This is a genomic window from Enterobacter sp. BNK-13 (assembly GCF_048685015.1).
In the GTDB taxonomy this organism is placed as follows: Bacteria; Pseudomonadota; Gammaproteobacteria; order Enterobacterales; family Enterobacteriaceae; genus Enterobacter; species Enterobacter quasiroggenkampii.
This window is the reverse complement of sequence record NZ_JBLQTP010000001.1, coordinates 4,319,532-4,434,874: the sequence shown is the minus strand read 5'-3', so window position 1 is coordinate 4,434,874 and position 115,343 is coordinate 4,319,532. Positions and strand designations below refer to the sequence as shown.

Below are 115,343 nucleotides of genomic sequence, written 5' to 3'. Positions count from 1 at the left end.
TTTCCAATGTAAAAGTTTGTGGCAACTTGATGGTCGAAAAGAAACCCACACCGGTTTTACTACGTTCAATTACGCAGCCTTCATTAAGTACTTTTTTTAAAAGATCTAACTTATTTCTTAAAGTAAAAGTTAATGCAAAAATTTCTTCTTTGGTTAAATTCATTAGAACGGCCTCATCCTTGCTGTAGATATTCTGAACTCACCATTAATGACAATACCTTTTACAGCTACATCATTACCACCGACCCTAACGGTCACCCAGCAGCTACCAGTCTGATATGAGCCTGGATTCTTCGCCAAAGGCTGTACTGCTTCATGCATTCTTTCCAATGCCGCCTCTGGAGAGCCAAACTCAGAAACTAATTTATCCATTTGATGCTTATCAGCAAAAATGTGAGAAACCTTATTGCTATCATAGCCTAAGCTTTCAACCTGCTTTTTGGCTTCAATTTGTGCCTGCTGAGCTCGCGCTTTTTCTTCATCTTCCGGTCCCCAGCCACCCGGCGTTCCTGAACCAGCACCACCATATTCAGCCTTCTCATCATCCGTCATGTTTCCGGCTACATTGGGTTACAAGCCCTGATCTGAATCATCCGAAGAACATGCACGCCCAAAGCTACACTGAGTGGCTTTATCAACTGCATCAAACAGATCATCCACAGCTAACGTTATTTTGTCATTAGCGTTTTTGGTGACCTGATCTCCCGGGTTTACCGGAACCCCGGGAACAGGCACCGGAACCGGAGGTGCAATACCCAGCGTGTTATTCTCAACAACAACTCGCTCCGACACGGCTATTGAGAACGAACACACTACCGCCCCGGTGAAGATCACCAGGCCCAGTAACAACCCCATCAGCCTTTTGGGCAGACAGCATCATAACCCATGTTTACTTTATGGGTTATGTCGTTTTGAGCTTCTCTTCAGGGATTTAGCGGGATTATACGAGTACAGGTGAGATAAGGCGGGAGAGGCCTCTACGGACATCAACTCTGGCTGTATTGCCCGGCTATCGTGCCTGACTTTTTTCACTGTAACTATTTCCCAGACCATGGCATTACCGTTGCAGTTTGAATGCACTAGTCTTTTGTTGTTAATGTTTTTTATTTAAAGGATTTTTTCGAGTTATTTATATTAATATTATTCGTATTTTTCGCAGAGTCGTCAATAATATTTATGGGATTCGCACCAGATTCACCGGCTAAAAAATGGCGACTCTGACCCCCTTAAAAATCAGAGTACACTCCAGAGTGTACTCTGCCTTAAGCCTTGTCTCACAAGGGGAGAGTCTAGTTAGAGTGTAGAGTCGACTCTGATTAGAGTCTATACAGAGTCGCCAACGACTCTGTATTTTAATTCAGAGTTAAAAACATAACCCTGTATTTTATGCAACCCATTAAAATAAAAAGAAAATCATGCGAGGTGTGTGGGAATTTTAAGACAGGAAGCAGACCATTGTAAAATAATCTACCGGGATGGATTTAATAATTGTCGAATAGTATTGTGGAGCAAAAAAAATCCCGCCACTTATGGCGGAATTTATTGAATTGATAAAATAATAATTACTCTATACGACCTTCTTCCTTTAGAATTTCCAAGAAGCGTTTATAAGCAATTTCATCGCCTTCAAGTAGATCATCAAGCAATTTCTCTTTGATAAGTGCTGAATGGTAAATACCACATCCACTATTAGCAAAATAAGTGAAATCACCTGATAAATCAGATTCAATGATCTCGACATCTTTAGCTTTATATGCCAACAATCCTCTATAGCCTTTGGAGTGACCAAGGAAATAAAGGTTGTCTTTTATCCAATACATCGCAAATACTTCAATCATTGTATCGGAACGTTGTGTTTTTATTTTCACTTTGTGTCTCTTAATGATGGCCCCGGCTGTAAAGGATTAGCCTGTGGTGTTGTTATTTTCATGTCATACGCTTTACCAGTATTCGAGTTGTACTGGTAATGTATTGTGATATTAGAACCATCCGGCAACTCATGAGTAACTTGCATCTTTTGAAAGCCCGCAGAACTTGGGAATCGAGGATCGTTATTCATTCCATCAAGTGGTTGTCCTTTCGCAGGATTGGCCTTAACATCATTCCATAAAATTTTCTCATTCAAATCCCTCGGATAAGGGTTCTGTATTCCTTTAGCTGTTGTGATCGTTTCGGCATTTCTGATCAACTGTTGCTGCTCTTTTGTCAGCGAAGACAAACCAGAACCAGAACTACCGGAAGTTGGTTTCTCGATAGTCAGAGCATAGATAACGCTAGCCAGTATTCCTTTTTTGAGATTGTCTTCATGTAATTGCGTATTGTTAGTTACTGGCTCAAGCTCACTAATAGAGTAAGCAGTCAACTCTTGGCATTTCGCAGTACAGTCGGGCGATGCAGCGAGTGTTTTCAGGTCTGCCAGCACCTCCTTCTGATCTTTTATCGAAATCCCTGTCGATAATGCCTGTTTCTGCTGCTCAACATCGAGTTTTTTCAGCCCGGCGATGAGTGCCTCTTTCTCAGCATCGGTTTTAGCCCTGGCATATTGCTCAGTGAACGTCTTGATATCCTTGCTGCTCAGATAGTTATTCTCAACCGTCGTTTTGCCCGCTTGAGCCGCCGCTACCGCGTTCGCGCTGCTGTCTCCGACAAGCCCACCAGCCAGGCCAGAAGCCAGTGTCGCCAGCGCAGATACAGCCTGTTTTTCTTCCTCGCTCAGTTCGCTGACCTGTTTGCCAAAACCGTCAACCGCAATCTTACCAGCCAGCTCACCCACCGCTGCACCGGCTGCAGCGGACGCCGCATCTCTGCCGGAAGCGGCTGCAAGTGCGGCGTTGACAACCGCATGGGCCAGCACGCGTCCCTTAAGATCCTTCTCCGGGATGGCATTCGCGATGGCATTGGCGATATACGGCGCGGCACCGCCCGCAATCGCAGCTTTAATATCGCCACCTGCCAGCGCCTGAATGGCCGCCGTTGCTGCCGTGATGGCGCGCTGGGTGCTCTGCCCCGTCCCCATGCCAGACTGGTTAAACGCTTCGTTATAGAAGGTCTGGTACATCTGGTCATGAATCGCCTGATCGGTAACCTCTTTACCGTCTTTTTTCAGCTGGCTGATGGCGGCGTTACGCGCATCGCTGCCAGCGGTTTTCATCTTCTCGTTGGCCGCTTCCGTGGCCGCAATCTTGCCGTTGGTGCGCGCAATATCCGCAACCTGATTGCCGATCTCGCCAATCATTTGCGCGGTTTGCAGGCGTTTCTGCTCTTTCTCTTTGTTAAAGATCGGGTCGATACTGCCGTTGGCATGGTCAGTGTCACGGCTGAGCGTGCTGACGTCCTGCTTCTGGTTAGCCTGGTCGCGAACAATGATAGCACCGTCGGCTACCGCTGATTGCGTGGTCCCTTCAGCATGGCCGCTGCCGCCCATTCCTGCCAGCATTGTGCTGGCCATGTTGCTAACCAGATTACCCGCAACCCCGGCGCCGCTGCTGAAGCCGACACCCTGATGTTCAACCTTATACTCCGCCTTATTGTTGATGTCCGTAAAGCCCAGCGTACCGGTCTCAAGGCGGTTTTTGTCTGCATCAGCACGGCTGGCAATCACCGCACCGTCCAGCTGCGTATGGTTGCCAACGTTAATATCAAAGCCGCCTTTGCCAGCGAAGATCCCGGTCTGCTCCTGGACCGAGTCGTAGTTGCTCTTCATCTTATCGCGGCTGATGCTAAAGCTGCCGCTACCGCTGCCCGCTCCCCAGGTGTAGCTTGCACCCGCATTCATACTCTGCTGTTTGCTGTTGTATTTGTCGCTATCCTGCAGGCTGCTGAGGGTCAGGTCGCGCCCGACATCCGCCGTGATCTTATCGCCGTTGACCTGCGCGCCTTTAAGTACCGTATCGCGGCCGCTGTTCAGGCTGACGTTCTGTCCGGCATCCAGCGTCGTTTCGTTCCAGGAGGTTCCATTGCCTTTTTCGCTGCCTCTGGCGGCGTTTACGCTGGCAGAGACGGTGATGCCCGCGCCATTCGGACCGGCGGTAATACCGATCCCGATTGAGCCACCCTTGCTGGAGTTACTGCCCGTCAGTTTATTGGTGTCGGCTGCACTCGTCAGGTTGATATCCTGAGCCGCATTGAGCGTCAGGTCCTTGCCAGCCTTCAGCTGGCTGCCCGCCACGGTAATATCACCGCTGTTGGCAGCGTTGCCCTGACCTGTCGCCGTGATGGCGAGGTTACCCCCGGCATTCAGCGTGCTGCCGGTCGTTTTGTCCTGCTCCGAGTGTGAGGTGGATTTAGAGGACTGTCCGCCAATGGAGGCCATCACGCCGAACGCGCCATTGTTGGTGGGATCGCTGCCGTTAGCCGCTTCAGCGAGACGGTTGGCCTGCACGGCCTGAACACCCGACAGTGCCGCTTTGGTCGCCTGCAGTGCGGCGAGACGGCCATCGCTCTGGTCTTTCACCGCCATTGCCGTGCTGGCCGCAGTGTTCACCGCGTCACCCACTGCGCCGGAGAGGGCAATCGTCAGGCCACTGCTTTTCTGCTTGAAGGTTTGATCGCTGGTGAGCCTGTCGTGGCCCGGCTCGATCGTCACGCTGTCTCCGGTGAGCGCCATATTTTTGCCAGCCACCAGATCCGCGCCGCCGACATGCAGCTGATTACCGGCGGCAATATCAACGCTCCCCCCGTCGAGCCCACCGTACTGAAGCTCTGGCTCTGGGTGGTGCCCTTCTCACGTAGATCCTGGGTACTTTTGCTGCTGCCGATGGTGAAACCAATCCCGCCCGAGCCCATCAGGCCGGATTTTTTCTCTTCCTTAAAGCGCCAGGAGGTGTCGCTGTTCGTGGCCGCCACGATATCGACGTTGTTGCCCGCCTTAAGCTTCACGTCGCCGTCGCCCGCCACGGCGGATCCGTTCACCAGCAGGTTATTGCCCGCAACGACCTGCACGTTATCACCGCTCAGCAATGAGCCAGATTCACGCGTCGCGCTGTTCTCCTCGATAGTGTGGGTGGTTTTCTTGCTCAGGAACCCTTTTTTGGTTTTGGTCTGCTCTTTGTAGTGATAATCGCTTTCGGTTGCGGTATTGAGAGTGACGTCGCGGCCCGCCGCCACGCCGATATCGCCCTTCGCCGTCACCTGCGCGGCTTCGGTGGTGACATCGCGCCCGGCGAGGATTTGGGTATTCGCCCCGCTGGCGATCTCGGTTCCCTGCTGGCGTACCGATTCGTTGATGACGGTTTTCTTGCCTGACTTATAGCTATCGCCCTGCGTGGTCTCTTCCGCCGCCAGATTCACGTCGCGACCCGCCTGCAGCCCGACGCTTTTCTCTGCTGCCAGCGCGGCGGCCTGAGCGTTGATATCCTGCCCGGCCTTCAGCACCAGGTTATCGCCTGCGGAAATCGTGGTGCGGTCGAGCCCGGTGCTGTGGGACTCGCTTTTCCCTTTACGGCTGCTTTCGCTGGTCTGTGCCGCGTTCAGATTGAGATCGTTGCCCGCGCTCAGCCCCGCGCTGCCGCCCGCCTTCAGGTCGCTGGCGGTCACGTCAAGGTTGTGCCCGGCGTTCACCAGCAGGTTGCCGCCCGCGGTGACGTTACTGCCCTGATACGTGACGGACGAACGGCTGGTTTTCGCCCGGCTGGAGCTGAATGCGTCGTTGATCTGATTCGCGTTGACGGCAATATCGCCCCACGCGTTCAGCAGCATATCGCCGCCGGAGGCCAGGTTCGCCCCGGTAACGGTGATGTTTTTCCCCGCCTCAAGCGACAGGCCATCCTGCGCGGTAATAGACGCCGTGTTGCCCAGCAGGGTGTCTTTCAGGCCGATCTTGCCGTACTTCCCTCCGGCGTTGATATCAATCTGCTCAACCTGGGTCAGGTTGTTGATGCTGCCGTCCAGGCTCTCCAGCGCGACCGTTTTGCCGCTGATGGTGGAGCTGATGTTATTGATATCGCCGATGGCACTCAGGTTCAGGTCGCCGCCCGCTTTCATCAGGCCGTTGTTGAGGTTGCTGATGCTGTTCTGGCTGTCGAGCGTCAGGCTGTTTTTCGCCAGCAGCGAACTGCCGCTGTTGGTGATGTCGCCGCCCTTCAGGGTAACGTTGTTACCCGCGATTACGCTGCCGTTATTGACGGTGACGTCCTTCGGTGACAGGTAGAGTTTCGGCACCATCACGGTTTCGCCGTTGACGGTGGCTTTCTCCCACCACAGCAGGCTGTGGTCGAGCGCGGCAATCTGATCGGCGGTCAGCGAGACGCCAAACTGCAGGCCCAGCGACTGCTGCGCCGCCGCCGCGTTATCCATCAGATAGCGCATCTGATCCAGATCGGAACCGATGCCGTTCAGGTAGCGGTTACCGGTCTGGTTGAGCACCACGTTGGAGACATAGCGGGTATCGAACGCCGCATCACCGAGGAAGCGGTAATCGTAATCCGGGTTCAGGTTGAGTCGGCCGAGCATGTAAGACGAGCCGAGGAACTGCTTCTCGTCGGTAAACGCCAGCCGCGTCTCCTGCGGCGCCGTGGACGACGGTTTGACCCCGAGCATCGCGTTCAGATCGGCAAACAGGGCGGGATCAAGCTGTCCGAGACCGTTCAGTTTCGGGTTGATGCTGATCAGGTACGGGCTTTTCGGGTTATCGGAGAAGACGAAATAGCCGTTGTTGCCCGACGGCAGCGGGTAAGCGCTGGTATCGACGCGCTGGCCCTGATAATGCCCGACGGCTCCGCCCTGAGCGGTTCTGAGATCGGCGGTGGTGACCCCGGCGTTCGCCAGTGCGCCCAGTTGTCCGAGGTTCGCGTTGCCTTTCTGCCTGGTGCCAATGTCGCTGAGAGGCGTGCCGGACGCGCCGCCGTTTTCCAGCGCGCCGCCGCCGTTAAGCTGCTGCAGCGCACCCTGGAGCTGATCGTTCCACTGCGGCGAGTTCACCGCCACGGTGCCGGTCGTGTTCAGCCCCTGTTTTTGTACGCCGCTGCCGACGCTCTGGTTGCTGAGGGTGTTCAGCGACGGCGTGGAGATGACGTTGCTGACGCCACCAGCATTGGCGGTGGTATTAGTGTTGCTGATGTTGCTGGTGAAGTTTGCGGTAACGTTGCCGCCCGCCTGGATGACGGAACGATATATTGTTCCTCCGGATCCTTCGTCCCGATCATCACCCTGTGCAACATAGTGAATGGGGGTCTTCTTATAAACATCTGCGTCGACCGACGCGGAGGGATTTGCTTTACGATTATATTGCTCACGGTCGGCAACATATGTCCTGTAACGCGTCACCGTACCATCAGTCCATGACTGATTTTGCAGAGTCGTACCAGAAAGGAACATATCTTTCGCGGCAAGCAGAGTACTGGCATTATTTTCCAGTTGTCCCGCCTGAATGACCATCCCCTGGGCTGAACTAATCCGTCCCGCTCCACCATTTGCGGACACAGTTTGTGTCGTTCGTAAAATCGCAATCTCTTTCGCCGGACTGTTTTTCATCGGCATCGGAGTAGCTATATCCCTGCATGTAGGACCAGCTCCGTGCCCAGGACTGCCACCGCCGCTGCAGGATTCCATGACGATATAGCCATAATCGGTTCCCGCGATCAGCTCAGAAAGAGGGATATCCGCATAGCCGTCCTTCAACCACTTGACCTGCTCCATCAGGTTTTCGGTTTTGCTGTTAAGCACCACCAGACCATCCCTTTGGTTCAGCAAATGCCCCGTCTTGATCGCAATATCCCCATTCTGCGTCTCAATATTGCCCGACGTATTCACCACCTGGCTGTTCGCATTTCCCGCCGCATCTCGCTGCATCCACAGGTTGTTCCCCGCCATGATGTCGCCGCGCTGGTTGGTGATGCTGTCGGCAAACAGCGCCAGATTATTCGCCGCGTACAGCAGCGCGGTGTTGACGATGGCACCCGGCGCGCTCAGGGTCAGCGAGCCGCGCGTGCCGGTGAAGCCGTCCACGGTAATATTGCTCCGGCTGGCCACGGTGATGTCACCTCCGCCCTGCACCGAGCCCGCGGCGTTCAGCGCCACGCTGCTGCCGGAAAGCGTACTCGCGCCGCCGCCAGTGGTGATTTGTCCGTTGTTGCTGAGCTGTCCGCCCGCGTTCAGGTTGACCGCCTGCCCCTGCAGCACGCTGCGGTTATCGATGTCGCCGCCGCTGTTGATGGTGAGGGTTCTGCCTGCCGCCACAGCGGTTCTGCTGGTAAACGCGTTCGTCAGCTGCAGCGTTAAGTCCCCCAGGGACACCAGTTGGCCGGTAAGGTCCAGCCCACGGCTTTGCAGCCACAGGTTGCCGCCGCTCAGCAGCTTGCCGCCCGCGCTCTGGGTTACCTGGTCCGCGCCAATATTCAGCTGCGTGTTGCCGAGCAGCGTGCCGCTGTTGTTCAGCTGGCTGTAGTTAACCGTCAGCTGTCCCGCCTGGGTGGTGCCCTGGCTGGCGAAATTGGTGCCGGTCAGGGTGGCGCGATCGGCCACCCACGTGCCGCCGTTGGTGGCGTTTGCCGCATTCAGGATCAGGTCGGTGGCCTGCAGCCAGCCGGTGCCGGTGAACTGCGGCGTGCCGAGCGTCAGGCGCGCGCCGGAAAGCAGCCTGCCGTCATTACGCGCCTGCGAGGAGGCGGTCACGCGCGTCTCGCCGCCGCCCTGGATCAGGCCGTAGTTAAACAGCGCGGGCGTGGTCAGCGTCAGCGCATCGCGGCTGACGATTTCGCCTCCGCTGTTGTTGGTCAGTGTCCCGCTGAGGGCCAGCGTCGCGCCGTTATCGCCCTGCAGACGTCCGTTGTTGGTGAGCGCCCCGGTGGTAATGCCGAGCGTGCCCCCCTGCATTTTGCCGTCGCTGGTAACGGAGGCCGCCGTGATGTTCAGCGCCCCGCCGGACAGCAGGGTGCCGCCAGACTGCTGGCTGACCGCGCCGGTCTGGCTGAGGGTCACGCCATTCACGCCGCTGATGGCGCCGCTGTTGCTGAGCGTACCGCCTGTCAGCGTCAGGTTTTTCGCCGCCCACTGCCCCTGGTTCGCCAGCGTCGCGGCCTGCAGCGTCGCCGCACCCAGCGCGGTGATCCTGCTGCCTGTGGTTCCGGTGAGCGTATCGGCCAGCGTCATCTGCAGCGCGTCGGCGCTCTGCACCGCGCCGCTGTTATTGAGCGACCGGGCGTTAAGCAGAATATTCTGTGCCTGCCAGCTGCCGGCGTTGGTCACCGCGCCGGACGCAATCGTCAGAGTACCCTGGGTGAGAAGCTTACCGCCTGCGCCGTTGATCAGCTCCTGCTGAGGCGCGGCCATCGCCATGCGCGCCATCAGCCGCTGCTGCCCCTGAACGGTCAGGCTCTGCAGACCGGTTAAGGTGCCCTGGTTGTTAATGCTGTTCTGATGCAGCGCGAGGGTGTTCCCCTGCACGGTGCCGCTGTTTTTAAGCGTGCTGCCGCCGAGCGTCACATCGCCCTCGCTGAGGAGCTGCCCGCGGTTATCCAGCGTCTGTGCGGTGATATCCGCCCGGCCCTGGCTCATCAGCGAGCCGGTTGAGGTCAGTGTGCCGCCGGTCGTGGCCGTCAGCGGTCCCTGGCTGAGCAGAGACCCGCCGTGCGTCCAGTCGCTGGCGCGGATGTCCGCGCCGTTCCCCTGCAGCGTGCCCTGCGTGGTCAACTGGCCTGCATCCAGCGTCAGCATGCCGCCGGAGAGGGTGCGCGAGGCCGCGCCCGTGGTCAGCGTGGTGCCGGTGAGCGCCAGGCCGTTCGTTCCCTGCATCAGCCCGCCGTTGTTCATATCGCGGGCAGTGAGGGACAGCGTACCGCCCGTGATGCGCCCCGGGTTCGCCAGGGTGTCCGCGGTGAAGGCGGTCGTGCCGCCGCTCTGCAGCAGCCCGGTATTCGTTAACGCCCCGCTGAGCGTGCCGCTGAGTCCCGTCTGCCCGTTCACCGTGCCGCTGTTGGTGAGGGTGGTGCCGGTCATGCCCAGTGTGGCGCCCTGCAGCGTACCGGCGTTGGTCAGCTGTCCGCCCGTCAGCGTGAAGCCGCCGCCGGAGAGCCATTTACCGTTCAGCTCGTTGATAAAGCGGTCGGCGGTGGCGTTAACCGCGTTGCTGCCCTGCATCAGGCCGCTGTTGCGCAGCTCAGTACCGCCTGCTGTCAGCGTTTTGCCCGCCACCGTGCCGCTGCTGGTCAGCGTCGTCGCGTTAAGCACGGCATCGTCGGTGGCAACGATGTTCCCCGTGTTGGTCAGGGCATTGCTCAGGCCCAAATCCAGGCTCTGCGCCTGAATATCGCCCCGGTTCGTCAGGTCGCTGCCCCGCAGGGTGAACCCGCCCTTCACCAGCAGCAGGCCGGCGTTATCGAGCGTGTCGAGGGATAAGTTCAGAGGACTGCCGCTCACCAGCTGCCCGGTGGCGCCGTTGCTCAGCGCGCGGGTGGTCAGCGCCAGCGTGTCGTTGCCCTGAAGAATCCCGGTGTTGTTCAGCTGCGCAGCCTTCACCGTGAGGGCTTTCCCGGCCAGCTGGCCGTCGTTGAACAGCTGCGCCGCCGTCAGCGTGAACAGATTCTGGCTGAGCAGGGCACCCGTGTTATCCAGCCTGCCGGTCGCGGAAAGCGTCAGGGCGTCCAGCGTCTGAATGCTGCCCTGGTTATTCAGGCTCCCGGCGTCAAGCGTCGCGCTGCGCCCCTGAAGGCTGCCCGCGTTGCTGAGGGTTTGTCCGCTCAGCGTCAGGGTCTCGCCGCCCGTCACCTGGCCCTGAGGCTGATTCGTAAAGGTGTTCCCGGACCAGGCCAGCGTGCTGCTGCCCTGAAGCAGACCGCTGTTCTGCAGGTCGCCCCGCAGGGTCAGCACTTTCGCCAGCAGCTGGCCACGGTTATCGGTCCTGTCGGCCTGGACGTCCAGCGCCTGCTGGCTGAGCACCTTACCGCTGTTGGTCAGCGTGCCGGTCACCGCCGCCGTCACGCCCGTTTCCCCCAGCGCGTTACCGGTGTTCATCCACTCACCGGTGGCGAGGTTCAGGGTGTTACCCTGCAGCAGCCCGGCGTTGTTCAGGGTGGTGTGGTGCAGGGCGAGCGCGCCGCCGGAGAGCAGCATGCCCGCCTGCTGGTTGCCGAGCTGTGTCCCGGTCGCCGTCAGGGAGTGTGTCCCCTGCAGCGTGCCGCCGTTGGTCACCGACGCGCTGTTAAACTGCGCGTCGGTACCGGCCATCAGTCCGCTGTTCGTCAGGCTGGCGGTGGTCAGCGTCAGGCCGTCCCGGGCAATTACCCGCCCGTCGGCATCGTTGCTGGCCTGTCGGGTCAGGTTCAGCAGCAGCGCGGTGGCGCTGAGCTCGCCGCTATTGGCCAGCGTTTCACCGCCGAGCGTCAGCGTTCCGCTGCTGCGCAGCGCGCCACGGTTAGTGAGGTCTGCCACACCGAGCGTCAGCGCCGAGTCCCCCTCGACGGTGCCCTGGTTTTGCAGGCTGTTCGCCGTGATGTGCAGGTCGCTGGCTGCAATATTGCCCGCGTTCGCAAACGCAGTGCCGTTCAGGGTGAGCCGGTCGTCCGCCAGCAGGCGTCCGGTATCGGTGTTGGTCAGGCTGAGGTAGTCGCTGCTCAGGCTGACGCCGTTGATTTCACCCTGGTTTGTCAGCGTGTCGCCCCGGAGGCGCAGCGTGCCGTCGGTCGTGATAAGCCCGCTGTTAGACAGCACCGGAATGTTCAGCGTTAAATCCTGCGTGCTGTAGACCGATCCGCCCGCGAGGTTTGTGAGTGACCCGGTCTTCAGGCCGAGCAGAGTGGTCCCCTGCAGCAGTCCGCTGTTCTCCACCGAGGCAGCGTCCAGCGCCAGCGTACCGGCAACCAGCGTACCGCTGTTGGTGATGCGATCAGGAGCCGTCAGGGTCATGCGATCCGCTTTTGCGACGCCGGACTGGAGGATGTTCTGTCCGCTGAGCGCGATGGCGCTGGCGGTAAGCTCTCCGCCGCTGGTCAGGTCGCCGGTCGCGTTAAAACTCAGCGCGTTACCGGTGGATTTCCCGGCGTGCGCAATCGTGCCCGCCGTCACCGACAGAGCACCCTTCGCCGCCTGCGTGCCGTTCAGCGCGGCATTCTGCGCCTGCAGAGTGAGCCCCTGCCCGCTCTGCAGATGCGCATCCTGGCCGGTGGTCAGGTCGCCGGTACTGACGGTTAATGCCCCCGCCGCATCCGTCTGTCCGTTCAGGCTGGCGCTGCGGGTCGCGGTAATCTGTACATTGCCCTGACTGGTGGTACGGGACGCCTGACCGCTGGTCAGGGTGCCGGTCTGCGCCGTCAGCGCCGTCGCGCCGGACAGGGTGCCATTCTGTTCAAGCGCGTCTGCCGTCACGCTCATCGCCCCGTCAGCCAGCAGGCTGCCGCTGTTACGCAGAGTCTGCTGCGCTGTGACGTTTGCATTGCCCTTCGCGCTCAGCGTGCCCCGCTGCTCCAGGGTACCGGCGCTTAGCGCCAGGTTGCCGGCGCTCTGCAGGGTACCGCTGTTAGTGACCGTCTGCCCCTTCAGGGTGACGTCGTTACCCTGCACCGTGCCGCCGTTTGTCAGCTCTCCTGCATTCACGTCAAGGTGGCCTTTCGCTGCCAGCTGGCCGCTGTTGGACACCCTGTTGCCGGAGAGGGCAATGTCGCGCCCCGCATTCACCTGCCCCTGATTACTGACGGCGCTGCCCGTCAGGCGGACATCGCCCGTGGCATCGGCCCGGCTCTGGCCGTCCATCACCAGCTGTCCGCCGCTCAGGGCCAGATTATCTCCTGCCGAGACCGCACTGGCCGTGGATGACAGCGTGCCGCCGCTGCTGAGGGTCGCGCGGATATCGCTACCGCTGCGGGTATTCGTCAGCGTGATATCTTTCCCGGCCGCCACGCTGAGCGCGCCTTTGCTGGTGACGCTGCCGCCGCGCTGCGTCAGGCTGCCGTCGGTGGACAGCGTGGTGTCGGCCTGGCCTGTCAGCGTCGCATCCGCAAGCGCTGTGCCCTGTTTGCTCGTGACGGTTAGCGCCCCGCCCTGTGCCGACACGCCGCCGCCGTTTACGGTCAGGGTATCTTTACTGTCCAGCGTCGCCGCGCCGCGGGAGACCAGGGAGGTATTGCTGAGCGTCATCCCCTGCCCGCTGCTCACCGACAGCGCGCCCGCGCTGTTTGTCCCGCCGCCCGTCGTCTGCACTTTCCCCGCAGCGGAAAGGCGCATATCGCCCTGGCTGGCGAGCGTGCTGTTATTGAGTTCCACATCCTGCGAGCTGGTCACATTCAGCGCGCCCCCGGCCTGATGGCTGCCGTTGAGGACCACTCCCGCGCCATTCGCGGTAATCGAGCCGCTGGCCAGGCTGTTCGTGACCGTCAGTTTCCCGCCCGCATCCAGCTGAATATCGCCCTGGCGCGCGGTGAGGTTGCCGAGGTTCACCCCCACGCCCGTCTCGCTGGAGACCAGGCGGATACGGTTGGCATACATCCCGCCGAGCGCGCCGGTATCCACGGCCACCACGGGCGCGGCACCCTCACCGGCAATCGGCTTGACGCTGCCGTCTGCGCCCACGCGGTTCGCCCCTGCCGTTACCGTCAGGTCGTTCGCATGTATCGCGGCGTTCACTTCCGTCGCGCGCGCAATGATCGACAGCGCGTCGCTCTTGCTGGCATCCAGCCCCTGGCCTTCAACCGTGATGGCGCCTTTCGTCACCTCCAGCGCCTGCAGGTTACCGCTGGCGTCGAACTGCGGTTTTCCCGTGGTCAGGGTGACGTTCGGGGTGTTGATAAATCCGCACCCGTTACAGGTAATGCCGTACGGGTTGGCCACCATGACGTTTGCTGCTTTACCGGCGACTTCCGTGTAGCCCTGCAACTGCGAGCGGCTGGCGCCCGTGACTTCGTTGATAATGCCTTTCGCTTCCCGCCCGGCCTGCAGGTTGGGGTTGTTCTGGATAAGCCCGCCCAGTTGGGTCTGGGTTAAACGGTCCGTGCCGTTATTGAGGATAAGCCCCTCTTTGCCGACGTTATACTCACCGAACTGGTTATGCGAGATACCCGCCCCGTTGGGCGTGGCGATGTTGACGACCGGCACCCCGTTCCCCGCCTGATCGACCGTGGTCTGCCCGGTCGGCGTCAGCGCCGCCGCGACGGCAGGTGCCATCGGCTGCCAGACCATTAAGCCGCAGACAATCCAGCTGATCAGACGCTGCGAGAAACGAACGGGTGGGTGACGGGTATCCATAGTCGTAGAGTCTCTTAAAGCATGAAGGCAATGCGCCAGTTAACGCTCACATGATCCGGGCCGAGCCAGTCGGGGTAGTGCAGGGGCGTGCCGACCGAAATCTGGCTGCTGTACCAGCGCCCTGCGCTGCTCAGCCCCACCGAGCCTCCCCATAACGTGCCGGAGGCAAAACGGTCCTGACGGTCTTTTTCCAGCCAGCCGCCGTCAACGGCGACCGTTGCGCTCACTGCGCCAATCACAGGAAGGGTGAAGAGGGAATACCCCAGCTCGTTACGCCAGTAGCCGCCGTTATCCCCGGACAGGTATTGCTCTTTAAAACCGCGCACGGAGCTTTCGCCGCCGAGCGTCAGGCGCTCGGAACCGTATAGCCGATCGGGCGACCACTGGCCGTAGGCGCTGGTCAGCCACCAGGCATTACGGGTAATCGGCCGCTGGAAGCTGGCGTTCAGACTCCATTTGCGGAATTCCGCACGCGGCACATCCCCGGACTTATCTTCGTCGGTTTCGGCATTGAACCACGGCATGCCGTGGCTCCAGGTCGGGTTGAAGGTCGCCACGCCGCCCAGCATTTTTTGCGTGTGCGTAATGCCCAGAATCAGGCTGGAGAGGTTGCGCGTGCTGCTCTGAAGCGGCGCGTCGTTGAGCCAGTTGCGGCTGGATCGCTGAACCACGCCAGCCGCAATGCCGGTTTTCACCTCCCCGTTGCGGAAGACCACCCAGGACGCGTTAACGCGGTGGGTTTTGGTATCGCCCGTGGAGAGCCAGTTGAATCCCTGGTTACTGATGGTGGTCCGGTAGTTACTCCAGGCGTAGCTGTAGTCCAGTAATCCGTAGCCAAACGGCACGCTGACGCCCGCCTGGAAATTCTGCGCATCGTACGCGCTGGCAAAATCGCTGCTGCGCCCGCCGCTGACAAACCATTTATCCGCCAGCCCCAGCATATTATTGGCGGTGAGCACGCCACTCAGCTGATCTTCGCCGGTACTCTTCTGCCCGCTATTATCCAGGCTTACGGATACACTTAAGGGAAATTCCGGTTTTGCCGTGAGATTAACGATGGAATATCCGGCCTGCGTTCCCGGAAGAATTTCAATCTGAACCGGGTCGGTACGCAAACGGTTAATTTGCTCCATGCCCTGTTCAATATCGCGTAAATTAAGGATGCCGCCCACCCGTCCCGGAAACGCCATTTTCAGCATACGCGGCGTTTCGCCTTCCAGACGGATCGCTTCCAGTCTGCCTTCCAGCACAACAATATTCAGCTGACCGCCGGAGAGATCCTGCTCGGTAAGAAAAGCGCGGCTGGTGATATATCCCCGGCTGATATACCAGTCAGAAATATGGGCGAGAAGTTCCCTTATTTTCGCCATATCCAGACAGCGGCCCTGCCACGGCGCGACAAGGGTCTGCCGGTTTTTCGGGGAGATTAAGGTCGCACCGGAAAGGGTAATGGTATGAATGGTGAAACAGGGCCCGGAGCCGGTAACAGGCAGCGGTCTGGCGGGCGCAGGGCGAGGAATACTGCGCTCCAGCTCCTCACGCTGTTGCTGGTTCTGTAATAAAAGCTGCTGCTGTTGCTGTTGAATGGAATCGCGATCGGCCGGCGACAGCGGCGCAGCATTGGCGCGCGCTAAAAAAAAGACGGCCAATAAGATAGCAGCAGCATAATTTACTAATGAAATTATTCTATTTTTTATTTTGGAGCTATTCATCCATGCCACAAAAATGTCCGCAATGATTATTTGCGTAATATAAGAGCATTCTTAAAGCGAGTATATCTAATTTGCGTTAGGGCATCTGAAATAAATTTTTCTTTCAGAAAAATGAGAAGGGTATTAAGAAAAAATACGAACTAATTTAACTAAGCCTTAAATCTTGAGTTAGCCCGAATACACTAGCTGTGAAGACGGAAAGTTTTTCGCCACTCTGCGGGACTCACCCCAAAACGCGCTTTAAACTGCTGTCGCCAGGTGACGGCGGAATTAAATCCCACCAGCTCAGCCACGCGTTCAATCGGCATATTTCCGGCTTCCAGTAAGATCTGGCTGCGCCGCAGGCGTTCGGCGGTCAGCCAGTCGGTAACGCTCATCCCCGTCGCGTTAACAAAATGACGGGTCAGGGTGCGGCGGCTCATCGAGACCACGTCCGCCAGCGAGTCCAGACTATGCGGTTCGGTGATGTGCTGCTGCAGGTAGTCAATCAGACAGTTAATGCGTCCGTCGCGGGTATCTTTGGGTACCGGCTGGGCGATGAACTGCGCCTGTCCGCCCTCGCGGTGGGGCGGAACAATCATCCGACGGGCAATCTGGTTGGCAACCACGCTGCCAAAGCGCTGACGAATGATATACAGGCAGCAGTCCAGCGCGGCGGCAGTCCCGGCAGAGGTAATGATATTGCCGTCATCCACGTAAAGGGCATTAATATCCAGCTGAACGTTCGGGAAGAGCGACTGAAATTGACGTTCGAACTCCCAGTGGGTGGCCGCACGTTTGCCGTCGAGGATCCCCGCCCAGGCCAGCACAAACGACCCCAGACACAGCCCGACGATTTCCGCACCGTGGTCTCTCGCCTGCACCAGGCTGTCGAGCAGCGACTGCGGCGGGCGTTCAAGAACGTGCTGCCAGTAAGGAACGACAACAATATCGGCCTGCCCAATGGCGGTAAAATCCTGCGTGGCGTTGAGAGCAAATCCGTCTTTTGAGGTGAGAAATCCTGGCGTTTCGGCGCAGATCGTCACGTTAAAGCGCTTTTCTCCGGAGACCGAGTCGCCAAACAGAATGCAGGGAACGGAGTAGTGGAACGGGCTGAACCCGTCTACCGCGACAATCGCGACGTTGATTAGCGACATCTGTCTCTCCTTTCCCTTTCAGTCACTCAGAATATAACGGTTTCGCCATCCTGGGGAATGCTCACTGCGTCACTCACCTGGTTGGCTTCAACGTACTCCCGCAGCGCGCTGCGGGTTAACAGACAGTGGTTAATGGCTTCCATATGGATCGCCACAATTTTAGCCTGCGGCAGCAGGAAATGGACGTTGAGCACATCCTCCTGCCCCATAATAATGGGCCCAAAACCAATGACGTGGGCATAGCCAGCGTTCAGCACCACCACGTCCGGCTGGTGCTTTTGCAGATCGGCCGCCACCTCGTCACGCCAGACGGTATCCCCGGCAATATAAAGCGTCTTCTCATCAGGATGACGCAACACCACGCCACAGGCCTCGCCCAGCCGCTCCGCCAGTTCGGGCACGGCGTATGCGCGATCGGTACCGTGCTGGCCGCCGTGGGTCTTCGCAATTCGAATCTCGCCGAAGGTGGTCTCGTCGGTCATGACCGTCAGGTTGCTAAACCCCTGGCTGCGCAGCAGTGCGGCGTCGCGGTCATTTTGTACGTAGATCGGTTTGTCTTTGGCGATCAGTTCCGCCGCGGCGCGATCCCAGTGATCGTCATGGGTATGGGTGACGATCACCGCGTCGGCGTCCAGCAGCGCGTTGACGTCAACGGGGAGTTCGACCGTCGGGTTGCGGCGTTCGGCATGGGCCGTGCCAGGGAAGCCCGGATAAGCGCCCTGTGGGGCCAGCATCGGGTCGACTAAAAGACGTTTTCCGGCATAGGTAATCAGTTGGGTGGCGTTGCGAATGTGGGTGATGTTCATGGGCTATCCTCCGGTTGGTGTGATAAGGAGGATAGCCAGCCGTCGCGCGGCACGCTGTGGGTTAAAGAGCGATTACCGATGAAATCGGGCCAATTTACGTCACCGTGCTTTATGCGGGTGCTTTTACCAGCCCGGCACCGCCCCGCCGTTAAAGATCGTCTCCGCTGCATTCGCTACTTCAGGGGACTGATACGACTGGATAAATTCCTTCACGTTCTGCGCGTCTTTGTTGTCTTCGCGCGTCACCACGATGTTCACGTACGGCGAATTTTTGTCTTCGATAAAGACGCTGTCATGCACTGGCGAAAGCCCGGTTTGCTGAATATAGGTGGTGCTGATGATGGCGACATCCACTTTCGGGTCGTCCAGCACGCGCGGCAGCTGCGCCCCTTCCAGCTCCATGATTTTCAGCTGCTTAGGGTTGGCGGTAATATCCAGCGCCGTCGGCAGCAGCCCGGTATCTGGCTTCAGGGTGATGAGCTTCTCTTTTTGCAGCAGCAACAGCGCGCGGCCAAGGTTGGTCGGGTCGTTTGGAATGGCAATGGTTGCGCCGTCCTTCAGGTCAGACACGGATTTGATTTTGCGGGAATAGCCAGCCATCGGGAAGACAAAGGTGTTCGCCACGGCCACCAGCTTGTAGCCATGCGCCTTGTTATCCTCTGCAAGGAACGGGCGATGCTGGAAGACGTTGGCATCCAGTTCCCCCTGGTTGGTGGCATCGTTAGGCAACAGCGAGCCGCTGAAGCCCACCAGCTCCACGTTCAGGCCATATTTCTCTTTTGCCACCTTTTTGGCGACTTCCGCCACGTCCTGTTCGGCGCCGTTGATGACGCCGACTTTAATGTGTTTGGCATCGCTGCCACTTTGATCGCACCCTGCCAGCAGCAGGCCAGCCAGTACCAGAGCACCCAATCGACGTTTCACAAGACAGTTCCTTTTGCTGAATGTTGTAGTGACTATATCGACAACGAGGCGGGGAAATAAAAACCGAAAAAGAATCAATAAGAAGGATCGGTTATATGCGGGTATGGCCGGGTGACGCTGCTCCACCGGGCATCAGGGATCACAACGTTGTCGTCCAGTCCTCGACGGCAAGCTCCTGCACCATTCTGAATGCACGATCGTTAGTAACAATCGTTGTTCCCCGACTGATAGCATGTGCAGCGATCAGTTGATCGAGATCCCCCATCACTTTCCCTTTCTTTTCCAGGGTTGCACGGAGTTCACCGTACGTTGCTGCGGCGTCGCTGTCCCAGTCGCAAATCGTGATGGTATTGAGAAACTCCCGGATTGTTTCTTTCAATCTACTGCTTTTCTTCTTGTCAGCACCATACAGCAATTCCGCTTCGGTAATGCTTGAGATACAAACGTCACCCGGCGCCAGACATGTCATTCTGCTTACAACCTCCGGGTGTCGTTTAAACAAGTGACTCACAATATTCGTATCCAGCATATGTCTCATGAGCATGCTCCATCCAGAGGGTCTCTTGTCGTAACACTCTGATTGCGTTCCTCCTTGCTCAAAAACGTATCTGGTACGTCCGTTTCTGCCAGCATGCGGAGAAAATTATCCCAGCTCTTTATTCGAACAGGTTTTGCCGCCAAAACGACATTCCCCTCCTCATCCCGTCGGATGTAGACGCTCTCCGCATCAAACGCGAATTCAGCAGGCAGCATAACGGCCTGATTCTGACCCTTTTTGAATAGTTTTGCTGTGCGTTCCATTGCTATCTCCATGGATGACTTAACGAGGCCAAAGCATGCGCCAGGGCCCGAAAAGAAGACAAGCAACACGTTTTAAATTAGGAAAGCGGCTCGCAATAAATAGCAGAATGCATAATGACAGAAACGGGCTTAAAGGGCTTTCGCCAGGTAATGTCGCTGCATGCCCGGGTACGGATAATCCTGCAAAGACATCTGCAGCTGGTACCCCTGCTTTTCATAGAACGGACGCGCCTGGAAGCTGGCGGTATCGACCAGCGCGTGCTTGCAGCCTTTGCGCCTGGCTTCTTCTTCGGCCGTTCTGATGAGCTGACTGCCCACGCCGGTTCCGCGTACGGTATCGCTCACCCAGAGATAATCAATATTCAGCCAGTCGCCTTTGCGCACGCCGATTAACCCGCCTAGCATCACGCCATTTTCGTCACGCACGTAAACGCCAACATCGCCGCTAAAATTTGTCAGATCGAGAAACTTTCCGTTAAAAGCCCTCAGCCCCGTCAGTAACTCCTCTTTCTCCTGCGTCGTAACATTATCAGTAATGCTCAGGTGCATATTTTTTCTCCTTGTTATCTGTGCCGTTTCACTATCTCACACACGCATCGTGGAGAAAATTCATACTTTCGGCTGGCGTCGCTACACTGAATGTAACGATATATTTCATGGGAAGCCTGTGACTTCTAATGGGGGTTGTTGATGAAAGCTGCGCATCTGGTCTGCCTGCTGGTTTGTCTGCTCTTCGCCGCGTTTGTCCATGCTCAGGAAAAGGAGGATCCGGCGAAAGAAGCGCAGATTAAGCAGCAGGTCATGAAAGATATAAAGAAAACCTGTACGCCACAGAAAAAGCAGAGCGATAAGGCCTGGCAGGCGATGATTTTGTCGTCAGAGGCCAATCAGCTGCTGATCAAAAATGCCGTTACCGCCGTGAAGCGCGACAACCTGGACGCCTACTGGGCGGCGATTGGCCAAGTGGATTGTATGGAAGATTATTGAATGCTGCTTGCCGGGTGGCGGCTGCGCCTTACCCGGCCTACACAATATTTTTAACGCTTACGCACGTCTGGAATAATTAAATCCCCGCGCAGCACATACGAGCCGAGCATCTGCGTTTTCTCCGTCAGCCAGCTCACGATACGCGCCGCCATGGCATCCATTGAATATTCAATCGCCGGGATCACCGGAATACCCGGCAGGTGCAGCGATCCCGCCAGGCTAAAGACCATAATGTCGTCTGGAACGGATTTATTAAATGCCTGCAGCTGCGGGATCACCCGCTGGGCTTCCTGCTCGTCCGCCACCAGCAGTGCGTTGAAGTTCAGCGTGCTGGCGTTATTCAGCAGCTCCTGTAGCGCAACGGACGAGGAGGTCGCGTCCATGAACACAAGGTTGCGATTAAAGGGCAGGAAATTTTTCTCCAGCGCGTGCTTGTAGCCGAGCAGAACCTGGTCGGCAAACCCGCTGCCGTGCGGGTGGATCAGGGCAATCTGCCGTCGCCCCTGGCTGGTCAGGTAGTTACAGGCGGTTTCGGCGGCAAAGGCGTGATCGAACTGAATGCTGTTGGAATTATCAGACTCCATGCAGTCGACCAGGATGACGTTGTCCATATCGACGTCCAGCGGGAAACGCGCGCCAATCACCAGGATGTCATCGCAAAGCCCGCGAGAGAGTTCTTCAAGGGCGTGCATCACTTCCGCTTTACTGTGCGCGAAGCGCAGCAGCAGGTGTTTTTGATGCTGGCTGAGCTGTTTTTCCAGCGCGTAGAGATAACCGGTGGTCTGGTTAATATTTTCCTGCGCGCAAATCACCCCGATACAGCCCGTCGACTGGCTCAGCAGCGACTGGGCAATCACGTTAGGCCGGTAGTTCAGCTCATCCACCGCTTTCAGTACGGCCTGACGGCTGGCTTCCTTTACGCCACGCGACCCACTCAACACTCGCGATACCGTGGCTTTAGACACCCCGGCAAGACGTGATACATCATTGATTGTCGACATCTCTTTCCCCTGGCAGGCTTACCTCGCGCCTGCAAATTCCATGACCGCTTCGGCTCACATTATAGCCAGAACGGAGTATATCCGTTTCCGTTTTCCATGGAAACCGATTTTCCGTTTCCACTCAAAATGATGTCAAAACAGCCAAATTATGTGACCTGCATCCGGTTAATTAGCCTCATAAGTATTGGATCTTGATGGTTGTCACAGTTCTGTCTTTTATGAATGGAAACCGGTTTCCGTATCATGTCCAATCATCCTCGCAATAACTTTTTACATTTAGAGGATGGTTGTCGATGTTCAAGATTATGCTGTGCTGCTCTGCCGGGATGTCCACCAGCCTGCTGGTCAGCAAAATGGTCGATGTCGCGAAAGAACGTGGTTTGCCGGTGAAGATTGATGCGTACGGTGTTTCCGAATTTGATACGCAGTTTCCGCAATACCAGGTGGTACTTCTCGGACCGCAAGTGAAATACATGTTACAGACACTCTCAGACAAGGCGGCGACGCATGGCATTCCGGTGCAGCCCATCGACATGATGGACTACGGCATGCAGCGTGGCGATAAAGTACTGGACTTTGCTCTGTCGCTCATCGAAGCGGCACACTAAAAGGTGTTCACATGAGTTCGTTATATCAATCCATGGTCGCGGTGATTGAGCAGTCAATCACCCCGCTGGCCGCGAAGCTCGGTCAGCAAAAGTATGTGATTGCCATCCGCGACGGCTTTACCGCCGCGCTGCCGTTTATGATCATCGGCTCGTTTATGCTGGTGTTCATCTTCCCACCGTTTTCGGCGGATACCACCAACAGCTTCGCCCGCGGCTGGCTGGATTTCTCCCAGACCTACCGCGAACAGCTGATGCTGCCGTTTAACCTCAGCATGGGCGTGATGACCTTCTTCATCTCGGTGGGGATTGGGGCGAGCCTGGGGCGTCAGTTTAACCTCGACCCGGTGATGTCCGGCCTGCTGGCCTTTATGGCCTTCCTGCTGGTCGCCGCACCGTATGCCGACGGCAAAATCTCGACCCAGTATCTCTCCGGTCAGGGCATCTTCACCGCGCTGATCACCGCGATCTACGCCACCCGCGTCTATGCCTGGCTGAAGCAGAACAACGTCACCATCCGCCTGCCGAAGGAAGTGCCCACCGGCGTGGCACGTTCGTTTGAGATCCTGATCCCGGTGATGGTGGTGATCGGCACACTGCATCCTCTGAACCTGTTCATTGAAGCGCAGACCGGGATGATTATCCCGCAGGCAATCATGCACCTGCTGGAGCCGCTGGTGTCCGCGTCTGACTCCCTGCCCGCCATTCTGCTCTCCGTGCTGCTGTGCCAGATCTTCTGGTTTGCCGGTATCCACGGCTCGCTGATTGTCACCGGCATCATGAACCCGTTCTGGATGGCCAACCTCTCGGCAAACCAGGCGGCACTGGCCGCAGGCGCGGCGCTCCCGCACGTTTACCTGCAGGGCTTCTGGGATCACTACCTGCTGATTGGCGGCGTCGGTTCCACCCTGCCGCTGGCGTTCCTGCTGCTACGCAGCCGCGTTACCCACCTGCGCACCATCGGCAAAATGGGCGTGGTGCCGAGCTTCTTTAACATCAACGAACCGATTCTGTTCGGTGCGCCGATCATCATGAACCCGATGCTGTTTATCCCTTTCGTGTGCGTTCCGCTGGTCAACGCCTGCCTGGCGTACGGTGCAACTAAGCTCGGCTGGCTGGCGCAGGTCGTCTCGTTAACCCCGTGGACTACCCCTGCACCGATTGGCGCCTCGTGGGCGGCGAACTGGGCGCTGAGCCCGGTGGTGATGTGCCTGGTCTGCATGGTGATGTCGGCGCTGATGTACCTGCCGTTCCTGCGCGCCTATGAGCGTACGCTGATTAAAAACGAAGAGCAGAAAGCCCAGGCTGCAACCGTGGGTGCCGCTGAAGCCACAAGTAATTAAGTCAAAGAGGAAGGGTCATGAAATACGCATTTCCCGATAACTTCTGGTGGGGCAGCGCAAGCTCCGCTCTCCAGACGGAAGGGGCAAGAGAGGGTGAAACCACGTGGGATTACTGGTTTGCCCGCGAGCCGAACCGTTTTCACAACGGCGTGGGGCCGCAGCAGACCTCCACGTTTTATCAGCACTGGAAAACGGACATTCAGCTGTTGAAACAGCTGAACCACAACAGCTTTCGCACCTCGATTAGCTGGGCGCGCCTGATCCCCGACGGTATCGGTGAAGTGAACCCGGACGCGGTCGATTTTTATCATCAGGTCATTGATGAACTGAATGAACAGGGCATCACGCCGTTCATCACCCTGTTCCATTTCGACATGCCGATGGCGATGCAGGAGATAGGCGGCTGGGAAAACCGTGACGTGGTGGACGCGTACGCCCGCTATGCGCAGATTTGCTTCGAGCTGTTCGGCGACCGCGTGCTGCACTGGTTTACCTTCAACGAGCCGATCGTGCCGGTGGAAGGCGGTTATCTGTACGACTTCCACTATCCGAACGTGGTGGATTTCCGCCGGGCGGCCACCGTGGCGTATCACACGGTGCTGGCGCATGCGAAGGCAGTTCAGGCCTACCGCGCCGGGCATTACGCGGGGGAGATCGGCATTGTGCTGAACCTGACGCCGTCGTATTCGCGCTCGCAAAACCCGGCGGACGTGAAGGCGGCGCACGTTGCGGACCTGATGTTTAACCGCAGCTTCCTCGACCCGGTGCTGCGCGGGGAGTATCCGGCCGACCTGGTGGCGCTGCTGAAATCTTACGACCAGTTGCCCGCCTGCAAGCCGGAAGACGGTTTCCTGATTGCGGAAGGGAAAATCGACCTGCTCGGCATTAACTACTATCAGCCGCGTCGCGTGAAGTGCCGCGACAGCGCGGTGAACCCGCAGGCGCCGTTTATGCCGGAATGGTTCTTTGATAGCTACGAGATGCCGGGCCGCAAGATGAACCCCTACCGCGGCTGGGAAATCTATGCGCCAGGTATCTACGATATTCTGATTAACCTGCGCGACAATTACGGTAACCCCCGCTGCTTTATTTCTGAAAACGGGATGGGCGTCGAAAACGAGCAGCGCTTTATTGAAAATGGCCAGATTAACGATCAATACCGCATTGAGTTTATTTCTGAGCATTTAACCTGGCTGCATAAAGGCATTAGCGAAGGGTGTAATTGCCTTGGCTACCATATGTGGACATTTATCGATAACTGGTCGTGGTGCAATGCCTATAAAAATCGCTACGGATTTATCCAGCTCGATCTGGAGACGCAGCAGCGCACCATTAAGAAAAGCGGAGAGTGGTTTGCCACCACCGCCTTAAATAATAGTTTTGAAAAAGAGTAATGATAATGATCGCATTAGAAGAAGCCGTTATGGAAATTATCGTCAATGCTGGCCAGTCCCGCAGCCTGTGCTTTGAGGCGCTGCACGCGGCGCGCCAGGGCAACATTGACGAAGCCAAAAGCCTGCTGCGCGAAGCCGACGGCTATGCGCGCCAGGCGCACAAGATGCAGACCAAACTGATCGAGCAGGACGCAGGCGAAGCCCGCCAGCCGATGACCTTAATTATGGTGCACGCGCAGGATCATTTAATGAATTCGTTATTAGCGCGTGAATTGTCTGAAGAAATTATTCATTTATATCAGAGATAGTCTATGGCGAAATAAATTAATGCAATACCTCTGCACCTAAAAAATAGAAATCCACTTGTTCTGATGATAGCGACATATTCTGTCAGATCGGAGCGGGATGGTTATTGTCTGAATAAAATTAAACTATATTGAGATAACCATGAATACGATTAAAAAACTTCCATTAACCATGGCGGTTATCGCCGCGCTTTGCCCAATTTCCGTGCTCGCACAAGAATTCACCCAGGAGCAAATCGACGCCATTGTGGCGAAAGCGGTGGATAAAGCCCTGGCCGAGCGCCAGGCCAAAATGGATGCCGCCGTCGCGAAAAAAGCGGACGTGGTGACCGAGCCGCAAAGCGCGGCGCAATCCCCGGACATGGCGATTCCGTTCGGGATTAAATTTACCGGCTACGCCCGCTACGGCGCGCACTTCCAGGCCGCCGATCAGAAATACGTGGCTGTCGATGGCTCCTACAACGGCGCGTCCGCGATTGGTCGTCTGGGTAACGAAGGCAACGGCGGCGAGTTCCAGCTCTCTAAAGCCTTCAAGGGCGAAAACGGCGCCATCTGGGACATCAACGTGATGATCGACCACTGGGGCGACGAAGTTAACCTGAAAAAGGCCTACGCCGGGGTGACCAATATTATGGCCTCCAACCCGAACGCCTACTTCTGGGCCGGTCGTGACTTCCACCAGCGTCCGCAGCAGGGCATCAACGATTACTTCTGGATGAACCACGACGGCCAGGGCGCCGGGGTGAAGAACTTCGACATCGGCGGCGTGCAGTTTGACGTCGCCGCCGTGGCGGCGGTGGAATCCTGTAGCCCGGAAGTGATGGAAGACGAAGCGAACCCGTCGCGTATCACCTGTACCGGCGGTTCCGGTACGGGCGACAAAGGCAACTACGCCGCGACGTCTAAAATCCACGGCATGAAGCTCGGTCCGCTGGATCTGGAGCTGTACGCCAACTACGGCTTTGACTCGAAAGCGGTGGAGAGCGACGAGCGTCTGAACGCCTGGCAGGGCGGCGTGGTGCTGAGCCACACCAACGACAGCGGCGTGAACAAGGTGATCGCCCGCTACTCCGATAACGCGGACAACAGCGTGTTCAACAAAACCGAGGATCTGACCACGGTCTACGCCAGCTTCGAAGGGCTGTATAAATTCACCCAGGCCACGCAGGTGGAGTACATCCTCGCCTTCCACGACTATGACAACAGCCGCGATAAGACCGACAACCGTAAGAACTACAATGCCATCGTGCGCCCGATGCACTGGTGGAACGACGTTCACTCCACCTGGCTGGAAGCAGGCTGGCAGCACGTTGACTATGATAACGGCGGCGACAACAAGGGCTGGAAGCTGACCCTGTCGCAGAACATGTCTATCGCCATGGGGCCAGAGTTCCGTCCGATGCTGCGCTTCTACGTGACCGGCGGCAAAGTGGATAACGCACGCACCGCGCGCGTGAACAACACCAAAGACGAGACGCTCGACGACTTCAACGTCGGCGCAATGTGGGAGGCGTGGTTCTAGTAGAGCGTCGTTTGTTTCGCCCGGCGGCGCTGCGCTTGCACGGGCCTACAAGGTTTTGTAGGCCGGGTAAGCGCAGCGCCACCCGGCAAGATCCCATGTTATGCTAGAAAAAAATCAACATAGCAGGGGAGAAAATGGGTTCCACACGTAAAGGGATGCTGAACGTCCTGATCGCCGCCGTTTTATGGGGCAGTTCCGGCGTTTGCGCGCAGTACATCATGGAGAAAAGCCACATTTCTTCGCCTTACCTGACCATGGTTCGCCTGCTGTTTACCGGCGTGATCCTCCTGACGCTCTCCTTCGTTCACGGCGACAAGATTTTCTCGGTCATCAAGCATCGCAAAGACGCCCTCAGCCTGCTGTTTTTCTCGCTGGTCGGCGCGCTCACCGTGCAGCTCACCTTTCTGCTGACGATTGAAAAATCCAACGCCGCTACCGCCACCGTGCTGCAGTTTCTGTCGCCAACCATTATCGTGGCGTGGTTCGCGCTGGCGCGGAAAACGCGCCCCGGCGTGTTTGTTCTGTCCGCAATTGTGACCTCGCTTGTCGGGACGTTCCTGCTGGTGACCCACGGCGACCCAACCTCGCTCTCCATCTCGCCAGCCGCGCTGTTCTTTGGCATCGCCTCGGCGTTTGCCGCGGCGTTTTACACCACCTATCCGTCAACGCTGATTGCCCGCTACGGCACATTGCCGATTGTCGGCTGGAGTATGTTGATTGCCGGGTTAATGCTGACGCCGTTCTACGCCGGGCGCGGGACGACCTTCGTCATTGACGGCAGCCTGCTGCTGGCGTTTTTCTATCTGGTGGTGATCGGCACCGCGCTGACGTTCAGCCTGTATCTGAAAGGCGCGCAGATGATCGGCGGGCCAAAGGCGAGCATTCTGAGTTGCGCCGAGCCGCTGAGCAGCGCGTTGCTGTCGGTGATGTTGCTGGGCGTGGCGTTTACCCTGCCGGACTGGCTGGGGACGCTGCTAATCGTGTCGTCGGTGGTGCTGATTTCGATGGATTCAAGAAGACGGGTGGGGAAATCGGCGTAGCCTGATGTCCCCTCATCCCGGACTGTACACCCCAAAGGGGCGAGGGGAAAATTGACTACTTGGCTTTAACCTTCCCTGCCACCAGCAGCGCGGTCAACAGCATCAGCGTGCCGGAAATCACCAGCGGTGACGTCAGCCCCAGGTGGTCGAGCGCCACGCCGCCAATCGCCGCGCCGCAGGTGTTTGCCAGCTGGATCACCGCCACCTGAATCGACCCGGCTTTTTCCGCCTGATCGGCGAGCGAGCGGGTGATCCACGTCGACCAGCCCACCGGCACCAGCGCAAAGGCAAAGCCCCAGATAATCGCAATGGCAGACGCGACCCACTTATCGCTGCCCCACAGCACCAGCACCGTGGCGCTCACTGCCAGCACCAGCGGCGCCCCCGCCAGCGCCACCTTCAGGGAGCGCTTCAGGAACTGGGACGACAGAGAGGTGCCGACAAAGCTGGCAATACCGAAGCTCAGGAGCACCAGCGTCAGGCCGTCGACGTCAAAGCCCGCCATGGTCATATACACCGGGCGGATATAGGTAAAGAAGGCAAACTGCCCGGCAAAGGACATAAAGATCGCGGTCATTCCCGCCAGCACGCCGGGGCGCTTCAGCAGGCTGAACATGTTTTGCTTGTGGTGCGCCGCTTCGCCCGGCAGGGACGGCAGCGCCTTCCACACCCAGATAACGCAGAGCAGGCCCATCACCGCCGCCGCGTTGAAGACGTTACGCCAGCCGATAATCCCGCCGAGGAAGCTGCCCAGCGGCGCGGCAATCACCAGCGCGATAGAGACCGCGCCAAAGATGACGGACAGCGCTTTCGGCACGGTGCGCGCAGGCACCAGGCGCATGGTCAGCGAGGCGGACATCGCCCAGAAGCCGCCGAGCCCCAGCCCCAGACAGGCGCGCCCCAGCAGCAGCAGGGTAAAGCTTTCCGCGAAGGAGACCAGCAGGCAGGAGAGCGTCAGCAGTACGCTGAACAGAATGACCACTTTGCGGCGGTCGATGGTGCCAATCACCTGGGTGATAAACAGACTGGCAAACATCGCCACAAAGGCGGTGACGGTAACGGATTGCCCCGCCACGCCTTCGGAAATGCCCAGATCCTGCGCCATCGGCGTCAGCAGGCTCACCGGCAGAAACTCAACGGTAATCAGGCAGGCGACGCAGAATGCCACGGCGAAAACGGCCGACCAGTTGGGGCGTGAAACCTCGCTGGTCTGCGGTCGGGTCGTGGGCTGAATATGTTCTGTCATGGCGTCACCTGAAGATAAAAACGTGCGGAAAAGTCGCGCAGTTTATCATCAAAAGTGTGACGAATTTAACGTTTAGACAACTTTTGTGGTTTTTAGAGGAGATCAGTGCAGGTAAAACACGCCCTCTTCCGGCAGGAAGAGCTGGTTATAGCGCAGCTGGAAGGCGTTCAGCTCCTGCGGATCGGGCTCCATCTCGCGCATAAAGCCGAGCGCCAGACGAATTTGCGCATCGGTGATCGGCGCGGCCAGGCGGGCTTTACGCAGCAGGCGGTGCCACGTGTGCAGGTTCTCTTCACTGCCGTCGACAATGCAGACCTGCCAGATCAGCAGCACCTGTGCGGCGTTTTGCAGATGCGCCTCGTCGGGGCGCTCAAGGTAGCGGATAAACTCATTGCCCGGCGTTTTACCGAACTGATCGATCATCGACTCGACCGGCATCGGGGTGATGCCCAGACGCTCGCTTAAACGTTTGATGGCGCGGCGGGAATCTGAGGTCAGGACGCGAAATCCCACCACAAACACCACTGCAAGCGTTGCCAGCATTATCCAGACCATGCGTTCTCCTTTGACTAGCCGCTCATCATAGCGGGAAACGCACGGCGTCAACAGCGGGCAGAACCAGAATAGTGCACTGAAAAGACGTTGCAGAACGGGGGATAAGGTATTAATGCCGTCGGCGGAAATAAAAAAGCCCGGCATCACACACCGGGCAAAGAAGTTACCTGCACACTCAGGCTGTTTTTAATTTCTGCGCACGATTCTCACGGCGAATTTTACGTTCTTCCAGTACGGCAACCATCGCCATCAGGACGATACAGCCGATCGCAGCTGCATCCAGCGCCGCGAAGGTGCCCGCCCAGCCGGTGAGGCCGAAAATTGGCGTGCCGTCGGCGATCATTCCCAGACCCAGCTTGGCGAAGCTGTCGCCGATCAGGTAGGCGAAGGTGCCCTTGATCCCGTCGGCGGCGCCGATCGCTTTTTTCGGGACGAAGCCCACTGCCGCCACGCCGATCAGCAGCTGCGGACCAAACACCAGGAAGCCGAGCGCAAACAGGGATGCGAGGTAAACGTACTGGTTGCTGGCGTGTTGGTAGACGCCGAGGGTAGCGATAATCAGCGCCAGCGCGATGCAGGCCACCAGCGCGCGACGGCCGTTGGCGAGGTCGGAGAGCCAGCCCCACAGCAGCGTGCCGACCAGCGCCCCCACTTCAAACAGGGTGAAGCCCTGAATCGCCACCTCTTTAGAGAGCTTCAGCTCCTGGAAGGCGTACACGGTAGACCACTGGTCGATGCCGATGCGCACCACGTAGAGGAAGATGTTTGAGAAGCAGAGCAGCCAGATCACTTTGTTTTTCAGCACGTACTCAACAAAGATCTGCCATTTGGTCATCTCGTTCTCTTCGGTCTCTTTGTCCTCTTCGCTGATCTCCTCGCCGAACAGCTCTTCAGCTTTGCCGAGGCCGTAGGATTCGGGGGAGTCGCTGCCGAAGCGCAGGCCGATAAAGCCGACAATCAGGGCGATAATCGACGGGAAGATAAACATACCGATGACGTGGCCGTCGAACAGGTAGTTTGCGCCAAACAGCGCCACGCCTGCCGCACCCGCCCCGCCGAGGTTATGGGAGATGTTCCACATGCCGAGGTACGACCCTCGCTTGCGGCGCGGCGTCCATTTGGTGATGGTGGAGTAGCTGCACGACCCGCCGGTACTCTGGAAGAAACCGCTCAGGGCGTAGAAGGCGATCATCAGGAACAGGCTAACGGACCCTGCGCCCATGCTGGCGCTGAAGCCGAGCATACAGATGGCGGAGAGGATCAGCATAAACGGCAGGAACTGCTTGGTGTTTTTGCCGTCCGCGTAGTAGGAAACGACAGTTTTCCCCACGCCGTAGGTGATGGAGAAGCCCAGGCCAATCATCCCCAGCTGCGTCATGCTCAGCCCATAGGTGGAGATCATGTCGTTCTGCGCGATGTTAAAGTTTTTGCGGATCAGGTACATGGTCAGGTAGCCGATGAAGACCACCAGATAGGACTGCATGAACGGTTTGAACCACATCTTGCGCCGCACGTCGAGCGGCAGATCCAGGGTCGGCTTGCGCACCTGATTTAAGAAGGCCAGCATGGTTGATTTACTCCTGAGCTGATTTTTGCAGCATTGTAAAAATCAGCCGGGAGAGATGCCTGAGACAGCGTCCAGGTAAAACCGGGAAAATTTCTTAGTTTTGCACCACTCGGGGTGAAAAGGTGAGGCGCATCACATCACACTGGCTTCACGCGGGGCCTGGGCATGTAAAAACGGCAGCAGCAGCAGCGCGGAAATTCCCGCCGCGATGGCGATCACCGCGAAGAAGCCGCTCCAGTGCCAGATGTCGATGACCCGCGCCAGCGGCCAGCCGGAGAGCGATGCGCCGAGGTAGGCAAACAGCCCGACAAAGCCCGTCGCCGCGCCTGCCGCCTCTTTGTGGGAGCACTCTGCCGCCGCCATGCCGATGAGCATCTGCGGGCCAAAGACGAAGAAGCCGGTGGTGAAGAAGCACGCCGCCTGCATAACGTAGCTGGCGAACGGCATCAGCCACAGCGAGCCGACGGAGAGCAAAATCCCGGCGGCAAAAATCAGGTTCATCGGGCCGCGGTTGCCGTTGAACAGCTTATCCGAGCCCCAGCCCGCCACCAGCGCGCCGATAAACCCGCCCAGTTCGAACATCGTGACCGCCGAGTTAGCAGTGACCAGGTCCACGCCGAGCGTCTCGGACATGTACAGATTGCCCCAGTCGTTGATGGCCGCGCGCACCACGTAGACCAGCACGTAGCAGAGCGAGAGGAGCCAGATGTAGGGGTTTTTCAGCACATATTTGGTGAGGATCTCCTTGCGGGTCAGCCCCGCGCCCTCCTGCTGTTGGGCAATCTCCATCTCGTCGTGCCGCCAGTCGCCCACCGCAGGCAGGCCCACGGTCTGCGGCCTGTCACGCAGGCGCCAGCAGAGGAACAGCCCGGCGACAATCGCCAGGCCACCGGCAATCATCATCCCCGCGCGCCAGCCGTAGTGCAGCGCCGCGGCACCCACTACCATCGGGATCAGCGCCCCGCCGACGTTGTGCGCGGTGTTCCAGACGGCCCACCAGCCGCCGCGCTCGTTGCGCGAGTACCACGCCGTGAGCAGGCGGGCGCAGACCGGCGCACCCCAGCCCTGGAAGAAGGCGTTAAGCGCCCACAGCAGGGCAAAGGCCCACAGCGAGGTAGAGAAACCAAACAGGATGTTCACCACCCCGGTGGCGATCAGCCCTACGCCCATGAAATAACGCGCGTTGGAGTGATCGCTAACGATGCCGGAGAAGAACTTCGACAGGCCGTAGGTGATGTAAAACAGCGTCGCCAGCAGGCCGATGTCGGTGCGCGTCATCACGCCGCTGGCGAGAATTTCCGGCGCGGCGGCGTTGAAGCTTTTGCGGGTAAAGTAGAACAGCGCGTAGCCGAGCCAGATGGCGATCAGAATATGGCGACGCCAGTAGCGGTAGCGGGCGTCGATTTCCGCTTTGTCGCCAATCGGCGCGGCGCTGGCAGGGGTTTTAAACATGATAACTCCGTAGCGGCAGGCTGACGCTGACGCGCGTCCCGTGGGTGCAGGAGAGGTTCAGCGTGCCGCCCAGCGCCTTGACGCGCTCGCGCATGCCCGCCAGGCCAAAGCCCTGGTGGCCGGAGCCCGGCGGCAGGCCGCAGCCATCGTCTTCAATTATCAGCATCAGGCGTTCGTCCTGCTGCCAGCCCTGGATCGTGACCGCGCTGGCATTGGCGTGTTTAACAATATTGTTCAGCCCTTCCTGACAGACGCGGAAAAGGGTTACGCGCTGGCCTTCGCTCAGCACAGATTCGTTAATTCGCCAGTCGAGATGACTGACAATGCCGCGGCTTTCCAGCTCCATCTCGCGCATCAGGGAACGCACCGCCTGCTCCAGCGACAGGTCGTCGAGCTGGCGCGGACGCAGCCTGCCGAGCAGGCGTCGCACCGAGTCATACACGCCCAGTGAAAGCTGCTCGATATGCGCTCCGCCCTGCTTCACGCCCGCGTTTTCCGCCGCCAGACGCTGGACAATGCCCGCCTGGGTGCGGATGGCAGTGATCGTCTGGCCGATATCATCGTGCAGCTCGCGGGCGACCTCCTGCCGCACGCTCTCTTCGGTCTCCAGCAGGCGTTCAGCCAGACGCCGGTTGCGCGCCAGCTCGGTTTGCAGGGACTGGTTCAGCTCGCGCAGACGCTGAATACCCGCCCCGAGCAGCAGCCCGGTCAGGCTCTGGGCCAGCAGCGAGAGCAGCAGATCCACCGGATGGTCGTGCCAGGTCTGGCTGGCAATCAGCGCGATGGCGTTCATCAGGGTCGCGATCAGCGCCCCCTGCCAGCCGTAGTGCCAGGCCAGGGCAATAATCGGCAGCGCCAGGCAAAACGGCGTAAAGCGTGAAAGCTCGGCAGGTAGACCCAGCTGAAGCCAGAGGCTCACCACGAACAGCAGCAGATACCAGATGAGATGCCTGGCGCGCCAGTTCACCGGTTGGGACACCAGCCCCGGACCAAGCGGCTGCCAGACGGTGCTGGAGAGATAGTGCCAGATAACGAGGCAGGTCGGCGCAAGCGTCAAGCCGCCGGTGAGGGTGAGCAGCAGCGCGTTGAGCAACTCCTTATCGCCAACCCACGGCAGGGACTGCAGCAGCGCGGCGGCAATCAGCGCCGCCCCCTGGCGCAGCAGCGTGCGCCAGTCGCGCTGGTGACGGTAGCGGGAAATGAGCGCAACCGGGAGAAGCGTAAGCAGGCTTCCGGTCATCAATAATGGCAGATGCGCCAGAGCGACTTCCTGCGCCAGCCAGACCAGCAGCAGCCACTCTGCACCCAGCAAAACGGGCCAGTAGCCGCGCGGGCACTGGAGCATTAACCCCAGTCGCAGGCCGAAGGGAAAGAGCAGCACCGCCAGTTCAGGACGTTCCACCAGATGCAGGCTGATGCTCCACAGGCAGAACCACGCGGCAGAGAAGATAAAAAAGCTCGCAACGACGGCGATCAGCCGCGAAAACACGGGACTCATTGCCAGCTGTCGAACATGCGGCGCGCCAGCTCGACGTCGTTGCTGACGTTGAGTTTTTCCATCAGGTTGGCGCGATGGACGTGCACGGTCTTCGGCGACAGATCCAGCTCGGCGGCAATCTCTTTTACCGACATCCCCTGCGCGAGCTTCTCAGCCACCTGACGCTCACGTCTGGTGAGCGGATCCTGTCGTCCGGCCGCCAGCTTGATGGCGATATCCGGCGTCAGGTAGCAGCCGCCGGTGGAGACGGTGCGCACGGCGGCAATCAGCTCGTCCGGGCTACAGCGTTTGGAGAGGAACCCGCGCGCGCCCGCGTTGAGCGCCTGCTCGACCAGCGCCGGGCTGTCGTGGACCGAGAGCATAATGGTCGCCATCCCTTTCGGCAGCTGGCTTAACAGCTCCAGCCCGGAGAGGTCGGGCATGGAGATATCGCAGATACAGACCTGCACCCCGCGCCCCGGCAGGCCCGCCAGCGCTTCGCGACCGGAGCCAAACTCGGCCACGACCTGGAAATCCGGTTCGAGGTTGAGAAGCTGGGCAAAGCCAGAGCGGACGATAAGGTGGTCGTCGATAAGGGCGATGGTGGTCATGTGTGTTCCTGCGGTCTGAAATGCCGGATAGCGCTGCGCTTATCCGGCCTACAAGAGCGAAAGACGCCTACCTTAAGCGATCTATTCGAAGAACACCGCAATTTTGTTAAACATGGTGGGATCGGACTGGTTGCGCGCCACGTTGGTGACGTCCTCCAGCTTGTCGATCTGCGCCATCATCTGCTCCAGACGCTGGTCATCGTTCACCAGTAGCCAGATGCGGCTGTGCTCGCTGCCCTGAATCGGCAAACAGAGAATGCCTTCCACGTTAAACGCCCGGCGGGCAAACAGCCCGCAGACGTGAGTCATGACGCCAGGGTGGTTGCGGACGGTGAGTTCCAGAATGACGTTATCATGTTGTTTCTGCATGGCTTATTCTCCCACCATCTCAGTATTTGCCGCACCCGGCGGCACCATCGGATACACTTTTTGTTCAGGGTCGATACGGACGTGGATCAGCGCCGGGCCCGGACGCGAGATCGCCGCCTGCAGCGCCGCGTGGGCATCCTCTTCCGCGTTCAGATCGCAGGTGTGCAGGCCAAAGCCGGCGGCAATCTGCATAAAGTTAATCATCCCCGGATAGGTCGCCGCAAACACGCCCTGCTTGTAGAACAGGCTCTGCTGCTGGTGCACCAGCCCCAGCGCCTCGTTGTTCATCAGGATGATTTTCACGTCTAACTGGTTTTCGGCTGCGGTCGCCATCTCCTGAATGTTCATCATCAGGCTGCCGTCGCCGGAGAAGCAGATGACCTTGCGGTCCGGATTCGCCAGCGCCGCACCAACTGCTGCAGGCAGACCAAAGCCCATGGTTCCCAGACCGCCGGAGGTCAGCCACTGGCGTGGACGGTTCAGCGGGTAGGCCTGGGCGGTCCACATCTGATGCTGTCCCACGTCGGTGGTGATAATCGCGCTGTCGTCCACGCAGGCGGCCACGGCGTTGATCAGGCCATAGTGGCTCAGCGGATCGCCTTCAGTTGGGATCGCGCCCGGGAACTCGCGCTGCAGATCGGCCACCAGCTGGCGCCAGTCGGCGCGATCGGTCGCGTCGGTTTGCGGGATCAGCTGCGCCAGCACTTCGGCTACGTCGCCCTGAATCGCCACGTGCGGCTGCTTGATTTTACCCAGCTCGGCGCGATCGATATCCACGTGAATGATTTTCGCATTCGGACAGAACTGCTCGGTTTTGCCAATCGCCCGGTCATCAAAACGCGCGCCCATAACAATCAGCAAATCCGCCTCTTGCAGGATGTAGTTGGTGCTGCGCGCGCCGTGCATGCCCAACATCCCCAGGGACAGCGGGTGCGCTTTTGGCAGCATGCCGAGCGCCATCAGGGTCATGGTGGTCGGCAGGTTGGCTTTTTCCGCAAACTGGCGGATTTCATCCGCGGCGTTGATCGCCCCGCCGCCCAGATAGAGCACCGGACGTTTGGCGGCGTTAATCATGGCGGCGGCGTCGCGCACGCTCTCCGCGCTAAATGCTGGCGCGGGGGCACGCTCGCCCGGTTCAGGCAGAACGTCGATCTCAATTTCTGCGGTCTGGACATCCTTAGGAATGTCTATCCACACCGGGCCCGGGCGGCCAGACTGCGCAATGCGGAACGCATCGCTGATAACCTGAGGAAGCTCGGCGATGTCGCGAACTAAATAGTTATGTTTGGTGATGGGGATAGAGATGCCGTAGGTATCCACTTCCTGGAACGCATCGGTACCGATCATCGAAGACGGCACCTGGCCGGTAATGCAGATCAGCGGAATGGAGTCGAGGCGCGCGTCGGCGATGGCGGTGACCAGGTTGGTTGCGCCCGGGCCGCTGCAGGCCATACAGACCGCCGGTTTACCCTGCGTGCGCGCCATGCCCTGAGCGATAAAGCCTGCCCCCTGCTCGTGGCGTGCCAGCACGTGGCGGATCTGCGTGCTTTGGCTTAACGCATCGTACAGCGGCAGCACCGTGCCGCCGGGGATGCCCGCAACCGTGGTAATGCCCTGTCGCTCCAGCAGATGAACGATCAGTTGCGCGCCGGTAAAACGCGTCTTGGTGGATGTTGTGCCCGAACTTGCCATGCTCCAGTCCTTTTCTTCTGAGCCGACTTTCCGGGGAGGGTCCTAAACGAAAAACCCCGCCCGGTTTGCGCCGGCGGGGTTTTGGATTCGTGTGTTGATCCAGTCCCTACGGCGCATTGCCGACGACCACCACCACACGCACGACGACCACTGCGGCTGGTTGCGCAGTTTTTAGTAGGGTCGAAGTGAAGATGGATGAAGTCATTGGGGACCTGTGTTTGGAATCATTGATTGAATTTATACAAACACAGGTTTTCGGGCGTGACAATGGAAAATTTTTCATCTGCGCAAAAATGCGCCAGGGATCACGTTTCGTTTGTTGGATGATGAAAACAAAAAACCCCGCCTAAGCGAGGTTTTTATCAGGGTTTTGCGGTTGGTCGCCGCAGAACACACTGTGTTACGTCAACGCAAAAAGTATACGCGATCGAAGACGAACGCGCAATTCCGGCACGGATTTTGACGTTTTTGAGTATGGATCGCCTTTCGATTTTTGTCCAAAAAATACTGTTCATACATACAGTATTTATCTATACTGAGGGTGTTCGCAGTGAGCGAGGGGGCCGCAGTTCTACCGGCGCAACGAAGTCCTGGCTGAAACGGGTGGTGCCGTCAGTGCCTTAACCCCTGAAGTGAGCACACTGTGTTACGTCAATCCAGGTGCTGGCAACAGGCGGCGGAAAGGTACGCCAGCATCGTGCTCCTTTTAACCAAAAGGAGACGCGTATGAGCGTAGTGGATATGGTGATACTTATCCTTAAACTCATTGTTGCAGTACTGCAACTGCTTGATGCTGTCCTGAAATTCGTTCGGTAATTCAGGTTCAAGTCGCACCTGAGAGGGGCGGGCAACCGCCCCTCTTTAATAACGAGGGAATGCTATGTCGCGTCTGTTAATTGAGCCTGTTACGCCTGATGAGCCGGGGTATATCGCCCTGAAGGCGGAAAGTATTGCACTGAATTTTAACATGCTGCGCAGGCTTGAAGAGAGCTGGCAGCGGGGTGAGAACCGCTTTAACGCGCCGGGCGAAAAGCTGTTAGGTGCGTTTCTTAACGGCAAGCTGGTGGGCGTGTGCGGCCTCAACCGCGATCCGTTCAGCCAGCAGCCGCGGGCCGGACGTATTCGCCATCTCTACGTCAGCGAGAAGTGCCGCGGGCTGGGGATTGGCAAGCAGCTTTTAACCGTCGTGATGGCCGATGCCAGCATCTGGTTTGATTTCCTCAATACCCATGCGCCGGACGCTGCCTACGGGTTTTATCGCCGGGCAGGTTTTACGCTGGTCTCGGACGAACCGCGGGTGACGCACCGCCTTTTTTGTGCGGTGTAACCGGCTGGCAGCTTCAGGGCGTGAATGTTACAGTTGAGTGACAATTCATCACCCGATACGCCATGACCATCACCGTATTCTGCATTTTGCTGTTCGCCGCCCTGCTGCATGCCAGCTGGAATGCCATTGTCAAAGCCGGAACGGACAAGCTCTATTCCGCGATTAGCGTCAGCGGCTCCGCCACGCTGATTGCCCTGGTGCTGCTCCCCTTCTCTCCACAGCCCTCTGCCGCAAGCTGGCCGTTTTTGTTAGTCTCCTGCGCCTTACAGGTGGTGTACACCGTGCTGGTGGCAAAGACCTATCAGGTCTCCGATATGAGCCAGACCTATCCGCTGATGCGCGGCACCGCACCGCTGCTGGTGGCGCTGATCAGCATGCTGGCGCTTGGCGATCGTCTCTCCTGGCTCGCCTGGTCCGGCATTGGGGTAATTTGCCTGTCGATTCTGGCGATGGCGATGAACGGGCGCATGCAGTCGCGCAAGGGGATCTGGCTGGCGCTGCTGAATGCCTGTTTTATCGCCGGGTATACCCTGGTGGACGGCACCGGCGTGCGGCTGTCAGACACCGCGCTGGGCTATACGCTGTGGACCTTCTTTATGAACGGCTTCTGCCTGCTCGGCTGGGCGATGCTCGCGCGTCGACGCGAGGCATCCGGCTACCTGCGTCTGCACTGGAAAAAGGGGCTGCTCGGCGGCGTTGGCACCATGGGCTCGTACGGTCTGGCGCTGTGGGCAATGACGCAGGCACCGCTGGCGGTGGTTGCGGCGCTGCGGGAAACTTCCATACTCTTTGGCGCGCTGATCGCATTTTTGCTTTTAAAAGAAAAGGTTGCGGGCCTGCGCATCGCGGCGGCGCTGGGCATTGCCGGCGGCGCCATTCTGCTGCGTCTGGCGTAAAGCACTGGCAACATTAGTTGCCGTTCTTGTTTACAAATCCTGCCTTTACCGTTTTTTTCATTCACCACAACAATGCTTAAATTGTCATCTCGCTGTGGTAGATTCCTCGCGCATTTATGGGAATGCGCAGTCACTTATTCTTCATTTTTCTCTTTTGGCAAAAGTATTCAGCGACATGAAAAAGCAACGGAACGTTAACTTATTGTTGATGCTGGTGTTACTGGTGGCCGTCGGTCAGATGGCGCAAACCATCTACATTCCGGCGATTGCCGACATGGCAAAGGAATTAAACGTCCGCGAGGGCGCAGTACAGAGCGTAATGGCAGCTTACCTGTTGACCTATGGCGTTTCGCAGCTCTTCTACGGCCCGCTCTCCGACCGCGTCGGGCGTCGCCCGGTGATCCTGGTGGGCATGAGCATTTTCATGGTGGCGACCGTCATTGCGATGACCACCCATAACCTGACCGTATTGATTGCCGCCAGCGCCCTGCAGGGCGTCGGGACCGGCGTCGGCGGGGTGATGGCGCGAACCTTACCGCGCGATATGTATCAGGGGACCCAGCTGCGCCATGCCAACAGCCTGCTGAATATGGGCATTCTGGTCAGCCCGCTGCTGGCCCCGCTGATCGGCGGCCTGCTGGACACGATGTGGTCCTGGCGCGCCTGTTACGCCTTCCTGCTGGTGCTCTGCATGATTGTCACCTTCAGCATGGCGCGCTGGATGCCGGAAACGCGCCCGCAGGACGCGCCGCGCACGAAGCTTATCGCCAGCTATAAAACGCTGTTCGGCAACGGCGCGTTCACCTGCTACCTGCTGATGCTGATTGGCGGCCTGGCGGGTATCGCGGTGTTTGAAGCCTGCTCCGGCGTGCTGCTGGGCGCGGGGCTTGGCCTGAGCAGTATGGTGGTGAGCATTCTGTTTATTCTGCCGATCCCGGCGGCGTTCTTCGGTGCGTGGTTTGCCGGGCGACCAAACAAACGCTTCTCCACCCTGATGTGGCAGTCGGTGATCAGCTGTCTGCTGGCGGGTCTGATGATGTGGATCCCAGGGCTGTTTGGCGTGATGACCGTCTGGACGCTGCTCATCCCGGCGGCGCTGTTCTTCTTTGGCGCGGGGATGCTGTTCCCGCTCGCCACCAGCGGCGCGATGGAGCCGTTCCCGTTCCTCGCAGGTACGGCGGGCGCGTTGGTGGGCGGTTTGCAGAACATCGGTTCCGGCGCGCTGGCCTGGCTTTCAGCGATGATGCCGCAGACCGGGCAGGCTAGTTTGGGCCTGTTGATGACGCTGATGGGGCTGCTGATTTTACTGTGCTGGCTGCCGCTGGCGTCGCGTGTCCCGCATCACGAGCAGCCGGTTTAACCGCATGATGGCCCGGCTTCTCGCCGGGCTTTTCACAGACAGGGGCGATCATCGCCTGCAATAACGGCTCTGGCGCAGGCCGCCAGGCGCCCTCTTCCCCGTCGTAAAACTGGAAATCCGCGTTAAGCGCATACGGGATTTTCGCCTTTTGCAGCTCGCAGGCCATAAAGGTAGCGAACGCTATTTGCGAGGCGGTTGGCGTAAAGCGGCTTGATTCTCCCACGCCCCAGCCCCCAACCCAGCTAACGTGCCCGGTTTTTTGCTGCCAGTGCAGCGCGGCATTGATGCGGTTACGGATTGCCGCTTTCTCCGCCGCCGTGCCGGACGTCCACGGGTATTTACCGCCATTCTTCAGCGGCCCCCACGGGAAAATATGCCACTCCGCCAGCAGATAGTTTTGGCTGTGCGCGGGCAGCTTCAGACTGGATAACTCCTCCGGCGCGGCACGCAGGCGCGGCGCAATGAAGATCATGCGCTGTGGGTCGATGTCGTGGATCGCTTTGATGGTCTTTTCATAGACGCGGTTTAACGACGCCAGATTGTGGTTGAGCTTGTCGGCCGGTTCATAGATGAGGTCAAAACCCAGCAGCGGGTAGCTCTGACCGAAATAGTGCGCCACGGCAATCCACCAGTTGACCGTCTCTTTCTCGTTATCGGCTTTCGGGTCGTTTTTATATTCATCAGCCTGATACGCGACTATCGGGATCACGCCATACTGCTCGCAGGCTTCCACCAGCTTGCGCAGGTGGATCAGCCGCGCTTCCGTCGGCTCATCGGCGACGCGGATGCGCACGTGGGTAATGCCTTTAGCCCGAAAATCGCGTACCACCAGCGGGTCGAATTCACGTATGCCGCGCTCGGTGCGCGCCCAGTCCACATCCATCCCGACGCCCAGCTGCTGCGCATAAAGGGCGGCCGTCAGCGGCGGCTCAGCGGCAATGGCCCAGCCGGAAGAGATCAGTAATGCACAGGCAATAAAAGGCTTTAACACGGTTTACCCTGGATAAATCGAAAGCATTACCTGTATTTAGCACGCTTTTTCACATTTGGTGTAGCGCGAAAGCGTAATAATTCTTCAACCTGCCAGTTCTCTCAGCCAGCCGATAAAGGCGTCAATTTTCGGCCACTGACGGCCAGAAAGCGTCGAAATATAGTAGTGCTGATGACATTTCAGGGTCTTGTCACCAAACGGAGCGATCAGTTCGCCCCGTTCAAGCCGTTTTTGCACCAGCCGCTTTCTGCCCATCGCGACGCCGACGTGGTTGATGGCCGCAATGATCGCCAAATCGGAACGATCGAAACCAATGCCAGACGATGGCGGCATATTCACCGCAAAGTGCTGCGCCCAGCTCAGCCACTCATCCGTACCGGAATCATTACTCCAGGCCTGACGGTCATGCAGCAGCGTGCAGTGGCTGAGGTTATCGGGGTTTTTCAACAGCTCATGCTCGCGGGCATACTGCGGCGAGCAGACGGGCAAAATCTCTTCGTCCATCAGGAAGTGGTGAGACAGATGGTTTGGCGGCGTATCGTCGAAATAGAGCGCCAGATCGACGCCCGTTCGCTGCATATTGACGTAATCATTGCCGGTCAGGATGGTGAGCGAAATCGACGGATAGCGGCGGGTAAAGTCGCCCAGCATCGGTACCAGCCAGCACTGAGCGATCGACGGCCGGGAGTAGACCGTCAGCGTGCCGGACAGCGCCTGGTTTTTGATGTCCAGGATCTCCTGATTTAGGGTGTCGAGGGACGATTTTAGCGTCCAGTAAACGCGCTTTCCCTCCTGCGTCAGCTCGACTTTACGGTGCGAACGGACAAACAGCTGAATACCCAGCTCCTCTTCCAGCAGATTAATGCGGTGGCTCACCGCGCTGGGGCTAAGCGACAGTTCCTCCGCCGCCAGCGCGAAGGATTCATGCCGGGCCGCCACTTCAAAGGTGTACATTTTCGACAGTTGCCAGCCGTTGAGCAGCCGGTTTCTGGCTTCATTTGCATCGGTCATCACAATTCTCACGCGTGGTTTCTGCGCTCAGCATACCGTTTAAGGGTGAATTTATGTGAACCTAATGCGAGTTAAGTGCGTTTTTTAGAGCGCAGTCACTCAGTTGATTCAATCTGGCTCACCTGAACGCCAATTTATATCGTTTGTCAGCCCACGCCGCTTTTTCGTCCAATACCCCCAGATGACATAAGGGTGAGGTGAGATATGGGATCTCAGGTCTGGGTTGTGGCAACGCTGCTGGTCAGCATTGTGTTGATTGTTTTAACCATCGTAAAACTGAAGTTTCACCCGTTCCTCGCGCTGCTGCTGGCGAGCTTTTTCGTCGGCGCAATGATGGGAATGAGCCCGCTGGATATGGTAAACGCCATTGAGAGCGGGATTGGCGGCACGCTGGGCTTCCTGGCGGCCGTGATTGGTCTTGGGACCATTCTCGGCAAGATGATGGAGGTTTCCGGCGCGGCAGAGCGCATCGGGATCGCCCTGCAGCGCTGCCGCTGGCTGTCAGCAGACGTGATTATGGTGCTGGTGGGCCTGATCTGCGGCATTACGCTGTTCGTGGAAGTGGGCGTGGTCCTGCTGATCCCACTGGCGTTTTCCATCGCCAAAAAGACCCACACGTCGCTGCTCAAGCTGGCCATTCCGCTCTGTACCGCGCTGATGGCGGTGCACTGCGTGGTGCCGCCGCATCCGGCTGCGCTGTTTGTGACCAATAAATTAGGGGCGGACGTCGGGACGGTGATCGTCTACGGCCTGCTGGTGGGCCTGATGGCCTCTCTGGTCGGCGGCCCGCTGTTCCTGAAACTGCTCGGCAATCGTCTGCCGTTTAAACCCGTTCCGGCGGAATTTTCAGACCTGAAGGTGCGGGAGGAGCATACCCTGCCGTCGCTGGGCGCTACGCTGTTTACGGTGCTGCTGCCGATTGCCCTGATGCTGGTGAAGACCATCGCCGAACTGAATATGGCAAAAGACGGCACGCTGTATACGCTGCTGGAGTTTATCGGCAACCCCATCACCTCCATGTTTATCGCCGTGTTTGTCGCCTACTACCTGCTGGGCATCCGCCAGCATATGGGCATGGGCGCGATGCTGACCCATACGGAGCACGGCTTTGGCTCTATCGCCAACATTTTGCTGATTATCGGCGCGGGCGGCGCGTTCAACGCCATCCTGAAAACCAGCGGACTGGCGGACTCGCTGGCGCATATTCTCTCGAACCTGCACATGCACCCTATTCTGCTGGCCTGGCTGGTGGCGCTGGTGCTGCATGCCGCCGTTGGCTCCGCCACGGTCGCGATGATGGGCGCCACGGCCATCGTCGCGCCGATGCTGCCGCTCTACCCGAACGTCAGTCCGGAGATCATCACCATTGCCATCGGTTCCGGCGCAATTGGCTGCACGATCGTCACCGACTCCCTCTTCTGGCTGGTGAAGCAATACTGCGGCGCGACCCTGAATGAGACCTTCAAATACTATACGACGGCGACGTTTATCGCCTCGGTGCTTGCACTTGGCGGCACATTCCTGCTTTCTTTCATTATCTGAGCGCGAAGAGACGTATTATGGAAAACGCAACTATCACCACTTTAACCGCACAGTTTCCTCTTGTTGAGGATCTGATTGCCCTGAAAGAAACCACCTGGCTTAACCCGCGCACCACCACGCTAGCGGAAGGGCTGCCCTATGTCGGGCTGACCAAAGCCGACGTGGACGACGCCCATGCGCGACTCAACCGCTTCGCGCCGTATCTGGCGAAAGCCTTCCCGGAGACGGCGGCAACGGGTGGGATTATTGAATCCGAACTGGTCGCCATTCCGGCAATGCAGGCGCGGCTGGAGAAAGAATCTGCTAAGTCTATTCCCGGCACGCTGCTGCTGAAAAAAGACAGCCATCTGCCGATTTCCGGCTCGATTAAAGCGCGCGGCGGTATCTATGAGGTGCTGACCCACGCGGAAAAACTGGCTCTGGACGCCGGATTACTGAGCGTTGAGGATGACTACAGCATCCTGCTGGAGCCGCGCTTTAAGGACTTCTTCAGCCAGTACAGCATTGCGGTAGGCTCAACCGGCAACCTGGGGATGTCCATCGGTATCATGAGCGCCCGCATCGGCTTTAAGGTGACGGTGCATATGTCCGCCGACGCCCGCGAGTGGAAGAAAGCCAAACTGCGCAGCCACGGCGTCATCGTCGTGGAATATGAGCAGGATTACGGCGTGGCGGTGGAGCAGGGACGCAAAGCGGCAGAAAGCGATCCGAACTGTTTCTTCATTGACGATGAAAACTCCCGCACCCTGTTCCTGGGCTACGCGGTGGCAGGCGAGCGGCTAAAGGCGCAGTTTGCCGCACAGGGCCGCGTGGTGGATGCCGATCATCCGCTGTACGTCTATCTGCCGTGCGGCGTCGGCGGCGGCCCTGGCGGCGTGGCGTTTGGCCTGAAGCTGGCCTTTGGTGACAACGTCCACTGCTTCTTCGCGGAGCCCACGCACTCCCCGTGCATGCTGCTGGGCGTCTACACCGGCCTGCACGACGAGATTGCCGTACAGGACCTGGGCATTGATAACGTAACGGCAGCGGACGGGCTGGCGGTAGGACGCGCGTCTGGCTTCGTGGGCCGCGCCATGGAGCGCCTGCTTGACGGGTTCTATACGCTTTCCGATCAGAGCATGTACGACATGCTCGGCTGGCTGGCGCAGGAGGAAGGCATTCGGCTGGAACCGTCCGCGCTGGCGGGCATGGCCGGACCGCTGCGCGTGCCTTCAGATGCCAGCGTTACCCACCTGGTGTGGGCGACCGGCGGCGGCATGGTGCCGGAAGACGAGATGGCGAAGTATCTGGCGAAAGGGAAGTAATTATGCCGGGTGGCGGCTGCGCCTTACCCGGCCTACGGTTCGCGGCAGTTGTAGGCCCGGTAAGGCGTAGCCGCCACCGGGCTTTATAAGCTCACAATTTGCTGAATGTGAGTCACTGCGAAGAGTAAAGACAGAGACAGCACGGCCAGGGCGATCAGGAACTTATCCCGCACCGCCTTCGGCTGCACAACATCCTCTTTTGCCACGTCCATCAGGTTACGACTGCGGGTATAGCGCCATAAAACGATCGCCACCAGCGCCAGCACAACAAGCGAGATCCAGAACGGCACCCCGGTGCGGTGCCAGTTGTGCTTAATCGCCAGGGCAATCAGCGCACCATACCCCAGCAGCGTGCGCAGCCAGGCGAGTGACGTCCGCTCCGGCTGCAGGCCGGGGTCCGCTTCGCGTCGCGCTTTGCGGCTATCCGCCATAGAACACCAGCACCATCACCACGCCCGCCACCGCCAACAAAATCGCGCTGATGATGAGTAACCCACGCGTATAGGGCAGATCCTGCTTCAGACGCATCGCTTTTTCATTGCGCAGCCAGCGCAGGTAGCCGTAAATCGCCAGCACGCCCGCGAACAGGCACAGCAGCAGCGCCAGCACCTCGCGAATCAGCGGCGTGGCGAAATCAGGCGCGAGCTGGTCGAGCCCCACCCCGGCGGCAAGGAATCCCAGCGCGGTGCGGATCCACGCTAAAAACGTGCGTTCATTAGCCAGCGAGAAGCGGTAGTCCGGCGCTTCGCCGAGGCGGGAAATTTTCATGAAGGTTCCTTGTCGTGCAACGGGCAGGCTTCAGCATAGCGTAAATCGACAAGGACAAGGAGACCGGCATCGGGCGATGCCGGTCAGGACGATCAGTGCAGCTCTGGCCAGAAATCCTTGTTGGCCTCGATCAGGTCATCCAGAATCGCTTTCGCAACAGACGCGCTCGGCACGGTTTTCGACAGGGTAATCGCCTGCCAGAGTTTCTGATACGAGCGCTGCTCCCAGGCATCCACCACCAGTTTTTCCACCGCCACCTGCTGGCTCATCAGCCCTTTCTGGAAGTGCGGAATATCGCCCACCGTGAGCGGCTCCGGTCCGTTATGGCCCACCAGGCAAGGAATTTCCACCATCGCATCGGCATCAAAGTTATGGATGGCCCCGTTGTTTGGCACAATCAGCAGCATCCGCTCCTGGGTGTTAAAGGCAATGGCGGTCGCCAGATCGACGATGTACGACGCATGTTCGTCGATTTCCAGCTCACCGGCGGAGGATTTGCCCGCCTCGATAATCGCCCGGCAGGAACTGAACACGTGCTTCTCACGGTGATCCATGACCTCATTGGCGCGAGTGCGTTCCGGGTTGGAATGCACGACTACGTAGTCCGGGAAGAGATAATACTTCAGGTAGGTGTTCGGCATGGTATCCGGATCCAGCGCCTGCACGTCTTTTGCTTTAGCGAACGTATCGTTCCAGCTCGCCTCGGTGTGAGCGTTGTCAGAAGGCGGAACATAACCGTTTTTCGCCACGTATTCGCGCAGCTTCGGCATCAGATCGTTGCCGTTCAGGTCTTCAATTGACGTCCACCAGCCGAAATGGTTCAGGCCGTAGTAGCGCACGCGCATCTCTTTGCGGTCTTTCAGGCCGACAATCTGTGCCATGCGCCCTTCGATGCCGATCGGCATATCGCAGATGTTGAGGATTTTGGCGTTCGGACGCAGGCGGCGCGTGGCTTCCGCGACAATCGCCGCCGGGTTGGAGTAGTTCAGCATCCACGCGTTCGGAGAGTACTGCTCCATGTAATCCACCAGCTCCAGCACGCCGCCGATAGAGCGCATGCCGTAGGCAATCCCGCCCGGGCCGCAGGTTTCCTGGCCCAGCACGCCGTGGCGCAGCGGGATTTTTTCATCTTTTTCGCGCATCGGGTATTTGCCCACGCGGATATGCGCCATCACGAAATCGACATCGCTAAAGGCCGCTTTCGGATCGGTGGTGTAGCTGAATTCAATCTCCGGGGCCTGCTCCTTAAGGATGATTTTGCACGCTTCGGCGATGGTCTCCTGACGCGCGCCGTCGTTGTCATAGAACTTCAGGGCGCGCAGCGGGAAACGGTCACGGTTGGCTAACAGCATCAGGACGATACCAGGCGTAAAGGTGCTGCCGCCGCCTGCAATGACAACTGAGAATTTTTTCATGATATAGCCTCTGTCAGGGTGGTTTGTTCATTCGTTAAGGGGGTTTTCATCAGCGATTCCAGCTGGTCGCGCACCTGAGGAACGTGCAGGCCGACAATCACCTGAATGCCGTTACCGCGTCGCACCACGCCGTGGGCGCCGAGGGCTTTGAAGACGTCATCGCTTTGCGTTTTCGCCATATCGACCAGGGCGATGCGCAGGCGGGTGGCGCAGTTGTTGATGCTTTCGATGTTGGCCGCGCCGCCGAGCGCCTGCAGGAATCCGGCGGCCTGCCCGACCTGCTGGCTGGCCGCGGCCGGGGCGGTGGTTTGCCCGCGCGCCGCCTTATAGTCGGCCTTGCTGTAGAGCTTGATTTCGCTCTCCTCCCGGCCCGGGGTTTTCAGGTTCAGGCGTGCAATCAGCGTTTTGAAAACCACGAAGTAAATTCCGGTGAAGCAGACGCCAATGCCGATCTGGGTAAAGACCGTCGCGGCGTGGTTATGGAACATCGGGATCCAGTTTTGCGGCAGGAACTGGTCCAGCAGGCCGCCGCCCATGTTCCCGACCACGCCGAAGGTATACATCACCGTCGCCATGGTCGCCGCCAGCACGGCGTGAACGGCAAACAGCAGCGGCGAGATAAACAGGAAGGTGAATTCGAGCGGTTCGGTAATGCCCACCAGCACCGCGGTAAGCGTGGCCGGGACCAGCAGCCCCGCGACCTTGACGCGGTTTTCCGGCGACGCGGTGTACCAGATCGCCAGCGCAATCCCGACCGAACCGAACACTTTTGAGTTACCGTGCAGGGCGAAGCCGCCTTCCGGGAAGAGGGTTTTCAGCGGCAGGGTGCTCTGGCTGAATTCCTGCAGATGCTGCGCCCAGTAGACCTGAATCCCACCCTCAACCGCCGCCGGGCCGAAGATGAACGGACCGTAGACGAAGTGGTGCAATCCGGTTGGGATCAGAATGCGTTCAAGGAAGGTATAGACCCACACGCCCAGCGCCCCGGCAGAGCGCAGGAACGCCTGCAGAGACTCAATGCCCATCTGCACTTTCGGCCAGCCCAGCAGCGTCAGCCAGGCGCAGGGGATCATGACGAAGAACGCGAGGATAACGACAAACGAGCTGCCCTGGAAAATCCCCAGAAACACCGGCAGCGGCTTGTCAAAATAGCGGTTGTGGATGGCGGTAACGATGCCTGAAATCACGATAGCGCCGATGATGCTGGTATCGAGCGTTTTGATGCCGGCAATCATCGCCAGCCCGCTTCCGGCCGTCGGTTCGGCGGAGAAGTCGACGCCAAAGAAGTGGCCCCAGGTCATCCCCATCGAGTTGATGAAATAGTTCCAGGTCAGGAAGCTAATCAGCACCGCCAGACAAGCGCGGCCCTGGGCCTGCTTCGCCAGGCCAATCGGCAGGCCGACGGCAAAAATCAACGGCATATTGCGGAACACCGCCCAGCCGCCCTCTTCAATGATGTGAACAATCTGCGCGAAAAGATGATCGGGGGCCGTTAAGGCTTCGCCGACAAACAGCGGGTTGCGAAGCATGATGGCGATTCCCACCACGATCCCGGCGAACGGAAACAGCAACACAGGGGTAAACATGGCACCGCCAAAACGTTGTATTTGACTGAGCATTTTTAAATCCTCATGAAACAACCTGTAGGGGTAGAGGCCTTTATGGTTTTTTGCTGGCCTGAGGTGAGCATAAGAACTTACTGATGCGCGAACATGGCGTGCCGCTGCGATTCGTGATCGCATTCATGGTTTTATTTTGACCAATCAGGTCTACTTTTTGCGGTAAATATGGACATGTCAGGACGCCATCCACGCCCTGATAAGGGCAGAGAGGTCTACTGGTGATCTACAAATCCATTGCTGACAGATTGCGGCTGCGGCTGAATTCGTCGGACTACAATATCGGCAGTCCGCTGCCGGGCGAGAAAGCGCTGGCGCAGGAGTTCGGCGTGGCGCGAATGACCATCCGCAAGGCGCTGGATCTGCTGGTGAGCTGGGGGCTGGTTGAACGGCGGCACGGCAGCGGCACGTTTGTGTCACGCAAAGACGTTCACCACGAAACCACCAACCTGACCGGGCTGGTGGAAGTGTTGCGTCAGCAGGGAAAAGAGGTGCAGAGCAAGGTGCTGCAGTTCGAAGTGATGCCCGCCCCGCCCGCCATCGCCAGCCAGCTGCGAATTCAGGTGGATGAGCGGATCTACTTTTCCCGACGGGTGCGCTACGTGGACGGAAAGCCGCTGATGCTGGAGGACAGTTTTATGCCGGTGAAGCTGTTTCGCAATCTGTCGCTGGCGCATCTTGAAGGGTCAAAGTTTGATTACATCGAGAAGGAGTGCGGGATCACCATCAGCGGCAACTACGAGAGCCTGACGCCGGTGCTGGCCGATAAGCAGCTGGCGGGTTATATGAACCTGCCGGAACAGACGCCGCTGCTGCGTATCACCTCCCTATCCTACAGCGACAGCGGCGAGTTCCTCAATTATTCCGTGATGTTCCGAAATACCAGTGATTACCAGGTAGACTACCATCTGCGGCGCATCCACCCGGACGACCTGCTAGCCCATCCCCCAGAACAGCACCGCCAGTAGCTGCGGCGTAATGATGCGCAGGAACATCACCAGCGGGTAGACGGTGGCATAGGAGAGCGCTGCCGCGCCGCTGGTGGTGTGCAGGTTGTTGGCAAAGGCCAGCGCGGGCGGATCGGTCATGGAGCCCGCCAGCATGCCGCACAGCGTCAGGTAGTTCATTTTGGCGAACATCCGCGCCAGTATGCCTACCGTCAGCAACGGAATCGCCGTGATAAAGATGCCGTAGCCGACCCAGCTCATCCCTTCGCCTTTGACCAGCGTATCGACGAAATCCCCGCCAGACTTCAGCCCGACCACCGCCAGGAACAGCACGATGCCCAGCTCGCGCAGCGCCAGGTTGGCGCTCGGCGGCATAAACCAGTAGAGCTTACCGATGCAGCCGATACGCCCGAGGATCAGCGCCATAATCAGCGGCCCGCCCGCCAGGCCCAGCTTGAGCGCCACCGGGAAGCCCGGCACGTAAAGCGGGATGGAGCCAAGGAGTACGCCAAGCCCAATACCGATGAACACCGGCAGCATCTGCACCTGCTGCAGTTTCTGCTGGGCGTTACCCACCATATCCGCCACGGCGTCGATGGACGAGGGGCGACCCACCAGGTTGAGGATATCCCCGAACTGCAGGCTGGCCTCGGGGCTGGCGACAAGCTCGACACCCGCACGGTTGAGGCGGGAGATCACCACGTCATAGCGCTCTTTTACCTGCAGATCGCGTATTTTTTTACCCAGTACGTGCTCGTTAGTCACCACAACGCGCTCCACCCGCATATCGGTGCCGCGCGTGGAGAGCGAGGTATCCACTTCCTGACCAATCACCAGACGGGCATTGTTCAAATCGCCGGGCTGGCCAACCAGGTGCAACAGATCGCCTTGCTGAATGATGGTGCCGGGCGCGGGCACCATCAGCATATCGTCGCGCTTAAGGCGGGAGCAGATAATATTGGCGCTGTTCAGGATCGGCACGTCCTGAATCGCCATATTGTTCAGGTTGGGGTTATCAACCCGAATGTTGATGGTTTTGATCGGCATATGGCCGTTGGTAAGCGTGGTTTCGTGGTCCTTTGCCTCTTTATCGACGTTAATGCGAAACAGGACGCGGACCAGCCACATGGAGAGCAGAATGCCGCAAATGCCAAACGGATAGGCCATGGCGTAGCTCATCCCCATCTGGTCGACGATGCCGGGTTCGATGCCCAAATCGCGCAGGATTTGCTGGCCCGCACCGAGCGCGGGCGTGTTGGTGACCGCCCCGGAGAAAATGCCCAGCACTACGGGCAGAGGAATAGCAAAGATCTTATGCAAAATGGCGGTGACCAGCCCGCCCATCACCACAATGCCGAGGGCAAACAGGTTGAGCCGTAAGCCGGAGACACGAAGAGAGGCGAAAAAACCCGGCCCCACCTGAATCCCGATGGTATAGACGAACAGGATCAGGCCGAATTCCTGAGTAAAGTGGAGCATTTCGGCGCTCAGCACCAGCCCGAGCTGGTCGGCAAAGTGGCCGACAAAAATGCCGCCAAACAGCACCCCGCCTATCCCAAACCCGACGCCGCGGATTTTGATATTCCCTATCCACAGGCCAACAACAGCGACCAGGGCCAACACGCTGACGGTTAACGCGATATCACTCATGATCCACTTCCTTGGCATAACCTTAGTTATGCTAAGGATTCTCTCAGAGCCGTGGGTGGTTGTATGGGCGATGGCGCACAAAAAAGCCCTGCCGGGGCAGGGCCTTGTGCGGTCTGTGAGCGATGTCGGGTGGTGGCTGCGCCTTACCCGACTTACAGGTTCGGCGGGCTTGTTAACTGTTTAACGCCGGCCGGTCGCTAATGGCGATACGCTGCGGGGCGATGGCTTCCGGTACGTTACGGGTCAGGTCAATATGCAGCAGCCCGTTGGTAAACGTTGCGCCTGAGACGTCCATATGGTCTGCCAGAGTAAAGCTCAGGCTAAACGGCTGATTAACCAGCCCCTGATGCAGCCATTTGGTCTCGGTCTCTTGTTTCTCTGGCGTACCTTTCACGGTCAGACGCGTGCCTTCGAGCTGGATATCCAGATCCTCCTGACGGAAGCCGGCCAGCGCCAGGGTGATGCGATAGTGGTTATCGTCGCTTTTTTCGATGTTGTACGGCGGAAACGTCTGTTGCTCAGCGGTGTTTTGCAGGGCATTAGCCAGTTTGTCAAAACCAATCCACTGACGAAGTAAAGGGGATAAATCGTAGTTACGCATACTAAATCTCCTTCTGAGAAGCGAGTTCGGCACAGTTTAATTTTGTGCGCAGTTGTTCCTGCAAATCCGGATGGATTCGCATATGCTCCCGTTACGGCAAGCAAGTCTGGATGGGCCGCTCGCGCGACCCGCATAATTAGTTAATTTCGATACGACGCGGTTTTTTCTCTTCCGGAATCACACGTTCCAGTTCGATAAACAGCAGGCCGTTAACCAGGTTCGCGCCTTTCACGTGAATGTTCTCGGCTAACTGGAACTTGCGTTCAAAGTTGCGCTCAGCGATGCCCTGGTAAAGGTAGGTACGTTCTTTCTGCTCGGCCGTATGGGAACCTTTCACCACCAGCAGGTTGTCCTGCGCGGTGATCTCCAGTTCGTTTTCTGCAAAACCAGCGACGGCAATGGCGATGCGGTAGTGGTTTTCATCAACCAGCTCAACATTGTATGGAGGGTAGCCGTTGCTCTGGCTTTGGTTATTTTCTAAATGGTTAAACAGGCGGTCAAAACCAATTGCAGAACGGTATAGCGGAGAAAGATCGAAGTTACGCATAAATAAAACTCCTGAAATCAGCGAGAAAATTAAGCCTTCCACCATGGACAGGCCTTTGCGCCCCCCGAACACCCATCAGGCGAGTTCGTTATCGGGTCGTATTCTTAAAATGGGTCTGCAACCGGGCTTTTCAAGCACGACGACTGCACTTTTTTTTGCACTTTCCTGCATCTCGCTTAGACTGGGACAACAGCACAAAGGGTTAAATTGCGATGGCTGCCACAGTGCGGGGTTATCGGGCTATCCATTTTGGTTAAGGCTCGTTATAACCCTGAGTTGCAGGTCTATGCAGTGCCATTAACGATGACTGAGTGATGATGAAAAATGTTCTGATAAAGCTGACGACGTTCAGCGGGGTTGTTTTACTTTGCGGGTGTTCGAGCGTGATGTCTCACACCGGCGGTAAAGAAGGAACATATCCGGGGACGCGCGCCAGCGCGGCGATGATCTCCGATGACGATACAAACTGGGGCACCAAATCCCTGGTTATCCTGGATATGCCGTTTACGGCTGTGGCGGATACGCTTTTGCTGCCGTGGGATATGTTTCGTAAGGACAACTCCGTGCGCTCACGGGTAGAAAAAAGCGAGCAGGAGAATCTGGCGACAAACGCCGTTATCCCGCCCGCTGACATGCCTCCACGCTAGTTCTGCGCGGTTTCCGTTAACCAAAGTTGACGGAAACCTCCTGTCTCTTCCATCCACGCGATAAAGCGCCCGTCCGGGGAAAACACGACGGCATCAGCAGACGGCGGATTGCCGTGATCGGACGTCAAAAACGTCACCTCTCCAGTCTGCGCGTCACAGCAGGCGATCCGGTTTTCGAGCACAAACCCCAGTCGGTCACCCGCCGGATGCCAGTTAAACGCAGACTGAATACCGCTCGCGGTCTGCGTCAGCTGGCGCGGCTCGCCGCCCTCAGGCGAGATCAGCCACAGCTGCACAATGCCGTTATCGTCGCGCATCAGAAACGCGATCTGCGTTCCCTGCGGGTTGCTGCGAACCCAGTGACGCGGCACGTTCACCAGACCCGGATAGGCCCTCTGATGCGTAAAGGTCAAACGACGCTGCTTCACCCCTGCAGGCGGGGCTGGCAGGGTCTCTGCCGTGCCCTGCAGCGGCGCATCGCCCGCACGCTTCCAGCCCTGCTCGTCTTCCGGCAGGTCGACGATAAACAGTTCCGGGACTTTTTCGCCCTGCGCAGAAAGGGTATCGCCGATAAACACCAGCCTGGTGTTGCCCACCCAGCCCTCTTCATAGGCGCGGTTAATCTCGTCGCTGCCCGGCTGCGGGTTGGGCGTCGTGCGGCTGACCAGCACGCTCCAGTAAGTCCCCGGGTATTCACGAGGATGGTTTCCCGGCGGATTCACCGGGCCATAAGGCGCCGCCACGCCGACGTTGCGTAAATCAAGCTTCGCATCGCGCACGTGCAGCACGTGGTCGTTATAGGTAAAGCTGACGAGCTGGCCGTTCGGGCTGAAGACATGGACGTGGCTGCCGCCGCGCAGCGCGCCAGGGGTGTATGGCGAAGTGATATCCATCGCGTCCAGGTTGCTCACCTGACCGTGATGCGCAATCACCCCCTGACGATGATGAAAATCGTAGTGCCAGTCTGCATCCGGGTTTTTCGGACCGTGGATAAAGACGTATTTCTCTTGCGCAGGATGAACGGTCACCACGCCAACGTGCGCGCCGTCAGTGGCGCGATAAACCACGTCTACCTCGCCCGTGCCGACGTTGACCCGCTCGATGGTTTCTCCGGTGAACGATGCACCTGACGGGCGCACGTCATAGACCAGCCACTGGCTGTCCGGCGTCCAGGTATTGATGTTGGTCAGCTGGTGGTTGCGGGAAGCGAAGGTGATTTGTTTCATGAGGATACCCTGATGCGCTGTTATCGCATCAGGGTATAGCAAGCGGGTGTTTAGTTCAGCACAAACTTCTCAATGGCGTAAGCCACGCCGTCTTCGAGGTTAGATTTGGTGACAAAATTAGCCACTTCTTTCACCGACGGAATGGCGTTATCCATCGCCACGCCCATGCCCGCGAATTCAATCATCGCGATGTCGTTTTCCTGGTCGCCCAGCGCCATGATTTCGTCCGGCTTGATGCCCAGCGCGTCGGCCAGCGATTTCACGCCGGTGCCTTTATTGACGCGTTTATCGAGGATTTCAAGGAAGTACGGCGCACTTTTCAGCACGGTGTATTTCTCTTTCACCTCGGCCGGAATGCGCGCAATCGCTTTATCCAGGATCTCCGGCTCGTCGATCATCATCACTTTCAGGAACTGGGTGGCCGGATCCATTTTCTCGGCTTCACAGAACACCAGCGGAATGGTCGCCACGTAGGATTCATGTACCGTGTAGTAGCTGATATCACGGTTGGCGGTGTAAAGCGTATTGCGATCGAGGGCGTGGAAGTGGGAGCCCACTTCACGGGACAGTTTTTCCAGGAACCGGTAGTCATCGTAGCTCAGCGCGGTTTGCGCAACCGTACTGCCATCCGCGGCTTTCTGTACCAGCGCGCCGTTATAGGTGATGCAGTAGTCGCCAGGCTGATTCATGTGCAGCTCTTTCAGGTAGCTGTGCACGCCCGCATACGGACGCCCCGTAGTGAGGACCACATTCACACCCTTGGCGCGTGCCGCGGCGATCGCGTTCTTAACGGCTGGAGAGATAGTGTGGTCTGGCAGCAACAGCGTGCCGTCCATATCGATTGCAATAAGTTTGATAGCCATGAGTTCCCCGGGATAAATGAGTGCTGCCTCATGCTAACGCGATTAAGCACACAAAAATAGAGCTATATTGCGCAACAAAAGCCCCCTTTTACGCTTCTCCCGGGGAATAAAGACCTACTCGCGAGTGAGAACGATTTTACCAAACGCACCGCGATCCAGATGCTCAAGTGCCTGTTCAAGCTCGTTAAAACGGTAGCGATGCTCAATCACGGGTTTCAGACCGGTGACATCAACAGCGCGGACGAAATCTTCCAGCGCCCTGCGGTGTCCTACGCCGATCCCCTGAATGACGGGAGATTTCAGCAACAGTTCGCCAGCAGAGAGCGAAATGTCAGTGCCGGCCAGCACGCCAATGACCGAGATACGTCCATGAACGGCAACGGCGCGCAGGGAGTGCTTCAGGTTCTCCCCGCCCACGGTTTCAATAATATGGTCGATACCGCGATCCTGCGTCAGTGCCAGCGTATTTTCAGCCCAGTCGCCTCTCAGGCGGTTGATGCCCTGGCTGGCCCCCAGTTTTTTGGCCAACGCCAGCTTTTCATCGCTCCCCGAGGTGACAAATACCTCTGCGCCGTGCGCCTTGGCAATTTGCAGGGCGAAAATCGCCACGCCGCCCGTCCCCTGTACCAGCACCGATTGCCCGGCGCGCAGCTGGCCGCGTTCCACCAGCGCGAACCAGGCGGTAAGCCCTGCACAGGGTAAGGTGCTGGCCTCTGCGTCATCCAGGGTTTCCGGCGATGCCGCCAGCGCGTCTTCCTTCACAATCACATACTCGGCCAGCATTCCCTGGAAGTATCCACCGGACGTTCTATAGGGCAAATTGCGCGCGTCCGCCTGCGGTTTACCGTCGATCCACTCCGGGAAGAAGGTTGAGATAACGCGAGCGCCAGGCTGGAAACGCGTGACGCCTTCACCAACGCTGTCTACGACGCCCGCCATGTCAGACGCCGGGGTAAACGGGAAGGAAAGCGGAATCGGCATCGTGCCTTCAATCACCATTTTATCGCGATAGTTGAGCGCAACGGCATTCACCCGTACGCGTACTTCACCCGGGCCTGGCTGTGGAATGGGCTCCTGAGTGAGTGTGAGGCTCTCGCGCCCGAGGGCGTTCATCGTCCAGCGTTGCATTGTCTCTGTCATTTCTCTCTCCTGCGATCAAATAAGCTTCAGTACCGACAGTCTAGCGTTGACTCTTCGTCACCAGTGGCGATAAGTTTTCTCTTTATTGATGCCTGAATGGATACAATCCATGACCGATACGCTGAAAGATATTCCTGTTTTTGTCGCTGCCGTGGAGGCAGGAAGCTTTGCACAGGCCGCAGTTCGCCTGCACCTGTCGCGCTCGGCGGTGGGAAAAAGCATTGCTCGCCTTGAGGAACGCCTCGGAGTACGGCTCTTTCAGCGCACCACACGCAGCCAGCGGCTGACCGATAACGGCGCCCTGTTCTACGAGCGCTGTCTGCGCGCGCTGGAGGAGATTCGGGGCGCAGAGTCGCTGCTTGAAACAGGGAAACAGCAGGTCAGTGGCCGCCTGCGTGTTGCCATGCCGGTGCTCTTTGGTCGCCAGTGCGTCGCGCCGCTGTTGATTGAACTGGCGCAGGAACACCCCGGGCTTGAGCTTGAAATGTCGTTCAGCGACCGCGTGGTAGATCTGGTAGAGGAAGGGTTTGATATGGCGGTGCGTAACGGCACGCTGCAGGACAGCAGCGTGCTGGTCGCCAGAAAGCTGGGGGAACACCGCATGGTGCTATGTGCCGCGCCGGATTATCTGCAGAAGAAAGGCCAGCCGCAAAGCGTGGCTGATTTACCCCATCATACGGCCATTAACTATCTGCGCGCAGGCAGAGTCCTCTCCTGGCAGCTGATGGATAATGAGGGGATCTCGCACAGCTTTACTCCCCGTTCATCACTCAATATGGATGATTTGCAGGCCATCTGCGACGCGGCGCTGACCGGGCACGGCATTGCCTGGCTCCCCTGCTGGATGGCCGTTAAAGAAATCCATCAGGGAAAGCTCGTCCCGCTCCTGAAGCAGGCGCCGGATGTCCATTTTGACGTCCATGCGGTCTGGCAGCAGACGCCGCACCTGCCGCTGAGGGTAAGAATGGCCATAGACACGCTGGCGAGCCGTTTACCGTCCGTGATGTCGCTGGATATGCCTGAGCCCATAAAAAAGCCGCGCTAAAAGCGCGGCCAGTTATCGTGCGGTATCACGTCGATTAAATATCGATATTTGCCGCTTTCAGGGCGTTCTCTTCGATGAAGGCACGACGTGGTTCAACCGCATCGCCCATCAGGGTGGTGAACAGCTGGTCTGCAGCAATCGCGTCCTTAACGGTAACGCGCAGCATACGGCGGCTTTCCGGATCCATGGTGGTTTCCCAAAGCTGCTCCGGGTTCATTTCGCCCAGACCTTTATAACGCTGGATCGCGAGGCCGCGACGGGACTCTTTCACCAGCCAGTCCAGCGCCTGCTCGAAGCTGGCTACCGGCTGACGACGTTCGCCACGTTCGATGAACGCATCGTCTTCGATCAGACCGCGCAGCTTCTCGCCGAGTGTGCAGATGCGACGGTATTCCGGACCGGTCACAAATTCGTGCTCCAGCGGGTAGTCTGTGTCGACGCCGTGGGTACGCACGCGAACGATCGGCTCGAACTGATGATCTGCGTTCTGCTGAACATCGCATTTCCACTGGCTGCCGTGCTGCTCTTTCTCGTTCAGATCGGTCACCAGGGCGTTCACCCAGCGGGTGACGGTCTGCTCGTCGCTCAGATCGGCTTCGGTCAGGGTTGGCTGATAAACCAGCTCCTTCAGCAGCGTTTTCGGATAACGGCGTTCCATACGCGTAATCATTTTCTGCGTGGCGTTGAACTCGGACACCAGCCGCTCCAGCGGCTCACCGGCCAGTGCAGGAGCGTGCGAGTTCGCGTGCAGGGTCGCGCCATCAAGTGCGATCGCGATTTGGTACTGATCCATCGCTTCGTCGTCTTTGATGTACTGTTCCTGCTTGCCTTTCTTCACTTTGTACAGCGGCGGCTGGGCAATGTAGACGTGGCCACGTTCAACGATTTCAGGCATCTGACGATAGAAGAAGGTCAACAGCAGCGTACGAATGTGCGAGCCGTCGACGTCCGCATCGGTCATGATGATGATGCTGTGGTAGCGCAGTTTGTCCGGGTTGTACTCGTCACGGCCGATGCCGCAGCCCAGCGCGGTGATGAGCGTCGCCACTTCCTGAGAAGAGAGCATCTTGTCGAAGCGCGCCTTCTCAACGTTGAGAATTTTACCCTTCAGCGGCAGAATCGCCTGGTTCTTACGGTTACGGCCCTGCTTCGCAGAACCGCCCGCGGAGTCCCCTTCCACAAGGTACAGTTCGGACAGCGCCGGGTCGCGTTCCTGGCAGTCAGCCAGCTTGCCCGGCAGGCCGGCTAAGTCCAGCGCGCCTTTACGACGGGTCATTTCACGGGCTTTACGCGCCGCTTCACGGGCACGCGCCGCATCGATAATCTTACCCACCACGATTTTCGCGTCGGACGGGTTTTCCAGCAGGTATTCGCTCAGCAGTTCGTTCATCTGCTGCTCAACCGCCGATTTCACCTCAGAAGAGACCAGCTTGTCTTTGGTCTGTGAGGAGAACTTCGGATCCGGCACCTTCACGGAGACAACGGCAATCAGGCCTTCACGGGCATCGTCACCGGTGGCGCTGACTTTCGCTTTCTTGCTGTAGCCTTCTTTGTCCATGTAGGCGTTCAGGGTACGGGTCATCGCCGCACGGAAGCCTGCAAGGTGAGTACCACCGTCACGCTGTGGAATGTTGTTGGTGAAGCAGTAGATGTTTTCCTGGAAACCGTCGTTCCACTGCAGCGCCACTTCCACGCCGATACCGTCTTTTTCGGTGGAGAAGTAGAAGATATTCGGGTGAATAGGCGTTTTGTTCTTGTTCAGATACTCAACGAACGCCTTGATACCGCCTTCGTAGTGGAAGTGGTCTTCTTTGTTGTCACGCTTGTCGCGCAGGCGAATCGAGACGCCGGAGTTCAGGAACGACAGTTCACGCAGGCGTTTCGCCAGGATGTCGTACTCAAACTCGGTGACGTTGGTGAAAGTTTCGAGGCTCGGCCAGAAACGCACCATGGTACCGGTTTTGTCGGTGTCGCCCGTGACGGCCAGCGGTGCCTGCGGCACGCCGTGTGTATAGAGCTGACGGTGGATTTTGCCTTCGCGCTGGATAACCAGCTCCAGCTTCTGCGACAGGGCGTTTACTACCGAAACACCCACGCCGTGCAGGCCGCCGGAAACTTTATAGGAGTTATCGTCGAACTTACCGCCTGCGTGCAGCACGGTCATGATCACTTCCGCCGCAGAGACGCCCTCTTCCGGGTGAATACCGGTTGGGATGCCACGACCGTCATCGGTGACGGAGACGGAGTTATCCGCATGGATGGTGACCACGATGTCTTTACAGTGACCCGCGAGCGCTTCGTCGATAGCGTTATCTACCACCTCGAATACCATGTGGTGCAGACCGGTGCCGTCATCCGTGTCGCCGATATACATACCCGGGCGCTTACGCACCGCATCCAGCCCTTTCAGGACTTTGATACTGGAGGAGTCATAAGAATTCGACATCAACGTTTCTCGCTCATTTCAACTTGGGTTAATCCGTTATTTTACCCTTTTCCACGGTAAACATCTTCGAATTTTCGTCCGACATGTCTATAACGTGTTCAGCGCTTATCGCGCTGACGAAAACCTGCGACTGCGTGGCTTTTAAGCGGCTGGCAAGCAGCCCGCGCCGCGCGTCGTCAAGTTCCGAGGCAAAATCATCTATCAGGTACAGGCAGCGTCGCCCGCTCTCGCGGGTGAGAAACTCCCCCTGTGCCAGACGTAGCGCACACATCAGGAGCTTGAGCTGCCCGCGCGACAGCGTGTCTTCCACCGGCGCACCGTCAGCACGAATGCGGAAATCCGCCTTGTGCGGGCCGTGCGCGGTGTAGGTCAACATGCGGTCGCGCTCGAAGCTTCTCTCTAACACCTCGGCATAGTCCGTCTCTTTCTCCCAGCCGCGCTGGAAGGAGAAGGTGAGAGAGAATTCAGGTAAAAACTGTTTGCAGGTGTCGGCCATGTCTTCGGCGATACCTGCGCTGTATTCGGCACGCCAGCGGCTGATCTGTTCCGCGAGAGGGATTAACTCCATGTCCCACGGACGCAGCTGGGCGTAGCGCGTCACCTGACGCAGTGCGGCGTTACGCTGCTTGAGCAGACGCTTCAGATTGCTCCAGGCGTTAAAGAATCCGGCTTCGTTGTGAAAGCATCCCCAGTCGAGGAACGCTCTTCTGTATTTGGGGCCGCCGTTGAGTAAAGTAAACCCCTCGGGCGTTATCAGCTGCATCGGCATCAGCAGCGCCAGCTCGGCCACCTTGTGACCGTCGGTACCATCGATGCGCACCTTGCTGTCGCCCTGCTTGTCTTTGGTCAGGCCGATGGCGGTTTCCCGCTCCTCGCCCTGCAAACGCCCGTGCAGAACAAAGGATTCCTGCTCGTGGCGAATGACGCGACCAATCTGCAAACTGCGAAACGCCCGGCCGTGGCCGAGCGTATAGATGGCTTCCAGCACGCTGGTTTTGCCGCTGCCGTTCGCGCCAACCAGGAAGTTAAAGCCAGGGGATAAAGCGAGATCCGCGCTCTCGATGTTGCGAAAGTCGCGGATCAACAGACGGGTGAGCGACATTACAGTCTCATTGGCATGACAACATAGGCAGCCGACTGTGATGCGGCATCTTCAATCTGTACGCTCGAAACGGAGTCGGTCAGCAGGATGCGCACGTTCTCGCATTTCAGCGCATTCAGCACATCCAGCACGTAGCTAACGTTGAAGCCGATTTCCATCTCAGCCCCGGCGTAGGTGACGTCCAGAATCTCTTCTGCCTCTTCCTGCTCCGGGTTGTTGGCGGTGATTTTGATCTGGTTTTCACTCACGTACAGGCGCACGCCGCGGAATTTCTCGTTAGAGAGAATGGCCGCACGCGCAAACGCCTGCTTGAGGCTATCGCAACCGGCTTCCAGCGTTTTGTCCGGATTCTTCGGCAATACGCGGCGATAATCCGGGAAACGGCCATCAACCAGCTTCGATGTGAAGACAAAGTCGCCCACGTGAGCGCGGATGTTATTGCTGCCGATCTGCACGCGCAGCGGCGTGTCGCCACCGTCGAGCATACGCATCAGCTCAATCACCCCTTTACGCGGCACGATCACCGAATGGTTTGGCAGTGAGTCGCCAATCGGCATGGAACAGACCGCCAGACGGTGGCCGTCGGTCGCCACGGTACGCAGTTCTTCACCTTCGGTTTCGAACAGCATGCCGTTTAAGTAGTAACGAACGTCCTGATGCGCCATGGAGAACTGCGTGGCTTCAATCAGACGCTTCATCGTTGCCTGCGGCAGGGTAAATTCCACTTCGCTCTGCCAGTCGTCCAGGTTCGGGAAGTCCGCAGCAGGTAGCGTGGAGAGCGAGAAACGGCTGCGGCCAGAGCGCACCAGCATACGGTCGCCTTCCAGCTGCACGGCGATTTCAGCGCCTTCCGGCAGCCCGCGGCAAATATCAAAGAATTTACGTGCCGGAACCGTGGTCGCGCCCGCGTCGTGCGGCTGCGTCAGCGTAACGCGCGCGATCATTTCCATTTCCAGATCTGTACCGGTCAGCGACAGCGTACCGTCCGCGACCTGAAGCAGCAGGTTTCCGAGAATAGGCAGCGTTGGGCGGCCACCTAATGGGCCACTCACCTGTTGCAGCGGTTTTAATAAATGTTCACGTTCAACGGTAAATTTCATAGCGTCACGATGATAATGTTCTGATTAGATTGGAAAAATCTTCTTTTATGTCGTGGCTTTCTTCGCGTAACTGCTCAATCTTGCGACAAGCGTGCAGCACGGTCGTATGGTCACGGCCACCAAACGCATCCCCGATTTCCGGCAGACTGTGGTTGGTTAACTCCTTTGCCAGCGCCATCGCCATCTGACGCGGACGCGCCACCGAGCGGGAACGACGTTTAGACAGTAAATCTGCCACTTTGATCTTGTAGTACTCAGCCACCGTCTTTTGAATATTGTCGATAGTGACCAGTTTTTCCTGCAATGCCAGCAAATCGCGCAGCGCTTCACGCACAAAATCGATGGTGATCGCACGACCGGTGAAGTTGGCATTGGCGATAACGCGGTTCAGTGCCCCCTCCAGCTCACGCACGTTGGAGCGCAGACGCTTGGCAATGAAGAACGCCACTTCACCCGGCAGGCGAATGTCGTTTTCATCGGCTTTCTTCATCAGGATCGCGACGCGGGTTTCCAGCTCCGGTGGCTCGATCGCCACGGTCAGGCCCCAGCCGAAGCGGGATTTCAGACGATCTTCAACGCCGTTGATCTCTTTTGGATAACGATCCGAGGTCAAAATGATCTGCTGATTACCTTCCAGCAGGGCGTTGAAGGTGTGGAAAAATTCTTCCTGCGATCGCTCTTTGTTGGCAAAGAACTGAATGTCATCGATCAGCAGCGCGTCAACGGAACGATAGTAGCGTTTAAACTCTTCGATCGCATTGTTTTGCAGGGCTTTTACCATGTCCTGAACGAAGCGTTCGGAGTGCATATACACCACTTTGGCATTGGGCTTGCGCGCCATAATGCCGTTGCCCACCGCATGAAGAAGGTGCGTTTTACCCAGACCCGTGCCGCCATAAAGGAACAGCGGGTTGTAGGCCCCACCGGGGTTATCAGCAACCTGGCGAGCCGCCGCGCGCGCCAGCTGGTTCGACTTACCTTCAACGAAGTTATCGAACGTGTGTTTCACGTTTACGTTAGAGCGGTAGGTTGGCTCAGCCGGTGCGGGAACATTATCCCAGCCCTGACGAGCGGGTGCGACGCGAGGGGCCGGAACAGGAGCGGCCTGAGCAGGCGCTGCGACGTTCACGGTTTCACGAACGGTTTGGGTGACCGGCTTTGTACCCACTTCAAAGCGCAGCTGTGGGGCATCTGACCCGCAGAAATCGTTCAGCAGTCCATTGATGTTATTAAGGTATTTGTCCCTTACCCAATCGAGCACAAAACGGTTTGGCGCATACAAAGCCAGCGTGTTATCGCTCAGTTCCGCCTGCAACGGGCGGATCCACATACTGAATTCTGTGGCTGGTAACTCATCCTGCAATCGGGCAAGACACTGCTGCCAAAGCGAAAGTGACACGGCGGACTCCACTCGAACAATAAAAGAAAACTATTGAATATTCATGATTGTTGGCGCACATCGGCATGACCCTGTGTAAAGGGGGACGTGCGAATTGCTATCTGCAATTTATCCTGACCAGGATCCTGGGATCCCGATCGGGACCGCGGATCATAGCCTAAACTGAGCCAGAGATCTTCTGTTTCTCACAGATTCTTCCCGATTTATCCACAGGAAGATCAGAAACCGGTTAAGTGTAAACGATCCTGGCGCGAGTGCCCCACGATTTAGCCCGCATATTGGAAAAATTAATGAGCACAGACAATTTATTGCTTAAATGATCTAACGAAGATCCGGGACGATCCTTGCGCTTTGTCGGTGAGCCCGTATAATCCTCGACCCGGCGCGTGATGCTCATCTTCCTGCGTCGTCCGTTGCTCATTTTCCACGCGAAAACGTGCGGAAATACGCGGGAAATAAGGAAAGAGAATTGACTCCGGAGTGTACAATTATTACAATCCGGCCTCTTTAATCACCCACGCTGAGGCGTTAGTCGTTCGAAACTCGTTCGGGTATACGCAAAAGTCAGTGAATTTATTCAAGTTTAGGTAGAAATCGCCATGAAACGCACTTTTCAACCGTCTGTACTGAAGCGCAACCGTTCTCACGGCTTCCGTGCTCGTATGGCTACTAAAAATGGTCGTCAGGTTCTGGCACGTCGTCGTGCTAAAGGCCGCGCTCGTCTGACCGTTTCCAAGTAATAAAGCTAACCCCTGAGTGGTTAAGCTAGCATTTCCCAGGGAGTTACGTTTGTTAACTCCCGCTCATTTCACTTTCGTCTTCCAGCAGCCACAACGGGCTGGCACGCCGCAAATCACCATCCTCGGCCGCCAAAATTCGCTGGGGCATCCCCGCATCGGTCTCACAGTCGCCAAGAAAAATGTTAAGCGTGCGCATGAACGCAATCGGATTAAACGTCTGACGCGTGAAAGCTTCCGTTTACGTCAGCACGAACTGCCTTCAATGGATTTCGTGGTGGTGGCGAAGAAAGGGGTTGCCGACCTCGATAACCGTGCTCTCTCGGAAGCGTTGGAAAAATTATGGCGCCGCCACTGTCGCCTGGCTCACGGGTCCTGATAGCCCTCATTCGGGTCTATCAACGCCTGATTAGTCCGCTACTCGGGCCGCACTGCCGTTTCACACCAACATGCTCAAGCTATGGAATTGAGGCATTGCGCAGGTTTGGAGTGATAAAAGGCAGTTGGTTGACGGTGAAACGCGTATTAAAATGCCACCCTTTACACCCAGGTGGAGACGACCCCGTCCCTCCAGGACCCTTTGATACCAGAGAACACTAACGATGGATTCGCAACGCAATCTTCTTATCATCGCTTTGTTGTTCGTGTCTTTCATGATCTGGCAGGCGTGGGAGCAGGATAAAAATCCTCAACCACAACAGCAGGTCACGCAGACAACGACCACCGCAGCGGGTAGCGCCGCCGACCAGGGCGTACCGGCCAGTGGCCAGGGGAAACAGATTACGGTTAAGACCGATGTGCTTGAGCTGACTATCAACACCCGTGGTGGTGATGTTGAGCAGGCGCTACTGTTAACCTACCCGAAAGAGCTGAAGTCTAACGAACCGTTCCAGTTACTGGAAACCACGCCTGAGTTTATCTACCAGGCGCAGAGCGGCCTGACCGGTCGTGATGGCCCGGATAACCCGGCTAACGGTGCGCGTCCACTGTATAACGTCGAGAACGACACCTTTGTGCTGGCTGATGGTCAGAACGAACTCGTGATCCCGATGACGTACACCGACGCCGCAGGCAACACCTTCACCAAAACCTTCACCCTGAAGCGCGGTGAATATGCGGTGAACGTGGGCTACAGCGTACAGAACGCCAGTGCGAAACCGCTGGAGCTGTCGACCTTTGGCCAGCTGAAGCAGTCCATCAATCTGCCGTCACACCGTGACACCGGAAGCAGCAACTTTGCGCTGCATACCTTCCGTGGCGCGGCGTACTCCACGCCTGACGCGAAGTACGAGAAATACAAATTTGACACCATTGCCGATAACGAAAACCTGAACGTCAGCGCTAAAGGCGGTTGGGTGGCGATGCTGCAGCAGTATTTCGCAACGGCATGGGTGCCAAATAACGACGGTACCAACAACTTCTACACCGCGAACCTGGGTAACGGTCTTGCCGCCATCGGCTACAAATCTCAGCCGGTTCTGGTACAGCCGGGTCAAACCGGTAAGCTGGCAAGCACCCTGTGGGTCGGCCCGGAAATTCAGGACAAAATGGCCGCTGTTGCGCCGCACCTGGATCTGACCGTGGATTACGGTTGGTTGTGGTTCATCTCTCAGCCGCTGTTTAAGCTGCTGAAGTTCATCCACAGCTTCCTGGGTAACTGGGGCTTCTCCATCATCGTTATCACCTTCATCGTTCGTGGCATCATGTACCCGCTGACTAAAGCGCAGTACACCTCCATGGCGAAGATGCGCATGCTGCAGCCGAAGATTCAGGCAATGCGTGAGCGTCTGGGCGATGACAAACAGCGTCAGAGCCAGGAGATGATGGCCCTGTATAAAGCAGAGAAAGTGAACCCATTGGGTGGTTGCTTCCCGCTGCTGATTCAGATGCCAATCTTCCTTGCGCTGTACTACATGCTGATGGGTTCCGTTGAGCTGCGCCACGCGCCGTTCGCACTGTGGATCCATGACCTGTCCGCACAGGACCCGTACTACATCCTGCCGATCCTGATGGGCGTGACGATGTTCTTCATCCAGAAGATGTCGCCGACCACCGTGACCGACCCGATGCAGCAGAAGATTATGACCTTTATGCCGGTCATCTTCACCGTGTTCTTCCTGTGGTTCCCGTCAGGTCTGGTGCTGTACTATATCGTCAGCAACCTGGTGACCATTATCCAGCAGCAGCTGATTTACCGTGGTCTGGAAAAACGTGGCCTGCATAGCCGCGAAAAGAAAAAGTCCTGATCCGATAAGTTAACGCTAAAATAAGGGCGGTCGATTGACCGCCTTTTTTATTTGTATTGAACGAGAGCAACCATGAGCCATAACGACACTATCGTCGCCCAGGCAACCCCACCGGGACGCGGTGGTGTAGGCATTCTGCGTATCTCCGGCCTGAAGGCGCGCGAGGTGGCCGAAGCGGTACTGGGTAAGCTGCCAAAGCCGCGCTACGCTGATTACCTGCCGTTTAAAGATACCGACGGCACGCCGCTGGACCAGGGCATTGCGCTGTGGTTCCCCGGCCCGAACTCCTTTACCGGTGAAGACGTGCTGGAGCTACAGGGCCACGGCGGCCCGGTTATCCTCGACCTGCTGTTAAAACGGATCCTGACCCTGCCGGGCCTGCGCATTGCGAAGCCGGGCGAGTTCTCCGAACGTGCCTTCCTCAACGACAAGCTCGACCTGGCGCAGGCGGAGGCGATTGCTGACCTGATCGACGCCAGCTCCGAGCAGGCGGCCCGCTCCGCCCTGAACTCGCTGCAGGGGGCATTCTCCGCGCGTGTAAATCACCTTGTGGAAGCACTTACTCACCTGCGCATCTACGTGGAAGCGGCTATCGACTTCCCGGATGAGGAGATCGATTTCCTCTCTGACGGTAAAATTGAAGCCCAACTCAATCAGGTGATGGCCGATCTCGACGCCGTTCGCGCCGAAGCGCGCCAGGGCAGCCTGCTGCGCGAAGGGATGAAGGTGGTGATTGCAGGACGCCCTAACGCCGGGAAATCGAGCCTGCTGAACGCCCTGGCGGGCCGTGAAGCGGCAATCGTGACCGACATTGCCGGTACCACTCGCGACGTGCTGCGCGAGCACATCCACATCGACGGCATGCCGCTGCACATCATCGATACCGCTGGTCTGCGCGATGCCAGCGACGAAGTTGAGCGCATCGGTATCGAACGCGCCTGGCAGGAGATCGAGCAGGCCGACCGCGTGCTGTTTATGGTAGACGGCACCACGACCGACGCCGTTGACCCGGCGGAGATCTGGCCGGACTTTATTGCCCGTCTGCCGGCTAAACTGCCGATCACCGTGGTGCGTAACAAAGCGGACGTGACCGGCGAAACGCTCGGTATCAGCGATGTGAATGGTCACTCACTGATTCGCCTGTCGGCGCGGACCGGTGAAGGCGTGGACGACCTGCGTAACCATCTCAAGCAGAGCATGGGCTTTGACACCAGCATGGAAGGCGGATTCCTCGCGCGTCGCCGTCACCTGCAGGCGCTGGAAGAGGCGGCCAACCACCTTGTTCAGGGTAAAGCGCAGCTGATCGGCGCGTGGGCGGGTGAACTGCTGGCGGAAGAGCTGCGTCTGGCGCAGCAGAATCTGAGCGAGATCACCGGGGAGTTTACGTCGGACGATCTGCTGGGACGGATCTTCTCGAGCTTCTGTATTGGTAAGTGATCCCCGCTAATCCATGGTGATTTCCTTCAGGGAAATCACCATTGTCCAAATGGCAACTCGCCTAATCCCTTTTCACCCCCTATCCTGCATGCCTGCATCTATGGGGGGTTTATGGCGCGTTTTCTGTTTTGTAGTTTCGCATTAGTTCTGCTTTATCCGTCCGGTATTGATATGTATCTGGTGGGATTACCGCATATCGCCCGCGATCTGGGCGCCAGCGAAGCGCAGCTGCATATTGCGTTTTCGGCCTACCTCGCGGGGATGGCGTCGTCGATGGTCTTTGCCGGGAAGATCGCGGATAAAGCAGGCCGTCAGCCTGTCGCTATCGCCGGAGCCATCGTTTTTGCCCTGGCGTCCCTTCTTTGCTCACAGGCGCAAAACAGCACCGTGTTTCTGACCGGGCGCTTTATCCAGGGCATCGGGGCGGGCGGTTGCTACGTGGTGGCGTTTGCCATTTTGCGCGACACCTTAAGCGCCCAGCGTCGCGCCAAAGTGCTGTCGATGCTGAACGGCATTACCTGCATCATCCCGGTGCTGGCCCCGGTCGTGGGCTACCTGATCATGCTGAAATTCCCGTGGCAGAGCCTGTTCTGGACCATGGCGGCGATGGGCGCGCTGGTGTTTATCCTGTCGATCGCCGTGCTGAAAGAGACCCACCCGGGCTCGCAGAATACCGGCCATACCGCAACCATTCACCCGGCAGAGAAGCTTCTCAACCGCTTTTTCCTCAGCCGTCTGGCCGTGACCACGTTAAGCGTGGCGGTGATCCTGACCTATGTAAACGTTTCCCCGGTGTTGCTGATGGAGACCATGGGCTTCGATCGCGGTGAGTATTCAACGGTGATGGCATTAACCGCCATGGTCAGTATGGCTGTGTCATTCTCCGCCCCGTTTGCGCTGAATATCTTCCGCCAGCGCACGCTGATGCTGACCTCACAGGTTTTATTCCTCGCCGCAGGCGCGATCCTGGCGACTACCAGCTCACATGCGGTGATGCTGGTGGGCATTACGCTCATTTGTGCCGGGTTCTCGGTTGGCTTTGGCGTGGCGATGAGCCAGGCGCTTGGTCCCTTCTCGCTGCGGGCAGGCGTGGCCAGCTCGGTGCTGGGTATCGCGCAGGTCTGCGGCTCGTCGCTGTGGATTTGGCTGGCGGCAGTCATCGGGCTTAACGCGCTGAATATGCTGATCGGGGTTCTGATTGGCTGTAGCATAGTCTGCATTACCTTACTTATGGTCATCCAGCCCGCGGCGCACTATGAAGAAGCCCATCAGCAGTCTCGATCTTAACCTGTTGCTCTGCTTGCAGCTTTTGCTGCAGGAGCGCAGCGTTACCAAAGCGGCGAAGCGGATGAACGTGACGCCGTCAGCGGTGAGCAAATCGCTGGCTAAGCTGCGCGACTGGTTCGATGATCCGCTGTTTGTCAAAACGCCGCTAGGGCTGCTGCCGACGCCGCTGACGGTGAGCCTGGAGCAGGATCTGGCTGACTGGATGCAAATTGGCAACCAGATCCTCGATAAATTCCACCATGACTCTCCGGGCGGGCTGACGTTCGTGCTGGCCGCGGAAACGCCGCTGATGCTGATCCGCTTCAATACGCTGCTGGAGCAGGTGAACCAGCGCTATCCGCAGGCGACGGTGAAAATGCGCCAGTGGGATTACGACTCGCTGGACGCGATTACGCGTGGCGAGGTGGATTTGGGCTTCACCGGGCGTGAAACGCATCCGCGATCCCGCGAGCTGCTTAAGCTGATGCCGTGGTTTATCGACTACGAAATCCTGTTCAGCGACCGCCCCTGCGTCTATCTGCGCGAGGATCATCCGGCGCTTCAGCAAGAGTGGAATCTGGAGACCTTCCTGCGCTATCCCCATATCAGCATCTTCTGGGAACGCAGCGATACCTGGGCGCTGGATGAGGTGCTAAAGGAGATGGGACGCGAGCGCACGATTGCCATGAGCCTGCCGGGCTTCGAACAGGCGATGTTTATGGCGGCGCAGCCCGGCCATCACTATATCGCCACCGCCCCGCACTACTGTCACCACTACAATGAACTCCACCAGCGGAAGCTGATCGCCCTTCCCATTCCGATTGATGAGGAGCAGGCGGAAAAATTGACCGTGCCCTTCACGCTGATCTGGCATAAGCGGAACAGCCATAATCCAAAAATCCTCTGGCTGCGGGAGACCATCAAGGCGCTGTACGGTGCGAGCGATCCAATTTTTGCCTAAGAAAATGTAAAGTTCGGTCCTAAGGCTTCTCTTACGCCCATTTACTGATTAAAACAGGAGGCAAGTTAAGCGATAATCATGTAACCGTTTAACCGATTACGACCATTATCAAGGAGCGAAAAATGGCTACGCACTTTGCAAGAGGGATACTGACAGAAGGACGTCTCGTATCGGCAAGAATTTCTTCAGCCTGTCACCGTGAAGCACTCACGCTTCCGGAGCACCGCAGGTCGCGGTTTTTAGCGTCCCGGGCGCTTCTCGCGGAACTGCTGTTTATGCTGTACGGTACCAGCGAGCTGCCGGATATCATTACCCAGCCAGAAGGCCGTCCGGTCTTTGCTGACCCGGATCTTCCTCGTTTTTCCATTGCCTACACGGGCAATATCATTGGCGTCGCGCTAACCACCGAGGGGGACTGTGGGCTCGATATGGAACTTCAGCGTGCGACGCGCAGCTTCCATGGCGCTAATGCGCATGAAGACTATCCGCTCTCAAGCAATGAGAAGCTGTGGGTACGCAACCAGAACGATCCTGTCGAAGCCAGAGCGCAGCTGATTACCTTGCGCCAGAGCATTCGTAAGCTCTGCGGATGTGCCTCAGACGACGCCAGCCTGCTGCAGCTGTTGCCAGGCTCCGGACGTCTGCGCGCCACCCAGGCCACGCTGGTAGAAGCGCTCTGCGACGCTGAGGATGTGCTCATTTGGTCCATCGCGGTGACCCCCGCCATCGAACGCATGAAAATCTGGGAATTTGACAGTCAACAGGGATGGCGTAGCCTTCCTGATGTGCCCGAACGCGCCAACGAGCCCGCCGCACGTCTGATGCGATTAACCAGTTTACCGGCAGAAAAAGCATTTACCCTAAGCTGATCCAATCAGGGTCATCATGATGAAACAGGAGTAATCATGTCTGATACGTTGAAAGTCGTTACGTTACTGGGAAGCCTGCGCAAAGGTTCATTTAACGGGATGGTTGCCCGCACGCTGCCACAGCTGGCGCCTGCAGGTATGGAAATTAGCGCCCTGCCGTCTATTGGCGATATTCCGCTTTATGATGCTGACGTACAGCAGGAAGAAGGGTTCCCGCAGAGCGTTGAAGCGCTGGCCGAACAGATCCGCCAGGCTGACGGCGTGGTCATCGTCACGCCAGAGTACAACTACTCTGTACCCGGTGGTCTGAAGAATGCCATCGACTGGCTGTCCCGTTTACCTGAGCAGCCGTTGTCAGGCAAACCGGTGCTGATCCAGACCAGCTCCATGGGCGCGATTGGCGGCGCGCGCTGCCAGTATCACCTGCGTCAGATCCTGGTCTTCCTCGATGCGATGGTGATGAACAAGCCGGAATTTATGGGCGGAGTGATTCAGAACAAGGTCGACCCGCAAACGGGTGAGGTGGTGGATCAGAGCACGCGCGACCATCTCTCTGGCCAGCTGACGGCGTTCGGGGATTATATTAAGCGGGTTAAAGCCTGATAAAAAAGCCCGGTGGCGCTAGCGCTTACCGGGCCTATACTCGTCAGTAGGTCAGGTAAGCGAAGCGCCACCTGACACCACAAACCGCACCTTAGTGCGCGTCAATAAACACAATCTTCAGCACAAACAGCAGCGCCACAACAATCACGCATGGGCTGAGGTCGCGGAAGCGGCCAGTACCGATCTTCATTACGCAGTAAGAGATAAAGCCCAGCGCGATACCTTCGGTAATCGAGAAGCTGAACGGCATCATCACGGCGGTAATAAACGCCGGCACCGCTTCGGTTAAATCATCCCACTTCACGCGAGACAGGCTGGAGGTCATCAGCACCCCCACGTAGATCAGCGCACCCGCCGCCGCGTACGGAGGCACCATGCCCGCCAGTGGCGAGAGGAAGATCACCAGCAGGAACAGAATACCCACCACAACCGCCGTCAGGCCGGTACGGCCACCCACAGAAACCCCGGAAGAGGATTCAATGTAAGCGGTAACAGACGAGGTTCCGATAAATGAGCCGGTCACAGAGGAGATACTGTCCACAAACAGCGCCTGCTTCATGCGCGGGAATTTCCCTTTCTCATCAGCCAGACCCGCTTTGTCGGTCACGCCAATCAGCGTACCGGAAGAGTCGAACAGGTTCACCAGCATGAAGGAGAAAATCACGCCCGCCAGGCCCAGGTTCAGGGAACCCGCCAGATCAACATGACCAACAACGGTAGAGACGCTCGGTGGCGCGGAAACGATGCCGTTATAGTGAACGTCGCCCAACATCCAGCCCAGCAGCGTGGTCACCACGATGGACACCAGCACCGCCGCATGAATATTACGGGAAGCCAGGATCGCGATGATAAAGAAGCCCAGCACGCCCAGCAGCACGTTATGAGAGGTCAGGTGACCGATGCTCACCAGCGTATCCGGGTTCGCCACGATAACACCGGCGTTTTTCAGCCCCATCATCCCGATAAACAGACCGATACCGCTGGTAATGCCCACGCGCAGGCTCACGGGGATGTTCGCAATCATCCAGTAACGCACGCGGAAAATGGTCAGCAGCAGCAGGCCAACCGCGCCCCAGAAGATGGCGCCCATACCCACCTGCCACGGCAGACCCATCGCCTGAACCACCACGAAGGCAAAGAACGCATTCAGGCCCATCGCCGGGGCCAGCGCGACCGGCAGGTTAGCGAACACGCCCATCAGAATGCTGCCAAGGGCCGCGATCAGACAGGTTGTTACGAAGACGGCGCTGGTATCCATGCCAGCAACGCCCAGAATTTGAGGGTTAACAAAAACGATATAGACCATCGTCAGGAAGGTGGTGAAACCGGCGATCACTTCGGTGCGTGCCGTCGTGCCGTGCTCGCGCAGTTTAAACACGCGCTCAAGCAGACCCTGACCAGATGTCTGGGTAGTGTGTTGTTGACTCATCATCAATTTCCGAACAAGGAGGGAAAATTCGTCGCTATCCTATACCAAAATGCGACAATAGTGGCGGTTACGTGATACTTTTTTCATTGAATTTGCTTATACGGCAACGATTGCGTTCCGGTGAACTGCCGTACGTAAACGTTAAACTGGTTAAAAGGGAAAGGCATGTCCGGAATTGAAGCGGTATTTTTCGACTGCGACGGTACGCTGGTCGACAGTGAGGTCATTTGTTCCCGCGCGTATGTGGCCATGTTCCAGGAATTTGGCATTACGCTGGAACTCGAAGAGGTGTTTAAACGCTTTAAGGGCGTGAAGCTCTACGAGATCATCGACATCATTAACGAAGAACACGGCGTCGTTCTGGAGAAAGCGGCTTTGGAACCGGTGTACCGCGCCGAGGTTGCACGCCTGTTCGATTCGGAGCTGGAGGTGATTCCGGGCGCAAACGCGCTCCTGGATGCCATGACGGTGCCGATCTGCGTGGTCTCCAACGGTCCGGTCAGCAAAATGCAGCACTCGCTGGGCAAGCTTGAGATGTTGCACCACTTCCCGGAAAAACTGTTCAGCGGCTACGATATCCAGCGCTGGAAGCCGGACCCGGCACTGATGTTCCATGCGGCAAAGGCGATGAACGTTAACGTAGAGAACTGCATTCTGGTGGATGACTCGTCTGCGGGCGCGCAGTCGGGGATTGATGCGGGAATGGAGGTGTTTTACTTCTGCGCCGACCCGCACAACAAGCCGATCGATCATCCCAAAGTCACGACCTTCACCGACCTGGCGCAGCTACCCGCGCTGTGGAAGGCCCGCGGGTGGGATATTACGCGTTAAGCAGACCCTCCCGGCAGGGAGGGCGACAGGTTTATCTGAAGAGCTTTTGAACAAACTCAGCATAGGCCGGACGCCAGACATCCATTTCGTGATTCAGACCGGGGTACATTTTATAGTCGAATTTGATGCCCTGCTTTTCCAGCTCCGCTTTCAGACCGGCGATATCTTTGCCGGTCACCGAATCGCGCTCTCCCACGACGACGGTGAAGTTATGCAGCTGACGGTTAATGGCCTCCGGCTGCTTAAAGCGTGCGGCCACGCCGTCGTCAGGCACGGTTGTTGTGGTAACGCCGCTGAACGTCCCCAGCCAGCCGAAGCTCTCCAGATGGTTCATACCGGATACGAGCGCCTGATAGCCGCCCTGTGACAACCCCGCCAGCGCCCGGCCGTCAGCATCTTTACGCACGTTGAAGCGTGTATCCACCAGCGGAATAATCTCGCTCATCAGTTCACGGTCTGCGGCTTTCGCATTAAGCGGGTAGAAGGATTTCCGGCGTTCTGCCGGGGGGAAATTCTCGGGAATGGCCTCAGCGCTCTCCGTCTCGGTGTCGGGAACGACCACCAGCATCGGTTTTATTTTCCCCTCGGCCATCAGGTTATCCATCATTTGCAGCAGGCGGCCCTGATCGATTGCCGAGAGCCCGGTATCCCCAAAGCCATGGTAGAAGTAGAGCACCGGTAGAGGTTCCCCTCTGCCGTTGTAGCCAGGGGGAGTCCATACATAAACGCGGCGCTCTGACTTGAGTGACGGCGAGTGCCAGGTCAGGGTGGTGAGATCGCCATGCGGTACGGCACGATCGTCGAGAATGCTGCCCGGAACCAGAATCAGGCTGGTGTTCACCTGCCGCTGAGGTTTTTGATAACGGCTTCCCGTGTCGACTGAACGGAAACCATCGATGTCGAAATAATATTCGTAGAGATTCGGGGCCATCGGCTCACTTTTCCATGTCCAGACGCCATTTTTCTCTTTCGTCATATCATGGGAAACCTGGGTTTCAGGCATTGACCCCGTCACCACGGAGACTCGCGTTGCGCCGGGCGCAAACAGGCGAAACGTAATGCTTTTATCCGCATTGACCTGCGTCACATAGCGGCTGACCGGGGTAGCCGGGTCGGGTGTCGCTGGCAACGGTGCGGCAATCACGTTTGTTCCAGCACCGATCCCGATGCTGATAGCCATCGCCATGCATGCTAATGAATTTTTCATATCCCATCCTTTGCTGTTTTTTTCGTCTCACGTTAGCGCGTTTCGAACGTCAGGCAACGGATGAAGGGGAGAATTGTGATTACTATAGAAATAATAACGCCGGTAAGTACCGGCGTTATTATCAGATGACAGGATTACTCTTTCGGATCTTTACCCGCCAGAAGCTTGTCCAGCTCGTCGCCGCCCACGTGACGGAAGTCCTGACCCTTCACGAAGTAGAAAATGTACTCGCAGATGTTCTGGCAGCGGTCGCCGATACGCTCGATGGAGCGCGCGCAGAACAGAGCCGTCAGTACGCTTGGGATCGTTCGGGAATCTTCCATCATGTAGGTCATCAGCTGACGCACGATGCCTTCATACTCCTGATCGACCTTCTTATCTTCACGGTAGATACGCACCGCTTCGTCCAGATCCATACGTGCAAAGGCATCCAGCACGTCGTGCAGCATCTGCACGGTGTGACGGCCCAGCGACTCCAGGCTGACCAGCAGCGGCTGATGCTGCTGAGAGAACTTCTCCAGCGCGGTACGGCAGATTTTATCCGCAACGTCGCCGATACGTTCCAGCTCGGCGATGGTTTTGATGATCGCCATCACCAGACGCAGGTCGCTCGCCGTCGGCTGACGCTTCGCGATAATGCGCACGCAGGCCTCGTCGATAGCCACTTCCATCATGTTGACGTTTTTGTCGCCTTCAATGACGCGCTTCGCCAGCTCGCTGTCCTGGTTGTGCATCGCCGTAATCGCATCAGAAAGCTGCTGCTCGACCATGCCGCCCATGGTCATCACCTGGGTGCGAATGCTTTCCAGCTCTGCGTTGAACTGGCCGGAAATGTGTTTATTAAGATTGAGGTTGTCCATGGTTTCTCCACATGCACTAAGGCAAATCAACCGTAGCGGCCAGTAATATAATCTTCGGTTTGTTTCTTCGCGGGCTTAGTGAACAGATCGTCCGTGTTACTGAACTCAATCAATTCACCCAGGTACATAAACGCCGTGTGATCGGAACAACGTGCAGCCTGCTGCATGTTGTGGGTCACGATAACCACGGTGTAATCCTGCTTCAGCTCGGTGATCAGTTCTTCAATACGACCGGTTGAAATCGGGTCCAGCGCTGAACACGGCTCATCCAGCAGCAACACTTCCGGGCGAATCGCAATACCGCGCGCAATGCACAGACGCTGCTGCTGACCACCGGAGAGAGAGTACCCGCTCTGGTGCAACTTATCTTTGGTTTCGTTCCATAATGCGGCCTTGGTCAAAGCCCACTGCACGCGCTCATCCATATCGGCACGGGAGAGCTTTTCAAACAGGCGAACGCCAAAGGCGATGTTGTCATAAATGGACATCGGGAACGGCGTGGGTTTCTGGAACACCATCCCCACTTTCGCACGCAGCAGGGCAATATCCTGAGCCTGGGTCAGAATGTTTTCACCATCGAGGATGATTTCCCCTTCAGCGCGCTGCTCCGGATAGAGCGAATACATTTTGTTAAAGGTACGCAGCAGCGTGGATTTACCACAGCCGGACGGACCGATAAATGCCGTGACCTGGTTCTTTGCGATATCCAGGTTGATGTTCTTCAGGGCATGGAATTTGCCGTAGTAGAAGTTCAAATCACGAACCTGAATCTTACCCGGGGCAGTATCAACCATACTCATTGACTCATTTCCTCATTCGGCGCCGCGATCTGCCGCGCCGTAAAAAATTAACCGTGTTTCTTCTTCGCGAAAATGACGCGCGCCAGAATGTTCAGCAACAGTACGCAAAGGGTAATGATCAGCACCCCGGCCCAGGCCAGCTGCTGCCATTCCGCGAAGGGGCTCATCGCAAATTTAAAGATCGTCACCGGCAGGTTGGCGATCGGCTGCATCATGTCCGTGCTCCAGAACTGGTTGGAGAGGGACGTAAACAGCAGCGGTGCCGTTTCACCCGCGATACGCGCCACCGCCAGCAGGATACCGGTCATGATCCCGGAGACCGACGCCTTCAGCGTAATCGCAGAGATCATCTTCCATTTCGGCGTACCCAGCGCGTAAGCCGCTTCACGCAGGCTGTCCGGCACCAGTTTCAGCATGTTCTCGGTGGTTCGAATCACAATCGGCACCTGCAGCAGCGCCAGCGCAATGACGCCCGCCCAGCCGGAGAAGTGTTCCATCTGCGCCACCACCACGGTGTAAACGAACAGACCCACGACGATAGACGGGGCTGACAACAAAATGTCGTTAATGAAGCGAATCACTTCCGCCAGCCAGGATTTACGGCCGTATTCTGCCAGGTAGATCCCCGCCATGATGCCCAGCGGCGTGCCGAAGACCGTCGCCCAGAGGATCAGCAGTCCGCTGCCCGCCAGGGCATTCGCCAGGCCACCACCCGCCGTGTTCGGCGGCGGCGTCATTTCGGTGAACAGCGACAGTGACATTCCGTCAATCCCGCGAACGACCGTCGAGAAGAGGATCCAGACCAGCCAGAACAGGCCGAATGCCATCGTCGCCATAGAGAGCGTCAGGGCAATGCGGTTTTTCATGCGGCGTCTGGCCTGCATTTTGCGGCGGGATTCCGCCAGTTCAGCAGTTGCTTGCATTTCGAGAGTGGCCATTAGCGTGCTCCCTCATTTTTAGCGAGACGCATAATCATCAGTTTGGAAATCGCCAGAACAATGAAGGTAATAACGAACAGAATCAGACCCAGCTCCATCAGCGCCGCGACGTGCAGACCCGATTCCGCTTCCGCAAATTCATTCGCCAGCGCAGAGGTAATACTGTTACCCGGCATATAGAGCGACGCGCTGTCGAGCTGGTAGGTGTTACCGATGATAAAGGTGACCGCCATGGTTTCACCCAGCGCGCGACCTAAGCCCAGCATCACGCCCCCGATCACCCCATTTTTGGTGAACGGAAGGACAATGCGCCAGATCACTTCCCAGGTGGTGCAGCCGATACCGTAGGCCGACTCTTTCATCATCACCGGCGTTTGTTCGAAGACATCGCGCATAACCGCCGCAATGTACGGAATAATCATGATGGCGAGGATCACGCCAGCCGCCAGAATGCCGATACCGAAAGCCGGGCCAGAGAACAGGGCCCCCACAAACGGAATGGCAGAGAGGACGTTACCCACCGGTTCCTGGAAGTACGTGGCGAACAGCGGCGCAAAGATGAACAGGCCCCACATGCCGTAGACGATACTCGGAATAGCTGCCAGCAGTTCGATGGCGATCCCCAGCGGACGACGCAGCCAGCCCGGCGCCAGCTCCGTCAGGAACAGGGCAATACCAAAGCTTACCGGAACCGCAATCAGCAGGGCGATGAACGAGGTCACCAGCGTGCCGTAAATTGGCACCAGGGCACCGTAGATGTCGTTCGGCGCGTCCCACTCTTTGGTCCACAGGAAGGAGAAACCGAATTTCTGGATGCTCGGCCAGGAGGAGAAAATCAGAGACACGATAATGCCGCCCAGCAGCAATAGCACAATCAGCGCAGCCAGTTTGACCAGCGCGCTGAAAATCATGTCACCTTTTTTACCCGGAGGGTTAAATGCAGGCTTGGTTGCAGCCATAAATTACTCTTCTGTTAAACGCGTTTACGAAATCGCCGGGTGGCGCTTGCGCTTACCCGGCCTACAGTCGGAACCGTAGGGCGGGTAAGCGCAAGCGCCACCCGCCATTTTCGTCAGAATGCTAAATTAATACAATGCTTTACCGCTGCTGTCTTTTACGTTGGTTTTCCATGCAGCGCGAATCTGCTCAACCACGTTGTCCGGCAGGGTGGCGTAATCCAGAGCGTTAGCCTGTTTGCCGCCGTTTTTGTATGCCCAGTCGAAGAACTTCAGCACTTCAGCGCCCTGCTCAGGTTTCTTCTGCTCTTTGTGCACCAGGATGAAGGTGGTAGAGGTGATTGGCCATGCACCTTCGCCCTTCTGGTTAGTCAGATCCTGCGCGAAGGATTTGCTCCAGTCAGCGCCTTTGGCGGCGTTAGCAAAGTTCTCTTCGGTCGGGCTAACCGGTTTGCCGTCGGCAGAAACCAGTTTGGTGTAGGACAGGTTGTTCTGCTTCGCGTACGCGTACTCTACGTAGCCGATGGAGCCAGGCAGACGCTGTACGAACGCGGCGATACCGTCGTTACCTTTACCGCCCAGACCGGTAGGCCAGTTAACGGTAGAGCCGGAGCCGACTTTAGATTTCCACTCTTCGTTCACTTTCGCCAGGTAGCTGGTGAACACGAAAGAGGTACCGGAACCATCCGCGCGGCGAACCACGGCGATGTTCTGAGAAGGCAGCTTCAGGCCTGGGTTGAGCTTAGCGATCGCTTCGTCATCCCATTTTTTGATGTTGCCCAAGTAGATGTCACCCAGCGTTTTGCCGTCCAGCACCAGCTCGCCCGACTTCACGCCCGGCAGGTTGATGGCCAGAACCACGCCACCGATCACGGTAGGGAACTGGAACAGGCCTTCCTGAGCCAGTTTGTCATCTGACAGCGGAGCGTCAGACGCGCCGAAATCAACCGTGTTCGCGGTAATTTGTTTCACGCCACCGGAGGAGCCGATACCCTGATAGTTAACCTTGTTACCGGTTTCTTTCTGGTAGGTATCCGCCCATTTGGCATACACCGGCGCAGGGAAGGTTGCACCAGCGCCAGTCAGGCTTGCTTCTGCAAATACAGAGAACGCGCTCAGAGATAAGGTCGCGGCGACAACAGTTGCGACAGTGGTACGCATAACTTTCATAATGTCTCCTGCAAGATTTTCGTAAATCGTTGTTTAGTGGCTACGATGAGCAAAATAGGACAAACAGGTGACAGATAAATGTACGAATTATGACAGTTTTATGACAATGAAAATTTAACTTAAAATTAAACAAAATAAAGCTTAATTTTCATCGCGTTAGCCACTTTTATGACAGGTTGTTTTCAGAAATATTTTCTTTATGTGACACAGAAAAAAGTAGCTGAAGATGACAAATTGTCATTATTAAAAATGAGAAAGGATTGATGAAAAACAAACCAGGCAGGATAAAAAAGCTCCACCCGAAGGTGGAGCCTGAAGGGTTTATTCTACAGTGACCGATTTCGCCAGGTTACGCGGCTGGTCGACGTCGGTGCCTTTGATTAGCGCCACGTGGTAAGCCAGCAGCTGCAGCGGAACGGTGTAGAAGATCGGTGCAATCACCTCTTCCACATGCGGCATCTCGATGATGTGCATGTTGTCGCTGCTGGCGAAACCGGCATCTTTGTCGGCGAAGACGTACAGGACACCACCGCGGGCGCGCACTTCTTCGATGTTAGATTTCAGTTTTTCCAGCAGTTCGTTGTTGGGTGCCACAACGATGACCGGCATATCGGCGTCAATCAGCGCCAGCGGGCCGTGTTTCAGTTCGCCTGCCGCATACGCTTCAGCGTGAATATAGGAGATCTCTTTCAGCTTCAGCGCGCCTTCCAGCGCAATCGGATACTGATCGCCACGACCCAGGAACAGGGCGTGATGCTTGTCAGAGAAATCTTCCGCCAGGGCTTCAATGCGTTTGTCCTGAGACAGCATCTGCTCAATACGGCTCGGCAGCGCCTGCAGACCATGAACGATGTCATGCTCAACGGAAGCATCTTCGCCTTTCAGGCGTGCCAGCTTCGCCACCAGCATCAGCAGAACGGTCAGCTGAGTGGTAAACGCTTTAGTGGAGGCCACGCCGATTTCGGTACCCGCTTTGGTCATCAGCGCCAGATCGGATTCACGCACCAGGGAAGAGCCCGGGACGTTACAGATGGCCAGAGAGCCCAGGTAACCCAGCTCTTTAGACAGTCGCAGCGCAGCCAGGGTATCCGCCGTTTCACCAGACTGGGAAAGGGTGATCATCAGGCTGTTACGACGCACCGCAGATTTGCGATAGCGGAATTCAGACGCAATTTCCACATCACACGGCACGCCCGCCAGGGATTCAAACCAGTAGCGAGAGACCATACCGGAGTTGTAGGAGGTGCCGCAGGCCACGATCTGAATGTGCTCAACCTTGCTGAGCAGTTCATTCGCATTTGCACCCAGCTCGCTCAGATCCACTTCACCGTGGCTGATGCGCCCGGTCAGGGTGTTTTTGATGGCGTTTGGCTGCTCGTAAATCTCTTTCTGCATGTAGTGACGGTAAGCGCCTTTGTCGCCCGCGTCGTACTGCAGGTTAGATTCGATCTCCTGGCGCTTCACCTGCTCGCCTTTGGTATCGAACACGGTCACGCTGCGGCGAGTCACTTCGGCGATATCCCCCTCTTCCAGGAAGATAAAGCGGCGGGTGACCGGCAGGAGCGCCAGCTGGTCAGAGGCGATAAAGTTTTCACCCATGCCCAGACCGATAACCATCGGGCTACCGGAACGCGCGGCCAGCAGCGTGGACGGATCGCGGGAATCCATGATCACCGTACCGTACGCACCGCGCAGCTGAGGGATAGCACGCAGCACCGCATCACGCAGTGTGCCGCCCTGCTCCAGCTCCCAGTGCACCAGGTGAGCAATCACTTCGGTGTCCGTTTCAGAGACGAAGGTGTAGCCGCGCGCTTTCAGTGCTTCGCGCAGCGGTTCGTGGTTTTCGATAATGCCGTTGTGCACAACCACGATGTGTTCAGACACATGCGGGTGCGCGTTGCCTTCAGACGGTTCGCCGTGCGTCGCCCAGCGGGTATGCGCAATACCGGTTCCCCCGTGCAGCGGATGTTCTTCCGCGGCCTGGGCCAGCATCTGCACTTTACCGAGACGACGCAGACGGGTCATATGACCTTCTGCATCGACGACAGCCAGACCGGCAGAGTCGTAACCACGGTATTCCAGACGACGTAAACCTTCGAGAAGGATTTCAGCAATATCACGCTGCGCAACTGCGCCAACAATTCCACACATAATTTATATTCCGAATTTAGGCATTATGCCTGCGTTGTCGCTGACCTGTATTTGCCCTTTCCGGGCGCCCCGAGCCTTGTAGAGAGTGGGGTTATTGTTATGGGTACTGCTTGTGGGGGGAGATATATATTTATCTCCTCTCCCGGGTTTGCCTGATGACGGCTACGCCTTATCAGGCCTACTCAATCGTAGGGCGGGTAAGCGTAGCGCCACCCGCCTTGTTGTTACTTTTTCTTCACCGGGCGTTTCCAGCCCTGCTTGCTGACCTGCGGAACGCGGCTTAATACCAGCTCGTTCTCGGCCACATCGCGCGTTACGGTTGTTCCAGCGGCAATAGTCACCCCGTTACCCACGGTAACAGGCGCCACCAACTGCGTATCGGAGCCAACGAACACGTCATCACCAATGATCGTTTTAAACTTATTAGCGCCGTCATAGTTACAGGTAATCGTCCCTGCACCAATATTCACGTTATTGCCAATTTCCGCGTCGCCCAGATAGGTCAGATGACCGGCTTTAGAGCCTTTACCCAGACGCGCTTTTTTCATCTCCACGAAGTTACCCACGTGAGCGCCTTCCAGCAGCTCAGCACCCGGGCGCAGGCGCGCAAACGGGCCGATAGTACAGGCCACGTCCAGACGGGCATCTTCCACCACGCTGTACGGGCTGATTTCGCAGTCGTCACCGATGATGCTGTTTTTGATCACGCAGCCGGCGCCAATTTTGACGCGGTTGCCCAGCGTCACGTTACCTTCGAGGATAACGTTAGTATCAATCTCAACGTCACGCCCGTGAGATAATGAGCCACGCAGATCGAAACGCGCCGGATCGCGCAGCATCACGCCTGCCAGCAGCAGTTTTTCAGCCTGTTCGGACTGATAAACACGCTCAAGGCGGGAAAGCTGAAGACGGTTATTCACCCCTTCGGTTTCGCTGATGCGTGCCGGATGGACCGCCGCAATCTCGCGCCCTTCGTGGTACGCCATCGCAATAATGTCGGTGATGTAGTATTCACCCTGCGCATTGTTGTTATTGAGTTTCGACAGCCAGCGCTTCATATCCGCGCCATTGGCAATCAGGATCCCCGTGTTGATCTCCTGAATCTGACGCTGCGCCTCACTGGCATCTTTATGCTCAACAATACCCGTAACGTTGCCGTTATCACGGGTGATACGACCATAACCGGTTGGATCGTCCAGCACGACGGTTAATAAACCGATGCCGCCCTGCGGTTTGGCTTCACGCAGGCGAGTCAGTGTTTCAACAGAGATCAGCGGGACATCGCCGTAGAGCATCAAAATGTCTTCGTCATCCGCAAAGAAGGGCGCTGCCTGCTGCATGGCATGGCCTGTACCCAACTGTTCAGCCTGAAGCACCCAGTTGAGCTTGTCGTCGCTCAGCGTCTTTTTAAGCAGATCGCCGCCGTGGCCGTAGACCAGGTGAACCTGATTAGCACCCAGTTCATTCGCTGCATCAATGACATGCTGCACCATTGGCTTTCCTGCAAGCGTGTGAAGCACTTTAGGCAGGTCGGAATACATGCGGGTCCCTTTGCCTGCGGCAAGGATCACCACGCTCATCGCACTGTTTGACATACGCATCCTGACGGTAGTTTGAGTGAGAAGTAAAAACGTTTGATGCTTAAAATTCTACATCTTTTTCAGCATGAATTAAGGCCGAAAAAAAAAGCCAGCCTGGTATCCAGACTGGCTTTTGTGCTTTTCAAGCCGGTGTTACATCGCTTTTTTGGTCAACTCGATAACGCGCAGTTTCGCGATCGCTTTGGCCAGCTCCGCAGACGCCTGAGCGTAATCCACGTCACCATGAGAGCTGTTAATGTGCTCTTCAGCCTTACGCTTCGACTCCAGGGCTCGCGCTTCGTCGAGATCCTGGCCACGAATAGCGGTATCGGCCAGAACGGTCACACTGCCAGGCTGCACTTCAAGAATGCCGCCGGACAGATAGATAAACTCTTCGTGACCGAACTGTTTAACGATGCGGATCATACCAGGCTTAATGGCGGTGAGCAGCGGTGCGTGACCCGGGAAAATACCCAGTTCACCTTCACTACCCGTTACCTGGATTTTCTCGACCAGACCAGAGAACATTTGTTGCTCTGCGCTGACGACGTCCAGGTGGTAAGTCATTGCCATATCACCCTCCGATTAAGGCGTTAAAGTTTTTTGGCTTTTTCCACAGCTTCTTCGATGGAACCAACCATGTAGAACGCCTGCTCTGGCAGGTGATCGTATTCGCCTTCCATGATGCCTTTAAAGCCACGGATGGTGTCTTTCAGGGAAACGTATTTACCTGGAGAACCGGTGAATACTTCCGCAACGAAGAACGGCTGGGACAGGAAGCGCTGGATCTTACGCGCACGTGCTACCACCAGTTTGTCTTCTTCAGACAGTTCATCCATACCCAGGATGGCGATGATGTCTTTCAGTTCCTGGTAACGCTGCAGCAGGGACTGTACGCCACGCGCGGTGTCGTAGTGTTCCTGACCAACAACCAGTGGATCCAGCTGACGGCTGGTGGAGTCCAGCGGGTCAACGGCCGGGTAGATACCCAGAGACGCGATCTGACGGCTCAGTACCACGGTTGCATCTAAGTGCGCAAAGGTGGTGGCTGGTGATGGGTCAGTCAAGTCATCCGCAGGTACGTATACCGCCTGAACGGAGGTGATAGAACCGGTTTTGGTAGAGGTGATACGTTCCTGAAGAACACCCATCTCTTCCGCCAGCGTAGGCTGATAACCTACCGCTGAAGGCATACGACCCAGCAGAGCAGATACTTCAGTACCGGCCAGGGTGTAACGATAGATGTTATCAACGAACAGCAGAACGTCACGACCTTCGTCACGGAACTTCTCAGCCATCGTCAGGCCGGTCAGCGCAACGCGCAGACGGTTTCCAGGTGGCTCGTTCATCTGACCGTAAACCAGGGATACTTTGTCCAGAACGTTGGAGTCGGTCATTTCGTGGTAGAAGTCGTTACCCTCACGAGTACGTTCACCTACGCCCGCAAACACAGAGTAACCGGAGTGCTCGATCGCGATGTTACGGATCAGCTCCATCATGTTTACGGTTTTACCTACACCCGCACCACCGAACAGACCAACTTTACCGCCCTTCGCGAACGGACACATCAGGTCGATAACTTTGATACCGGTTTCCAGCAGTTCCTGAGAGCTGGACAGCTCTTCGTAGGAAGGTGCCGCGCGGTGGATAGCCCAACGCTCTTCTTCACCGATGTCGCCTTTCATGTCGATTGGCTGACCCAATACGTTCATGATACGACCCAGTGTAGCTTTACCTACCGGGACTTCGATCGGGTGCTCAAGGTCTTTTACTTCCAGACCACGACGCAGACCGTCGGAAGAACCCATCGCGATGGTACGCACGATACCGCCGCCGAGCTGCTGCTGAACTTCCAGCACCAGGCTCTCGTTACCATTCTGTACCTCAAGCGCGTCGTACACGCGTGGTACGGCGTCCTGAGGGAACTCGACGTCCACCACGGCGCCGATTACCTGGACAATCTTTCCAGTAGCCATCTTGAATCCTCTACGTAATTCGTAAACCTGGTTAAACCGCGGCGGCCCCCGAGACGATCTCGGTGAGTTCCTGAGTAATGCTGGCCTGACGAGCTTTGTTGTAAACCAACTGCAGCTCTTTAATCAGGCTGCCGCCATTATCGGTCGCGGCTTTCATCGCCACCATTCGTGCGGCCTGCTCGCTGGCCAGGTTTTCTACAACGCCCTGATAAACCTGAGATTCAACGTAACGACGCAGCAGGGTATCCAGCAGCGGTTTCGGATCGGGTTCATACAGGTAATCCCAGGTTTTTTGCTTCAGCTCGCCATCTTCTGATGCCGGTAACGGCAGCATCTGAGTGAGCGTTGGAACCTGAGACATGGTGTTAATGAATTTGTTGCTGACAACGTACAGTCTGTCCAGACGGCCTTCATCATAAGCCTGCAACATCACTTTAACCGGGCCGATCAGTTCGGACAGGGACGGGTTATCACCCATACCGGTCACCTGAGCGACAATGTTGCCACCAACGGAATTAAAGAAAGAGACGCCTTTAGAGCCGATCATTGCGATATCGCACTGAACGCCTTTTTCAGACCATGCTTTCATATCCGCCAGCAGTTTTTTGAACAGGTTAATGTTCAAGCCGCCACACAGACCACGGTCGGTCGACACCACCAGGTAGCCCACGCGCTTAACGTCGCGTTCTTCCAGGTAAGGGTGCTTATATTCCAGATTACCGTTTGCAAGGTGACCAATCACTTTGCGCATGGTTTCTGCATAAGGACGGCTGGCCGCCATGCGATCCTGCGATTTACGCATTTTGGAAGCGGCGACCATCTCCATCGCTTTAGTGATCTTTTGCGTGTTCTGGACGCTTGCGATCTTACTACGTATCTCTTTTGCGCCGGCCATGAGCTTCTCCTCAATGCCAGGCGGCTTGTCCTGAGACAAGCCGCCGGACGATTACCAGGATTGGGTTGCTTTGAAGGAATCGAGGATAGCTTTCAGCTTGCCTTCGATTTCGTCGTTATAGCCACCGGTCTGGTTGATCTCTTGCATCAGCGGAGCGTGATCACGGTCGACGTAAGCCAGCAGAGCGGCTTCGAAGCTACCGATTTTCGCCAGTTCCACATCTTCGAGGTAACCGCGTTCAGCCGCGAACAGAACCAGGCCCTGCTGAGCAACAGACATTGGTGCGTACTGTTTCTGCTTCAGCAGCTCGGTCACTTTCTGACCGTGGCTCAGCTGTTTACGGGTTGCTTCGTCCAGATCGGATGCGAACTGAGAGAACGCAGCCAGTTCACGATACTGTGCCAGCGCGGTACGGATACCACCGGACAGTTTCTTGATGATCTTGGTCTGAGCAGCACCACCAACACGGGATACGGAGATACCCGGGTTAACTGCCGGACGAATACCGGAGTTAAACAGGTTGGTTTCCAGGAAGATCTGACCATCGGTAATGGAGATTACGTTGGTCGGAACGAACGCAGAAACGTCACCCGCCTGGGTTTCAATGATCGGCAGAGCGGTCAGAGAGCCCGTTTTACCCTTCACTTCACCTTTGGTGAAGTTCTCGACGTATTCCGCGTTAACGCGAGAAGCACGCTCCAGCAGACGAGAGTGGAGGTAAAATACGTCGCCAGGGAACGCTTCACGTCCAGGTGGACGACGGAGCAGCAGGGAAACCTGACGATAAGCAACAGCCTGTTTAGACAGGTCATCGTATACGATCAGCGCATCTTCACCGCGGTCACGGAAGTATTCGCCCATTGCGCAACCGGCGTATGGCGCCAGGTATTGCAGTGCAGCAGATTCAGACGCGGTCGCCACCACAACGATGGTGTTAGACAGTGCGCCGTGCTCTTCCAGTTTACGAACCACGTTGGAAATGGTGGACGCTTTCTGGCCGATGGCCACGTACACACATTTGATGCCGGAGTCACGCTGGTTGATGATGGCGTCGATAGCCATCGCGGTTTTACCGGTCTGACGGTCACCGATGATCAGTTCACGCTGACCACGACCGATTGGGATCATGGCATCAACGGACTTATAACCTGTCTGAACAGGCTGATCTACGGACTGACGGTCGATAACGCCCGGTGCGATAACTTCGATTGGGGAGAAGCCATCGTGCTCAACCGGACCTTTACCGTCGATTGGCGCACCCAGGGTGTTAACAACGCGACCCAGCAGGCCACGGCCAACCGGCACTTCCAGAATACGGCCAGTACACTTAACCTTCATGCCTTCGGCGAGGTCAGCGTATGGACCCATCACAACTGCACCAACGGAGTCGCGCTCCAGGTTCAGTGCGATAGCGTAACGGTTACCCGGCAGGGAAATCATCTCACCCTGCATACAATCGGCCAGGCCGTGGATGCGGATAACACCGTCACTTACAGAAACAATAGTACCTTCGTTGTGAGCTTCACTCACAACATTGAACTGAGCAATGCGCTGCTTGATCAGTTCGCTGATTTCGGTGGAATTCAGTTGCATGCTCCAGTCCCCTTAAGACTGCAAGACGTCTGCAAGGCGCTCAAGACGGCCGCGTACGCTGCCATCAATGACCATATCACCCGAGCGGATGATTACGCCTGCCATTACAGACTTATCGATTTTGCAATTCAGCTTAACTTTGCGTGACAGACGTTTTTCCATCGCGGCGGTAATTTTCGCAAGCTGTTCGTCACTCAGTTCAGTCGCAGAAGTCACTTCGACTTCAGCGGTAGCTTCACTAAGGGCACGTAAGTGCTCAAACTGCTCGAGAACATCCGGGAGCACACGGAGACGACCATTCTCTGCCATCACCTTAATCAGGTTCTGGCCGTTGGCATCCAGTTGCTCTCCGCACACGGCGATAAACGACGCGGCGAGGGTTTCAGGTGCTAACGCACCGGAAAGCAACTCGGCCATTTGTTCGTTTTTCGTCACCTCAGCGGCAAACGCCAGCATATTCTGCCAGCGATCGACATTTTGGTGTTCGATAGCAAAGTCAAAAGCTGCTTTGGCGTAGGGGCGAGCTACCGTAACAAATTCAGACATCAGCCCCTCCCTCCTTACAGTTCAGCGACAAGTTTGTCCACGATGTCGCTGTTAGCAGCTTCATCCACGGAACGTTCGATGATCTTCTCGGCGCCAGCAACAGCCAGAATCGCAACCTGCTTACGCAGTTCTTCACGAGCACGTTTACGCTCAGCTTCAATTTCAGCCTGAGCCTGTGTCACGATCTTAGTACGTTCCTGTTCTGCTTCAGCTTTAGCTTCGTCCAGGATCTGCGAACGGCGTTTGTTAGCCTGTTCGATGATAACCTGAGCTTCCGCTTTCGCTTTTTTCAGCTGGTCTGTCGCGTTGGCCTGTGCAAGGTCCAAATCTTTCTTAGCGCGTTCTGCAGAAGCCAGACCGTCAGCAATTTCTTTCTGACGTTTTTCGATGGCAGCCATTAATGGCGGCCATACATACTTCATGCAGAACCAGACAAAGAGAATAAACGCGATGGCCTGGCCGAGGATTGTTGCGTTCATGTTCACAGCACAATACCTCTTTAATATCTGTGGCTTAGGGTTTTAAAACTACTACTACGCGACAGCAAACATCACGTACAGACCCAGACCTACAGCGATCATTGGGATAGCATCCACCAGACCCATAACGATAAAGAACTGAGTACGCAGCAGAGGAATCAGATCAGGTTGACGCGCAGCGCCTTCCAGGAATTTGCCCCCGAGGATGCCGATACCGATCGCAGCACCGATAGCCGCCAGACCCATCATCACAGCGGCAGCCATGTACAGCAGATCCATATTCAGGTTTTCCATGACAGTCTCCAGTTTGTTTCAATTAAAACGTAGTAGTGTTGGTAAAAAATCAGTGCTCTTCAGACGCCATCGACAGATAGACGATCGTCAGAACCATGAAGATAAAGGCTTGCAGCGTAATGATCAGGATGTGGAAAATGGCCCACGGCACATTCAGAACCCACTGTGACCACCACGGCAGAAGACCCGCGATCAGAATGAAAATCAGCTCACCCGCATACATGTTGCCGAACAGTCGCAGACCCAGTGAAACAGGTTTGGACAGCAGGCTAACGCCTTCCAGGATCAGGTTGACCGGAATAAACGCCCAGTGGTTGAACGGCTGCAAGGTAAGCTCTTTCACAAAGCCGCTTACGCCTTTCATTTTGATGCTGTAGAAAAGAATCAGGATAAACACGCCCAGCGCCATCGACAGGGTGATGTTCACGTCCGCAGACGGTACCACACGCAGTGCAGGCAGGCCGAAGATGTGCTCGCCGATAAACGGCAGCAGATCGATTGGCAGCAGGTCCATCAGGTTCATCAGGAAGACCCAAACGAACACGGTCAGCGCCAGCGGAGCAATCAGCTTGCTCTTGCCATGGTACATGTCTTTGACGCTGCCATGGACGAAGCCGATGATCATTTCGATGAAGGTCTGGAATTTCCCTGGTACACCGCTGGTCGCTCGTTTAGCAACACCGCGGAACATGGCCAGGAACAGAAGACCCAAAACCACCGAGAAGAACATGGAGTCGATGTTGATCGTCCAGAAGGTGGCCGGGGGGTTATGTGGATCCACCAGCGAGAATGTACGCAGGTCCAGCTGAAGGTTATTCAGATGGTGACCTATGTAATCCTGCGGCGTCATATTTTCTGAAGCCATGATGCCTTTTACCCTTTGTTATTGATTACAGCTGGAGCCAGAACTTGTACCACCAGCACCAAAACCCACGTTGCTATCAGCGGCATGAAGACCACTTTCAAAACCGCCAGCGCCATCACCAGTAGAGCAAAGGTCAGCAACACCTTACACACTTCGCCGAGGGCGAAGGACCAGGCCACGCGGCCTTTGGCAGGTGTATGCGCCTGATGACGCCAGGCAAAAATCATAAACAACACGTTTGGCAGCACAACCGCCAAACCCCCGCACACGGCGGAGATGCCCCAGAAGGGGTCTTTGAGGCTAAACAGCAGTCCACTTGCTATCACAGCCAGAAACTGAATGAACAGAAGCTTACGAGCAACGTTTCTACTCAAGAGCGACACAGACATCACGTTTTTACTCCTGCTCCCTTCGAGGTATGCCGCGTGTCGTATAAAACGTCCTTTAAGGCTCAGAGTCAAGCATCAAAAAGCGGTCAAATTATACGGTGCGCACCCGTGATTTCAAACATTAAGTAGCGAAAAGGTGAATAAATGTTTAAATATTTTTCCCCACCGCTATTTTTTAACTTTCGCTGAAAGCGTCAACCTTCGACCAAAACTGCAAACAGCGCGAAAACGTTGACGATAAAGCGTGCACGAGATCACAAAACACACATTTGCGATAAGGTTGTATTTATCAAAGGCGCAAATCGCGGAAATTTATCTTTATGAAATTAAACGCAAAACGTCGTAACTATTTTCAAAACAGCCCAGTACACAATAAAAACCTTTTATTGACATTCTTAATAAATAATTAACATTGCGTTCTGGTTACTGCCTTCCACTTTTAGCAGACTTATATTTTCACAGATGACTATCTTCTCGGTGAATAACAGTTACTTCGTTAACCGGAAGAAAAACCTTAGTGAAGCAGAGGTTAAAAGCTGCCCGATAAATCCCCGCTAGTTGTGCTGTTTTTTAACATGATAAGAACAGCACGAATTCCACATTTTTTATTAATTTTTTAAAAATTGTTTGGCTTAATTATCACCAGGTGACGTTCACCTTCGAGCTGAGGAATCTCTAATTTCTCAATAGACTCGACAGCAAAACCGTCCGGAAGCTGTTCAATCTCATCGCCTGGCAACTGCCCTTTCAGCGCATAAAAGCGGCCGTTCTCCGCAGGTAAGTGTTTGCACCAGCTCACCATATCGTTGAGCGACGCAAATGCGCGGCTGATAACCCCGTCAAACGGCGGCTCTGCCGGGAACTCCTCTACCCTGCTCTGCACGGGCGTGATGTTCTCAAGCTTCAGCTCATGCTGTACCTGACGTAAAAATCGCACGCGTTTGCCGAGGCTGTCCAGCAGCGTGAAATGGCTCTCAGGGCGAACAATCGACAGCGGAATACCCGGCAGACCAGGGCCCGTCCCCACGTCGATAAAGCGTTCACCTTTCAGCCAGGGGGCAACCACGATGCTGTCGAGAATGTGGCGAACGAGCATCTCGTTGGGGTCGCGAACAGACGTCAGGTTGTACGCTTTGTTCCATTTGTTCAGCATATCGACATAGGCCACCAGCTGATTTTTCTGGTGATCGGTGAGCGAAATACCTGCCTGATCCAGCAGACGAGAGAGTTTGTTGAGCACGGTGAATACCTGTTTAGAGATTTTTCGCCCGGTGGCGCTGCCGCTTACCGGGCCTACGAATAAGTAGGGCGGGTAAGCGAAGCGCCACCCGCCAAAAGCAATGTCAATTACGCGCTACGGCGCAGCATGCCCTGCTTTTTCAGCCACACCAGCAGGATCGAAATCGCCGCTGGAGTCACGCCCGAGATGCGGGACGCCTGGCCGATCGATACCGGTTTGTGATCGTTCAGCTTAGCGATCACTTCGTTGGAAAGGCCCGTCACCTGGCGGTAGTCCAGCATTTCCGGCAGCAGCGTGTTTTCGTTACGCTGCTGTTTTTCGATCTCATCCTGCTGACGCGCGATGTAACCTTCGTACTTAACCTGGATCTCAACCTGCTCCGCCGCTTCAGCATCTTCCAGGCCCGGCGCGAACGCGGTCAGTTTGACCAGGTTCTCGTAGGTGACTTCAGGACGGCGCAGCAAATCTTCACCGCTGGCCTCGCGCGACAGCGGCGCGGTTAAGTGAGCGTTTACTTCAGCAGCGGTTTCCGCCTGCGGATTCACCCAAGTGGTTTTCAGACGCTGACGTTCCTGTTCAATGCGCTCCAGCTTCTCGTTGAAGCGCGCCCAGCGTTCGTCATCGACCAGACCGAGCTCGCGGCCCATTTCGGTCAGACGAAGGTCGGCGTTATCTTCACGCAGCATCAGGCGATATTCTGCGCGAGAGGTAAACATACGGTACGGTTCTTTGGTACCCAGCGTGCAGAGATCGTCAACCAGCACGCCCAGGTACGCCTGAGAACGGCCGGGTGCCCAGCCTTCTTTCTCGGCAGAGAAGCGCGCAGCGTTCAGGCCGGCAAGCAGGCCCTGTGCAGCCGCTTCTTCATAGCCGGTGGTGCCGTTAATCTGACCCGCGAAGAACAGACCGTGGATGAATTTGCTCTCCAGGGTCGGCTTCAGGTCACGCGGATCGAAGAAATCGTACTCAATAGCGTAGCCAGGGCGAACGATTTTTGCGTTCTCCATACCCTGCATTGAGCGAACAATTTGCATCTGCACGTCGAACGGCAGGCTGGTGGAGATGCCGTTCGGGTAAATTTCGTTTGAGGTCAGCCCTTCCGGCTCCAGGAAGATCTGGTGCTGGTTGCGATCGGCGAAGCGCATCACTTTGTCTTCGATCGACGGGCAGTAGCGCGGACCGATCCCTTCGATCACGCCGGCGTACATCGGGCTGCGATCGAGGTTATTGCGGATCACGTCGTGGGTTTTCTCGTTGGTATGCGTGATATAGCACGGCACCTGCTGCGGATGCTGTGCCGCATTGCCCATAAACGAGAAGACCGGCATTGGGTTATCACCATGCTGTTGCGCCAGCACGCTGAAATCAATGGTACGCGCATCAATACGCGGCGGCGTACCAGTTTTCAGGCGGCTAACGCGCAGCGGCAGTTCGCGCAGACGGCGAGACAAGGGAATAGACGGCGGATCGCCAGCACGACCACCGCTGTAGTTATCCAGGCCGATATGAATTTTACCGTCCAGGAATGTCCCCACGGTCAACACCACGGCTTTGGCGCGGAATTTGAGGCCCATCTGGGTCACCGCGCCTACGACGCGATCGTTCTCAACGATAAGATCTTCGACCGCCTGCTGGAAGATCATCAGGTTCGGCTGGTTCTCCAGCGCGGTACGTACAGCCTGACGGTAAAGTACGCGGTCTGCCTGTGCACGGGTCGCTCGAACAGCAGGCCCTTTGCTCGCGTTTAGTATCCTAAACTGGATGCCGGCATGATCGATCGCTTTCGCCATCAGGCCGCCAAGTGCATCCACTTCTTTTACCAGGTGTCCTTTCCCAATGCCGCCAATCGCCGGATTACAGGACATTTGTCCCAGCGTGTCGATATTGTGTGTCAAAAGCAGGGTCTGCTGACCCATTCGCGCTGCGGCCATTGCGGCCTCAGTGCCTGCGTGACCCCCGCCAATGATGATGACGTCAAAAGGATCCTGATAAAACATGGTGGTCTGCCTCGCGTAAAGCGGTATGAAAATGGATTGAAGCCCGGGCCGTGGATTCTACTCAACTTTAGTCTTTCGAGAAAGCATTGGGATCCTGGGCTATTAAAAAGAAGATCTTTTTATTTAGAGATCTGTTCTATTGTGATCTCTTATTAGGATCGCGAACCCATGTGGATAAGTCCGATCTCATAAAGAAGATCATGCAGTTAGAAAGGATCGTTTGCTGTGAATGATCGGTGATCCTGGACCGTATAAGCTGGGATCAGATCGCGACTTTATACACAGGCCAAAAACGACTCTACGGTTGTTCTTTGGATAACTACGGGTTAATACGAGCTTTTACCCTGAGTTATCCACATCTGTTCGCGCGATCTTTAATCGTTTTTGAGTAAATTTTTCCATTCCGCGAGCCAGATCTCGGCTGGATCCTCCGGAATGTCATGATCGAGGATGTTGATCTTGAGTGTTTCACCCAGCTGTTTTGCTCCGCAGGAGGTCACAGCGGCTTCGACTTTCTCTATTGCCCCGCAAAAAGTGTCATATTCACGACTGCCGATCCCTACTGCGCCAAAACGGACGTTTGACAGATCGGGCTGCTGTTCCAGCAGTTCGTCATATAAAGGTTGCAGGTTATCCGGCAGATCGCCCGCGCCGTGCGTGGAGGTGATCAGCAGCCAGACCCCGTCAGTCGGGAGATCTTCCAGCAACGGGCCGTGCAGGGTTTCCGTGGAAAAGCCCGCCTCTTCCAGCTTTTCAGCCAGATGTTCCGCTACGTATTCTGCACCACCCAGGGTGCTGCCGCTGATAAGGGTAATGTCCGCCATTGATCGCTCGCCCAGATAAAGAGACGGCCATTGTACGCTGTGAACGAGCTGGGATCTACCTGTGGAAAATGTGGGAATGGATTTGCCCGATCACGGGCGGATGGTACGCATGATCGGGTTTTGCAGGGAGATCAGGGTTTCGGTGGACTGAATTTCATCGATTGTTTGGATCTTGTTGATAAGTACCTGCTGGAGCGCGTCGATGGATCGGCACATGACTTTAATAAAGATGCTGTAGTGCCCGGTGGTGTAGTACGCCTCGGTGACTTCATCCAGCGCGTTCAGTTTCGCCAGGGCGGAAGGGTAGTCTTTGGCGCTTTTAAGAATGATGCCGATGAAGCAGCAGACGTCGTAACCCAGCTGCTTCGGGCTGACGTCAATGCGAGCACCGGTAATGATCCCTGCCTGCTTCATCTTCTCTACGCGAACGTGAATGGTTCCCGGGCTGACGCCAAACTGTTTCGCCAGTTCGGCGTAGGCGGTACGGGCATTGGCCATTAACGCCTCCAGAATGCCGCGGTCGAGATTGTCGATCTGATAATTTTCCATAGCTTTTTCTTATGAAGATTAATGAATCACTCTATTCTAGCGCCTTATTTTATCGAATCAAAAGTGAAGGTGGCTTTTTGTTGATGGGTTATTGAATAAGGTGCCATTTCTGTTGCTTAATCAATATCAACAGGACGCAGGAGTATAAATAATGAAAACCGCTTACATCGCAAAACAACGCCAGATCAGTTTCGTAAAATCCCATTTTTCCCGCCAGCTGGAAGAGAAGCTTGGGCTGATTGAAGTCCAGGCGCCGATCCTCAGCCGCGTGGGTGACGGGACGCAGGATAACCTCTCTGGATGCGAAAAAGCGGTACAGGTGAAAGTGAAAACACTGCCAGATGCTCAGTTCGAAGTGGTTCATTCACTGGCGAAATGGAAGCGTCAGACCCTGGGACAACACGACTTCAGCGCGGGCGAAGGGCTCTACACGCACATGAAAGCCCTTCGCCCCGATGAAGACCGCCTTTCTCCGATTCATTCCGTTTACGTTGACCAGTGGGACTGGGAGCGCGTGATGGGTGATGGCGAGCGTCACGTCGGCACGCTGAAATCCACCGTTGAGGCGATCTACGCTGGGATAAAAGCAACCGAAGCGGCCGTAAGCAAAGAGTTTGGTCTGGCACCGTTCCTGCCGGAATCGATCCACTTTGTGCACAGCCAGGAATTGCTGACCCGTTTCCCGGATCTGGATGCCAAAAGCCGCGAGCGCGCGATTGCTAAAGAGCTGGGTGCGGTGTTCCTGATTGGGATCGGCGGCAAGCTGTCTGACGGTAAGCGCCATGACGTTCGTGCGCCGGATTATGATGACTGGAGCACCACCGGTGAGGGTGAATTTGCCGGTCTGAACGGCGATATTCTGGTCTGGAACCCGGTACTGGAAGACGCATTCGAGCTTTCTTCAATGGGGATCCGCGTGGATGCTGACGCGCTGAAGCGCCAGCTGGCGGTGACCGGTGATGAAGATCGTCTCAAACTGGAGTGGCACCAGGCGCTGCTGCGTGGGGAGATGCCGCAGACGATTGGCGGCGGTATCGGCCAGTCCCGTCTGACCATGCTGCTGCTTCAGCTGCCCCATATTGGTCAGGTTCAGTGTGGCGTCTGGCCGCAGCAGGTTCGCGAAAGCGTCGGCTCTCTTCTGTAATTAACGCTGCCAGCGTCTGAGCAGGCGGCTACGCAACCCGGTATCAAAGCGCCAGATATGATCGAAGATGCGCATGATGCCGGGTTTTCCATGGGCGGACATCGCTACCGCATGAAAACGGTGCTGATGCACACGCTGTAATTCCTTCACTTTATTTATCACGTCATCCGGCAGCCGCTGGGCGATAAAATCGGAAATCACCACCGCGTCAGCGTCGTACCAGTCGCCGCCCTGCATCCGCTCAACGATGCTGCGAAAACAGCTGGCCAGATCGGTGCCGCCGCGAAAACGTTGGCTCAGGAAGCGGATTGCCTGCTCGATCCCCTGCTGGTTCGTCAGCTCATAGCCTACGACTTCGCTGGAGAACAGCATGATGAAGCAGCGACGGCGATCGGCGAGCGCCACGCGCATCAGCGCCAGACAGAATGCTTTTGCACACTGCTCGTTAAACCCACCCATCGATCCGGATGTATCCACGCAAACGATGAAGGGTCCGCGCGGCTGTTCATCAAAATCCTGATGAACGACCGGCCGCTGGCTGATTTTCTCGCGCCAGGCTTCGCCGTGCAGCCGGTAGGTGAGGAGCTGTTTTTCCACCAGCCGACGGTAAAACTCATACTCCAGCTCGGTCATCCCCAGCGTGCTCAGCTCCGTGGGCAGCAGACGCAGAATATCATCGCTCTGCTGGAGCCCGTCGACCTGCTCCGGAACGGTGGCCGGCTCACGCACCAGGGTGCGGAAGGTTTCCATCGGGGCGTCTTTCTTTGGAACTGACTTCGCCTCCCTTGAGCGACCCAGCTGTTCTGCAAGCTTCATCAACTCGGGCTGCTGCGTCAGAAAATCGCCGTATTTGACGATCAGCTGATAGTCCCCGCGCCGGAGCTGGCCGGCGCTCATATCCCAGAGACGCCCTGCCGCGTTCTCATTTTCCACCAGCACCTGCTCAAGCTGGCCGCTTAAGGTCATGCGTTCCTGAACTTCACTGAGCAGCTGTTCGCGCTCTTCATCCAGCAGCTGCTGGTTTAGGGTCGTGGCCTGCACCACCAGGCTGAGACGCCAGCGCTGTAAAAAGAGGGTGTGCAGTGCGGGAGTGAACGTGGCGTTGTCCGTGACCAGCCCCCGGGCCTGGCTGGCAAACGGGGAGTGGACCTTGTCGAGCAACGTCAGGGTTTGCGGAAGCTGGACGATAAACTGCGGCGTGGAGAGCCGCTGGCACTGCTGATAGCAGGCCACCTCTTCCGTTAACTCAGGCGGAACTTCGGTCTCCCTGAAACGCTGACGCAAATTTTCGCGCCAGCGTGGAAGATCGTCCGTCATCGCCTTTTTGAGCTTCGGAAATTTTTCAAAAAAGGCGGCCAGCTGCGGCGAAGCCAGAAGGGTTATGACCACTTCTTCGATCAACCCTTCCTCGCTGACGGCCAGCATGACGTTAAGCGTATCCAGAGTTAGCATTGACGCGCCTGTTTAATCTGCGCGCTGACGTCCTGCAGGCTGGCTTCAATGCGACCTAACCAGTCGCTATGAATAAAGAGGCATTTTTGCTGCTCGCTAAAGCGGGTGTGCTGCTGATGCCATTCGGTATCCAGCGCGTCCAGCTGCTGCTTAATCTCTTCGGGAACGCTGTCAGAGGCGGTTCCCGGAAGCGCGAGACGCGAGCCCTGCAGGCTGACGTCGCGGATCACCAGGTGCTGGCTGCTGTCGACTTCCATATTCAGCGGCTGCGCGAAACCGATGCCGTTGAGCTTTCCGCGGATCTCTCCGCCCTTATCCAGCCACTGCGCCAGCGCTTCGCGCTCAATCGTCACGTGCACCACCTGCATATCATGCAGCTTGAGCGGCTGCTGGAGCAGCAGGGTCAGCGTCGGGCTGGTGAGTTCGGCGGGTAATTCATAGTGCGGTTTGCGGGCGAACATCCCCCCCAGGCGATTCACTTTCAGCGCGGTTTTATCACTTTGCTGCTGCTGAAGCTGGATGCGCCGCTGGGCAATCGCCCCCAGCTGGTTGAGCATCGCCTGCTGTCCCCAGGCGTGTCCGGTCATCAAAACGTCAAGCTGCTGCTGCATCAGATTCATGCCTTCCGCGTCGTGCCAGAGGCAATCTTTCAGCAGGATCAGATCGATGGGGGCAACAGCATCGCGGCCGCTAAACAGGGCGCTGGCCTGCAGGAGGCGGATCGCTTTTTTCCAGCGGCGATCGGAGACATAGGGCGCAGAAGGAAGGTGATCAAGCTGCTGACGCAGCAGATAGATCAGCTCGAATACCGCGTCCGGCAATGTGATTTTGCCAATATCCTGCTGCCACTGGTAATACTCTTCATCCGTCACCTGCAGCGAAGCGGATACCGGGTTTTCACTTTCATCCTGCTGGCTGATCAGCATGGAGCGGAAGTTAGACTTGTCCTGTACTTTGTCCAGCCACAGGCGGATGAGCATACGGTCATACAGCGCTTCCAGGCTGCTGTCGGCTTCGGGTAGTTCGTTAGAGGCGGCCACCAGCAGGCGCATCGGGATTTTCTCTTCACTGGCGCCGTTACGGAACCGACGTTCGTTTATCGCCGTGAGCAGGGTGTTCAGAATGGCCGGTCCCGCTTTCCAGATCTCATCAAGAAAGACAATTTCTGCCTCAGGCAGATACCCCGCCGTCAAACGCTCGTAGCGCCCTTCATCTTTCAGCGCCTGAATGGAAAGGGGGCCAAACACCTCTTCCGGGGTGGAAAAGCGGGTCATTAGGTATTCAAACGCGCGGGCGTTCTGAAAAGCAAACTTGAGCCTGCGGGCAATCAGGCTTTTGGCGATGCCCGGCGGCCCTAGCAGAAACACGCTTTCACCGCTCAGCGCCGCCAGTAAACAGAGGCGAATGGCGTGGCTACGCTCGAAAAGGCCTTTCTCCAGCGCGCTGCTGAGGCGGGAAATTCTTTCTGCTAATAAATGTGAGTGAGCCATAATAGTTTTGCATCCTTTCGCCGTCGTGGCGGCCAATTGAAGCGAGTATAGACGTTTCAGTCAGGGCTGGTAATAGACTGAAGTGCGGCGCAATTTTCTTTGCGCTACATTAATGCGGTTGCATTTAGGGGTACGATTTTGCATTGAATCGTGCATACTGTGCGCTTTTTGTGGGCCAAGGGACCAGGAACACATTTGTTATTCAAACGAAAAGACTAGTCTATGAGCACTGATAATAAGCAATCATTACCCGCAATAACGCTTGCGGCGATCGGGGTTGTCTACGGTGATATTGGCACCAGCCCGCTTTATACGCTTCGTGAATGTCTGTCCGGCCAGTTTGGCTTTGGTGTTGAGCGCGATGCCGTATTTGGCTTCCTGTCCCTCATCTTCTGGCTGCTGATCCTGGTGGTTTCTGTTAAATATCTCTCCTTCGTTATGCGCGCTGATAACGCGGGCGAAGGCGGTATCCTGACCCTGATGTCCCTTGCAGGGCGCAACACCTCTGCCAGAATGACCTCCGTGCTGGTGATTATCGGCCTGATTGGCGGCAGCTTCTTCTATGGCGAGGTGGTTATCACGCCCGCGATTTCGGTCCTCTCGGCGATAGAGGGGCTGGAGATCATTGCGCCGCAGCTTGATACGTGGGTGGTCCCGCTGGCCATAATCGTGCTGACGCTGCTGTTTGTGATCCAGAAGCACGGTACCGGGCTGGTGGGTAAACTGTTTGCACCAATTATGCTGGCCTGGTTCCTGATCCTGGCCGCGCTTGGCTTGCGCAGCATTTTTGCTAACCCGGAAGTGCTGCATGCGCTGAACCCCTACTGGGCCGTGCATTTCTTCCTCGAATACAAAGTGGTTTCCTTCGTGGCGCTGGGGGCGGTCGTGCTCTCCATTACCGGCGTTGAAGCGCTGTATGCTGACATGGGTCACTTCGGGAAACTGCCTATCCGCGTGGCCTGGTTTATTGTGGTGCTGCCGTCGCTGGTGCTGAACTACTTTGGCCAGGGCGCGCTGTTGCTCAAAAATCCGGAAGCGATAAAGAACCCGTTCTTCCTGCTGGCGCCTGACTGGGCGCTGGTGCCGATGCTGATCCTGGCGACGCTGGCGACCATCATTGCCTCTCAGGCGGTGATATCCGGCGTGTTTTCTCTGACGCGCCAGGCCGTGCGTCTGGGGTATCTCTCGCCGATGCGCATCATCCATACTTCAGAGATGGAGTCGGGCCAGATCTACATCCCGTTCGTTAACTGGCTGCTCTATTTCGCGGTTGTGATTGTTATCGTCAGCTTCGAGCACTCCAGCAACCTGGCGGCGGCGTACGGTATTGCAGTAACCGGTACGATGGTGCTGACATCGCTTCTCTCCACTACGGTGGCGTACCGAAACTGGCACTGGAATAAATTCCTCGTGGCGATGATTCTGGTGGGCTTCCTGTGTATTGACGTGCCGCTGTTCTCCGCGAACCTCGACAAGATTGTCTCCGGCGGCTGGCTGCCGCTGACGCTGGGTCTGGTGATGTTCATCGTCATGACAACCTGGAAAAGCGAGCGTTTCCGCCTGCTGCGGCGCATGCATGAGCACGGGAATTCTCTGGAGGCGATGATCGCTTCTCTGGAGAAATCCCCGCCGGTCCGCGTGCCGGGCACTGCGGTGTACATGTCTCGCGCCCTGAACGTCATCCCGTTCGCGCTGATGCATAACCTCAAGCACAACAAAGTGCTGCACGAGCGCGTGATCCTGCTGACGCTGCGCACCGAAGATGCGCCTTACGTTCATAACGTGCGTCGCGTGCAAATCGAGCAGCTCTCTCCGACATTCTGGCGTGTGGTGGCGAGCTACGGCTGGCGTGAAACGCCAAACGTGGAAGAGGTGTTCCACCGCTGTGGTCTGGAAGGGCTGAGCTGCCGGATGATGGAGACGTCGTTCTTTATGTCTCACGAGTCGCTGATCATCGGCAAGCGCCCGTGGTATTTGCGCCTGCGCGGCAAGCTGTACCTGATCCTGCAGCGTAACGCCCTGCGCGCGCCTGACCAGTTTGAGATCCCGCCTAACCGCGTGATAGAGCTGGGTACGCAGGTCGAGATTTAAGTCCTTTCGAAAATGCCGGGTGGCGCTGCGCTTACCCGGCCTACCAAACCCGTAGGCCCGTGCAAGCGAAGCGCTGGCGGGCAATTTCTCCCATCAATATTTCACTTAGCGAAACGTTTCGACGTCGATCACAAATCTGTTACGTCATGGTGGTTTTCTGAACATTTCTGAGGCTACACTTCTTTTAGCGAAACGTTTCGCTAGTGGAGCAAGAAAATGAAGAAAGGCACTGTACTCAACTCAGAAATCTCATCGGTTATTTCCCGTCTTGGGCATACCGATACGCTGGTGGTTTGCGATGCAGGCTTACCGGTTCCGCGCAGCACAACCCGTATCGATATGGCGTTAACGCAGGGCGTACCTTCGTTTATGCAGGTACTGGACGTGGTGACCGCGGAGATGCAGGTTGAGGCGGCCATTCTCGCGGCGGAAATCAAACAACATAATCCGCAACTCCACGAAACGTTGCTCAGCCATCTTGAGCAGCTGCAACAACACCAGGGAAACACCATCGAAATTCGTTACACAACGCACGAACAATTCAAACAACAAACCGCAGACAGTCAGGCGGTGATTCGCAGCGGGGAGTGTTCCCCGTATGCGAATATCATTCTCTGTGCTGGCGTCACCTTCTGAGGCCATCATGGACGCATTACTGCAACTCAAAGGGATCGATAAGTCGTTCCCGGGCGTAAAAGCCCTCTCCGGCGCGGCGCTGAATGTCTACCCCGGGCGCGTAATGGCGCTGGTGGGTGAAAACGGCGCCGGCAAATCCACCATGATGAAAGTGCTGACCGGTATCTATCAACGCGATGCCGGTTCGCTCCTCTGGCTGGGTAAAGAGACCACCTTTAACGGCCCGAAATCCTCTCAGGAAGCGGGCATCGGCATTATTCACCAGGAGTTGAACCTGATCCCACAGCTCACCATTGCGGAGAACATCTTCCTCGGCCGTGAGTTCGTGAACCGCTTCGGCAAGATCGACTGGAAAACCATGTATTCCGAAGCCGACAAGCTGCTGGCGAAGCTGAACCTGCGCTTTAAGAGCGATCGGTTGGTCGGCGATCTCTCCATCGGCGATCAGCAGATGGTGGAAATCGCGAAGGTGCTGAGCTTTGAGTCGAAGGTCATCATTATGGATGAACCGACCGACGCCCTGACCGATACCGAAACCGAATCCCTGTTCCGCGTTATCCGCGAGCTGAAATCGCAGGGGCGCGGGATTGTCTATATCTCTCACCGTATGAAAGAGATCTTTGAAATCTGCGATGACGTCACCGTCTTCCGCGACGGGCAGTTTATTGCTGAGCGCGAAGTGGCCACGCTGACCGAAGATACGCTCATCGAAATGATGGTAGGACGTAAGCTGGAAGATCAGTACCCGCATCTGGATAAAGCGCCGGGTGAGATCCGCCTGAAGGTGGACAACCTCTGCGGTCCGGGTGTGAACGACGTCACCTTTACCCTGCGCCAGGGCGAGATCCTGGGCGTGGCGGGCCTGATGGGCGCGGGACGTACCGAGCTGATGAAAGTGTTGTACGGCGCACTGCCGCGCACCAGCGGTTATGTCACCCTCGACGGCCATGAAGTGGTCACCCGCTCCCCGCAGGATGGTCTGGCGAACGGCATCGTCTATATCTCCGAAGACCGCAAACGCGACGGCTTAGTGCTGGGCATGTCGGTAAAAGAGAACATGTCCTTGACTGCGCTGCGCTATTTCAGCCACAGCGGCGGCAGCCTGAAGCATAAAGACGAGCAGCAGGCGGTCAGCGATTTCATCCGTCTCTTTAACGTTAAAACCCCGTCGATGGAGCAGGCGATTGGCTTGTTGTCCGGCGGGAATCAGCAGAAAGTGGCGATTGCGCGCGGGCTGATGACGCGCCCGAAAGTGTTGATCCTCGACGAGCCAACCCGCGGCGTGGACGTGGGGGCGAAAAAAGAGATCTATCAGCTGATTAACCAGTTCAAGGCCGACGGTCTGAGCATCATTCTGGTCTCTTCCGAGATGCCAGAAGTATTAGGCATGAGCGATCGTATTATCGTCATGCATGAAGGGCATCTCGGCGGTGAATTCACTCGCGAGCAGGCCACCCAGGAAGTTCTGATGGCTGCCGCTGTGGGCAAGCTTAATCGCGTGAATCAGGAGTAAGAAGATGACTACCCAGGCTGTTTCTGGTCGCCGCTATTTCACAAAGGCGTGGCTGATGGAGCAAAAATCGCTGATTGCCCTGCTGGTGCTGATCGCGATTGTGTCGACCATGAGCCCGAATTTCTTCACCGTAAATAACCTGTTCAACATTCTGCAGCAGACGTCGGTGAACGCCATTATGGCGGTCGGCATGACGCTGGTGATTTTGACCTCAGGGATCGATCTGTCCGTCGGTTCCCTGCTGGCCCTCACCGGCGCGATCGCCGCTTCGCTTGTCGGGATTGAAGTTAACGCGCTGGTGGCCGTGGCCGCGGCCCTGGCGGCAGGCGCGGCGATTGGCGCCGTCACCGGCGTGATTGTGGCAAAAGGCCGCGTTCAGGCGTTCATCGCAACCCTGGTGATGATGCTGCTGCTGCGCGGGGTGACCATGGTTTATACCAACGGCAGCCCGGTCAATACTGGCTTCACCGATAACGCCGATCTGTTTGGCTGGTTCGGTATCGGTCGCCCACTGGGCGTCCCGACCCCGGTCTGGATCATGGCTATCGTCTTCCTGGCGGCGTGGTACATGCTGCACCATACCCGTCTGGGTCGTTACATCTATGCGCTGGGCGGTAACGAAGCGGCAACGCGCCTGTCCGGGATTAGCGTTAATAAAGTCAAAGTCATCGTGTATTCCCTGTGCGGTCTGCTGGCGTCACTGGCGGGCATCATCGAAGTGGCGCGCCTCTCTTCCGCGCAGCCGACGGCGGGTACGGGGTATGAGCTGGATGCCATTGCAGCAGTGGTTCTGGGCGGTACGAGTCTGGCGGGCGGTAAAGGTCGCATTGTTGGGACATTGATCGGCGCACTGATTCTCGGTTTCCTGAATAATGGTTTGAATTTGTTAGGTGTTTCCTCCTATTACCAGATGATCGTTAAGGCAGTGGTGATTTTGCTGGCGGTACTGGTAGACAACAAAAAACAGTAACTGACGACACTACAGGACATCTTAGATATGAACATGAAAAAACTGGCTACCCTGGTTTCCGCTGTCGCGCTGAGCGCAACCGTAAGTGCTAACGCCATGGCGAAAGATACCATCGCGCTGGTTGTCTCTACGCTTAACAACCCGTTCTTCGTCTCCCTGAAGGACGGTGCGCAGAAAGAAGCGGATAAACTGGGCTACAACCTGGTGGTACTGGATTCACAGAACAACCCGGCGAAAGAGCTGGCTAACGTTCAGGACTTAACCGTTCGTGGCACCAAAATTCTGCTGATCAACCCAACCGATTCTGATGCCGTAGGCAACGCCGTGAAGATGGCAAACCAGGCGAAAATTCCGGTGATCACCCTGGACCGTCAGGCAACCAAAGGCGACGTGGTGAGCCATATCGCGTCTGACAACGTGCTGGGCGGCAAAATCGCGGGTGACTACATTGCGAAGAAAGCCGGCGAAGGCGCGAAAGTTATCGAGCTGCAGGGGATTGCCGGTACGTCTGCTGCCCGCGAGCGTGGCGAAGGCTTCCAGCAGGCGGTTGCAGCGCATAAATTCAACGTACTGGCCAGCCAGCCTGCGGACTTCGACCGTACTAAAGGTCTGAACGTCATGCAGAACCTGCTGACCGCACATCCTGACGTACAGGCGGTCTTCGCGCAGAACGATGAAATGGCGCTGGGCGCGCTGCGTGCCCTGCAGACTGCAGGTAAATCTGATGTGATGGTTGTCGGATTTGACGGCACGCCGGATGGTGAAAAAGCAGTAAACGATGGCAAACTGGCTGCGACCATCGCTCAGCTGCCTGAGCAGATTGGCGCCACTGGCGTTGAAACTGCCGACAAAGTGCTGAAGGGCGAAAAAGTTCAGGCTAAATACCCTGTTGACCTGAAGCTGGTTATCAAGCAGTAAAAGGCGAATCAGGTCGTCACTGGCGGCCTGAGGGACACCAATAAAGAAAAGTGTGGCATACGCCACCGGGTAACACCGGTGGCGCTCTCAGATGGACAACCCAACCATGAAAACCGCAGGCAACCTCGTCGTCCTTGGCAGTATCAATGCCGATCACATTCTTAACCTTGAATCGTTCCCTGCACCGGGCGAAACCGTCACGGGTAGCCAGTATCAGGTCGCTTTTGGCGGTAAAGGGGCAAACCAGGCCGTTGCCGCTGGCCGCAGCGGAGCGAATATTGCGTTTATCGCCTGCACGGGCGATGACGATACCGGTGAGCGCGTACGCAAGCAGCTGGCAAGCGACAACATTGATATCGCACCGGTCAGCGTTGTTGCAGGAGAGTCTACCGGCGTGGCGCTGATTTTCGTCAACGCAGAAGGTGAGAATGTCATCGGTATTCATGCTGGCGCTAACGCAGCGCTGACGACGGAGCGCGTAGAAGCGCAACGTGCAATCATCGCCGGAGCGGAAGCCCTGCTCATGCAGCTGGAGTCACCGGTTGAAAGCGTGCTGGCCGCGGCGAACATTGCGCATGAAAATCATACCACTGTCGTACTTAATCCGGCCCCTGCCCGTGTATTATCTGACGAGCTGCTGGCGCTGGTGGACATCATCACGCCGAACGAAACCGAAGCCGAAAAGCTGACGGGCATTCGCGTTGAAAACGATGACGATGCCGCGCGAGCCGCGCGTGCGCTGCACGACAAAGGCATCGGAACGGTGATCATCACCCTGGGCAGCCGTGGGGTATGGGCAAGCGTAAACGGTGAAGGCCGTCGCGTGCCGGGCTTTAAGGTGAAGGCGATTGATACCATTGCAGCGGGAGATACCTTCAATGGTGCACTGGTGACCGCGCTGCTGGAAGGCAAGAGTATGGATGATGCGATCCGCTTCGCGCATGCGGCTGCCGCGATTGCGGTGACGCGCAAGGGCGCTCAGCCTTCCGTTCCGTGGCGTAAAGAGATCGATGAATTCTTAAGTCAGCAGGGGTAACGCTTGGCCACAATGAAAGATGTCGCTCGCCTGGCGGGCGTTTCTACCTCGACGGTGTCTCACGTCATTAATAACGATCGCTTCGTCAGCGAGGCGATTCGGGAAAAAGTCGAAGCGGCAGTAAAAGATCTCAACTATGCGCCGTCTGCGCTGGCGCGCAGCCTTAAGCTCAACCAGACGCGTACGATCGGTATGCTGATCACTGCCAGTACCAATCCCTTTTATTCTGAGCTGGTTCGCGGCGTGGAGCGCAGCTGCTTCGAGCGTGGCTACAGCCTGGTGCTGTGCAATACCGAAGGGGACGAGCAGCGCATGAACCGTAACCTGGAAACGCTGATGCAAAAACGCGTCGACGGGCTACTGCTGCTGTGTACCGAAACGCACCAGCCCTCGAAAGAGATTATCCAGCGCTACCCCTCCATTCCCACGGTGATGATGGACTGGGCGCCGTTCGACGGCACCAGCGATCTTATTCAGGATAACTCTCTGCTGGGGGGCGATATGGCCACCCAGTATCTAATCGATAAAGGCTATACCCGCATCGCCTGTATTACCGGTCCGCTGGACAAAACCCCGGCGCGTTTGCGACTGGAAGGGTATCTCGCCGCGATGGCGCGGGCGGGCCTTTCGGTGCCGGAAGGGTACCGTATTACCGGTGATTTTGAGTTTCACGGTGGTTTTGAAGCGATGCAGACGCTGCTGGCGCAGCCGCAGCGTCCGCAGGCGGTGTTTATCGGCAACGACGCCATGGCGTTTGGCGCCTATCAGGCGTTATATCAGGCCGGTTTGCGTGTTCCCGACGATATGGCGGTAATCGGCTACGATGATATTGAGCTGGCCAGCTATATGACGCCGCCGCTCACCACCATCCATCAGCCAAAAGATGAGCTGGGCGAGCTGGCCATCGATGTGTTGATCCACCGAATGGCTCAGCCCACGCTGCAGCAGCAACGCCTGCAGCTTACTCCTGTTCTGATGGAACGGGGTTCGGTTTAGCTTTCGCCTTATGGCGTTCTTTTATCAGGTTACGGCCATCTTTCGGTTTTAACAGCATAAAGACCAGCGCTGAAACGACGGTGAGTGCGCCCATGGTGATAAAGGTATAGTGGAACTGCTCGACGGTGTTCGCGCTGTCGAAACCTTCATAAAACCGCAGTACCGCCGCGCTCACGGCCACCCCTAAACTGATCGACAACTGCTGGGTGACTGCCAGCACGCTGTTGCCGCTACTGGCGTTCTCGTCGGTCAGATCCGCAAGAGTGATGGTGTTCATTGATGTGAACTGCGTCGACATCGCCATGCCCAGCACAAACAGCGGCAGTATCAGCATCCAGACGGGAAGCGAGGCGGACTGCAGCGAGAACTGCGCAATCATCAGGCCAATAAAGACCGTCACGCCAACCAGCGTCTTGCGATAGCCAAACCAGCGTAGCACCTGCGTCACGGTCGATTTTGCCAGAATCGAGCCCATCGCCGTAGGGGCCATCATGCAGCCGGCAATCAGGGCCGGATAGCCGAAACCGACCTGCAGCATCAGTGGCATCAGGAACGGTACGCAGCCGGTTCCCAGACGCGAGGCAATGTTTCCCGCGATCCCGACGGAAAAGGTTCGGGTGTTGAAGAGCCCAAGAGAGATTAACGGCGTCGGGTGACGGCGCGCGTGACGTATATAAAGAAGGAACAGCAGAATCCCGGCGAGGATAACGGAGAGCGCCATCCATGTCGCGACGATCTTCTCGCCAAACAGCTCCATCCCGCTGGAGAAAAGCACCAGGCTCAGGCCAAACAGGAAAAATCCCCCCATGTCGAAGCTGCGTCTTGGCGTGGTGAAGTTCGGCATATATTTGCGGGCATACAGCAGCCCCGCAACGCCAATCGGAATATTAATCAGGAAGATCCAGTGCCAGCTTGCCCAGGTGACAAACACGCCACCGAGTACCGGGCCAAGTATCGGGCCGACCAGTCCCGGCATGGTGACGAAGTTAAGCACGGGAAGCAGTTCGCTTCGAGGGTAGGCTCGTAATAAGGCAAGGCGCGCCACGGGCATCATCATCGCGCCGCCAATGCCCTGTAATACGCGGAAGATAACCAGTTCCGTTAAGGACGAGGAGAGCGCACAGGCCAGCGAACCGAGCGTAAAGAGTGTTACGGCCAGCATGAAAACTCTGCGGGTACCGAAGCGGTCGGCCAGCCAGCCGCTAACCGGAATTAACATTGCGACCGTCAGGGTGTAGCTGATGATGGCGGACTGCATCGCCAGCGGGGAGCGGTTAAGGCTTTGCGCAATAGCGGGAAGCGCGGTGTTGAGGATGGTGGCATCCAGTGCCTGCATAAAAAACGCCATGGCTGCAATCCACGGCAATCCGGCCATGCTGCGCGCTTTTTTCTTTGTCATTTATTTACCTGCTGGTGGGTTGGCGCAGCCAGTAATGCTTGGCACGCACTCAGGGCTCGCTGCCCGTCGCTTTCCTGAATGGCATCTACTATCGCCTGATGCAATTCCAGTTTTACCACGTCGTTTTGTGTAATAGAGGTAAAGTAGGTGTGATACACCGAATGGAATAATGAGGCAAACGAGGTGAGGAACGGATTGGCGCTCATCATATAGATATGTTCATGCCAGGCCATATCGACTTCAACCCAGCGTTCGCGGTTGAAGTGTTTTTTCAGAAACACCATCTCTTCCATCAATGCGTTAAGCTGCGCTTTTTGCTCTGCCGTGCCAAGCGTGGCGGCAAGCAGACATGCCTGAGGTTCAAGACTGCTGCGCATCACCAGAAAGTGATCGACAACCTGATGAAAGTTATCTTCCGTCATCCACCAGGAGAGCAGCTCCTGATCGAGAAAATTCCAGTTACTCTGTGGCATCACGCGCGTGCCAATACGCGGGCGTGGAAGCACCATACCTTTAGCCGTCAGGGTTTTCACCGCCTCGCGAACCGCGGTACGGCTCACCCCAAACTGCTCACCCAGCTCCATTTCACCCGGCAGGATGCTACCCGGGGCATATTTACCCGCTAAAATTCGCTGCGCCAGCTTTTCTGCCAGCACATACGACAGGTTTTTTTGGGCGGCCAGCTGTTGTGCGCTTAATGGCATCGCTTTTATTCCTTAAAGATTCATGCTGATAATTATGCCACCTCGAATGTGATTGTGGTTGCAGATACATCAAATAGAACAATTTGTAGCTTGATTTCACCGCTGCTGGTGAAAAAAAACACGGATAGAAACTTTTTTTAAATTTCCTCTTGTCACGCCGGAATAACTCCCTATAATGCGCCTCCACTGACACGGAACAACGGCACACACGCCGCCGGGTCAGCAGAGATAAGCGAAAATAAACGCTTGACTCTGAAGCGGGAAAGCGTAATATGCACACCCCGCGCCGCAGCGAAAACGAAGCGGCACTGCTCTTTAACAATTTATCAGACAATCTGTGTGGGCACTCAAAGTGACATGGATTCTTAACGTCCTCGGACGAAAAATGAATACCAAGTCTCTGAGTGAACATACGTAATTCATTACGAAGTTTAATTCACGAGCATCAAACTTAAATTGAAGAGTTTGATCATGGCTCAGATTGAACGCTGGCGGCAGGCCTAACACATGCAAGTCGAGCGGCAGCGGAAAGTAGCTTGCTACTTTGCCGGCGAGCGGCGGACGGGTGAGTAATGTCTGGGAAACTGCCTGATGGAGGGGGATAACTACTGGAAACGGTAGCTAATACCGCATAATGTCGCAAGACCAAAGAGGGGGACCTTCGGGCCTCTTGCCATCAGATGTGCCCAGATGGGATTAGCTAGTAGGTGGGGTAACGGCTCACCTAGGCGACGATCCCTAGCTGGTCTGAGAGGATGACCAGCCACACTGGAACTGAGACACGGTCCAGACTCCTACGGGAGGCAGCAGTGGGGAATATTGCACAATGGGCGCAAGCCTGATGCAGCCATGCCGCGTGTATGAAGAAGGCCTTCGGGTTGTAAAGTACTTTCAGCGGGGAGGAAGGCGGTGAGGTTAATAACCTCATCGATTGACGTTACCCGCAGAAGAAGCACCGGCTAACTCCGTGCCAGCAGCCGCGGTAATACGGAGGGTGCAAGCGTTAATCGGAATTACTGGGCGTAAAGCGCACGCAGGCGGTCTGTCAAGTCGGATGTGAAATCCCCGGGCTCAACCTGGGAACTGCATTCGAAACTGGCAGGCTAGAGTCTTGTAGAGGGGGGTAGAATTCCAGGTGTAGCGGTGAAATGCGTAGAGATCTGGAGGAATACCGGTGGCGAAGGCGGCCCCCTGGACAAAGACTGACGCTCAGGTGCGAAAGCGTGGGGAGCAAACAGGATTAGATACCCTGGTAGTCCACGCCGTAAACGATGTCGACTTGGAGGTTGTGCCCTTGAGGCGTGGCTTCCGGAGCTAACGCGTTAAGTCGACCGCCTGGGGAGTACGGCCGCAAGGTTAAAACTCAAATGAATTGACGGGGGCCCGCACAAGCGGTGGAGCATGTGGTTTAATTCGATGCAACGCGAAGAACCTTACCTACTCTTGACATCCAGAGAACTTTCCAGAGATGGATTGGTGCCTTCGGGAACTCTGAGACAGGTGCTGCATGGCTGTCGTCAGCTCGTGTTGTGAAATGTTGGGTTAAGTCCCGCAACGAGCGCAACCCTTATCCTTTGTTGCCAGCGGTTAGGCCGGGAACTCAAAGGAGACTGCCAGTGATAAACTGGAGGAAGGTGGGGATGACGTCAAGTCATCATGGCCCTTACGAGTAGGGCTACACACGTGCTACAATGGCGCATACAAAGAGAAGCGACCTCGCGAGAGCAAGCGGACCTCATAAAGTGCGTCGTAGTCCGGATTGGAGTCTGCAACTCGACTCCATGAAGTCGGAATCGCTAGTAATCGTAGATCAGAATGCTACGGTGAATACGTTCCCGGGCCTTGTACACACCGCCCGTCACACCATGGGAGTGGGTTGCAAAAGAAGTAGGTAGCTTAACCTTCGGGAGGGCGCTTACCACTTTGTGATTCATGACTGGGGTGAAGTCGTAACAAGGTAACCGTAGGGGAACCTGCGGTTGGATCACCTCCTTACCTTAAAGAACCTGCCTTTGCAGTGCTCACACAGATTGTCTGATGAAAAGTAAATAGCAAGGCGTCTTGCGATTGAGACTTCAGTGTCCCCTTCGTCTAGAGGCCCAGGACACCGCCCTTTCACGGCGGTAACAGGGGTTCGAATCCCCTAGGGGACGCCACTTGCTGGTTCGTGAGTGAAAGTCACCTGCCGTCATATCTCAAAACTGACTTGCGAGTCATGTTTGAGATATTTGCTCTTTAAAAATCTGGATCAAGCTGAAAATTGAAACGACACATCTTTAAGGTGTGTTCGAGTCTCTCAAATTTTCGCAATCAGAAGATGAAACATCTTCGGGTTGTGAGGTTAAGCGACTAAGCGTACACGGTGGATGCCCTGGCAGTCAGAGGCGATGAAGGACGTGCTAATCTGCGAAAAGCGCCGGCGAGGTGATATGAACCTTTGACCCGGCGATGTCCGAATGGGGAAACCCAGTGCAATTCGTTGCACTATCGTTAACTGAATACATAGGTTAACGAGGCGAACCGGGGGAACTGAAACATCTAAGTACCCCGAGGAAAAGAAATCAACCGAGATTCCCCCAGTAGCGGCGAGCGAACGGGGAGCAGCCCAGAGTCTGAATCAGCTTGTGTGTTAGTGGAAGCGTCTGGAAAGTCGCACGGTACAGGGTGACAGTCCCGTACACGAAAGCACACAGGTTGTGAACTCGAAGAGTAGGGCGGGACACGTGGTATCCTGTCTGAATATGGGGGGACCATCCTCCAAGGCTAAATACTCCTGACTGACCGATAGTGAACCAGTACCGTGAGGGAAAGGCGAAAAGAACCCCGGCGAGGGGAGTGAAAAAGAACCTGAAACCGTGTACGTACAAGCAGTGGGAGCACCTTCGTGGTGTGACTGCGTACCTTTTGTATAATGGGTCAGCGACTTATATTCTGTAGCAAGGTTAACCGTATAGGGGAGCCGAAGGGAAACCGAGTCTTAACTGGGCGTTAAGTTGCAGGGTATAGACCCGAAACCCGGTGATCTAGCCATGGGCAGGTTGAAGGTTGGGTAACACTAACTGGAGGACCGAACCGACTAATGTTGAAAAATTAGCGGATGACTTGTGGCTGGGGGTGAAAGGCCAATCAAACCGGGAGATAGCTGGTTCTCCCCGAAAGCTATTTAGGTAGCGCCTCGTGAACTCATCTTCGGGGGTAGAGCACTGTTTCGGCTAGGGGGCCATCCCGGCTTACCAACCCGATGCAAACTACGAATACCGAAGAATGTTATCACGGGAGACACACGGCGGGTGCTAACGTCCGTCGTGAAGAGGGAAACAACCCAGACCGCCAGCTAAGGTCCCAAAGTCATGGTTAAGTGGGAAACGATGTGGGAAGGCACAGACAGCCAGGATGTTGGCTTAGAAGCAGCCATCATTTAAAGAAAGCGTAATAGCTCACTGGTCGAGTCGGCCTGCGCGGAAGATGTAACGGGGCTAAACCATGCACCGAAGCTGCGGCAGCGACACTATGTGTTGTTGGGTAGGGGAGCGTTCTGTAAGCCGTTGAAGGTGTGCTGTGAGGCATGCTGGAGGTATCAGAAGTGCGAATGCTGACATAAGTAACGATAAAGCGGGTGAAAAGCCCGCTCGCCGGAAGACCAAGGGTTCCTGTCCAACGTTAATCGGGGCAGGGTGAGTCGACCCCTAAGGCGAGGCCGAAAGGCGTAGTCGATGGGAAACAGGTTAATATTCCTGTACTTGGTGTTACTGCGAAGGGGGGACGGAGAAGGCTATGTTAGCCGGGCGACGGTTGTCCCGGTTTAAGCATGTAGGCGGAGGTTCCAGGTAAATCCGGTACCTTTTAACGCTGAGGTGTGATGACGAGGCACTACGGTGCTGAAGTAACAAATGCCCTGCTTCCAGGAAAAGCCTCTAAGCATCAGGTAACATTAAATCGTACCCCAAACCGACACAGGTGGTCAGGTAGAGAATACCAAGGCGCTTGAGAGAACTCGGGTGAAGGAACTAGGCAAAATGGTGCCGTAACTTCGGGAGAAGGCACGCTGATATGTAGGTGAAGCCCCTGCGGGTGGAGCTGAAATCAGTCGAAGATACCAGCTGGCTGCAACTGTTTATTAAAAACACAGCACTGTGCAAACACGAAAGTGGACGTATACGGTGTGACGCCTGCCCGGTGCCGGAAGGTTAATTGATGGGGTTAGCGGCAACGCGAAGCTCTTGATCGAAGCCCCGGTAAACGGCGGCCGTAACTATAACGGTCCTAAGGTAGCGAAATTCCTTGTCGGGTAAGTTCCGACCTGCACGAATGGCGTAATGATGGCCAGGCTGTCTCCACCCGAGACTCAGTGAAATTGAACTCGCTGTGAAGATGCAGTGTACCCGCGGCAAGACGGAAAGACCCCGTGAACCTTTACTATAGCTTGACACTGAACACTGGTCCTTGATGTGTAGGATAGGTGGGAGGCTTTGAAGTGTGGACGCCAGTCTGCATGGAGCCGTCCTTGAAATACCACCCTTTAATGGCTGGTGTTCTAACGTAGACCCGTAATCCGGGTTGCGGACAGTGTCTGGTGGGTAGTTTGACTGGGGCGGTCTCCTCCCAAAGAGTAACGGAGGAGCACGAAGGTTAGCTAATCCTGGTCGGACATCAGGAGGTTAGTGCAATGGCATAAGCTAGCTTGACTGCGAGAGTGACGGCTCGAGCAGGTGCGAAAGCAGGTCATAGTGATCCGGTGGTTCTGAATGGAAGGGCCATCGCTCAACGGATAAAAGGTACTCCGGGGATAACAGGCTGATACCGCCCAAGAGTTCATATCGACGGCGGTGTTTGGCACCTCGATGTCGGCTCATCACATCCTGGGGCTGAAGTAGGTCCCAAGGGTATGGCTGTTCGCCATTTAAAGTGGTACGCGAGCTGGGTTTAGAACGTCGTGAGACAGTTCGGTCCCTATCTGCCGTGGGCGCTGGAGAATTGAGGGGGGCTGCTCCTAGTACGAGAGGACCGGAGTGGACGCATCACTGGTGTTCGGGTTGTCATGCCAATGGCACTGCCCGGTAGCTAAATGCGGAAAAGATAAGTGCTGAAAGCATCTAAGCACGAAACTTGCCCCGAGATGAGTTCTCCCTGAGACTTTAAGTCTCCTGAAGGAACGTTAAAGACGATGACGTTGATAGGTCGGGTGTGTAAGCGCAGCGATGCGTTGAGCTAACCGATACTAATGAACCGTGAGGCTTAACCTTACAACGCCGAAGATGTTTTGGCGAAGAGACAGACACGATTTTCACCCTGATACAGATTAAACAGAATTTGCCTGGCGGCTTTAGCGCGGTGGTCCCACCTGACCCCATGCCGAACTCAGAAGTGAAACGCCGTAGCGCCGATGGTAGTGTGGGGTCTCCCCATGTGAGAGTAGGGAACTGCCAGGCATCAAACAAGTGAAGAGGCCATCCGAAAGGATGGCCTTTTTGCGTTTATACGCCAAAAAAACGGCAGGCCGGGTAAGGCAAAGCCACCACCCGGCACGTCAGACCGCACTCCACGTCACAATAAAGCCCGCAATCCCATCCACATCATTTAAGTCCAGCACCGGAACCTCAATTGGCAATACCACATCACTGGCCACCGCAATCACATGCTCATCCA

The 115,343-nt window shown here is 56.7% G+C and carries 98 protein-coding genes, 1 tRNA gene, 3 rRNA genes, 2 pseudogenes and 1 other annotated feature (2 of these 105 cut by a window edge); of the genes and pseudogenes, 39 read left to right on the top strand and 65 right to left on the bottom strand.

Annotated features, from left to right (window positions below; genetic code table 11):
* From ACMGGQ_RS21340 to ACMGGQ_RS21285, 12 genes and pseudogenes are all read right to left on the bottom strand, one after another.
* Positions 1-163, bottom strand: partial view of a hypothetical protein gene (locus ACMGGQ_RS21340; protein ID WP_048226989.1) — the 5' portion only. Its footprint begins 167 nt before the window's first position; only the first 163 of its 330 coding nucleotides appear in the window; the start codon lies at positions 161-163; its stop codon lies off the left edge, out of view.
* Complete coding sequence (locus tag ACMGGQ_RS21335; RefSeq protein ID WP_420290471.1) at positions 163-552, bottom strand: hypothetical protein; 390 nt, start codon at positions 550-552, stop codon at positions 163-165. The genes ACMGGQ_RS21340 and ACMGGQ_RS21335 overlap by 1 nt, the downstream gene beginning before the upstream one ends.
* A gap of 18 nt (positions 553-570) precedes the next feature.
* A complete protein-coding gene (locus ACMGGQ_RS21330; RefSeq protein ID WP_420290470.1) occupies positions 571-855 on the bottom strand; it encodes a hypothetical protein in 285 nt (94 codons plus the stop codon).
* A 707-nt stretch (positions 856-1,562) separates the two neighbouring features.
* Complete coding sequence (locus ACMGGQ_RS21325) at positions 1,563-1,868, bottom strand: hypothetical protein (RefSeq protein WP_069719885.1); 306 nt, start codon at positions 1,866-1,868, stop codon at positions 1,563-1,565.
* Positions 1,865-14,169 (bottom strand): annotated as a pseudogene (gene cdiA / locus ACMGGQ_RS21320) (contact-dependent inhibition toxin CdiA). Before cdiA ends, ACMGGQ_RS21325 begins: the two are co-directional and overlap by 4 nt.
* 14 nt (positions 14,170-14,183) lie before the next feature.
* Positions 14,184-15,881: a ShlB/FhaC/HecB family hemolysin secretion/activation protein gene (locus ACMGGQ_RS21315; RefSeq protein ID WP_420290585.1), complete on the bottom strand. Its 1,698-nt coding sequence runs from the start codon at positions 15,879-15,881 to the stop codon at positions 14,184-14,186.
* 182 nt (positions 15,882-16,063) lie between these two features.
* Complete coding sequence (locus ACMGGQ_RS21310; protein ID WP_048226748.1) at positions 16,064-17,017, bottom strand: GlxA family transcriptional regulator; 954 nt, start codon at positions 17,015-17,017, stop codon at positions 16,064-16,066.
* Between the two features lie 26 nt (positions 17,018-17,043).
* A complete protein-coding gene (locus tag ACMGGQ_RS21305; protein ID WP_045907939.1) occupies positions 17,044-17,823 on the bottom strand; it encodes an MBL fold metallo-hydrolase in 780 nt (259 codons plus the stop codon).
* A 123-nt stretch (positions 17,824-17,946) separates the two neighbouring features.
* A complete protein-coding gene (gene nlpA, locus ACMGGQ_RS21300; RefSeq protein WP_420290469.1) occupies positions 17,947-18,747 on the bottom strand; it encodes a lipoprotein NlpA in 801 nt (266 codons plus the stop codon).
* A 139-nt stretch (positions 18,748-18,886) separates the two neighbouring features.
* Entirely contained in the window at positions 18,887-19,285 is a 399-nt protein-coding gene (locus ACMGGQ_RS21295; RefSeq protein WP_023293716.1) for a type II toxin-antitoxin system VapC family toxin, read from the bottom strand.
* Entirely contained in the window at positions 19,282-19,548 is a 267-nt protein-coding gene (locus ACMGGQ_RS21290) for an antitoxin (protein ID WP_045907940.1), read from the bottom strand. Before ACMGGQ_RS21290 ends, ACMGGQ_RS21295 begins: the two co-directional genes overlap by 4 nt.
* A 129-nt stretch (positions 19,549-19,677) precedes the next feature.
* Entirely contained in the window at positions 19,678-20,097 is a 420-nt protein-coding gene (locus ACMGGQ_RS21285; protein ID WP_045907941.1) for a GNAT family N-acetyltransferase, read from the bottom strand.
* Between the two features lie 141 nt (positions 20,098-20,238).
* On the opposite strand from ACMGGQ_RS21285, the gene ACMGGQ_RS21280 reads away from it, so the two are divergent.
* Positions 20,239-20,535: a YicS family protein gene (locus tag ACMGGQ_RS21280; RefSeq protein WP_044597403.1), complete on the top strand. Its 297-nt coding sequence runs from the start codon at positions 20,239-20,241 to the stop codon at positions 20,533-20,535.
* A gap of 50 nt (positions 20,536-20,585) precedes the next feature.
* On the opposite strand, the gene ACMGGQ_RS21275 is transcribed toward ACMGGQ_RS21280, so the two are convergent.
* Positions 20,586-21,536: a LacI family DNA-binding transcriptional regulator gene (locus ACMGGQ_RS21275; protein WP_008500131.1), complete on the bottom strand. Its 951-nt coding sequence runs from the start codon at positions 21,534-21,536 to the stop codon at positions 20,586-20,588.
* A gap of 293 nt (positions 21,537-21,829) precedes the next feature.
* Between ACMGGQ_RS21275 and ACMGGQ_RS21270 the strand changes: the two genes are divergently transcribed.
* The 6 genes from ACMGGQ_RS21270 (at position 21,830) to ACMGGQ_RS21245 (ending at position 27,745) form a co-directional block, all read left to right on the top strand.
* A complete protein-coding gene (locus ACMGGQ_RS21270; protein ID WP_008500132.1) occupies positions 21,830-22,144 on the top strand; it encodes a PTS sugar transporter subunit IIB in 315 nt (104 codons plus the stop codon).
* A gap of 11 nt (positions 22,145-22,155) precedes the next feature.
* Entirely contained in the window at positions 22,156-23,484 is a 1,329-nt protein-coding gene (locus ACMGGQ_RS21265; protein WP_008500133.1) for a PTS cellobiose transporter subunit IIC, read from the top strand.
* Positions 23,485-23,501: 17 nt separating this feature from the next.
* Positions 23,502-24,878 carry a glycoside hydrolase family 1 protein gene (locus ACMGGQ_RS21260; RefSeq protein ID WP_045907942.1) on the top strand — a complete coding sequence of 459 codons (1,377 nt, stop codon included), beginning with the start codon at positions 23,502-23,504 and terminating at the stop codon, positions 24,876-24,878.
* A gap of 5 nt (positions 24,879-24,883) precedes the next feature.
* On the top strand, positions 24,884-25,186 hold the full coding sequence (locus ACMGGQ_RS21255; protein ID WP_008500136.1) for a PTS lactose/cellobiose transporter subunit IIA: 303 nt from the start codon (positions 24,884-24,886) through the stop codon (positions 25,184-25,186).
* A gap of 139 nt (positions 25,187-25,325) precedes the next feature.
* Positions 25,326-26,705 carry a carbohydrate porin gene (locus ACMGGQ_RS21250; RefSeq protein WP_008500137.1) on the top strand — a complete coding sequence of 460 codons (1,380 nt, stop codon included), beginning with the start codon at positions 25,326-25,328 and terminating at the stop codon, positions 26,703-26,705.
* A gap of 134 nt (positions 26,706-26,839) precedes the next feature.
* Positions 26,840-27,745 (top strand): EamA family transporter, encoded by a 906-nt coding sequence (locus ACMGGQ_RS21245; RefSeq protein WP_420290468.1) that lies wholly within the window; start codon positions 26,840-26,842, stop codon positions 27,743-27,745.
* A 55-nt stretch (positions 27,746-27,800) separates the two neighbouring features.
* Here ACMGGQ_RS21245 and nepI read toward each other — a convergent pair whose 3' ends face one another.
* The 9 genes from nepI to ivbL all read right to left on the bottom strand — a co-directional run bounded on the left by nepI (position 27,801) and on the right by ivbL (position 36,919).
* Positions 27,801-28,991, bottom strand: a complete 1,191-nt coding sequence (gene nepI / locus ACMGGQ_RS21240; protein WP_045907945.1) for a purine ribonucleoside efflux pump NepI — start codon at positions 28,989-28,991, stop codon at positions 27,801-27,803.
* Between the two features lie 102 nt (positions 28,992-29,093).
* Complete coding sequence (locus ACMGGQ_RS21235) at positions 29,094-29,546, bottom strand: DUF1198 domain-containing protein (protein ID WP_008500140.1); 453 nt, start codon at positions 29,544-29,546, stop codon at positions 29,094-29,096.
* 175 nt (positions 29,547-29,721) lie between these two features.
* On the bottom strand, positions 29,722-31,113 hold the full coding sequence (gene uhpT / locus ACMGGQ_RS21230; RefSeq protein ID WP_039024528.1) for a hexose-6-phosphate:phosphate antiporter: 1,392 nt from the start codon (positions 31,111-31,113) through the stop codon (positions 29,722-29,724).
* Positions 31,114-31,245: 132 nt separating this feature from the next.
* Positions 31,246-32,565 (bottom strand): MFS transporter, encoded by a 1,320-nt coding sequence (locus tag ACMGGQ_RS21225; protein ID WP_420290467.1) that lies wholly within the window; start codon positions 32,563-32,565, stop codon positions 31,246-31,248.
* Positions 32,558-34,063 (bottom strand): signal transduction histidine-protein kinase/phosphatase UhpB, encoded by a 1,506-nt coding sequence (uhpB, locus tag ACMGGQ_RS21220; RefSeq protein ID WP_420290466.1) that lies wholly within the window; start codon positions 34,061-34,063, stop codon positions 32,558-32,560. The genes ACMGGQ_RS21225 and uhpB overlap by 8 nt, the downstream gene beginning before the upstream one ends.
* The gene (gene uhpA, locus ACMGGQ_RS21215; RefSeq protein WP_022646555.1) at positions 34,060-34,653 is read right to left on the bottom strand and encodes a transcriptional regulator UhpA; all 594 of its coding nucleotides are present in this window, start codon (positions 34,651-34,653) and stop codon (positions 34,060-34,062) included. The genes uhpB and uhpA overlap by 4 nt, the downstream gene beginning before the upstream one ends.
* 81 nt (positions 34,654-34,734) lie before the next feature.
* Entirely contained in the window at positions 34,735-35,022 is a 288-nt protein-coding gene (ilvN, locus tag ACMGGQ_RS21210) for an acetolactate synthase small subunit (protein WP_008500144.1), read from the bottom strand.
* 3 nt (positions 35,023-35,025) lie between these two features.
* On the bottom strand, positions 35,026-36,714 hold the full coding sequence (ilvB, locus tag ACMGGQ_RS21205; RefSeq protein ID WP_045907948.1) for an acetolactate synthase large subunit: 1,689 nt from the start codon (positions 36,712-36,714) through the stop codon (positions 35,026-35,028).
* 106 nt (positions 36,715-36,820) lie between these two features.
* The gene (ivbL, locus tag ACMGGQ_RS21200; RefSeq protein ID WP_057979964.1) at positions 36,821-36,919 is read right to left on the bottom strand and encodes an ilvB operon leader peptide IvbL; all 99 of its coding nucleotides are present in this window, start codon (positions 36,917-36,919) and stop codon (positions 36,821-36,823) included.
* 521 nt (positions 36,920-37,440) lie between these two features.
* Between ivbL and tisB the strand changes: the two genes are divergently transcribed.
* From tisB to emrD, 4 genes are all read left to right on the top strand, one after another.
* Positions 37,441-37,530 carry a type I toxin-antitoxin system toxin TisB gene (tisB, locus tag ACMGGQ_RS21195; RefSeq protein ID WP_008500146.1) on the top strand — a complete coding sequence of 30 codons (90 nt, stop codon included), beginning with the start codon at positions 37,441-37,443 and terminating at the stop codon, positions 37,528-37,530.
* A gap of 64 nt (positions 37,531-37,594) precedes the next feature.
* Positions 37,595-38,041 (top strand): GNAT family N-acetyltransferase, encoded by a 447-nt coding sequence (locus ACMGGQ_RS21190; RefSeq protein WP_025910712.1) that lies wholly within the window; start codon positions 37,595-37,597, stop codon positions 38,039-38,041.
* A 62-nt stretch (positions 38,042-38,103) separates the two neighbouring features.
* On the top strand, positions 38,104-38,937 hold the full coding sequence (locus ACMGGQ_RS21185) for an EamA family transporter (protein WP_420290465.1): 834 nt from the start codon (positions 38,104-38,106) through the stop codon (positions 38,935-38,937).
* A gap of 175 nt (positions 38,938-39,112) precedes the next feature.
* On the top strand, positions 39,113-40,297 hold the full coding sequence (gene emrD / locus ACMGGQ_RS21180) for a multidrug efflux MFS transporter EmrD (RefSeq protein ID WP_032676063.1): 1,185 nt from the start codon (positions 39,113-39,115) through the stop codon (positions 40,295-40,297).
* Here emrD and ACMGGQ_RS21175 read toward each other — a convergent pair.
* Together ACMGGQ_RS21175 and dsdC are read right to left on the bottom strand one after the other, a co-directional pair.
* Positions 40,200-41,288, bottom strand: coding sequence for a cellulase family glycosylhydrolase (locus ACMGGQ_RS21175; protein WP_045909372.1), 1,089 nt, complete (start codon positions 41,286-41,288; stop codon positions 40,200-40,202). The two genes, emrD and ACMGGQ_RS21175, sit on opposite strands and share 98 nt — an antisense overlap.
* Positions 41,289-41,372: 84 nt before the next feature.
* Positions 41,373-42,299: a DNA-binding transcriptional regulator DsdC gene (dsdC, locus tag ACMGGQ_RS21170; protein ID WP_032675690.1), complete on the bottom strand. Its 927-nt coding sequence runs from the start codon at positions 42,297-42,299 to the stop codon at positions 41,373-41,375.
* Between the two features lie 204 nt (positions 42,300-42,503).
* Here dsdC and dsdX point away from each other — a divergent pair, with 204 nt between their 5' ends.
* Positions 42,504-43,841, top strand: a complete 1,338-nt coding sequence (dsdX, locus tag ACMGGQ_RS21165) for a D-serine transporter DsdX (RefSeq protein WP_420290464.1) — start codon at positions 42,504-42,506, stop codon at positions 43,839-43,841.
* A gap of 17 nt (positions 43,842-43,858) precedes the next feature.
* Positions 43,859-45,145: a D-serine ammonia-lyase gene (dsdA, locus tag ACMGGQ_RS21160; RefSeq protein ID WP_048030329.1), complete on the top strand. Its 1,287-nt coding sequence runs from the start codon at positions 43,859-43,861 to the stop codon at positions 45,143-45,145.
* Positions 45,146-45,228: 83 nt separating this feature from the next.
* On the opposite strand, the gene ACMGGQ_RS21155 is transcribed toward dsdA, so the two are convergent.
* The 4 genes from ACMGGQ_RS21155 to ACMGGQ_RS21140 all read right to left on the bottom strand — a co-directional run bounded on the left by ACMGGQ_RS21155 (position 45,229) and on the right by ACMGGQ_RS21140 (position 48,947).
* A complete protein-coding gene (locus tag ACMGGQ_RS21155; protein WP_048030328.1) occupies positions 45,229-45,576 on the bottom strand; it encodes a DUF202 domain-containing protein in 348 nt (115 codons plus the stop codon).
* The gene (locus tag ACMGGQ_RS21150) at positions 45,566-45,913 is read right to left on the bottom strand and encodes a YidH family protein (RefSeq protein WP_024907384.1); all 348 of its coding nucleotides are present in this window, start codon (positions 45,911-45,913) and stop codon (positions 45,566-45,568) included. The genes ACMGGQ_RS21155 and ACMGGQ_RS21150 overlap by 11 nt, the downstream gene beginning before the upstream one ends.
* 92 nt (positions 45,914-46,005) lie before the next feature.
* Entirely contained in the window at positions 46,006-47,328 is a 1,323-nt protein-coding gene (locus ACMGGQ_RS21145; protein ID WP_420290463.1) for a 6-phospho-alpha-glucosidase, read from the bottom strand.
* A complete protein-coding gene (locus tag ACMGGQ_RS21140; protein ID WP_420290462.1) occupies positions 47,325-48,947 on the bottom strand; it encodes an alpha-glucoside-specific PTS transporter subunit IIBC in 1,623 nt (540 codons plus the stop codon). The genes ACMGGQ_RS21145 and ACMGGQ_RS21140 overlap by 4 nt, the downstream gene beginning before the upstream one ends.
* 221 nt (positions 48,948-49,168) lie before the next feature.
* Here ACMGGQ_RS21140 and ACMGGQ_RS21135 point away from each other — a divergent pair, with 221 nt between their 5' ends.
* Entirely contained in the window at positions 49,169-49,915 is a 747-nt protein-coding gene (locus ACMGGQ_RS21135) for a GntR family transcriptional regulator (protein WP_023618235.1), read from the top strand.
* Here ACMGGQ_RS21135 and ACMGGQ_RS21130 read toward each other — a convergent pair.
* The 3 genes from ACMGGQ_RS21130 to ibpA form a co-directional block, all read right to left on the bottom strand.
* Positions 49,883-51,544 carry a putative transporter gene (locus ACMGGQ_RS21130; RefSeq protein ID WP_023618234.1) on the bottom strand — a complete coding sequence of 554 codons (1,662 nt, stop codon included), beginning with the start codon at positions 51,542-51,544 and terminating at the stop codon, positions 49,883-49,885. The two genes, ACMGGQ_RS21135 and ACMGGQ_RS21130, sit on opposite strands and share 33 nt — an antisense overlap.
* Positions 51,545-51,716: 172 nt before the next feature.
* Complete coding sequence (ibpB, locus tag ACMGGQ_RS21125) at positions 51,717-52,145, bottom strand: small heat shock chaperone IbpB (protein WP_008500161.1); 429 nt, start codon at positions 52,143-52,145, stop codon at positions 51,717-51,719.
* 136 nt (positions 52,146-52,281) lie between these two features.
* Entirely contained in the window at positions 52,282-52,692 is a 411-nt protein-coding gene (ibpA, locus tag ACMGGQ_RS21120; RefSeq protein ID WP_008500162.1) for a small heat shock chaperone IbpA, read from the bottom strand.
* Positions 52,686-52,757 (bottom strand) — a sequence feature (ROSE (Repression Of Heat Shock gene Expression) occurs in the 5'-region of heat shock genes and acts as an RNA thermometer to modulate expression.). (Overlaps the previous gene by 7 nt.)
* A 249-nt stretch (positions 52,758-53,006) precedes the next feature.
* On the opposite strand from ibpA, the gene ACMGGQ_RS21115 reads away from it, so the two are divergent.
* Entirely contained in the window at positions 53,007-53,339 is a 333-nt protein-coding gene (locus tag ACMGGQ_RS21115) for a YceK/YidQ family lipoprotein (protein WP_032662055.1), read from the top strand.
* On the opposite strand, the gene ACMGGQ_RS21110 is transcribed toward ACMGGQ_RS21115, so the two are convergent.
* The 3 genes from ACMGGQ_RS21110 to ACMGGQ_RS21100 form a co-directional block, all read right to left on the bottom strand.
* Positions 53,336-54,565 carry a DUF3748 domain-containing protein gene (locus ACMGGQ_RS21110; RefSeq protein ID WP_420290461.1) on the bottom strand — a complete coding sequence of 410 codons (1,230 nt, stop codon included), beginning with the start codon at positions 54,563-54,565 and terminating at the stop codon, positions 53,336-53,338. The genes ACMGGQ_RS21115 and ACMGGQ_RS21110 overlap by 4 nt on opposite strands.
* A 50-nt stretch (positions 54,566-54,615) precedes the next feature.
* Positions 54,616-55,428, bottom strand: coding sequence for a sugar-phosphatase (gene yidA, locus ACMGGQ_RS21105; protein WP_008500165.1), 813 nt, complete (start codon positions 55,426-55,428; stop codon positions 54,616-54,618).
* Positions 55,429-55,542: 114 nt separating this feature from the next.
* Positions 55,543-56,568, bottom strand: a complete 1,026-nt coding sequence (locus ACMGGQ_RS21100; RefSeq protein WP_252077998.1) for a zinc-dependent alcohol dehydrogenase family protein — start codon at positions 56,566-56,568, stop codon at positions 55,543-55,545.
* A gap of 109 nt (positions 56,569-56,677) precedes the next feature.
* Here ACMGGQ_RS21100 and ACMGGQ_RS21095 point away from each other — a divergent pair, with 109 nt between their 5' ends.
* On the top strand, positions 56,678-57,613 hold the full coding sequence (locus ACMGGQ_RS21095) for a LysR family transcriptional regulator (protein ID WP_262752668.1): 936 nt from the start codon (positions 56,678-56,680) through the stop codon (positions 57,611-57,613).
* 34 nt (positions 57,614-57,647) lie between these two features.
* Here ACMGGQ_RS21095 and gyrB read toward each other — a convergent pair whose 3' ends face one another.
* The 4 genes from gyrB to dnaA are packed head-to-tail and all read right to left on the bottom strand — an operon-like array spanning position 57,648 to position 63,660.
* Positions 57,648-60,059, bottom strand: a complete 2,412-nt coding sequence (gyrB, locus tag ACMGGQ_RS21090; RefSeq protein WP_048030320.1) for a DNA topoisomerase (ATP-hydrolyzing) subunit B — start codon at positions 60,057-60,059, stop codon at positions 57,648-57,650.
* A gap of 28 nt (positions 60,060-60,087) precedes the next feature.
* Positions 60,088-61,161, bottom strand: a complete 1,074-nt coding sequence (recF, locus tag ACMGGQ_RS21085; RefSeq protein ID WP_048030318.1) for a DNA replication/repair protein RecF — start codon at positions 61,159-61,161, stop codon at positions 60,088-60,090.
* Positions 61,161-62,261, bottom strand: a complete 1,101-nt coding sequence (dnaN, locus tag ACMGGQ_RS21080) for a DNA polymerase III subunit beta (protein ID WP_008500170.1) — start codon at positions 62,259-62,261, stop codon at positions 61,161-61,163. Before dnaN ends, recF begins: the two co-directional genes overlap by 1 nt.
* A 4-nt stretch (positions 62,262-62,265) precedes the next feature.
* Positions 62,266-63,660 (bottom strand): chromosomal replication initiator protein DnaA, encoded by a 1,395-nt coding sequence (gene dnaA, locus ACMGGQ_RS21075; RefSeq protein WP_039267117.1) that lies wholly within the window; start codon positions 63,658-63,660, stop codon positions 62,266-62,268.
* 320 nt (positions 63,661-63,980) lie between these two features.
* On the opposite strand from dnaA, the pseudogene ACMGGQ_RS21070 reads away from it, so the two are divergent.
* The 10 genes and pseudogenes from ACMGGQ_RS21070 to ACMGGQ_RS21025 all read left to right on the top strand — a co-directional run.
* A pseudogene (locus tag ACMGGQ_RS21070) lies at positions 63,981-64,031 on the top strand (hypothetical protein); the annotation flags it as partial.
* Positions 64,032-64,259: 228 nt separating this feature from the next.
* Entirely contained in the window at positions 64,260-64,400 is a 141-nt protein-coding gene (gene rpmH, locus ACMGGQ_RS21065) for a 50S ribosomal protein L34 (RefSeq protein WP_000831330.1), read from the top strand.
* Positions 64,401-64,416: 16 nt separating this feature from the next.
* A complete protein-coding gene (gene rnpA / locus ACMGGQ_RS21060) occupies positions 64,417-64,776 on the top strand; it encodes a ribonuclease P protein component (protein ID WP_024907873.1) in 360 nt (119 codons plus the stop codon).
* Complete coding sequence (gene yidD / locus ACMGGQ_RS21055) at positions 64,740-64,997, top strand: membrane protein insertion efficiency factor YidD (protein WP_001307474.1); 258 nt, start codon at positions 64,740-64,742, stop codon at positions 64,995-64,997. Before rnpA ends, yidD begins: the two co-directional genes overlap by 37 nt.
* A 2-nt stretch (positions 64,998-64,999) precedes the next feature.
* The gene (gene yidC, locus ACMGGQ_RS21050) at positions 65,000-66,643 is read left to right on the top strand and encodes a membrane protein insertase YidC (protein WP_023617679.1); all 1,644 of its coding nucleotides are present in this window, start codon (positions 65,000-65,002) and stop codon (positions 66,641-66,643) included.
* Between the two features lie 72 nt (positions 66,644-66,715).
* Positions 66,716-68,080 (top strand): tRNA uridine-5-carboxymethylaminomethyl(34) synthesis GTPase MnmE, encoded by a 1,365-nt coding sequence (gene mnmE / locus ACMGGQ_RS21045; RefSeq protein ID WP_021242672.1) that lies wholly within the window; start codon positions 66,716-66,718, stop codon positions 68,078-68,080.
* Positions 68,081-68,191: 111 nt separating this feature from the next.
* On the top strand, positions 68,192-69,367 hold the full coding sequence (locus ACMGGQ_RS21040) for an MFS transporter (RefSeq protein WP_420290460.1): 1,176 nt from the start codon (positions 68,192-68,194) through the stop codon (positions 69,365-69,367).
* The gene (yidZ, locus tag ACMGGQ_RS21035) at positions 69,336-70,307 is read left to right on the top strand and encodes an HTH-type transcriptional regulator YidZ (protein WP_045909359.1); all 972 of its coding nucleotides are present in this window, start codon (positions 69,336-69,338) and stop codon (positions 70,305-70,307) included. The genes ACMGGQ_RS21040 and yidZ overlap by 32 nt, the downstream gene beginning before the upstream one ends.
* Positions 70,308-70,429: 122 nt before the next feature.
* Positions 70,430-71,176, top strand: coding sequence for a 4'-phosphopantetheinyl transferase family protein (locus ACMGGQ_RS21030; RefSeq protein WP_045909358.1), 747 nt, complete (start codon positions 70,430-70,432; stop codon positions 71,174-71,176).
* Between the two features lie 36 nt (positions 71,177-71,212).
* Positions 71,213-71,779: an NADPH-dependent FMN reductase gene (locus ACMGGQ_RS21025; protein WP_014833835.1), complete on the top strand. Its 567-nt coding sequence runs from the start codon at positions 71,213-71,215 to the stop codon at positions 71,777-71,779.
* A 91-nt stretch (positions 71,780-71,870) separates the two neighbouring features.
* On the opposite strand, the gene adeP is transcribed toward ACMGGQ_RS21025, so the two are convergent.
* Positions 71,871-73,208: an adenine permease AdeP gene (adeP, locus tag ACMGGQ_RS21020; protein WP_021242668.1), complete on the bottom strand. Its 1,338-nt coding sequence runs from the start codon at positions 73,206-73,208 to the stop codon at positions 71,871-71,873.
* A 165-nt stretch (positions 73,209-73,373) separates the two neighbouring features.
* Here adeP and yieH point away from each other — a divergent pair, with 165 nt between their 5' ends.
* Complete coding sequence (gene yieH / locus ACMGGQ_RS21015) at positions 73,374-74,039, top strand: 6-phosphogluconate phosphatase (RefSeq protein ID WP_032648584.1); 666 nt, start codon at positions 73,374-73,376, stop codon at positions 74,037-74,039.
* A gap of 31 nt (positions 74,040-74,070) precedes the next feature.
* Here yieH and ACMGGQ_RS21010 read toward each other — a convergent pair whose 3' ends face one another.
* The 21 genes from ACMGGQ_RS21010 to asnC form a co-directional block, all read right to left on the bottom strand.
* Positions 74,071-75,246, bottom strand: a complete 1,176-nt coding sequence (locus tag ACMGGQ_RS21010; RefSeq protein WP_420290459.1) for an esterase — start codon at positions 75,244-75,246, stop codon at positions 74,071-74,073.
* A gap of 134 nt (positions 75,247-75,380) precedes the next feature.
* On the bottom strand, positions 75,381-76,106 hold the full coding sequence (gene phoU, locus ACMGGQ_RS21005) for a phosphate signaling complex protein PhoU (protein WP_008500182.1): 726 nt from the start codon (positions 76,104-76,106) through the stop codon (positions 75,381-75,383).
* Between the two features lie 26 nt (positions 76,107-76,132).
* Positions 76,133-76,906, bottom strand: a complete 774-nt coding sequence (pstB, locus tag ACMGGQ_RS21000; RefSeq protein ID WP_008500183.1) for a phosphate ABC transporter ATP-binding protein PstB — start codon at positions 76,904-76,906, stop codon at positions 76,133-76,135.
* Between the two features lie 47 nt (positions 76,907-76,953).
* Positions 76,954-77,844 (bottom strand): phosphate ABC transporter permease PstA, encoded by an 891-nt coding sequence (gene pstA / locus ACMGGQ_RS20995; RefSeq protein WP_024907882.1) that lies wholly within the window; start codon positions 77,842-77,844, stop codon positions 76,954-76,956.
* Complete coding sequence (gene pstC / locus ACMGGQ_RS20990; RefSeq protein ID WP_023309793.1) at positions 77,844-78,803, bottom strand: phosphate ABC transporter permease PstC; 960 nt, start codon at positions 78,801-78,803, stop codon at positions 77,844-77,846. The genes pstA and pstC overlap by 1 nt, the downstream gene beginning before the upstream one ends.
* A gap of 126 nt (positions 78,804-78,929) precedes the next feature.
* On the bottom strand, positions 78,930-79,970 hold the full coding sequence (gene pstS / locus ACMGGQ_RS20985) for a phosphate ABC transporter substrate-binding protein PstS (protein ID WP_032675678.1): 1,041 nt from the start codon (positions 79,968-79,970) through the stop codon (positions 78,930-78,932).
* A gap of 321 nt (positions 79,971-80,291) precedes the next feature.
* On the bottom strand, positions 80,292-82,121 hold the full coding sequence (gene glmS, locus ACMGGQ_RS20980; RefSeq protein ID WP_008500188.1) for a glutamine--fructose-6-phosphate transaminase (isomerizing): 1,830 nt from the start codon (positions 82,119-82,121) through the stop codon (positions 80,292-80,294).
* Between the two features lie 224 nt (positions 82,122-82,345).
* The gene (gene glmU, locus ACMGGQ_RS20975; protein WP_045909356.1) at positions 82,346-83,716 is read right to left on the bottom strand and encodes a bifunctional UDP-N-acetylglucosamine diphosphorylase/glucosamine-1-phosphate N-acetyltransferase GlmU; all 1,371 of its coding nucleotides are present in this window, start codon (positions 83,714-83,716) and stop codon (positions 82,346-82,348) included.
* A gap of 138 nt (positions 83,717-83,854) precedes the next feature.
* Entirely contained in the window at positions 83,855-84,274 is a 420-nt protein-coding gene (locus tag ACMGGQ_RS20970; RefSeq protein ID WP_003862360.1) for a F0F1 ATP synthase subunit epsilon, read from the bottom strand.
* Positions 84,275-84,294: 20 nt separating this feature from the next.
* A complete protein-coding gene (gene atpD / locus ACMGGQ_RS20965; protein WP_003862362.1) occupies positions 84,295-85,677 on the bottom strand; it encodes a F0F1 ATP synthase subunit beta in 1,383 nt (460 codons plus the stop codon).
* A 31-nt stretch (positions 85,678-85,708) separates the two neighbouring features.
* A complete protein-coding gene (gene atpG, locus ACMGGQ_RS20960) occupies positions 85,709-86,572 on the bottom strand; it encodes a F0F1 ATP synthase subunit gamma (protein WP_024907886.1) in 864 nt (287 codons plus the stop codon).
* A gap of 51 nt (positions 86,573-86,623) precedes the next feature.
* Positions 86,624-88,165: a F0F1 ATP synthase subunit alpha gene (gene atpA / locus ACMGGQ_RS20955; RefSeq protein WP_003862367.1), complete on the bottom strand. Its 1,542-nt coding sequence runs from the start codon at positions 88,163-88,165 to the stop codon at positions 86,624-86,626.
* 12 nt (positions 88,166-88,177) lie between these two features.
* On the bottom strand, positions 88,178-88,711 hold the full coding sequence (atpH, locus tag ACMGGQ_RS20950) for a F0F1 ATP synthase subunit delta (protein ID WP_008500192.1): 534 nt from the start codon (positions 88,709-88,711) through the stop codon (positions 88,178-88,180).
* A 14-nt stretch (positions 88,712-88,725) separates the two neighbouring features.
* Entirely contained in the window at positions 88,726-89,196 is a 471-nt protein-coding gene (atpF, locus tag ACMGGQ_RS20945) for a F0F1 ATP synthase subunit B (RefSeq protein ID WP_003862370.1), read from the bottom strand.
* 48 nt (positions 89,197-89,244) lie between these two features.
* Positions 89,245-89,484, bottom strand: a complete 240-nt coding sequence (gene atpE, locus ACMGGQ_RS20940; RefSeq protein WP_000429386.1) for a F0F1 ATP synthase subunit C — start codon at positions 89,482-89,484, stop codon at positions 89,245-89,247.
* 49 nt (positions 89,485-89,533) lie between these two features.
* A complete protein-coding gene (gene atpB, locus ACMGGQ_RS20935; protein ID WP_008500193.1) occupies positions 89,534-90,349 on the bottom strand; it encodes a F0F1 ATP synthase subunit A in 816 nt (271 codons plus the stop codon).
* An 8-nt stretch (positions 90,350-90,357) separates the two neighbouring features.
* Positions 90,358-90,738 (bottom strand): F0F1 ATP synthase subunit I, encoded by a 381-nt coding sequence (gene atpI, locus ACMGGQ_RS20930; protein WP_008500194.1) that lies wholly within the window; start codon positions 90,736-90,738, stop codon positions 90,358-90,360.
* A gap of 616 nt (positions 90,739-91,354) precedes the next feature.
* The gene (rsmG, locus tag ACMGGQ_RS20925; RefSeq protein WP_045909355.1) at positions 91,355-91,978 is read right to left on the bottom strand and encodes a 16S rRNA (guanine(527)-N(7))-methyltransferase RsmG; all 624 of its coding nucleotides are present in this window, start codon (positions 91,976-91,978) and stop codon (positions 91,355-91,357) included.
* 107 nt (positions 91,979-92,085) lie between these two features.
* A complete protein-coding gene (gene mnmG / locus ACMGGQ_RS20920; RefSeq protein WP_014072433.1) occupies positions 92,086-93,975 on the bottom strand; it encodes a tRNA uridine-5-carboxymethylaminomethyl(34) synthesis enzyme MnmG in 1,890 nt (629 codons plus the stop codon).
* Between the two features lie 374 nt (positions 93,976-94,349).
* Positions 94,350-94,799, bottom strand: a complete 450-nt coding sequence (gene mioC / locus ACMGGQ_RS20915; protein WP_008500197.1) for an FMN-binding protein MioC — start codon at positions 94,797-94,799, stop codon at positions 94,350-94,352.
* Positions 94,800-94,889: 90 nt separating this feature from the next.
* Positions 94,890-95,348, bottom strand: a complete 459-nt coding sequence (asnC, locus tag ACMGGQ_RS20910; RefSeq protein ID WP_008500198.1) for a transcriptional regulator AsnC — start codon at positions 95,346-95,348, stop codon at positions 94,890-94,892.
* Between the two features lie 151 nt (positions 95,349-95,499).
* Here asnC and asnA point away from each other — a divergent pair, with 151 nt between their 5' ends.
* Positions 95,500-96,492, top strand: coding sequence for an aspartate--ammonia ligase (asnA, locus tag ACMGGQ_RS20905; protein ID WP_420290458.1), 993 nt, complete (start codon positions 95,500-95,502; stop codon positions 96,490-96,492).
* Here asnA and viaA read toward each other — a convergent pair whose 3' ends face one another.
* On the bottom strand, positions 96,493-97,944 hold the full coding sequence (viaA, locus tag ACMGGQ_RS20900) for an ATPase RavA stimulator ViaA (protein WP_032675674.1): 1,452 nt from the start codon (positions 97,942-97,944) through the stop codon (positions 96,493-96,495).
* Positions 97,938-99,434 (bottom strand): ATPase RavA, encoded by a 1,497-nt coding sequence (gene ravA / locus ACMGGQ_RS20895; RefSeq protein ID WP_032675673.1) that lies wholly within the window; start codon positions 99,432-99,434, stop codon positions 97,938-97,940. Before ravA ends, viaA begins: the two co-directional genes overlap by 7 nt.
* A 222-nt stretch (positions 99,435-99,656) precedes the next feature.
* Between ravA and kup the strand changes: the two genes are divergently transcribed.
* The 7 genes from kup (at position 99,657) to rbsR (ending at position 107,594) form a co-directional block, all read left to right on the top strand.
* Positions 99,657-101,525 carry a low affinity potassium transporter Kup gene (kup, locus tag ACMGGQ_RS20890; RefSeq protein ID WP_420290457.1) on the top strand — a complete coding sequence of 623 codons (1,869 nt, stop codon included), beginning with the start codon at positions 99,657-99,659 and terminating at the stop codon, positions 101,523-101,525.
* Positions 101,526-101,741: 216 nt separating this feature from the next.
* On the top strand, positions 101,742-102,161 hold the full coding sequence (gene rbsD / locus ACMGGQ_RS20885) for a D-ribose pyranase (protein ID WP_008503495.1): 420 nt from the start codon (positions 101,742-101,744) through the stop codon (positions 102,159-102,161).
* A gap of 7 nt (positions 102,162-102,168) precedes the next feature.
* The gene (rbsA, locus tag ACMGGQ_RS20880) at positions 102,169-103,674 is read left to right on the top strand and encodes a ribose ABC transporter ATP-binding protein RbsA (RefSeq protein ID WP_111967614.1); all 1,506 of its coding nucleotides are present in this window, start codon (positions 102,169-102,171) and stop codon (positions 103,672-103,674) included.
* Positions 103,675-103,678: 4 nt separating this feature from the next.
* Positions 103,679-104,644 (top strand): ribose ABC transporter permease, encoded by a 966-nt coding sequence (gene rbsC / locus ACMGGQ_RS20875; protein WP_021242657.1) that lies wholly within the window; start codon positions 103,679-103,681, stop codon positions 104,642-104,644.
* A gap of 27 nt (positions 104,645-104,671) precedes the next feature.
* A complete protein-coding gene (rbsB, locus tag ACMGGQ_RS20870; protein ID WP_008503498.1) occupies positions 104,672-105,562 on the top strand; it encodes a ribose ABC transporter substrate-binding protein RbsB in 891 nt (296 codons plus the stop codon).
* Between the two features lie 106 nt (positions 105,563-105,668).
* Entirely contained in the window at positions 105,669-106,598 is a 930-nt protein-coding gene (gene rbsK / locus ACMGGQ_RS20865) for a ribokinase (protein ID WP_048030351.1), read from the top strand.
* A 3-nt stretch (positions 106,599-106,601) separates the two neighbouring features.
* Positions 106,602-107,594 (top strand): ribose operon transcriptional repressor RbsR, encoded by a 993-nt coding sequence (rbsR, locus tag ACMGGQ_RS20860; protein WP_074180468.1) that lies wholly within the window; start codon positions 106,602-106,604, stop codon positions 107,592-107,594.
* On the opposite strand, the gene mdtD is transcribed toward rbsR, so the two are convergent.
* On the bottom strand, positions 107,560-108,993 hold the full coding sequence (gene mdtD, locus ACMGGQ_RS20855; protein WP_045909349.1) for a multidrug transporter subunit MdtD: 1,434 nt from the start codon (positions 108,991-108,993) through the stop codon (positions 107,560-107,562). The two genes, rbsR and mdtD, sit on opposite strands and share 35 nt — an antisense overlap.
* On the bottom strand, positions 108,990-109,697 hold the full coding sequence (locus ACMGGQ_RS20850) for a FadR/GntR family transcriptional regulator (protein ID WP_024907901.1): 708 nt from the start codon (positions 109,695-109,697) through the stop codon (positions 108,990-108,992). Before ACMGGQ_RS20850 ends, mdtD begins: the two co-directional genes overlap by 4 nt.
* A gap of 453 nt (positions 109,698-110,150) precedes the next feature.
* Here ACMGGQ_RS20850 and ACMGGQ_RS20845 point away from each other — a divergent pair.
* The 4 genes from ACMGGQ_RS20845 to rrf all read left to right on the top strand — a co-directional run bounded on the left by ACMGGQ_RS20845 (position 110,151) and on the right by rrf (position 115,126).
* A 16S ribosomal RNA gene (locus ACMGGQ_RS20845) occupies positions 110,151-111,692 on the top strand.
* An 85-nt stretch (positions 111,693-111,777) separates the two neighbouring features.
* Positions 111,778-111,853: transfer RNA gene (locus ACMGGQ_RS20840), tRNA-Glu, on the top strand.
* Between the two features lie 183 nt (positions 111,854-112,036).
* Positions 112,037-114,940 (top strand): 23S ribosomal RNA (locus ACMGGQ_RS20835).
* A 70-nt stretch (positions 114,941-115,010) separates the two neighbouring features.
* Positions 115,011-115,126: ribosomal RNA gene (gene rrf, locus ACMGGQ_RS20830) — 5S ribosomal RNA — on the top strand.
* Together the 16S, 23S and 5S rRNA genes with 1 tRNA gene alongside form the textbook arrangement of a ribosomal RNA operon.
* Positions 115,127-115,224: 98 nt before the next feature.
* Here the strand turns inward: rrf and mobB are convergent.
* On the bottom strand, positions 115,225-115,343 hold the final stretch of the coding sequence (gene mobB / locus ACMGGQ_RS20825) for a molybdopterin-guanine dinucleotide biosynthesis protein MobB (RefSeq protein ID WP_420290456.1). The gene runs 385 nt beyond the window's last position; 119 of the gene's 504 nt are visible here — the last part of the coding sequence; its start codon lies beyond the right edge, outside the window; its stop codon occupies positions 115,225-115,227.

Excerpts from the sequence above, each read along its gene's own strand:
- ACMGGQ_RS21335 (WP_420290471.1), bottom strand. The coding sequence starts at position 552 with ATGACGGATGATGAGAAGGCTGAATATGGTGGTGCTGGTTCAGGAACG.
- ACMGGQ_RS21330 (WP_420290470.1), bottom strand. The coding sequence starts at position 855 with ATGGGGTTGTTACTGGGCCTGGTGATCTTCACCGGGGCGGTAGTGTGT.
- ACMGGQ_RS21315 (WP_420290585.1), bottom strand. The coding sequence starts at position 15,881 with ATGAATAGCTCCAAAATAAAAAATAGAATAATTTCATTAGTAAATTAT.
- ACMGGQ_RS21310 (WP_048226748.1), bottom strand. The coding sequence starts at position 17,017 with ATGTCGCTAATCAACGTCGCGATTGTCGCGGTAGACGGGTTCAGCCCG.
- ACMGGQ_RS21305 (WP_045907939.1), bottom strand. The coding sequence starts at position 17,823 with ATGAACATCACCCACATTCGCAACGCCACCCAACTGATTACCTATGCC.
- ACMGGQ_RS21295 (WP_023293716.1), bottom strand. The coding sequence starts at position 19,285 with ATGAGACATATGCTGGATACGAATATTGTGAGTCACTTGTTTAAACGA.
- ACMGGQ_RS21290 (WP_045907940.1), bottom strand. The coding sequence starts at position 19,548 with ATGGAACGCACAGCAAAACTATTCAAAAAGGGTCAGAATCAGGCCGTT.
- ACMGGQ_RS21285 (WP_045907941.1), bottom strand. The coding sequence starts at position 20,097 with ATGCACCTGAGCATTACTGATAATGTTACGACGCAGGAGAAAGAGGAG.
- ACMGGQ_RS21280 (WP_044597403.1), top strand. The coding sequence starts at position 20,239 with ATGAAAGCTGCGCATCTGGTCTGCCTGCTGGTTTGTCTGCTCTTCGCC.
- ACMGGQ_RS21275 (WP_008500131.1), bottom strand. The coding sequence starts at position 21,536 with ATGTCGACAATCAATGATGTATCACGTCTTGCCGGGGTGTCTAAAGCC.
- ACMGGQ_RS21270 (WP_008500132.1), top strand. The coding sequence starts at position 21,830 with ATGTTCAAGATTATGCTGTGCTGCTCTGCCGGGATGTCCACCAGCCTG.
- ACMGGQ_RS21265 (WP_008500133.1), top strand. The coding sequence starts at position 22,156 with ATGAGTTCGTTATATCAATCCATGGTCGCGGTGATTGAGCAGTCAATC.
- ACMGGQ_RS21260 (WP_045907942.1), top strand. The coding sequence starts at position 23,502 with ATGAAATACGCATTTCCCGATAACTTCTGGTGGGGCAGCGCAAGCTCC.
- ACMGGQ_RS21255 (WP_008500136.1), top strand. The coding sequence starts at position 24,884 with ATGATCGCATTAGAAGAAGCCGTTATGGAAATTATCGTCAATGCTGGC.
- ACMGGQ_RS21250 (WP_008500137.1), top strand. The coding sequence starts at position 25,326 with ATGAATACGATTAAAAAACTTCCATTAACCATGGCGGTTATCGCCGCG.
- ACMGGQ_RS21245 (WP_420290468.1), top strand. The coding sequence starts at position 26,840 with ATGGGTTCCACACGTAAAGGGATGCTGAACGTCCTGATCGCCGCCGTT.
- nepI (WP_045907945.1), bottom strand. The coding sequence starts at position 28,991 with ATGACAGAACATATTCAGCCCACGACCCGACCGCAGACCAGCGAGGTT.
- ACMGGQ_RS21235 (WP_008500140.1), bottom strand. The coding sequence starts at position 29,546 with ATGGTCTGGATAATGCTGGCAACGCTTGCAGTGGTGTTTGTGGTGGGA.
- uhpT (WP_039024528.1), bottom strand. The coding sequence starts at position 31,113 with ATGCTGGCCTTCTTAAATCAGGTGCGCAAGCCGACCCTGGATCTGCCG.
- ACMGGQ_RS21225 (WP_420290467.1), bottom strand. The coding sequence starts at position 32,565 with ATGTTTAAAACCCCTGCCAGCGCCGCGCCGATTGGCGACAAAGCGGAA.
- uhpB (WP_420290466.1), bottom strand. The coding sequence starts at position 34,063 with ATGAGTCCCGTGTTTTCGCGGCTGATCGCCGTCGTTGCGAGCTTTTTT.
- uhpA (WP_022646555.1), bottom strand. The coding sequence starts at position 34,653 with ATGACCACCATCGCCCTTATCGACGACCACCTTATCGTCCGCTCTGGC.
- ilvN (WP_008500144.1), bottom strand. The coding sequence starts at position 35,022 with ATGCAGAAACAACATGATAACGTCATTCTGGAACTCACCGTCCGCAAC.
- ilvB (WP_045907948.1), bottom strand. The coding sequence starts at position 36,714 with ATGGCAAGTTCGGGCACAACATCCACCAAGACGCGTTTTACCGGCGCG.
- ivbL (WP_057979964.1), bottom strand. The coding sequence starts at position 36,919 with ATGACTTCATCCATCTTCACTTCGACCCTACTAAAAACTGCGCAACCA.
- tisB (WP_008500146.1), top strand. The coding sequence starts at position 37,441 with ATGAGCGTAGTGGATATGGTGATACTTATCCTTAAACTCATTGTTGCA.
- ACMGGQ_RS21190 (WP_025910712.1), top strand. The coding sequence starts at position 37,595 with ATGTCGCGTCTGTTAATTGAGCCTGTTACGCCTGATGAGCCGGGGTAT.
- ACMGGQ_RS21185 (WP_420290465.1), top strand. The coding sequence starts at position 38,104 with ATGACCATCACCGTATTCTGCATTTTGCTGTTCGCCGCCCTGCTGCAT.
- emrD (WP_032676063.1), top strand. The coding sequence starts at position 39,113 with ATGAAAAAGCAACGGAACGTTAACTTATTGTTGATGCTGGTGTTACTG.
- dsdC (WP_032675690.1), bottom strand. The coding sequence starts at position 42,299 with ATGACCGATGCAAATGAAGCCAGAAACCGGCTGCTCAACGGCTGGCAA.
- dsdX (WP_420290464.1), top strand. The coding sequence starts at position 42,504 with ATGGGATCTCAGGTCTGGGTTGTGGCAACGCTGCTGGTCAGCATTGTG.
- dsdA (WP_048030329.1), top strand. The coding sequence starts at position 43,859 with ATGGAAAACGCAACTATCACCACTTTAACCGCACAGTTTCCTCTTGTT.
- ACMGGQ_RS21155 (WP_048030328.1), bottom strand. The coding sequence starts at position 45,576 with ATGGCGGATAGCCGCAAAGCGCGACGCGAAGCGGACCCCGGCCTGCAG.
- ACMGGQ_RS21150 (WP_024907384.1), bottom strand. The coding sequence starts at position 45,913 with ATGAAAATTTCCCGCCTCGGCGAAGCGCCGGACTACCGCTTCTCGCTG.
- ACMGGQ_RS21145 (WP_420290463.1), bottom strand. The coding sequence starts at position 47,328 with ATGAAAAAATTCTCAGTTGTCATTGCAGGCGGCGGCAGCACCTTTACG.
- ACMGGQ_RS21140 (WP_420290462.1), bottom strand. The coding sequence starts at position 48,947 with ATGCTCAGTCAAATACAACGTTTTGGCGGTGCCATGTTTACCCCTGTG.
- ACMGGQ_RS21130 (WP_023618234.1), bottom strand. The coding sequence starts at position 51,544 with ATGAGTGATATCGCGTTAACCGTCAGCGTGTTGGCCCTGGTCGCTGTT.
- ibpB (WP_008500161.1), bottom strand. The coding sequence starts at position 52,145 with ATGCGTAACTACGATTTATCCCCTTTACTTCGTCAGTGGATTGGTTTT.
- ibpA (WP_008500162.1), bottom strand. The coding sequence starts at position 52,692 with ATGCGTAACTTCGATCTTTCTCCGCTATACCGTTCTGCAATTGGTTTT.
- ACMGGQ_RS21115 (WP_032662055.1), top strand. The coding sequence starts at position 53,007 with ATGATGAAAAATGTTCTGATAAAGCTGACGACGTTCAGCGGGGTTGTT.
- ACMGGQ_RS21110 (WP_420290461.1), bottom strand. The coding sequence starts at position 54,565 with ATGAAACAAATCACCTTCGCTTCCCGCAACCACCAGCTGACCAACATC.
- yidA (WP_008500165.1), bottom strand. The coding sequence starts at position 55,428 with ATGGCTATCAAACTTATTGCAATCGATATGGACGGCACGCTGTTGCTG.
- ACMGGQ_RS21100 (WP_252077998.1), bottom strand. The coding sequence starts at position 56,568 with ATGACAGAGACAATGCAACGCTGGACGATGAACGCCCTCGGGCGCGAG.
- ACMGGQ_RS21095 (WP_262752668.1), top strand. The coding sequence starts at position 56,678 with ATGACCGATACGCTGAAAGATATTCCTGTTTTTGTCGCTGCCGTGGAG.
- gyrB (WP_048030320.1), bottom strand. The coding sequence starts at position 60,059 with ATGTCGAATTCTTATGACTCCTCCAGTATCAAAGTCCTGAAAGGGCTG.
- recF (WP_048030318.1), bottom strand. The coding sequence starts at position 61,161 with ATGTCGCTCACCCGTCTGTTGATCCGCGACTTTCGCAACATCGAGAGC.
- dnaN (WP_008500170.1), bottom strand. The coding sequence starts at position 62,261 with ATGAAATTTACCGTTGAACGTGAACATTTATTAAAACCGCTGCAACAG.
- rpmH (WP_000831330.1), top strand. The coding sequence starts at position 64,260 with ATGAAACGCACTTTTCAACCGTCTGTACTGAAGCGCAACCGTTCTCAC.
- yidD (WP_001307474.1), top strand. The coding sequence starts at position 64,740 with ATGGCGCCGCCACTGTCGCCTGGCTCACGGGTCCTGATAGCCCTCATT.
- yidC (WP_023617679.1), top strand. The coding sequence starts at position 65,000 with ATGGATTCGCAACGCAATCTTCTTATCATCGCTTTGTTGTTCGTGTCT.
- mnmE (WP_021242672.1), top strand. The coding sequence starts at position 66,716 with ATGAGCCATAACGACACTATCGTCGCCCAGGCAACCCCACCGGGACGC.
- ACMGGQ_RS21040 (WP_420290460.1), top strand. The coding sequence starts at position 68,192 with ATGGCGCGTTTTCTGTTTTGTAGTTTCGCATTAGTTCTGCTTTATCCG.
- yidZ (WP_045909359.1), top strand. The coding sequence starts at position 69,336 with ATGAAGAAGCCCATCAGCAGTCTCGATCTTAACCTGTTGCTCTGCTTG.
- ACMGGQ_RS21030 (WP_045909358.1), top strand. The coding sequence starts at position 70,430 with ATGGCTACGCACTTTGCAAGAGGGATACTGACAGAAGGACGTCTCGTA.
- ACMGGQ_RS21025 (WP_014833835.1), top strand. The coding sequence starts at position 71,213 with ATGTCTGATACGTTGAAAGTCGTTACGTTACTGGGAAGCCTGCGCAAA.
- adeP (WP_021242668.1), bottom strand. The coding sequence starts at position 73,208 with ATGAGTCAACAACACACTACCCAGACATCTGGTCAGGGTCTGCTTGAG.
- yieH (WP_032648584.1), top strand. The coding sequence starts at position 73,374 with ATGTCCGGAATTGAAGCGGTATTTTTCGACTGCGACGGTACGCTGGTC.
- ACMGGQ_RS21010 (WP_420290459.1), bottom strand. The coding sequence starts at position 75,246 with ATGAAAAATTCATTAGCATGCATGGCGATGGCTATCAGCATCGGGATC.
- phoU (WP_008500182.1), bottom strand. The coding sequence starts at position 76,106 with ATGGACAACCTCAATCTTAATAAACACATTTCCGGCCAGTTCAACGCA.
- pstB (WP_008500183.1), bottom strand. The coding sequence starts at position 76,906 with ATGAGTATGGTTGATACTGCCCCGGGTAAGATTCAGGTTCGTGATTTG.
- pstA (WP_024907882.1), bottom strand. The coding sequence starts at position 77,844 with ATGGCCACTCTCGAAATGCAAGCAACTGCTGAACTGGCGGAATCCCGC.
- pstC (WP_023309793.1), bottom strand. The coding sequence starts at position 78,803 with ATGGCTGCAACCAAGCCTGCATTTAACCCTCCGGGTAAAAAAGGTGAC.
- pstS (WP_032675678.1), bottom strand. The coding sequence starts at position 79,970 with ATGAAAGTTATGCGTACCACTGTCGCAACTGTTGTCGCCGCGACCTTA.
- glmS (WP_008500188.1), bottom strand. The coding sequence starts at position 82,121 with ATGTGTGGAATTGTTGGCGCAGTTGCGCAGCGTGATATTGCTGAAATC.
- glmU (WP_045909356.1), bottom strand. The coding sequence starts at position 83,716 with ATGTCAAACAGTGCGATGAGCGTGGTGATCCTTGCCGCAGGCAAAGGG.
- ACMGGQ_RS20970 (WP_003862360.1), bottom strand. The coding sequence starts at position 84,274 with ATGGCAATGACTTACCACCTGGACGTCGTCAGCGCAGAGCAACAAATG.
- atpD (WP_003862362.1), bottom strand. The coding sequence starts at position 85,677 with ATGGCTACTGGAAAGATTGTCCAGGTAATCGGCGCCGTGGTGGACGTC.
- atpG (WP_024907886.1), bottom strand. The coding sequence starts at position 86,572 with ATGGCCGGCGCAAAAGAGATACGTAGTAAGATCGCAAGCGTCCAGAAC.
- atpA (WP_003862367.1), bottom strand. The coding sequence starts at position 88,165 with ATGCAACTGAATTCCACCGAAATCAGCGAACTGATCAAGCAGCGCATT.
- atpH (WP_008500192.1), bottom strand. The coding sequence starts at position 88,711 with ATGTCTGAATTTGTTACGGTAGCTCGCCCCTACGCCAAAGCAGCTTTT.
- atpE (WP_000429386.1), bottom strand. The coding sequence starts at position 89,484 with ATGGAAAACCTGAATATGGATCTGCTGTACATGGCTGCCGCTGTGATG.
- atpB (WP_008500193.1), bottom strand. The coding sequence starts at position 90,349 with ATGGCTTCAGAAAATATGACGCCGCAGGATTACATAGGTCACCATCTG.
- atpI (WP_008500194.1), bottom strand. The coding sequence starts at position 90,738 with ATGTCTGTGTCGCTCTTGAGTAGAAACGTTGCTCGTAAGCTTCTGTTC.
- mnmG (WP_014072433.1), bottom strand. The coding sequence starts at position 93,975 with ATGTTTTATCAGGATCCTTTTGACGTCATCATCATTGGCGGGGGTCAC.
- mioC (WP_008500197.1), bottom strand. The coding sequence starts at position 94,799 with ATGGCGGACATTACCCTTATCAGCGGCAGCACCCTGGGTGGTGCAGAA.
- asnC (WP_008500198.1), bottom strand. The coding sequence starts at position 95,348 with ATGGAAAATTATCAGATCGACAATCTCGACCGCGGCATTCTGGAGGCG.
- asnA (WP_420290458.1), top strand. The coding sequence starts at position 95,500 with ATGAAAACCGCTTACATCGCAAAACAACGCCAGATCAGTTTCGTAAAA.
- viaA (WP_032675674.1), bottom strand. The coding sequence starts at position 97,944 with ATGCTAACTCTGGATACGCTTAACGTCATGCTGGCCGTCAGCGAGGAA.
- ravA (WP_032675673.1), bottom strand. The coding sequence starts at position 99,434 with ATGGCTCACTCACATTTATTAGCAGAAAGAATTTCCCGCCTCAGCAGC.
- kup (WP_420290457.1), top strand. The coding sequence starts at position 99,657 with ATGAGCACTGATAATAAGCAATCATTACCCGCAATAACGCTTGCGGCG.
- rbsD (WP_008503495.1), top strand. The coding sequence starts at position 101,742 with ATGAAGAAAGGCACTGTACTCAACTCAGAAATCTCATCGGTTATTTCC.
- rbsA (WP_111967614.1), top strand. The coding sequence starts at position 102,169 with ATGGACGCATTACTGCAACTCAAAGGGATCGATAAGTCGTTCCCGGGC.
- rbsC (WP_021242657.1), top strand. The coding sequence starts at position 103,679 with ATGACTACCCAGGCTGTTTCTGGTCGCCGCTATTTCACAAAGGCGTGG.
- rbsB (WP_008503498.1), top strand. The coding sequence starts at position 104,672 with ATGAACATGAAAAAACTGGCTACCCTGGTTTCCGCTGTCGCGCTGAGC.
- rbsK (WP_048030351.1), top strand. The coding sequence starts at position 105,669 with ATGAAAACCGCAGGCAACCTCGTCGTCCTTGGCAGTATCAATGCCGAT.
- mdtD (WP_045909349.1), bottom strand. The coding sequence starts at position 108,993 with ATGACAAAGAAAAAAGCGCGCAGCATGGCCGGATTGCCGTGGATTGCA.
- ACMGGQ_RS20850 (WP_024907901.1), bottom strand. The coding sequence starts at position 109,697 with ATGCCATTAAGCGCACAACAGCTGGCCGCCCAAAAAAACCTGTCGTAT.